The sequence below is a fragment of the Streptomyces nigra genome, from assembly GCF_003074055.1.
GTDB classification, from domain to species: Bacteria; Actinomycetota; Actinomycetes; order Streptomycetales; family Streptomycetaceae; genus Streptomyces; species Streptomyces nigra.
Genome location: NZ_CP029043.1, coordinates 1,365,486 through 1,479,068, shown reverse-complemented (window position 1 = coordinate 1,479,068; position 113,583 = coordinate 1,365,486). Strand labels below are relative to the sequence as shown.

The 113,583-nt window shown below is 72.4% G+C and carries 101 protein-coding genes, 1 tRNA gene and 2 pseudogenes (1 of these 104 cut by a window edge); 50 read left to right on the top strand and 54 right to left on the bottom strand.

Annotation, left to right across the window (positions count from 1 at the left end; all coding sequences use genetic code 11):
• The first annotated feature begins 454 nt into the window (after positions 1-454).
• Positions 455-1,360: a S1 family peptidase gene (locus tag DC008_RS06860; RefSeq protein ID WP_108706174.1), complete on the top strand. Its 906-nt coding sequence runs from the start codon at positions 455-457 to the stop codon at positions 1,358-1,360.
• Between the two features lie 412 nt (positions 1,361-1,772).
• Entirely contained in the window at positions 1,773-2,855 is a 1,083-nt protein-coding gene (locus tag DC008_RS06855; RefSeq protein WP_108706173.1) for a S1 family peptidase, read from the top strand.
• A 58-nt stretch (positions 2,856-2,913) separates the two neighbouring features.
• On the opposite strand, the gene DC008_RS06850 is transcribed toward DC008_RS06855, so the two are convergent.
• On the bottom strand, positions 2,914-3,951 hold the full coding sequence (locus DC008_RS06850; protein ID WP_108706172.1) for an ABC transporter permease: 1,038 nt from the start codon (positions 3,949-3,951) through the stop codon (positions 2,914-2,916).
• Between the two features lie 155 nt (positions 3,952-4,106).
• On the opposite strand from DC008_RS06850, the gene DC008_RS06845 reads away from it, so the two are divergent.
• Positions 4,107-7,616: a DNA polymerase III subunit alpha gene (locus tag DC008_RS06845; protein WP_108706171.1), complete on the top strand. Its 3,510-nt coding sequence runs from the start codon at positions 4,107-4,109 to the stop codon at positions 7,614-7,616.
• Between the two features lie 35 nt (positions 7,617-7,651).
• Here the strand turns inward: DC008_RS06845 and DC008_RS06840 are convergent, their stop codons facing one another.
• Positions 7,652-8,026: a cupin domain-containing protein gene (locus DC008_RS06840; RefSeq protein ID WP_055622950.1), complete on the bottom strand. Its 375-nt coding sequence runs from the start codon at positions 8,024-8,026 to the stop codon at positions 7,652-7,654.
• A 121-nt stretch (positions 8,027-8,147) separates the two neighbouring features.
• Here DC008_RS06840 and DC008_RS06835 point away from each other — a divergent pair, with 121 nt between their 5' ends.
• On the top strand, positions 8,148-8,594 hold the full coding sequence (locus tag DC008_RS06835) for a MarR family winged helix-turn-helix transcriptional regulator (protein WP_108706170.1): 447 nt from the start codon (positions 8,148-8,150) through the stop codon (positions 8,592-8,594).
• Positions 8,595-8,770: 176 nt separating this feature from the next.
• Entirely contained in the window at positions 8,771-9,640 is an 870-nt protein-coding gene (locus DC008_RS06830; RefSeq protein WP_108706169.1) for an esterase/lipase family protein, read from the top strand.
• A gap of 72 nt (positions 9,641-9,712) precedes the next feature.
• On the opposite strand, the gene DC008_RS06825 is transcribed toward DC008_RS06830, so the two are convergent.
• The gene (locus DC008_RS06825) at positions 9,713-10,699 is read right to left on the bottom strand and encodes a lytic polysaccharide monooxygenase auxiliary activity family 9 protein (protein WP_108706168.1); all 987 of its coding nucleotides are present in this window, start codon (positions 10,697-10,699) and stop codon (positions 9,713-9,715) included.
• 163 nt (positions 10,700-10,862) lie between these two features.
• Between DC008_RS06825 and DC008_RS06820 the strand changes: the two genes are divergently transcribed.
• A complete protein-coding gene (locus tag DC008_RS06820) occupies positions 10,863-11,312 on the top strand; it encodes a GNAT family N-acetyltransferase (RefSeq protein WP_108706167.1) in 450 nt (149 codons plus the stop codon).
• A 30-nt stretch (positions 11,313-11,342) separates the two neighbouring features.
• Here DC008_RS06820 and DC008_RS36230 read toward each other — a convergent pair whose 3' ends face one another.
• The gene (locus DC008_RS36230; RefSeq protein ID WP_108706166.1) at positions 11,343-11,477 is read right to left on the bottom strand and encodes a hypothetical protein; all 135 of its coding nucleotides are present in this window, start codon (positions 11,475-11,477) and stop codon (positions 11,343-11,345) included.
• A 145-nt stretch (positions 11,478-11,622) separates the two neighbouring features.
• On the opposite strand from DC008_RS36230, the pseudogene DC008_RS06810 reads away from it, so the two are divergent.
• Positions 11,623-12,239 (top strand): annotated as a pseudogene (locus tag DC008_RS06810) (class I SAM-dependent methyltransferase).
• Position 12,240: 1 nt separating this feature from the next.
• Here DC008_RS06810 and DC008_RS06805 read toward each other — a convergent pair.
• Complete coding sequence (locus DC008_RS06805; protein ID WP_108706165.1) at positions 12,241-12,744, bottom strand: ribonuclease FAU-1 family protein; 504 nt, start codon at positions 12,742-12,744, stop codon at positions 12,241-12,243.
• Positions 12,725-13,654, bottom strand: a complete 930-nt coding sequence (locus DC008_RS06800; protein WP_108706164.1) for a GNAT family N-acetyltransferase — start codon at positions 13,652-13,654, stop codon at positions 12,725-12,727. The genes DC008_RS06805 and DC008_RS06800 overlap by 20 nt, the downstream gene beginning before the upstream one ends.
• Positions 13,655-13,724: 70 nt before the next feature.
• Here DC008_RS06800 and DC008_RS06795 point away from each other — a divergent pair, with 70 nt between their 5' ends.
• Positions 13,725-14,096, top strand: coding sequence for a GntR family transcriptional regulator (locus tag DC008_RS06795; protein WP_208645818.1), 372 nt, complete (start codon positions 13,725-13,727; stop codon positions 14,094-14,096).
• On the opposite strand, the gene DC008_RS06790 is transcribed toward DC008_RS06795, so the two are convergent.
• Together DC008_RS06790 and DC008_RS06785 are read right to left on the bottom strand one after the other, a co-directional pair.
• Positions 14,084-14,878: a DUF72 domain-containing protein gene (locus tag DC008_RS06790; protein ID WP_108706162.1), complete on the bottom strand. Its 795-nt coding sequence runs from the start codon at positions 14,876-14,878 to the stop codon at positions 14,084-14,086. The two genes, DC008_RS06795 and DC008_RS06790, sit on opposite strands and share 13 nt — an antisense overlap.
• A 16-nt stretch (positions 14,879-14,894) precedes the next feature.
• Complete coding sequence (locus DC008_RS06785; protein WP_108706161.1) at positions 14,895-15,989, bottom strand: DUF5925 domain-containing protein; 1,095 nt, start codon at positions 15,987-15,989, stop codon at positions 14,895-14,897.
• A gap of 132 nt (positions 15,990-16,121) precedes the next feature.
• Here DC008_RS06785 and DC008_RS06780 point away from each other — a divergent pair, with 132 nt between their 5' ends.
• On the top strand, positions 16,122-17,534 hold the full coding sequence (locus tag DC008_RS06780; RefSeq protein WP_108706160.1) for a GH39 family glycosyl hydrolase: 1,413 nt from the start codon (positions 16,122-16,124) through the stop codon (positions 17,532-17,534).
• Positions 17,535-17,558: 24 nt separating this feature from the next.
• On the opposite strand, the gene DC008_RS06775 is transcribed toward DC008_RS06780, so the two are convergent.
• From DC008_RS06775 to DC008_RS06745, 7 genes and pseudogenes are all read right to left on the bottom strand, one after another.
• On the bottom strand, positions 17,559-21,377 hold the full coding sequence (locus tag DC008_RS06775) for a lipopolysaccharide biosynthesis protein (protein ID WP_108706159.1): 3,819 nt from the start codon (positions 21,375-21,377) through the stop codon (positions 17,559-17,561).
• Positions 21,370-22,170: a polysaccharide deacetylase family protein gene (locus DC008_RS06770; RefSeq protein WP_108706158.1), complete on the bottom strand. Its 801-nt coding sequence runs from the start codon at positions 22,168-22,170 to the stop codon at positions 21,370-21,372. Before DC008_RS06770 ends, DC008_RS06775 begins: the two co-directional genes overlap by 8 nt.
• Positions 22,167-23,171, bottom strand: a complete 1,005-nt coding sequence (locus tag DC008_RS06765; protein ID WP_108706157.1) for a glycosyltransferase family 2 protein — start codon at positions 23,169-23,171, stop codon at positions 22,167-22,169. The genes DC008_RS06770 and DC008_RS06765 overlap by 4 nt, the downstream gene beginning before the upstream one ends.
• On the bottom strand, positions 23,168-24,010 hold the full coding sequence (locus tag DC008_RS06760; protein WP_108706156.1) for a glycosyltransferase family 2 protein: 843 nt from the start codon (positions 24,008-24,010) through the stop codon (positions 23,168-23,170). The genes DC008_RS06765 and DC008_RS06760 overlap by 4 nt, the downstream gene beginning before the upstream one ends.
• Positions 24,011-24,381: 371 nt before the next feature.
• Positions 24,382-25,479, bottom strand: coding sequence for a GNAT family N-acetyltransferase (locus tag DC008_RS06755; RefSeq protein WP_108706155.1), 1,098 nt, complete (start codon positions 25,477-25,479; stop codon positions 24,382-24,384).
• 1 nt (position 25,480) lies between these two features.
• Positions 25,481-25,882 (bottom strand): hypothetical protein, encoded by a 402-nt coding sequence (locus DC008_RS06750; protein WP_235072756.1) that lies wholly within the window; start codon positions 25,880-25,882, stop codon positions 25,481-25,483.
• A 133-nt stretch (positions 25,883-26,015) separates the two neighbouring features.
• Positions 26,016-26,168 (bottom strand): annotated as a pseudogene (locus DC008_RS06745) (S8 family peptidase); the annotation flags it as partial.
• 299 nt (positions 26,169-26,467) lie between these two features.
• Between DC008_RS06745 and DC008_RS06740 the strand changes: the two are divergent.
• Positions 26,468-27,277, top strand: a complete 810-nt coding sequence (locus DC008_RS06740; protein WP_108706154.1) for an SGNH/GDSL hydrolase family protein — start codon at positions 26,468-26,470, stop codon at positions 27,275-27,277.
• A 152-nt stretch (positions 27,278-27,429) separates the two neighbouring features.
• On the opposite strand, the gene DC008_RS06735 is transcribed toward DC008_RS06740, so the two are convergent.
• From DC008_RS06735 to DC008_RS06720, 4 genes are all read right to left on the bottom strand, one after another.
• Complete coding sequence (locus DC008_RS06735) at positions 27,430-29,043, bottom strand: serine/threonine-protein kinase (protein ID WP_108706153.1); 1,614 nt, start codon at positions 29,041-29,043, stop codon at positions 27,430-27,432.
• A gap of 45 nt (positions 29,044-29,088) precedes the next feature.
• Complete coding sequence (locus tag DC008_RS06730; protein ID WP_108706152.1) at positions 29,089-30,777, bottom strand: sulfite exporter TauE/SafE family protein; 1,689 nt, start codon at positions 30,775-30,777, stop codon at positions 29,089-29,091.
• Positions 30,774-32,255: a tetratricopeptide repeat protein gene (locus DC008_RS06725; protein WP_108706151.1), complete on the bottom strand. Its 1,482-nt coding sequence runs from the start codon at positions 32,253-32,255 to the stop codon at positions 30,774-30,776. The genes DC008_RS06730 and DC008_RS06725 overlap by 4 nt, the downstream gene beginning before the upstream one ends.
• Positions 32,256-32,659: 404 nt before the next feature.
• Positions 32,660-34,195: a DUF4331 domain-containing protein gene (locus tag DC008_RS06720; protein WP_108706150.1), complete on the bottom strand. Its 1,536-nt coding sequence runs from the start codon at positions 34,193-34,195 to the stop codon at positions 32,660-32,662.
• Positions 34,196-34,403: 208 nt separating this feature from the next.
• Here DC008_RS06720 and DC008_RS06715 point away from each other — a divergent pair, with 208 nt between their 5' ends.
• From DC008_RS06715 to DC008_RS06705, 3 genes are all read left to right on the top strand, one after another.
• Complete coding sequence (locus tag DC008_RS06715; RefSeq protein WP_055622798.1) at positions 34,404-34,946, top strand: sigma-70 family RNA polymerase sigma factor; 543 nt, start codon at positions 34,404-34,406, stop codon at positions 34,944-34,946.
• Positions 34,943-35,755 carry an anti-sigma factor gene (locus DC008_RS06710; protein WP_108706149.1) on the top strand — a complete coding sequence of 271 codons (813 nt, stop codon included), beginning with the start codon at positions 34,943-34,945 and terminating at the stop codon, positions 35,753-35,755. The genes DC008_RS06715 and DC008_RS06710 overlap by 4 nt, the downstream gene beginning before the upstream one ends.
• Before the next feature lie 126 nt (positions 35,756-35,881).
• Entirely contained in the window at positions 35,882-36,151 is a 270-nt protein-coding gene (locus tag DC008_RS06705; protein WP_055622800.1) for a hypothetical protein, read from the top strand.
• Positions 36,152-36,398: 247 nt separating this feature from the next.
• Here the strand turns inward: DC008_RS06705 and DC008_RS06700 are convergent, their stop codons facing one another.
• The gene (locus tag DC008_RS06700; RefSeq protein ID WP_108706148.1) at positions 36,399-37,181 is read right to left on the bottom strand and encodes an ABC transporter permease; all 783 of its coding nucleotides are present in this window, start codon (positions 37,179-37,181) and stop codon (positions 36,399-36,401) included.
• Positions 37,178-38,116 (bottom strand): ATP-binding cassette domain-containing protein, encoded by a 939-nt coding sequence (locus DC008_RS06695; protein WP_108706147.1) that lies wholly within the window; start codon positions 38,114-38,116, stop codon positions 37,178-37,180. The genes DC008_RS06700 and DC008_RS06695 overlap by 4 nt, the downstream gene beginning before the upstream one ends.
• Before the next feature lie 63 nt (positions 38,117-38,179).
• On the opposite strand from DC008_RS06695, the gene DC008_RS06690 reads away from it, so the two are divergent.
• Complete coding sequence (locus DC008_RS06690; protein ID WP_108706146.1) at positions 38,180-38,893, top strand: TetR/AcrR family transcriptional regulator; 714 nt, start codon at positions 38,180-38,182, stop codon at positions 38,891-38,893.
• Between the two features lie 4 nt (positions 38,894-38,897).
• Here DC008_RS06690 and DC008_RS06685 read toward each other — a convergent pair whose 3' ends face one another.
• The 3 genes from DC008_RS06685 to hmgA are packed head-to-tail and all read right to left on the bottom strand — an operon-like array spanning position 38,898 to position 42,160.
• Positions 38,898-40,040, bottom strand: coding sequence for a type ISP restriction/modification enzyme (locus DC008_RS06685; RefSeq protein WP_108706145.1), 1,143 nt, complete (start codon positions 40,038-40,040; stop codon positions 38,898-38,900).
• 26 nt (positions 40,041-40,066) lie between these two features.
• Positions 40,067-40,816 (bottom strand): GntR family transcriptional regulator, encoded by a 750-nt coding sequence (locus tag DC008_RS06680; protein ID WP_108706144.1) that lies wholly within the window; start codon positions 40,814-40,816, stop codon positions 40,067-40,069.
• Positions 40,817-40,843: 27 nt separating this feature from the next.
• A complete protein-coding gene (hmgA, locus tag DC008_RS06675) occupies positions 40,844-42,160 on the bottom strand; it encodes a homogentisate 1,2-dioxygenase (protein WP_108706143.1) in 1,317 nt (438 codons plus the stop codon).
• A 184-nt stretch (positions 42,161-42,344) separates the two neighbouring features.
• On the opposite strand from hmgA, the gene DC008_RS06670 reads away from it, so the two are divergent.
• The 10 genes from DC008_RS06670 (at position 42,345) to DC008_RS06625 (ending at position 54,458) form a co-directional block, all read left to right on the top strand.
• A complete protein-coding gene (locus DC008_RS06670; protein WP_108706142.1) occupies positions 42,345-42,887 on the top strand; it encodes a hypothetical protein in 543 nt (180 codons plus the stop codon).
• A 65-nt stretch (positions 42,888-42,952) separates the two neighbouring features.
• Positions 42,953-43,558 carry a TetR/AcrR family transcriptional regulator gene (locus DC008_RS06665; protein WP_244221335.1) on the top strand — a complete coding sequence of 202 codons (606 nt, stop codon included), beginning with the start codon at positions 42,953-42,955 and terminating at the stop codon, positions 43,556-43,558.
• 163 nt (positions 43,559-43,721) lie between these two features.
• A complete protein-coding gene (locus DC008_RS06660) occupies positions 43,722-45,974 on the top strand; it encodes a molybdopterin oxidoreductase family protein (RefSeq protein ID WP_108706140.1) in 2,253 nt (750 codons plus the stop codon).
• Between the two features lie 99 nt (positions 45,975-46,073).
• Positions 46,074-47,534: a CitMHS family transporter gene (locus DC008_RS06655; protein ID WP_341867275.1), complete on the top strand. Its 1,461-nt coding sequence runs from the start codon at positions 46,074-46,076 to the stop codon at positions 47,532-47,534.
• 24 nt (positions 47,535-47,558) lie between these two features.
• Positions 47,559-48,797 carry an MFS transporter gene (locus tag DC008_RS06650; RefSeq protein ID WP_108706138.1) on the top strand — a complete coding sequence of 413 codons (1,239 nt, stop codon included), beginning with the start codon at positions 47,559-47,561 and terminating at the stop codon, positions 48,795-48,797.
• A gap of 99 nt (positions 48,798-48,896) precedes the next feature.
• Positions 48,897-49,511, top strand: a complete 615-nt coding sequence (locus tag DC008_RS06645) for a hypothetical protein (protein WP_108706137.1) — start codon at positions 48,897-48,899, stop codon at positions 49,509-49,511.
• The gene (locus DC008_RS06640) at positions 49,501-50,286 is read left to right on the top strand and encodes a class F sortase (RefSeq protein ID WP_208645817.1); all 786 of its coding nucleotides are present in this window, start codon (positions 49,501-49,503) and stop codon (positions 50,284-50,286) included. The genes DC008_RS06645 and DC008_RS06640 overlap by 11 nt, the downstream gene beginning before the upstream one ends.
• 153 nt (positions 50,287-50,439) lie before the next feature.
• Entirely contained in the window at positions 50,440-51,777 is a 1,338-nt protein-coding gene (locus tag DC008_RS06635) for an ABC transporter ATP-binding protein (protein ID WP_108706135.1), read from the top strand.
• A 168-nt stretch (positions 51,778-51,945) separates the two neighbouring features.
• On the top strand, positions 51,946-53,334 hold the full coding sequence (locus DC008_RS06630; protein WP_108706134.1) for an aldehyde dehydrogenase family protein: 1,389 nt from the start codon (positions 51,946-51,948) through the stop codon (positions 53,332-53,334).
• Between the two features lie 41 nt (positions 53,335-53,375).
• On the top strand, positions 53,376-54,458 hold the full coding sequence (locus DC008_RS06625) for a Zn-dependent alcohol dehydrogenase (RefSeq protein WP_108706133.1): 1,083 nt from the start codon (positions 53,376-53,378) through the stop codon (positions 54,456-54,458).
• A 23-nt stretch (positions 54,459-54,481) separates the two neighbouring features.
• On the opposite strand, the gene DC008_RS06620 is transcribed toward DC008_RS06625, so the two are convergent.
• The 3 genes from DC008_RS06620 to DC008_RS06610 all read right to left on the bottom strand — a co-directional run bounded on the left by DC008_RS06620 (position 54,482) and on the right by DC008_RS06610 (position 56,973).
• Positions 54,482-55,432, bottom strand: a complete 951-nt coding sequence (locus DC008_RS06620) for a DMT family transporter (RefSeq protein WP_108706132.1) — start codon at positions 55,430-55,432, stop codon at positions 54,482-54,484.
• 135 nt (positions 55,433-55,567) lie between these two features.
• A complete protein-coding gene (locus DC008_RS06615; protein ID WP_108706131.1) occupies positions 55,568-56,278 on the bottom strand; it encodes an ArsR/SmtB family transcription factor in 711 nt (236 codons plus the stop codon).
• 53 nt (positions 56,279-56,331) lie between these two features.
• Positions 56,332-56,973 carry a TetR/AcrR family transcriptional regulator gene (locus DC008_RS06610; RefSeq protein ID WP_108706130.1) on the bottom strand — a complete coding sequence of 214 codons (642 nt, stop codon included), beginning with the start codon at positions 56,971-56,973 and terminating at the stop codon, positions 56,332-56,334.
• A gap of 66 nt (positions 56,974-57,039) precedes the next feature.
• Here DC008_RS06610 and DC008_RS06605 point away from each other — a divergent pair, with 66 nt between their 5' ends.
• The 3 genes from DC008_RS06605 (at position 57,040) to DC008_RS06595 (ending at position 59,278) form a co-directional block, all read left to right on the top strand.
• On the top strand, positions 57,040-58,191 hold the full coding sequence (locus DC008_RS06605) for an acyl-CoA dehydrogenase family protein (protein ID WP_108706129.1): 1,152 nt from the start codon (positions 57,040-57,042) through the stop codon (positions 58,189-58,191).
• 125 nt (positions 58,192-58,316) lie between these two features.
• Positions 58,317-58,565: a YiaA/YiaB family inner membrane protein gene (locus DC008_RS06600; protein WP_055622820.1), complete on the top strand. Its 249-nt coding sequence runs from the start codon at positions 58,317-58,319 to the stop codon at positions 58,563-58,565.
• Positions 58,566-58,651: 86 nt separating this feature from the next.
• On the top strand, positions 58,652-59,278 hold the full coding sequence (locus DC008_RS06595) for a TetR/AcrR family transcriptional regulator (RefSeq protein ID WP_108706128.1): 627 nt from the start codon (positions 58,652-58,654) through the stop codon (positions 59,276-59,278).
• A gap of 10 nt (positions 59,279-59,288) precedes the next feature.
• Here the strand turns inward: DC008_RS06595 and DC008_RS06590 are convergent, their stop codons facing one another.
• Positions 59,289-59,750 (bottom strand): MaoC family dehydratase, encoded by a 462-nt coding sequence (locus DC008_RS06590; protein WP_108706127.1) that lies wholly within the window; start codon positions 59,748-59,750, stop codon positions 59,289-59,291.
• A 121-nt stretch (positions 59,751-59,871) separates the two neighbouring features.
• On the opposite strand from DC008_RS06590, the gene soxR reads away from it, so the two are divergent.
• Positions 59,872-60,363 carry a redox-sensitive transcriptional activator SoxR gene (gene soxR / locus DC008_RS06585; RefSeq protein WP_108706126.1) on the top strand — a complete coding sequence of 164 codons (492 nt, stop codon included), beginning with the start codon at positions 59,872-59,874 and terminating at the stop codon, positions 60,361-60,363.
• A 16-nt stretch (positions 60,364-60,379) separates the two neighbouring features.
• On the opposite strand, the gene DC008_RS06580 is transcribed toward soxR, so the two are convergent.
• Positions 60,380-61,105, bottom strand: coding sequence for a 3-keto-5-aminohexanoate cleavage protein (locus DC008_RS06580; RefSeq protein WP_108706125.1), 726 nt, complete (start codon positions 61,103-61,105; stop codon positions 60,380-60,382).
• A gap of 154 nt (positions 61,106-61,259) precedes the next feature.
• Complete coding sequence (locus tag DC008_RS06575) at positions 61,260-61,865, bottom strand: hypothetical protein (protein WP_108706124.1); 606 nt, start codon at positions 61,863-61,865, stop codon at positions 61,260-61,262.
• Positions 61,866-62,098: 233 nt separating this feature from the next.
• Between DC008_RS06575 and DC008_RS06565 the strand changes: the two genes are divergently transcribed.
• Positions 62,099-64,897: a penicillin acylase family protein gene (locus tag DC008_RS06565; RefSeq protein WP_108706122.1), complete on the top strand. Its 2,799-nt coding sequence runs from the start codon at positions 62,099-62,101 to the stop codon at positions 64,895-64,897.
• Positions 64,898-64,944: 47 nt separating this feature from the next.
• Here DC008_RS06565 and DC008_RS06560 read toward each other — a convergent pair whose 3' ends face one another.
• A complete protein-coding gene (locus tag DC008_RS06560) occupies positions 64,945-66,183 on the bottom strand; it encodes an exo-beta-N-acetylmuramidase NamZ family protein (RefSeq protein WP_108706121.1) in 1,239 nt (412 codons plus the stop codon).
• A 136-nt stretch (positions 66,184-66,319) separates the two neighbouring features.
• Between DC008_RS06560 and DC008_RS06555 the strand changes: the two genes are divergently transcribed.
• Genes DC008_RS06555 through DC008_RS06545 form a run of 3 tightly spaced genes read left to right on the top strand, consistent with a single transcriptional unit; the run spans position 66,320 to position 69,388 of the window.
• Complete coding sequence (locus DC008_RS06555; RefSeq protein WP_108706120.1) at positions 66,320-67,093, top strand: SDR family oxidoreductase; 774 nt, start codon at positions 66,320-66,322, stop codon at positions 67,091-67,093.
• Positions 67,090-68,754, top strand: coding sequence for a class I adenylate-forming enzyme family protein (locus DC008_RS06550; RefSeq protein ID WP_108706119.1), 1,665 nt, complete (start codon positions 67,090-67,092; stop codon positions 68,752-68,754). The genes DC008_RS06555 and DC008_RS06550 overlap by 4 nt, the downstream gene beginning before the upstream one ends.
• A gap of 40 nt (positions 68,755-68,794) precedes the next feature.
• A complete protein-coding gene (locus DC008_RS06545; RefSeq protein WP_055622830.1) occupies positions 68,795-69,388 on the top strand; it encodes a TetR/AcrR family transcriptional regulator in 594 nt (197 codons plus the stop codon).
• Positions 69,389-69,442: 54 nt separating this feature from the next.
• Here DC008_RS06545 and DC008_RS06540 read toward each other — a convergent pair whose 3' ends face one another.
• The 3 genes from DC008_RS06540 to DC008_RS06530 all read right to left on the bottom strand — a co-directional run bounded on the left by DC008_RS06540 (position 69,443) and on the right by DC008_RS06530 (position 72,174).
• On the bottom strand, positions 69,443-70,657 hold the full coding sequence (locus DC008_RS06540) for an acyl-CoA dehydrogenase family protein (RefSeq protein ID WP_108706118.1): 1,215 nt from the start codon (positions 70,655-70,657) through the stop codon (positions 69,443-69,445).
• 4 nt (positions 70,658-70,661) lie between these two features.
• Positions 70,662-71,705: a phosphotransferase family protein gene (locus DC008_RS06535; protein ID WP_055622832.1), complete on the bottom strand. Its 1,044-nt coding sequence runs from the start codon at positions 71,703-71,705 to the stop codon at positions 70,662-70,664.
• Positions 71,706-71,874: 169 nt separating this feature from the next.
• The gene (locus tag DC008_RS06530; protein WP_108706117.1) at positions 71,875-72,174 is read right to left on the bottom strand and encodes a hypothetical protein; all 300 of its coding nucleotides are present in this window, start codon (positions 72,172-72,174) and stop codon (positions 71,875-71,877) included.
• Between the two features lie 113 nt (positions 72,175-72,287).
• Here DC008_RS06530 and DC008_RS06525 point away from each other — a divergent pair, with 113 nt between their 5' ends.
• Positions 72,288-73,262, top strand: a complete 975-nt coding sequence (locus tag DC008_RS06525) for an NADP-dependent oxidoreductase (RefSeq protein WP_108706116.1) — start codon at positions 72,288-72,290, stop codon at positions 73,260-73,262.
• Positions 73,263-73,367: 105 nt separating this feature from the next.
• Here DC008_RS06525 and DC008_RS06520 read toward each other — a convergent pair whose 3' ends face one another.
• The 4 genes from DC008_RS06520 to DC008_RS06505 form a co-directional block, all read right to left on the bottom strand.
• The gene (locus DC008_RS06520) at positions 73,368-73,697 is read right to left on the bottom strand and encodes a DUF202 domain-containing protein (RefSeq protein ID WP_108706115.1); all 330 of its coding nucleotides are present in this window, start codon (positions 73,695-73,697) and stop codon (positions 73,368-73,370) included.
• The gene (locus DC008_RS06515; protein ID WP_108710586.1) at positions 73,694-74,086 is read right to left on the bottom strand and encodes a YidH family protein; all 393 of its coding nucleotides are present in this window, start codon (positions 74,084-74,086) and stop codon (positions 73,694-73,696) included. Before DC008_RS06515 ends, DC008_RS06520 begins: the two co-directional genes overlap by 4 nt.
• A 66-nt stretch (positions 74,087-74,152) precedes the next feature.
• Positions 74,153-74,668 (bottom strand): NUDIX hydrolase, encoded by a 516-nt coding sequence (locus DC008_RS06510; RefSeq protein WP_108706114.1) that lies wholly within the window; start codon positions 74,666-74,668, stop codon positions 74,153-74,155.
• Between the two features lie 81 nt (positions 74,669-74,749).
• Positions 74,750-75,655, bottom strand: coding sequence for a DMT family transporter (locus tag DC008_RS06505; protein WP_108706113.1), 906 nt, complete (start codon positions 75,653-75,655; stop codon positions 74,750-74,752).
• A gap of 308 nt (positions 75,656-75,963) precedes the next feature.
• Between DC008_RS06505 and DC008_RS06500 the strand changes: the two genes are divergently transcribed.
• The 4 genes from DC008_RS06500 (at position 75,964) to DC008_RS06485 (ending at position 80,002) form a co-directional block, all read left to right on the top strand.
• Entirely contained in the window at positions 75,964-76,908 is a 945-nt protein-coding gene (locus tag DC008_RS06500; protein ID WP_108706112.1) for a hypothetical protein, read from the top strand.
• A 102-nt stretch (positions 76,909-77,010) separates the two neighbouring features.
• Positions 77,011-78,558 (top strand): APC family permease, encoded by a 1,548-nt coding sequence (locus tag DC008_RS06495; protein ID WP_108706111.1) that lies wholly within the window; start codon positions 77,011-77,013, stop codon positions 78,556-78,558.
• A gap of 87 nt (positions 78,559-78,645) precedes the next feature.
• The gene (locus tag DC008_RS06490; RefSeq protein ID WP_108706110.1) at positions 78,646-79,395 is read left to right on the top strand and encodes a molybdopterin-dependent oxidoreductase; all 750 of its coding nucleotides are present in this window, start codon (positions 78,646-78,648) and stop codon (positions 79,393-79,395) included.
• Positions 79,379-80,002: a cytochrome b/b6 domain-containing protein gene (locus DC008_RS06485; RefSeq protein WP_108706109.1), complete on the top strand. Its 624-nt coding sequence runs from the start codon at positions 79,379-79,381 to the stop codon at positions 80,000-80,002. The genes DC008_RS06490 and DC008_RS06485 overlap by 17 nt, the downstream gene beginning before the upstream one ends.
• Before the next feature lie 38 nt (positions 80,003-80,040).
• Here DC008_RS06485 and DC008_RS06480 read toward each other — a convergent pair whose 3' ends face one another.
• The 3 genes from DC008_RS06480 to DC008_RS06470 form a co-directional block, all read right to left on the bottom strand.
• Positions 80,041-81,129 carry a hypothetical protein gene (locus DC008_RS06480; protein WP_123953988.1) on the bottom strand — a complete coding sequence of 363 codons (1,089 nt, stop codon included), beginning with the start codon at positions 81,127-81,129 and terminating at the stop codon, positions 80,041-80,043.
• A 174-nt stretch (positions 81,130-81,303) separates the two neighbouring features.
• The gene (locus DC008_RS06475; RefSeq protein WP_108706107.1) at positions 81,304-82,701 is read right to left on the bottom strand and encodes a GntP family permease; all 1,398 of its coding nucleotides are present in this window, start codon (positions 82,699-82,701) and stop codon (positions 81,304-81,306) included.
• Between the two features lie 41 nt (positions 82,702-82,742).
• Positions 82,743-83,261, bottom strand: a complete 519-nt coding sequence (locus DC008_RS06470; protein ID WP_055622843.1) for a gluconokinase — start codon at positions 83,259-83,261, stop codon at positions 82,743-82,745.
• A 134-nt stretch (positions 83,262-83,395) separates the two neighbouring features.
• On the opposite strand from DC008_RS06470, the gene DC008_RS06465 reads away from it, so the two are divergent.
• Positions 83,396-84,097, top strand: coding sequence for a FadR/GntR family transcriptional regulator (locus DC008_RS06465; RefSeq protein ID WP_108706106.1), 702 nt, complete (start codon positions 83,396-83,398; stop codon positions 84,095-84,097).
• A 5-nt stretch (positions 84,098-84,102) separates the two neighbouring features.
• On the opposite strand, the gene DC008_RS06460 is transcribed toward DC008_RS06465, so the two are convergent.
• Both DC008_RS06460 and DC008_RS06455 read right to left on the bottom strand, forming a co-directional pair.
• The gene (locus DC008_RS06460; protein ID WP_425276531.1) at positions 84,103-84,522 is read right to left on the bottom strand and encodes a YchJ family protein; all 420 of its coding nucleotides are present in this window, start codon (positions 84,520-84,522) and stop codon (positions 84,103-84,105) included.
• A gap of 52 nt (positions 84,523-84,574) precedes the next feature.
• Positions 84,575-84,763, bottom strand: coding sequence for a hypothetical protein (locus DC008_RS06455; protein ID WP_108706104.1), 189 nt, complete (start codon positions 84,761-84,763; stop codon positions 84,575-84,577).
• Positions 84,764-85,092: 329 nt separating this feature from the next.
• On the opposite strand from DC008_RS06455, the gene DC008_RS06450 reads away from it, so the two are divergent.
• Positions 85,093-88,848 (top strand): NACHT domain-containing protein, encoded by a 3,756-nt coding sequence (locus tag DC008_RS06450; protein WP_108706103.1) that lies wholly within the window; start codon positions 85,093-85,095, stop codon positions 88,846-88,848.
• Between the two features lie 45 nt (positions 88,849-88,893).
• Here DC008_RS06450 and DC008_RS06445 read toward each other — a convergent pair.
• Positions 88,894-88,979 (bottom strand) — tRNA-Leu (locus tag DC008_RS06445).
• 188 nt (positions 88,980-89,167) lie between these two features.
• Between DC008_RS06445 and DC008_RS06440 the strand changes: the two genes are divergently transcribed.
• The 3 genes from DC008_RS06440 (at position 89,168) to DC008_RS35670 (ending at position 91,823) form a co-directional block, all read left to right on the top strand.
• On the top strand, positions 89,168-90,493 hold the full coding sequence (locus tag DC008_RS06440; protein WP_108706102.1) for a M20/M25/M40 family metallo-hydrolase: 1,326 nt from the start codon (positions 89,168-89,170) through the stop codon (positions 90,491-90,493).
• Between the two features lie 151 nt (positions 90,494-90,644).
• Positions 90,645-90,878 (top strand): chaplin ChpH, encoded by a 234-nt coding sequence (gene chpH / locus DC008_RS06435; RefSeq protein ID WP_055622847.1) that lies wholly within the window; start codon positions 90,645-90,647, stop codon positions 90,876-90,878.
• A 144-nt stretch (positions 90,879-91,022) separates the two neighbouring features.
• Positions 91,023-91,823 (top strand): chaplin, encoded by an 801-nt coding sequence (locus DC008_RS35670; RefSeq protein WP_208645816.1) that lies wholly within the window; start codon positions 91,023-91,025, stop codon positions 91,821-91,823.
• Positions 91,824-91,963: 140 nt separating this feature from the next.
• On the opposite strand, the gene DC008_RS06420 is transcribed toward DC008_RS35670, so the two are convergent.
• Positions 91,964-92,152 (bottom strand): DUF5703 family protein, encoded by a 189-nt coding sequence (locus DC008_RS06420; RefSeq protein ID WP_005485166.1) that lies wholly within the window; start codon positions 92,150-92,152, stop codon positions 91,964-91,966.
• Between the two features lie 47 nt (positions 92,153-92,199).
• On the opposite strand from DC008_RS06420, the gene DC008_RS06415 reads away from it, so the two are divergent.
• The gene (locus DC008_RS06415; RefSeq protein WP_108706101.1) at positions 92,200-92,895 is read left to right on the top strand and encodes a hypothetical protein; all 696 of its coding nucleotides are present in this window, start codon (positions 92,200-92,202) and stop codon (positions 92,893-92,895) included.
• A gap of 90 nt (positions 92,896-92,985) precedes the next feature.
• On the opposite strand, the gene DC008_RS06410 is transcribed toward DC008_RS06415, so the two are convergent.
• Complete coding sequence (locus DC008_RS06410) at positions 92,986-95,160, bottom strand: helix-hairpin-helix domain-containing protein (protein ID WP_108706100.1); 2,175 nt, start codon at positions 95,158-95,160, stop codon at positions 92,986-92,988.
• Positions 95,157-96,140 (bottom strand): aldo/keto reductase, encoded by a 984-nt coding sequence (locus DC008_RS06405; RefSeq protein WP_055622851.1) that lies wholly within the window; start codon positions 96,138-96,140, stop codon positions 95,157-95,159. Before DC008_RS06405 ends, DC008_RS06410 begins: the two co-directional genes overlap by 4 nt.
• A gap of 175 nt (positions 96,141-96,315) precedes the next feature.
• On the opposite strand from DC008_RS06405, the gene DC008_RS06400 reads away from it, so the two are divergent.
• Together DC008_RS06400 and DC008_RS06395 are read left to right on the top strand one after the other, a co-directional pair.
• The gene (locus DC008_RS06400; RefSeq protein ID WP_108706099.1) at positions 96,316-97,371 is read left to right on the top strand and encodes an LLM class F420-dependent oxidoreductase; all 1,056 of its coding nucleotides are present in this window, start codon (positions 96,316-96,318) and stop codon (positions 97,369-97,371) included.
• 236 nt (positions 97,372-97,607) lie between these two features.
• Positions 97,608-98,396, top strand: coding sequence for a ferritin-like domain-containing protein (locus DC008_RS06395; RefSeq protein WP_108706098.1), 789 nt, complete (start codon positions 97,608-97,610; stop codon positions 98,394-98,396).
• Positions 98,397-98,399: 3 nt separating this feature from the next.
• Here the strand turns inward: DC008_RS06395 and corA are convergent, their stop codons facing one another.
• Positions 98,400-99,401: a magnesium/cobalt transporter CorA gene (corA, locus tag DC008_RS06390; RefSeq protein ID WP_108706097.1), complete on the bottom strand. Its 1,002-nt coding sequence runs from the start codon at positions 99,399-99,401 to the stop codon at positions 98,400-98,402.
• A gap of 62 nt (positions 99,402-99,463) precedes the next feature.
• Here corA and DC008_RS06385 point away from each other — a divergent pair, with 62 nt between their 5' ends.
• The 4 genes from DC008_RS06385 (at position 99,464) to mshC (ending at position 102,966) form a co-directional block, all read left to right on the top strand.
• Positions 99,464-100,150 (top strand): histidine phosphatase family protein, encoded by a 687-nt coding sequence (locus DC008_RS06385; protein WP_108706096.1) that lies wholly within the window; start codon positions 99,464-99,466, stop codon positions 100,148-100,150.
• A gap of 99 nt (positions 100,151-100,249) precedes the next feature.
• Positions 100,250-100,840, top strand: coding sequence for a DUF3090 domain-containing protein (locus DC008_RS06380; RefSeq protein ID WP_108706095.1), 591 nt, complete (start codon positions 100,250-100,252; stop codon positions 100,838-100,840).
• Complete coding sequence (locus DC008_RS06375) at positions 100,804-101,622, top strand: SCO1664 family protein (RefSeq protein WP_108706094.1); 819 nt, start codon at positions 100,804-100,806, stop codon at positions 101,620-101,622. The genes DC008_RS06380 and DC008_RS06375 overlap by 37 nt, the downstream gene beginning before the upstream one ends.
• 114 nt (positions 101,623-101,736) lie before the next feature.
• Positions 101,737-102,966: a cysteine--1-D-myo-inosityl 2-amino-2-deoxy-alpha-D-glucopyranoside ligase gene (gene mshC / locus DC008_RS06370; RefSeq protein WP_108706093.1), complete on the top strand. Its 1,230-nt coding sequence runs from the start codon at positions 101,737-101,739 to the stop codon at positions 102,964-102,966.
• A gap of 69 nt (positions 102,967-103,035) precedes the next feature.
• On the opposite strand, the gene DC008_RS06365 is transcribed toward mshC, so the two are convergent.
• The 6 genes from DC008_RS06365 to DC008_RS06340 form a co-directional block, all read right to left on the bottom strand.
• Positions 103,036-104,052, bottom strand: a complete 1,017-nt coding sequence (locus DC008_RS06365) for a PAC2 family protein (protein ID WP_055622859.1) — start codon at positions 104,050-104,052, stop codon at positions 103,036-103,038.
• 142 nt (positions 104,053-104,194) lie between these two features.
• A complete protein-coding gene (locus tag DC008_RS06360; protein WP_108706092.1) occupies positions 104,195-104,866 on the bottom strand; it encodes a FadR/GntR family transcriptional regulator in 672 nt (223 codons plus the stop codon).
• 233 nt (positions 104,867-105,099) lie between these two features.
• Positions 105,100-106,716 (bottom strand): glycerol-3-phosphate dehydrogenase/oxidase, encoded by a 1,617-nt coding sequence (locus DC008_RS06355; RefSeq protein ID WP_108706091.1) that lies wholly within the window; start codon positions 106,714-106,716, stop codon positions 105,100-105,102.
• A 48-nt stretch (positions 106,717-106,764) separates the two neighbouring features.
• Positions 106,765-108,306 carry a glycerol kinase GlpK gene (gene glpK / locus DC008_RS06350; RefSeq protein ID WP_055622862.1) on the bottom strand — a complete coding sequence of 514 codons (1,542 nt, stop codon included), beginning with the start codon at positions 108,304-108,306 and terminating at the stop codon, positions 106,765-106,767.
• 95 nt (positions 108,307-108,401) lie between these two features.
• Entirely contained in the window at positions 108,402-109,196 is a 795-nt protein-coding gene (locus DC008_RS06345; protein WP_108706090.1) for an MIP/aquaporin family protein, read from the bottom strand.
• Positions 109,197-109,594: 398 nt separating this feature from the next.
• Positions 109,595-110,359, bottom strand: a complete 765-nt coding sequence (locus tag DC008_RS06340; RefSeq protein WP_108706089.1) for an IclR family transcriptional regulator — start codon at positions 110,357-110,359, stop codon at positions 109,595-109,597.
• Positions 110,360-110,655: 296 nt separating this feature from the next.
• Here DC008_RS06340 and metH point away from each other — a divergent pair, with 296 nt between their 5' ends.
• Positions 110,656-113,583, top strand: partial view of a methionine synthase gene (metH, locus tag DC008_RS06335; protein WP_108706088.1) — the 5' portion only. The gene runs 588 nt beyond the window's last position; 2,928 of the gene's 3,516 nt are visible here — the first part of the coding sequence; its start codon is at positions 110,656-110,658; its stop codon lies off the right edge, out of view.

Genomic DNA, 113,583 nt, shown 5'->3' with positions numbered 1-113,583 from the left:
CGAGGAGTGGGCGGCGTGCGCGGGGGCGGGCGTCAGGTGTGCCGAGGCGTTCCGGGGCGCGGAGCGCGCGGGCCCGGGTGAGGGGACGCCGTGCGCCCCGGTGCGGTACCGGCCGCCGGTCCGCGCCCGGTCCGACCGTGGCTCGCGCCCCTCTTGCAGGGGCGCCGCATGCCCGGCGGGCCCCTTCGGCGGCGTCGGGGGCGCGTCGGGCGAGGGGGCGCGCAACCGGCTCTGACCGGCGCCGATGCGGACAGCCTCGGCCAACGCGCACACATGGTTCAAATGTTGACGGCCGAAAGGCACCCTTGTGCCGACCGGTCGTTCGGCCGAATACTCCCCTCAGCGCTTGTCAGGAGCACGGCATGTTCGGAATCCGGACGATGACCCCTCCTGCCTGCGCCTCACGGGCCCCGACCCCACGCGGGCCCCCGACTTCCCTTGGAGGGAACGAAACGTGAGGATCAAGCGCACCACTCCTCGCAGCGGCATCACGAGACGGACCCGGCTGATCGCCGTGTCCTCCGGCCTCGTCGCCGCGGCGGCCTTCGCGATCCCCAACGCGACCGCCGCAGAGACCCCCACCACCTTCAGCGCCGCCCAGCTCAAGAGCGTCAGCGGCTCCGTGCTGAAGGCCGACGTCCCCGGCACCGCCTGGGCCGTCGACAGCAAGACCAACCGCGTGACGGTGACCGTCGACAGCACGGTCTCCCAGGCGGAGATAGCGAAGATCAAGGAGCAGGCCGGCTCCGGCGCCGACGCGCTCACGATCAAGCGCACCCCCGGCAAGTTCCAGAAGTTCATCCAGGGCGGTGACGCCATCTACGCGAGCAGCTGGCGCTGCTCCCTCGGCTTCAATGTCCAGGACAGCAGCGGGAACCAGTACTTCCTGACGGCCGGCCACTGCACCGACGGCGCAGGCACCTGGTACTCCAACTCCGGGCGTACCACGGTGATCGGCTCGACCGCCGGCTCCAGCTTCCCGGGCAACGACTACGGCATCGTGCGCTACACCGGCTCCGTCAGCCGGCCCGGCACCGCCAACGGCGTGGACATCACCCGCGCCGCCACGCCGAGCGTGGGCACGACCGTCATCCGGGACGGCTCGACCACCGGTACGCACAGCGGCCGGGTCACCGCCCTCAACGCGACGGTCAACTACGGAGGCGGCGACATCGTCTCCGGCCTGATCCAGACCACGGTCTGCGCCGAGCCCGGCGACTCCGGCGGCTCGCTCTACGGCAGCAACGGCACGGCGTACGGTCTGACCTCCGGCGGCAGCGGCAACTGCTCCTCCGGCGGCACGACCTTCTTCCAGCCGGTCACCGAGGCCCTGTCCGCCTACGGCGTCAGCGTCTACTGACGGGCTGTGCCGTCCCGGCACATGTGAGGTCCGCACGGCATCGGGAAGAGCCCCCGCACGCGATCGCGTGCGGGGGCTCGTCGTCGTGTCCCCAGGTATATCCAGTCCTCGGGGGCGATTTCAGGACAGGAGTAGACCTCACCCGCTGCTGATGCCGTGCTCGCTCGCGGTGTTTGCTGAGCGAAGACCATGAGTGTGACTGTGCATGGTCAAGATTTGGGGGGTGTGTGCGTGTGTTCTGTGCCCGTCCTGAAGTCGACCTTGTGTGCTCCTGTCGAACATAGGAATAGTGAGGCCTGTTCAACCGGCGCGGGTGTGGCTTTTGTTGTGAGTCGCCCCCGTGGCCGTACGCCTTCCGGTCCGACGAGGTCCCCACAACCTTTCGGGCCGACCCCCCACAGGAGGACGTGAGTTGAAGCACCGACGCATACCCAGGCGCCGTGTCGCCGTGGCAGGTGCGGGCATCGCCGCACTGGTCGCCGCCGGCGTGACGTTGCAGTCCGCGAACGCGAGTGAGACACCGGAGACCTCCGCGCCGAAGACCCTGTCGGCCGGCGCGGCCGGAAAGCTCGCCTCGACCCTTGTGAAGGACCTCGGCGCCGACGCCGCGGGCACCTACTACGACGCCCAGGCCAAGAGCCTCGTCGTGAACGTCCTCGACGAGGCCGCCGCCGGCGCCGTCGAGGCGGCCGGCGCCGAGGCGCGGGTCGTCCAGAACTCCCTCGCCGAGCTCAGAAGCGCCCGCACCACGCTGAAGCAGGACGCCACCATCCCCGGCACCGCCTGGGTGACGGACCCGACCACCAACAAGGTCGTGGTCACCGCCGACCGCACGGTCTCCAAGGCCGAGTGGGCCAAGCTCACCGAGGTGGCCGACGGACTGGGCACCACGGTCGAACTGAAGCGCTCGAAGGGGGAGTTCAAGCCCTTCATCGCGGGCGGTGACGCGATCACCGGCGGCGGCGGGCGGTGCTCGCTCGGCTTCAACGTCGTCAAGGGCGGCGAGCCGTTCTTCCTGACGGCCGGGCACTGCACCGAGTCCATCTCGGCCTGGTCCGACTCCAGCGGCCAGCAGATCGGCACCAACGCGGACTCGAGCTTCCCCGACAACGACTACGGCCTGGTCAAGTACACGGCCGACGTCGACCACCCGAGCGAGGTGAACCTCTACAACGGTTCCGCGCAGGCCATCAGCGGTGCCGCCGAGGCCACCGTGGGCATGGCGGTCACCCGGAGCGGTTCGACCACCCAGGTGCACGAGGGCAAGGTGACCGGCCTGGACGCCACCGTGAACTACGGCAACGGCGACATCGTCAACGGGCTGATCCAGACCGACGTGTGCGCCGAGCCCGGCGACAGCGGCGGCTCGCTGTTCTCCGGCGACAAGGCGGTCGGCCTCACCTCCGGTGGCAGCGGTGACTGCACCTCCGGCGGCGAGACCTTCTTCCAGCCGGTGACCGAGGCGCTCTCCGCCACGGGTACCGAGATCGGCTGACGCCTCTGCATGAGAGCCCCGCCCCCGCTGTCGGGGGGCGGGGCTCTTCGTCGTCCCCTCACGGGACGGCGGCGGTCTCCGTCCGGTCCCGGTCCCTGCCCCGCAGCACCGCCGTCAGCAGGGCGACGACCACGCCGCCGACCGCCCACGCAGACAGAACCAGCAGGGAGCCCGTGGAGTCGTTGCCCTTGAAGTAGGCGATCGAGCGGGCCGCCCAGGTGCCCGCACCCGGGGGCAGGGCGGGCCCGATGTCCCGCCAGAACGGGGGGAGCAGCGGGGGCGGGAGGGCGCCGCCCGCGCTCGGGTTGCCGAGGATCACCACGATCACGATGGCCAGGCCGATGCCTGCCATGCCGATGAGGGACTGGAAGGCGAGGGTGGCCGCGCCGACCGCGAAGACGGTCAGGGCGCCCAGGCCCCACAGCGCGGCGGTGCTGCCCGGGAGCGCGCCGAGGATCGGCCCGACGATCAGCGCGCCGCCGAGCCCCGCGACGACGGCGACGACGGCCATCGAGAGCAGCCGGATCAGGGTGCGCCGTGGGGTGGGGCTGCGGGCACCGGAGCTGATCGTCATGATCGACGCGCAGAGATAACCGCCGACGCACCAGCCCACGACCAGATAGAAGGACGTGAGCCCGTTGGCGTCCTGCGGGTCGGCCGGGACCACGTCGACGGTGCGCAGGGTGCGGTCCTGGGTCCGCTCCAGGTCGGTGAAGACGGTCTCCAGCGTGAGGGCCAGCACCCGCCCGGCCCCCGTCGAGACCAGGAGGGTGTCCCGGGTGCCGGCCGGGTCGATCACCAGGGCGCCGTAGATGTCGCGGTTCACGATCTGGGCGCGGGCCGTCTCCGCGTCGGGGAGCGCCCGGGGGTCCAGGGGGCCGTCGGGCAGCGCGGACAGCCGGTCCACCGTCTGCTCGGCGACCGCCGGGGGCGCCACGACACCGACGGGGACGTCCCTGGGCTTCGGGTCGTGGAGGGCGCCGACGTACGAGGTGATGAAGAGCAGGCTGAGGGCGAGCACACCGGCCACGAGCAGGGTGGCCCGGGGGGTGACGGCCTCCTTCACCTCGGCGAGGAAGGGGCTGGGCTGCGTCATGCCTCAACGCTCCGGGGGGAGGGGTGTCCGCGCAGGTGGGGGAGGACCGAATGAGTGTCGTACGGGTGTTCGATAAGGGTGTGGAGATGGTTTATGGTGAGGGAGTAGGGAACTGATGTTCGAGGGTCGATCTCGGGCCCGCCAGGGAGGTGCGTGTGTCGGGCTTCACGCATCTGCACACCGTCTCCGGGTTCTCCCTGCGGCACGGCGCCTCCCACCCGGAGCGGCTGGCCGAGCGGGCCGCCGAGCGGGGCATGGACGCCCTGGCCCTCACCGACCGCGACTCGCTCTCCGGCGCCGTCCGCTTCACCAAGGCCTGCGCCGCGGCCGGCGTACGCCCGCTGTACGGCGTCGAGCTGGCGGTGGAGGAGTCCGCGCCGCGCGAGGAGACGCCGGGGCGCCGGCGGACCCCGGTACGCGGCGGCGCGTTCGTCGACGAGCCCGCGCAGCGCGTCACCTTCCTCGCCCGGGACGGGGCCCGCGGCTGGGCCGACCTGTGCCGGCTCGTCTCCGCCGCCCACCGCGGCGACGGCCCGCCCCTGCTGCCCCGCGCCGACAACCAGGGCGACGGGCTGACCGTCCTGCTCGGCCCCGCCTCCGACGTGGTCCGCGCGCTCGCCGCCGGACGCCCAGACCGGGCGGCCCGGCTGCTCGCCCCCTGGCGGGAGGTCTACGGCGACGCCCTGCGGCTGGAGGCCGTGTGGCACGGACGGCAGGGCACCGGCCCGGGGTCACTGCGGCTCGCCGCCCGCACCGTGGGCTTCGCCGCCGAGCAGCGGATCCGGCCGGTGCTGAGCAACGCCGTGCGGTACGCCGATCCCGGTCTAGGGCCGGTCGCCGACGTGCTGGACGCCGCGCGCCGGCTCGTGCCCGTCGACGCCCTCGGGGAACGGGACTCCGGTCAGGCCTGGCTCAAGGGCCCCGAGGAGATGGAGCGGGCCGCCGAGCGGATCGTGGAGGCGGCGGGCTTCCGTCCCGACACCGCGCGCCGGCTGCTGGAGCAGACCGCGGCGACCGCCGCCGAGTGCCGCGTCGACCCCGAGGACGACCTCGGCATCGGCACCGTTCACTTCCCCGAGCCGTATCTCGTCGGCGCCGGCCGGCGCACCGCCCAGCGGGCGCTCGCCTCCCGTGCGGTGGCCGGAATGGTGCGGCGCGGCTACGACGGGCGGCGGGCGTACTGGGAGCGGATGCACCACGAGCTGGACATCATCGCCCACCACGGCTTCGCCTCCTACTTCCTGACGGTCGCCCAGGTCGTCGACGACGTACGCGCCATGGGCATCCGGGTGGCCGCCCGGGGGTCCGGCGCGGGCTCCCTCGTCAACCATCTGCTCGGCATCGCGCACGCCGACCCCGTCGAGCACGGGCTGCTGATGGAGCGCTTCCTGTCCAAACGGCGGCTGGTGCTGCCGGACATCGACATCGACGTGGAGTCCGCACGGCGGTTGGAGGTCTACCGCGCGATCATCGACCGGTTCGGGAGCGAGCGGGTCGCGACCGTCTCCATGCCGGAGACCTACCGGGTGCGGCACGCCATCCGGGACGTGGGTGCGGCCCTGTCGATGGACCCGGCCGACATCGACCGCATCGCCAAGTCCTTCCCGCACATCCGGGCCCGGGACGCCCGCGCGGCCCTGGACGAACTGCCCGAGCTGCGCCGGCTGGCCGGGGAGCGGGAACGGTACGGCAGGCTGTGGGAGCTGGTGGAGGCGCTGGACGCCCTGCCGCGCGGCATCGCCATGCACCCGTGCGGGGTGCTCCTGTCCGACGCGACCCTGCACGCCCGGACGCCCGTCGTGCCGACCAGCGGCGAGAACCTGCCCATGTCCCAGTTCGACAAGGAGGACGTGGAGGACCTCGGGCTGCTCAAGCTCGACGTCCTCGGGGTGCGGATGCAGTCCGCGATGGCGCACGCGGTCGCCGAGGTGGAACGGGCCACGGGCGAGCGGATCGACCTGGACGGGGTGCCCGACGGCGACCCGGCGACCTACGGGCTGATCCGGTCCACCGAGACGCTCGGCTGCTTCCAGATCGAGTCGCCGGGCCAGCGGGACCTGGTCGGACGGCTCCAGCCGGCCACCTTCCACGACCTCGTCGTGGACATCTCGCTGTTCCGGCCAGGACCGGTCGCCGCCGACATGGTGCGGCCGTTCATCGAGGCCCGGCACGGGCGGGCGCCGGTGCGCCACCCGCACCCCGACCTGGCCGAGCCACTGCGCGACACGTACGGGGTCGTCGTCTTCCACGAGCAGATCATCGACATCGTGCACCTCATGACCGGCTGCGGACGGGACGAGGCCGACCGGGTGCGGCGCGGGCTCTCCGACCCGGAGTCGCAGGCGCGGATCCGGGTGTGGTTCGCCCAGCACGCGGCGGCCAAGGGGTACGACGCGGAGACCATCGGGCGGACCTGGGAGATCGTCGAGGCCTTCGGCTCGTACGGCTTCTGCAAGGCGCACGCGGTCGCGTTCGCCGTGCCGACCTACCAGTCGGCCTGGCTGAAGGCCCATCACCCGGCCGCCTTCTACGCCGGGCTGCTCACCCATGATCCCGGGATGTACCCGAAGCGGCTGCTGCTCGCGGACGCGCGGCGGCGCGGGGTGCCGATCCTGCCGCTGGACGTGAACGTCTCGGGCGTCGCCCATCAGATCGAACTGGTGTCCGGATCGGGGAAGTCCGGCGGCACCTGGGGACTGCGGCTCGCCCTTTCCGATGTGTACGGCATCAGCGAGGCCGAGGCGGCCCGGATCGCGGCCGGGCAGCCGTACGCCTCCCTGCTCGACTTCTGGGAACGGGCCCGGCCCAGCCGTCCGCTCGCCCAGCGGCTCGCCCAGGTCGGCGCGCTGGACGCGTTCGGCGCCAACCGGCGGGACCTGCAACTGCATCTGACCGAACTGCACCGGGGCGCCCGGGGCGGCGGCGGGGACCAGCTCCCACTGGCCGGCGGACGGCGTACGGCCGCCGCCGGACTGCCCGACCTGACCTCCGAGGAGCGGCTCAGCGCCGAGCTGGGGGTGCTGTCGATGGACGCCTCGCGCAATCTCATGGACGACCACCGGGAGTTCCTCCAGGAGCTGGGCGTGATCGGCGCACGCCGGCTGCGGGAGGCGCGGCACGGGGAGACCGTGCTGGTCGCGGGCGCCAAGGCGGCCACCCAGACCCCGCCGATCCGGTCCGGCAAGCGGGTCATCTTCAGTACGCTCGACGACGGGACGGGCCTGGTCGACCTCGCCTTCTTCGACGACTCGCACGACGCCTGCGCCCACACCGTCTTCCACTCCTGGCTGCTGCTGGTGCGGGGCGTCGTGCAGCGGCGCGGGCCGCGCAGCCTCAGCGTCGTGGGCTCCGCCGCCTGGAACCTCGCGGACCTGCTGGAGGTGCGCCGGAGCGAGGGCCTGGAGGGCGTCGCCGCCCGGCTGGCCGGGGGCGGCGGCCCCGTGGACGGTTCCGACGGCGAGGGAGCGGCGCGGCGCCGGCTCGCCGGGTCCGAGGGGACGCCCGCGCCGGCCGGCTCCGCGGCCCAGGACCAGATGGAGCGGCAGCGGACCATCCGTATGTCCACGGGGTACGAGATGCACCCCTGGGCCGATCTGCGTCCCGCGGGCGAAGGGCCCGCCGGAGGGCGGAAGTTGTGGCACCAGAGCCCGGGGAGCGCGGGATGACAGCGTCGGCCGGCCTCCCGGAGGAGGCCTGAACCTCAGCGGGCCCACGGGGGAGCGATACGCGTCCCGTCCGCGAGTTCCGCCTCCAGGCCGACGAGCGTGGTCACCCAGGTGATCGCCGGACGTGTGCCCGGGTTCTCGACGGTCAGGGTGGCGCCGGCGTTGACGATGAGCGTGTCGCCCGCGGTGACGTCGGTCGTCTCCCCGTCGAGGGTGACGCGCAGACCGCCGTCGAGGATGTGCAGGATCTCCTCCTTGCTGACGGTGTGCGCGGGCGCGCGGGTGCCGGCCGGCACCTCGCCGCGCCAGGCGCACAGCTCCCGGCTCCCGGTGAGCGGGGTGGCGTACGAGACGAAACGGGCGCCGTGCATCTCGTGCACCACGGCTTCGGACGGACGGACGACAGGCATGGGTGACTCCTTGGCGATGGTCCTCGGTGGTTCTCGTCGGTTCTCGATGGTCAAGCAGCTTGACCATACGTCATATGGTCAAGCTGCTTGACCGATTGGTCAAGGGTGTTTCAATGCCCGTGTGCAGAACTCCGACGCCATGGCCCTGTCCGCCGCCCTGCTCTCCGCCGCCGGCGACCTCACCCGGCGCATCCATGACGGCGTGGTCGGCCGGGGGTTCGACGGGGTGCGGCCCGCGCACGGGTTCGCGTTCGCCCGGCTCGCCCCGGACGGCGCCACGGTCACCGAGCTCGCCACCCATCTCGGGGTCACCAAGCAGGCCGCGAGCCAGCTGGTCGACGAGATCGTGCGCAAGGGGTACGCCGAGCGCCGGCCGCACCCCGGGGACGCGCGCGCCCGGCTGGTCGTGCTCACCGAGCGGGGATGGGCCTGCACCCGAGCCGCCGAGGCGGCGGCGGCGGAGGTCGTGGGGGCCTGGGGCGAGGTGCTGGGCGAGGACGGCCTGCGGGCCCTGCTGCACGGGCTGGCGCGGATCGCCGTGCATGGTCCGGTCCGTCCCAGTTGGTGACGTCCTGTCAGGGGCGTTATCAGATACCGCGGTTACCGCTGGAAGTTTTTACCGACGCGTAACTTCCCACCGGCTGCTACTCGCCCGTAACTTGACGAGTGAACAGCATCCTTCGTGATCCGGATCACAGGGCGTAAGGCCGTCGCACCTCCCCTGAGTCGCGAGGAGATCACCCGATGCTGCCCTGGAAACGAGTGCTCAGACCGCTGGCCGCGCTGCTGCTGACCGCCGCGGTCGCCGTCGTCCCCGCCACCGCCGCCCAGGCCGCCCCGACGGCGGCAGCACCCAGCAGCGGCTGGAACGACTACTCCTGCAAGCCCTCCACCGCCCACCCCCGCCCCGTCGTCCTCGTGCACGGAACGTTCGCCAACTCCGTGGACAACTGGCTGTTTCTCGCGCCGTATCTGACCGACCGGGGCTACTGCGTCTTCTCCCTGGACTACGGCCAGCTGCCGGGCGTGCCGTTCTTCCACGCCCTCGGCCCCATCGACAAGTCCGCCGAACAGCTCTCCGCCTTCGTCGACAAGGTGCTCGCCGCCACCGGCGCCGGCAAGGCCGACCTCGTCGGCCACTCGCAGGGCGGCATGATGCCCCGCTACTACCTCAAGTTCCTCGGCGGCGCCCCCAAGGTGAACGCCCTCGTCGGCATCGCGCCCAACAACCACGGCACCACCCTGTCCGGGCTCGCCAACCTGCTGCCGTACTTCCCCGGCGCCGGCGACCTCCTGAACGCCGCCACCCCCGCCCTCGCCCAGCAGGTCGCCGGGTCCGACTTCATGAAGCGGCTCAACGCGGGCGGCGACACCGTCCCCGGAGTCCGCTACACCGTCATAGCCACCAAGTACGACGAGGTGGTCACCCCGTACCGCACCCAGTTCCTGTCCGGCTCCTCGGTCAAGAACGTCCTCATCCAGGACAAGTGCGTCCTCGACCTGTCCGAACACGCCCTGGTGGGCCTGACCGACCGGATGGCCTTCCACGAGGTGGCCAACGCGCTCGACCCGGCCCGCGCCACCCCCACGACCTGCGCGTCCGCGATCAGTTGAGCGGCTGACCGCGGACACACCGCCGGGGCCTGACCGGCCTGAGCCGCCGTTCAGGCCCCGGAACCCGAGGGATCAGCGCCGGGCGCCGCCCGCCGCCCGTCGGCGCACCGACGCGAACAGGACCGCCGACCCGAGGGCCAGCGTGGCCGCGCCGCCCACCGCCAGATACCCGGTGGAGGCGTCCCCTCCCGTCTCCGCCAGGTTCTCCCCGGCGGAGGCCGCCTTCGGCTGGTTGGCCTGGGCGGCGGGCGTCGGATCGGCCGCGGCCGGCTCCGCCGACGTCCGCGCGTCCTGGTCGCCGTGGCCGCCGTGCTCGACCGTCGACTTCTCCGTACCCGCCTCGATCTGCTCCTCGGAGGGCGCGGAGGCGCTCGGGGCAGCCGGCTCCTGCGAGGCCGGCGCCTCCGGAGCCTGGTGGGAACCGCCGCCGAAGGTCACGTCCGAGCAGGAGTAGAACGCCTCCGGGCTGTCCGAGCGCTGCCAGACCGTGTACAGCATCTGCTTGCCGGACCGCTCCGGGAGCCGGCCGGAGAAGGTGTAGAAGCCGCCCTCGGCCGCCGGGTCGGTGGCGGTCGCCACCGGGTTCGCCAGATCCAGGTCACCCCAGGCCAGCGGCTTCGACGGGTCGTAGCCGGGCTTGGTGACGTACACCTTGAAGGTGCCCTTGTGCGGGGCGGTGACCCGGTACTTGAAGGTGTGCGAGCCGCTGCTCACGCTCGTCGCCGGCCAGTCCGAGCGGGCCAGGTCGAGGCCCTTGAACTCCGCGTTGTTCGCGCTGCACAGCTTCCCGTCCGGGATCAGCTCCTGGTGCCGGCCGCCCGCGTCGCCGATGCGGATGCCGTTCCAGTCGTACAGGGCCTGGGTGCCGCCGGCCGCGACGGCCGCCTTGCACGCGGCGGACTTCGGGCTCTCCGGGCCCTCCGCGTAGCACTGCGAGACCCGGCTGACCGGGTCCCCCAGCGAACCGTGCGCCGAGGCGGGCGCGGCGGCGAGAGCGGTCAGGGCGAGCGGCGTCAGACCGAGCGCGGCGACTGCGGCGGCCTTGCGGCGTGCGGGCATGGCTGATCTCCTCGTGGGCCTGGTGCAGGGGTGAATCCCGTGGGGGCGATCAGAAGTTAGCCCGGATGAACGCCGAAATCGCCTGCCGGAGAGGGCTGATGGCGATCTTTAGGGTCGCCTTAAGGAAGCGCTCAGCCTGGGATCAGGTAGCTACCGTCGTCCCATGACGAGCGAGCTGATCCGGCCGGCCACCGCCGCCGACGTCCCGGCCGTGAAGGCCGTGATCGACGCGGCGTTCACGCCGTACATCGAGCGCATCGGGGTGGTCCCCGTGCCCATGGAGGCCGACCACGCGGCGGACGTGGCGGCGGGGAAGGTGTATGTGACGGGGCGGCCCGTGACCGGGCTCGTGGTGATCGAGGCGCACCCCGACCATCTGTACCTGGACACCGTCGCCGTGCACCCCGGCGCCCAGGGACAGGGCGTCGGGGGACGGCTGCTGCGGTTCGTGGAGGCACACGCGCGTGCGCTTCGTCTGCCGGAGGTCAGGCTCCATACGAACGCGATGATGTGGGAGAACCAGAAGATCTACCCGAAGTACGGGTACGAGGTCGTCGAGCGGCGCGTGAGCGGGCCCTACGACCGCCTGCACTATCGCAAGCGGCTCGGCTGATCCGGTCCGGCACGGCGGCGGCGCGGCGTCTCAGCCTTCCGGCCACCAGGTGCGGGCGATGTCCTTGCGGATCTCGGGTCGTCCCCACGGGGACTGATCCGCCTCCTCGCGAACCCTGCGTGCATCCGACTTCTTCAGGGGCTTCTGCACGGTTGTCCGGCGCATGGCTGCCTCCTTCGGCGCAGTGCCTACCGTGTTCCGCGTTGGCACGGAGGTAGACGCGTCCGGGGAGAGTTCCTCATCGCCGCAGGTCCTGTCAGTGGCGGCCGTCACGAATCCCGTTGTCAGTGGCGGGTGTCACGATGGGCCCATGACGAACGGTGAACAGTCTCTGAGCAGTGCGTACACGGACTGGGACGCCGCCGCGCCCACCTTCGACGACGAGCCCGACCACGGCCTGCGCGACCCCGAGGTGCGGCAGGCCTGGGCGGACCGGCTGCGCTCCTGGCTGCCCGCGCGCCCCGGCGACGTCCTCGACATCGGCTGCGGCACCGGCAGTCTGTCGCTGCTCGCGTCCGAGCAGGGACACCGGGTGACGGGGGTGGACCTGTCGCCGGCGATGGTGGAGCGCGCCCGCGCCAAGCTCGCCGGGCGTGACGCCGTGTTCCTCGTCGGTGACGCGGCGGCGCCCCCGGTCGGCGAGGACCGGTTCGACGCCGTGCTCGTCCGGCACGTCCTGTGGACGCTCCCGGACCCCGCGCGTGTGCTGCGGCACTGGGTGGGGCTGCTGCGGCCGGGGGGACGGCTGGTGCTGGTGGAGGGCGTGTGGGGCACGGTGAGCCCGGCCGGCATCCCGGCGGACCGGCTCACCGGCCTGCTCGCCCCGCTCGCGGGGACGTCCGTGTGGAGCAGCTGTCGGACGACGCCCGGCTGTGGGGGAGGACCGTCACCGACCAGCGGTACGCGGTCGTCGCCGTTCCGCGGTGACCTACCGCAGGAGCGACTCCAGGCCGCCCTCGCCCCTCGCGCGCGCCTCCAGCTCGTCCAGGGCGGCGACCGCCGCGGCGGCGGCCCCGGGGTCGGCCTCGGCCAGACCGCTCTCGGCGAACTCGTCCTCGTCGAGCCGGCGCACCTGCGTCCCGTCGGCCGAGCACCACAGGTCCAGGTCGAGGTCCTCCACGACCAGCTCACCGCCGGACAGCGCGGCCGGGCGGGTCACGTCGCAGTACCAGCCCTTGCGGGCGCCCGACGCGGCGCGGACCTCCTTCACCGAGTACCAGCGGTCCCGCCAGTAGTACTCGGTGAAGACGTCACCCGGCTCGAAGCGCACGAAGCCGAAGTCACGCACCCCGGAGCCCGCCCACGGGGCGCGGACGGCGACGCGGACACCGTCGTCGTCCAGCAGCTCCGCCGCGTAACGGATCTTCGTACGCCCGCCCTTGACGAGCACCACGTCCAGCCGGGCGGGCCGGTCAGCCGAGTTCGCGGACATGCCGCACCTCCGTCGCACAGATCTCGTAGCCGAGCCGGCGGTTGATCGCCAGCATGGGCGCGTTGTCGCTGTCGTTGCCGGTCAGAGCCTCCGTGTACCCCGCGGCGCGGGCGCGGTGCAGGGAGTGGGTCTTGGCCAGCTTGGCCAGGCCCCGGCCGCGATGGGCGCGTGCCGTGCCGGTCATGGCCGTCGCGTAGCGCGTGGCGCGGTCCGTGTGCGCGACGCTGAAGGCGACGGGGCGGCCGTCGGCCACGGCGACCGTGGTGAGGTCCAGGTCGAGGAGGGGGTGCTGCCAGGTCTCCCGCAGCCAGGCCTCGTAGTCGGTCAACTCGGCCTGGACGTCGCTCGGTTCGTCCGACGTGGCCTCGGTGTCCAGCAGGAACAGCGGGCGCGGGTCGTCCGCGAAGTCCGCGGCGGTGCGCAGCTCGACACCGGGCGGCGGGTCCTGGAGCGGGGGGAGCGCCGCCCCGGCCAGGTCCAGGCGCAGGAAGTGGGAGGAACGGCTGGGCCGGTAGCCGCGGCGCTCGGCGAACGCGCGATGCCCGGGCTCGTCGAGGACCCAGGAGAACAGCCGGGTCGCACCCCGTGCGGCCAGATGCTCCTCGGCGGCCCGCACCAGCAGCCGGCCCGCGCCGCGCCCCGTGCGGTCCGGCCGTACGTAGACGTTGAGGTAGCCCTGGCCCGGCTCCGGGCTGTCGTACGCGAGTCCGGTCTGGGCCGTGCCGATCGTCTCGCCGTCCTCCTCCGCCACCAGGGACCGGTAGTGGGCGTCGGGGTGGGTGTGCGTCCGGTGGTGGCGGACCGCGTCCGCGTCCCACAGCATGTACGGAAGGCCGAGGCGGCGGCAGTGGACGAACCGCTCGACGTCGTCGGGGTCTTCGCCGCGCAGGTCGCGCACGATCACGGTCATGGCGCGCAGGCTAGACGGGGAACCGCCGGGGGTGCCTCTCATTTTCCGGCGGGTACGGGAGAATCGGCCTGTGACCTTGAAGATCCACATCGACGACAGTGCCGTCGCGCCGTACGAGCAGGTGCGGGCGCAGATCTCCGAGCAGGCACGGTCGGGGGTGCTGCCGGTGGGCTACCGGCTGCCGACCGTGCGCGGGCTCGCCCAGTCGCTGGGCCTGGCGGCCAACACCGTCGCCAAGGCGTACCGGGCCCTGGAGAGCGACGGGGTGATCGAGACGCGGGGCCGCAACGGCACCTTCATCGCCGCCGCCGGCTCGGCCGCGGAACGGGAGGCGGCGTCGGCCGCCCAGGTCTACGCGGAGCGGGTCCGCCGGCTCGGCCTGGACGAGGACGCGGCGCTGGAGACCGTACGGGACGCGCTGCGGGCGGCCTACGAGGACTGAGCCGCCTTCTCGGCCGGGCCCGGCAGGCGTTCCGGTGTGCGGGTCGGCTCGCGGCCCGCCCTGCGCGCCGCCCGCGCGAACGTCATGGCGTCCTCGACCGCCGCGCCCGTCGGGTCGTTGTTGAAGTACGCGTACACGTCCTCGTCCGCCGCCCAGGTGCCGGCGATGCGCCGCACCCAGGTCTCCAGCGCCTGCCGGCCGTAGTGCGGCCAGTGCCGGGCGCGGCCCACATGGAAGCGGACGTACCCCCAGCCGGCCGTGCGCCACAGCGGCGTCACCGGGCGGGACTGCACGTCGGCCCAGCACAGGGCGGCGCCCCGGGCCTGAAGGACGTCCCGCGTCCCGGACGTCCACCAGCTGTCGTGCCGGGGCTCGACGGCGACCCGGACGCCGGCCGGGAAGCAGGCCAGGCAGGCGTCCAGCAGCCCGGTGTCCGCCCGCAGCGTCGGCGGCAGCTGCAGCAGGACCGGGCCCAGCCGGTCGCCGAGGCCCTCGGCGTGGGTCATCAGGCGGTGCACCGGCTCCTCGGGATCCCGCAGCCGTTTGATGTGGGTCAGATAGCGGCTCGCCTTCACCGCGACCACGAAGTCGCCGGGCACCCGCTCCCGCCACGCCTCGAAGTTCTCGCGTGACGGGAGCCGGTAGAAGGCGTTGTTGAGCTCGACCGTGGCGAAGTGGGCCGTGTACTCCTCCAGCCAGCGCCGCATGGGCACGTCCGCCGGGTACAGGACGTCCCGCCAGTCCCGGTACTGCCACCCCGAGGTGCCGACGAACAGGGTCATACGTCCACTAAAACACCTACAGGTACAGCCCGGCGTCCGCGCCGTCCCGCGGGTCCGGCAGCGATGTCGGCGAGGTGCCCCGCTTCAGTGCGTACAGCTCCGCCAGGGTGGCGCCGTCGCGGCCCACGCCCTCGTCCGTGCCGAGCCAGCCGATCGCCTCCGAACGGGTCAGCGGCCCCACCTCGATCCGGGCCAGACAGCGTCCCGGGCGGACCACGGCCGGGTGCAGCCGCTCCAGGTCCTCGTTGGTGGTGACGCCGACCAGGACGTTGCGGCCCTGGCCGAGGAGGCCGTCGGTGAGGTTCAGCAGCCGCGACAGCGCCTGGCCCGCCGTGTGCTTGGCCTCGCCCCGGATCAGTGCGTCGCAGTCCTCCAGGAGCAGCAGCCGCCAGCGGCCCTTGCCGGTGGAGTCGTCCTCGCCGATCGCGATGTCCATCAGATACCCGACGTCGCCGAACAGCCGCTCGGGGTCCAGCACGCAGTCCACCTGGCACCAGTCGCGCCACGAGCGGGCCAGCGTCCGCAGCGCCGACGTCTTGCCGGTGCCGGGCGGGCCGTGCAGCAGCAGGAGCCGGCCCGCGATGTCCTCCGGTGTCGTCTTCATCAGCCGGTCCATCGCGTCCGCCACCGGCGCCGTGTAGTTGGGCCGCACCTCCTCCCAGGTGCCCGCCGAGATCTGCCGGGTCGTGCGGTGCGGGCCGCGCCGGGGGGAGACGTACCAGAAGCCCATGGTCACGTTCTCCGGCTGCGGTTCGGGCTCGTCGGCCGCGCCGTCCGTCGCCTCGCCCAGCACACGCGCCGCCAGTTCCTCGCTGGTGGCGGTCACGGTGACATCGGCGCCGCGGTTCCAGCGGGAGATCAGCAGGGTCCAGCCGTCGCCCTCCGCCAGCGTGGCGCTGCGGTCGTCGTCGCGGGCCGCGCGCAGCACCCGCGCGCCCGGCGGCAGCAGGGTCGCCCCGGACCGGACGCGGTCGATGTTCGCCGCGTGTGCGTACGGCTGCTCGCCCGTCGCGAAGCGGCCGAGGAACAGCGCGTCGACGACGTCGGACGGCGAGTCGCTGTCGTCGACGTTGAGCCGGATCGGCAGAGCGTCGTGTGGGTTCGCAGACATGCGGCCATGATCCGTCACAGCCGGTCGCCGTGCACCCGGTTTCCCCGTCGCGTCCCCGTCCCGGGCCGCCGGTGAACCGTGTGGCGCCGAAACCTGCCCAGGCGGCGGTCACCCCCGTTACCGTTGTCCTTGATGGGACGTCATGGGTGGAATTCGGGGGCACGGCGGTGGCGGCTCACCGCGCTGCTCGGTGTGGGCGCGGCGGCTCTGGCCCTGCTGGTGACCCTCCTCAGCACACTGCCGGGCAACGGGGTGGACACCGGCGGCACCACACGCGACGGGGACAAGGTGCACGGCACCCCCACGGCCGCGCCGCACGCCAAGGACCCGGAGGTCGGCTGGGGGTTCACCCACACCCAGCACAGCGCCGACGAGGGCGCCCCGGCCGCCGTCGCCCGCGTCGAGCGCCGGATCGCCGGCGACGGGGGACTGCCGCAGATCCAGCACATCATGGGCTGGGGCGCCGACAACCCCGAACCGGTGCGCGGGCGTTACGACTTCGAGGCGATGGACCGGCGCATCGACTTCGTCCGCGCCTCCGGCGGCACCCCGGTCGTCACCCTGTGCTGCGCGCCGGACTGGATGAAGGGCGGCGAGCCCGGTGTCGACGCCACCGACTGGAGCCAGGCCGCCCTGGAGACCGCGCCCGACCCGGAGCACTTCGACGACTACGCGGCGCTCGCCGCGACCGTCGCCAAACGCTACCCGGACGTACGGCACTTCATCGTCTGGAACGAGTTCAAGGGGTTCTGGAACGACGCCGAGGGCCGCTGGGACCACGAGGGCTACACGAAGCTGTACAACCTGGTGTACCGGGCGCTGAAGAAGGTCGACCGGGACATCATGGTCGGCGGGCCGTACCTCGTGATGGACAGCGTCGACCCCCGCGCGCACGAGGCGTCCAAGGCCCTGACGGGCCCGTGGGGCGCCCTCGACCGGCGGACCGTCGACGCCTTCCGGTACTGGAACGAGCACAAGGCCGGCGCCGACTTCGTCGTCGTGGACGGCTCCAGCTACACCCGCGACGACGAGCTGCTGCCCGACGAGTTCGAGGCCACCGGGAAGTTCACCGACGTCAGCCGCTGGGTGCGCGAGCAGACCGGCGATCTGCCGCTGTGGTGGGCGGAGTACTACGTCGAACCCGCCGACGGCGACGACGAACGCGAGGGCTGGTCCGAGGCCCGCCGGGTCGCCGTGCACGCCACCGGGCTGATCGCGCTGGCCGAGGGCGGCACCACCTCCGCCTTCTACTGGAACCCGGAGAACGAGAAGGGCACCGACTGCGCCGGGTGTCTGTGGACACCGACCGACACCGCGCGCGGCGGCGCGAAGCTGCCCATGTACGGCCTGCTCGCGCGGTTCGGCGAGGAGTTCCCGCCGGGGACCGGGTACCGGAAGGTGTCCGTGGACGAGCCCGGAGTCCGGGTGCTCGCCACGGACGAGGTGATCCTCGCCGTGAACACCCTCGACCGGCGGACCACGGTGAAGGTCGACGGCAGGAAGACCGAGCTGCAGGCCTACGAGGTCAGGTGGCTCGGACGGTGAGCCACCCGAACCACCCGACCTCGGCTACTTGATCGTCAAGAACCTCTGTACGAGCGAGGCCAGCAGCACCGCCAGCAGCGGCAGCGAGAACCAGAAACTGCTCTGCAGCCGGCTCAGCTGCCGCACACCCGGCGGCGTCGCCACCCGCACGATCTCACGGGCCGCCAGCAGCACGATCAGCGCGACCGCCGCGATACCGCCGACCACCGACCACGGCGTCCATGTCACCTGCGGCCCGATCGGACCCGGATCGGCCTTCGGCACCGCACCCTCCGGCTGCTCGCGCAGCGCGTACATCGTGACGTCCGCGTTGGCGAAGACCCGCTTCAGCTCGGGCCTGGCGTCCAGGTTCTTCAGCAGCCGGGTCTCCCAGGTCGGCGAGTAGCCCACGTCCAGCCGCAGGAACGTCACCTGCCCCCGGTTGACCATCAGATACGAGTTCGGGCCCGCGTCCTTCAGCGCCTTCACCAGGCCCGACACCAGGACCGGGTCGGCCGGTGCCTGCGTCGGCAGATAGGAGACCTTCTCCATGTCCCGGGCGCCCCACGGCATCGCGGGCGTCACGTCCTCGACAGGGTCGCTGCTCAGCCACAGCAGCCGCAGACTCGGATCGTCGTGGGCGTACACGTACTCCATGGCGGCGACCTCGCCGGGCCGCACCCGCTCGAACGGCTCGTTGCCCCACCGGGCCACCAGGAACCCGCCCATGAGGACCAGCCCCGCCATGAGCGCGGCCAGCGGGGCGAGGCTCACCCGGTCCTTCTCGCGCTCCTCGGCGGTGACGCCGGTGCGCGGGAAGAGCGCCAGCCCGGTGAGCAGGGCCGCCCCGGGCAGCGCGAACATGAAGACCCGCAGGGCCATCTCACCGCCGTACGACTGCATGCCGAAGCCGAGGAACGGCACGAAGGTCAGGACGAGCAGCGAGCGTTCCCGGTAGTGGTGGAAGCGCCGGCGCCACCAGCCCCAGCAGGCGAACGCCATCACGCCGCCGGCCAGCAGGACTCGGACGTACAGCACGAGCTGGTGGGTGGAACTGCCGCCTTCGATCCGGCCGGAGACGGAGGAGGTGACATTGCCGCCGACCCCGCCGACCCCGCCGAACAGCTCGTCGAAGTGCCCCGACCAGTACGGCTCGGCCAGGAAGCCGATCCACGCGGTCACCATCACGCCGAACAGGACGGGCAGACCGCGCAGTTCGCTCCGGCCGACCAGCACCAGCGCCGTCACCACGCCCAGCATCACGAACGGGGTCAGCTGGTGGGCGGGGACACTGGCCGCGAACAGCCCGATCACCACCGCCAGCAGCACGGCCCGCTGCCGCCGGTTCGCCGGCTCCACCTCCAGCTCACCGGGCCTGCGCCGGGTCCAGATCACACGCGGCGCGCGGAACCAGACCAGCAGGACGGCCGCGAAGGCCAGATACAGCAGATACGTGAAGCCCTGCGGGGAGAAGTAGTCCTGGCCCACCCAGCCGGCCAGCACGAAGACCCAGACGCCGGTCCACTTGGCCCGCCAGCTCGCCCGCATATGGCGGACCAGCAGGAACATCGGTACGAGATAGAGCAGTTGGATGGCCGTCGGCCACCAGCGGACGACCTCGGTCAGGTCCTCGACCCCGCAGGCCCGCGCGACGAACGCGGCCGCCGCGAAGAAGCCCGGCCAGCTCCAGCGCGCGTCCAGGTCGGGCACGGCGGAACCGGTGCGGTCGATGTAGTCGAGGAAGCCCAGATGCTGCCAGGCCGTCGCGAACCGCGGCTCGGTCTCGATCAGCGCGGGCAGGGCGTGCAGCGACACGACCGTCGCGAGCAGCGTGACCAGCAGCAGCGCCCGGTGCTCGCGGTTCAGCCACAGCAGCGAGGCGAACACCACGGTCAGCAGGGCCGCGCCCAGCAGCGTCGGCGGCGGCAGCACCGAGATCAGCCCGAGCCCGCCCATGCCGTCCAGGTCGCTCTCGCCGAGCCGCAGCGCGGGCACCCAGTACAGCAGCAGCGCCGCGACCAGCAGACAGCCCAGCACGACACCGACCCGGGTCGGCGGCAGCAGCCTCCGCCGCCCGGCCGCGGCGGGCCGTCGTACGGACTCCCCGGGTACGGACTCCTCGAGTACGGCCTCCTCGGGTGCCGCTTCGGGTTCCTCCACGGCGGCCGTCACCTCGCCCTTGCCCGCGTCGAAGGCGTCCTCGAACGGCGCGTCCACCTCGGCGGGACCCGCCGACGCCTCCGCGCCCGGCTCCCGCCCGGATTCCAGGGGCAGCCCCGCCTCCGCCGCACGCGCCCAGGTGGGCCGGTGCTCCGGGCGGATCCGCGGGGTGCCCGTGGGCGGGGTGCCCGGTCCGGGCCGGACGTCGGGCCGGCGTTCCAGATGGTCGAAGTCGACATGGATGCCGAGCGCGAGGGTGTCGCTGTCCAGCGCCCAGCCCTTGCGCGCCCCCGTGGACGTCTCGCGCGCCCCCAGATCGGCCAGATCGCCGTCGGGGGCCGCGTCCTCGGGGACCCCCGCCCCGGAGCCCCGCACCGTCCGGTACAGCCGGGGCGCGGCGATCGCGACGATCACCGAGAGCGCCGCGATCTCGGCGACACCGGCGCCCGTCAGCCCCATCCGGGGCAGCAGGAGCAGCGTCAGACCGAGCACCAGGGCGCACAACAGCCCCTGCAGCCAGGCCAGTCCCGCGGTACGGCTCTGCGCGCGCAGCACCGCGAAGTACGTCTCCATGACGACCCGCAGCAGCCCGCCCACCGCGAACCAGCGCAGCAGCGGGGTCGCCGCGTCCGCGTAGCCCGCGCCGAACACGCCCAGGATCCAGGGCGCCCCGAAGAACAGCACCGCCGAGACCGGCACCATGATGCGGGCCATGCGGATCAGCGCCGCACGGGTGTCGCCGGCCAGCCGCCCCGGCGCGTGCGAGCCCTCCACGGTCAGCGAGGCGCCCATGTTGATGGCGAGCAGGTTCACCGTCCCGCCGATGGTGGCGGTGATGTAGAAGTACGCGTTGTCCTCGGCGGAGACCCGGGCCGCCACGATCACCGGGATGAGGTAGACGACGGCGAGGGAGAACAGGGAGCCGGTGTAGTCCCCGGCCAGGAACCGGCCGACCTCCCGCAGCGACGGCGGCCGCGCGTGCTCCTCGGTCGCCGCCATGTGCCGGGGCACCAGCCGGCGGAACACCAGCCAGCCCAGCGGCAGCACCGACACCGCGATCGCCGCCACCCACGACACGAAGACACCGGCGGTCGGGATCGCCACCGCGAACGCCACCAGCAGACCCAGCTTCACCGCCGAGAACACGGTGTTGCCGACGGGCACCCACACCGCGCTGCGCAGCCCGGTCAGCACCCCGTCCTGCAGGGTGAGCAGATTCCAGGCGACGACCGCCAGGACGAAGAACAGCCCGTTCAACGGGCCCTGCAGGAAGCGGTACGACGGCCCCCACAGGTCCAGCGTCAGCAGGAACACCCCGGCGGCCAGCGCCACCACCACACAGCTTCCCGCGTACGTACGGAAGATCAGACGGCCCGTCGTCCGCCCGGCCACCGGGATGAACCGGGCCAGCGCCCCGGTCAGCGCCACCGCCGTCAGCCCGGCGAGGAACTTCATCGCGGCGATCGCCGCCGACCCCTGGCCGACGGCGGACTCGGAGTAGTAGCGGGCGGCGGCCAGCCAGAAGCCCAGCCCCAGCACCGCCGACACCCCGGTGTTGATCATCAGGGCGTAGGCGTTGCGGAACAGCTGGCTGCCGCCGCCGGAGGACCTGCCCAGGCCGGGCAGGCGAAGGCGGCGCCCCGGCTTTTCGGGCGCCGTCGCGTCGGCGGGGGCGGGCTCGGTGGTGGTCGTCGTGTCAGACACGGGTACGGATGGCCTTCCGGCGGACCTGACGGGCTCTGCGGACCACGGCGTACCCCTTGGTCAGGGCACGGTCCCTGGCGAACGTACGGACGACGGCACGGCCCTCGACCAGCCGCCCGAACTCCTCGACACCCGTGGTGCGGCGCACGGTGAGCCGGGTGAGCCGGTACGGGCCCTGCCGGCGTCGGGCGAGGCCGTTGTTGACGGCGAGCGCCTGGGCGTACCCGGTCTCCCGCACCGCCTCGCGCACCCTGCGGCTGGAGTAGCCGTACGGATAGGCGAACGAGACGGGAGCCGTGCCCAGCTGGTCGGAGACGATCTCCCGGCACAGGATCAGCTCCGAGCGCAGCCGGTCGTCGGGGAGCTGGTCCAGCTGCGGATGGGTGTGGCTGTGGCCGCCGATCTCCACGCCGGCGGCGGCCAGTTCGCGTACCTGCTCCCAGTCCAGCATGGTGTCCAGGCCGCCGCCCACGTCGTGCGGGCCCTTCAGCCAGCCCGTGGAGACGAACACCGTGGCCGTGAAGCCGTGGGCGCGCAGCACGGGCAGGGCGTGCCGGTGCACGCCCGCGTAGCCGTCGTCGAAGGTGATCAGCACCGGCCGCTCGGGCAGCGGCTTCCCGGAGCGCCAGTGCTCGGCGAGCTCCGCCGTCCGCACCGGCGTCAGCCCCAGGTCGCCGATCAGGGCCATCTGCTCGGCGAACGCCTCCGGCGCCACCGACAGCTCGCGGGTCGCGTCGTTCGGCGCGGTGGAGACGGCGTGGTACATCAGGATCGGCACCGGCGTATCGCTCATCCCGTCCCCCCTTCGGCGCCCGGCGATCCCTCGATCCCGGCCACCGCGTACGTGGCGCCGCCCCGGCGCACGCGGACACTCCCGACGACGTACCCACCGGCCGCCGTCAGCACCCCCGCCACGATCGCGCCCGCCCGCCCCGCGCCCCCCGGCCGGGCGAGCAGCGCGTCCCGCAGGCCGCGCGCCACCCCGGCCGGCAGGACCCGGGTGGTGTACCGGCGTTCGGACTCCAGCCCCTTGTCCGCGCCCACACTGCGGGCCACGAGGGCCTTCGACAGGCCCTCCGCGTAGGTGCGGGTGCGGAAGTACCGGAAGCGCTCCCGCGGCCCGGGCACCCGGTGGTGGATGACCGCGCGGTCGTCGATCAGCAGCACCGCGTCCGGCCGGGCCCGGGTGAGCCGGATGCACAGCTCCGTCTCCTCGCAGCCCAGCGGCAGCCGGTCGCCGTCGCGGCCGATGCCGGTCGCGAAACCGCCCGCGACGTCGAAGGCCGTACGGCGGAACGAGGCGTTGCCGCCGAGGACGTTGCGCACCTTCGTCCGGCCGCCGGGCAGGCCCCGGTAGGTGCAGCCCACCACCCAGTCGAACTCCTCCGGGAACCAGTCCGGGCGGCGGCCGGACGCCCAGATCGGCTCGGTGCGCCCGCCGACGGCCATGACCCGCGGATCGTCGTACCCTTCCGCGAAGTACTTCAGCCAGTCCCGCTCGGCCACGGCGTCGTCGTCGAGGAACGCGACGACCTCCCCGCGGGAGGCCGCGATCCCCGTGTTGCGGCCGGCCGACAGGCCGCGCGGGCCCGCGTTGGCCAGCACCCGTACCTCGGGCGTCTCCTTGTACTCCTTGGCCAGCCGGTCCAGGAGCGCCTGGTTGTGGTCGACGACCAGCAGGGTCTCCAGGGCCGGGTACCCCTGCGCCCGCACCGAGGCGACCGCGGCGAGGATGTCCTCCCAGCGGTCCTCGGTGTAGACGCAGATCACGACGGAGACGCCGGGACCGCTCAAGACGTCTCTCCCCGGACCGTGGAGCGCGAGCCGACCGAGGTGAGCACGGGGGAGTGCGCGGCGGCGCTGCGGCGGCGCAGCGCACGCCGGTTGGAGCGCTCCCCGAGGATGACCCGCAGCACCCGCAGCCCGTCGCGCACGGCCCGCAGATTGCTGGTGCCGTGGATGCGGAGGTACTCGTGGCTCGGTATCTCCTGCACCTTCAGCCCGGCCTTGACGACCCGGATGTTCATCAGGGTCTCCACCTCGAAGCCGGTGCAGTCGAGGTCGATCTTGTCCAGGCAGTGCCGCCAGAACGCGTTGTAGCCGTAGCAGAGGTCGGTGTAGCGGGCGCCGAACTTGCGGTTGACGGCCGTGCACAGCGCCCAGTTGCCCAGCTTGCGGATGAGCGTCATGTCGTCGGTGCCGCCGCCGTTGGCGAACCGCGAGCCCTTCGCGAAGTCCGCGCCCGAGACCAGGGCGGAGACATAGCTCAGGATCTCGTTGCCGTCGGCGGAGCCGTCCGCGTCGACCATGACGATGATGTCGCCGGTGGCCGCCTCGAACCCGGTGATCAGGGCATCCCCCTTGCCCTTGCCGCGCTGGCGCACGACCTTCACCTCGGGCCACAGCTCACGGGCCACCTCGACGGTGCCGTCGGTGGAGTTGCCGTCCACCAGGACCACCTCGTGGATCCAGTCCGGCAGGGTCTTGAAGACGTACGGAAGGTTCTCCGCCTCGTTCATGGCCGGGATCACCACGCTCACGGGCGGTGCGATGGCCAGGTGCGAGGAGACGGGCCGGTAGCCGGCCGGTGACGGATCGTGGCCCGGGACCGCCGGGCGCAGCACAGAACTCATGAGTCGGTCCCTCTCGTCCGGTGGACCGCCCGCCCCTGGGCGGCCCGGTGAAGTGTCCGGTTCGAAAGGGGGGTTGTCTCACCCCGGCACGGCGACTGGCTCCGGCCGTGTCAGTGGTGAGCTGGCATGTCTGGCCGGCCACCCGAAAGAGCGGCGGCCGGTCGCGCGGCACGACTCGGTCGAACATGCGGACACGTTCACCGAGCACCCCCCCACCGCGTCCCGCTCCGGTGCCGTCCTGCGGTCCCTCGGTCCCTCCCCTGGAGCCGCGGGCCGACCGTCCGATGCGGGTGAGATGTACGACGGTATTGACGATTGACACTGTATGGCAAGAGCTGGAACCAGCTCCCACGTTTTTGTTGTTTTGGCCGTTACGTACGTCCTGACCGGATCCTGCCCATACGTTTGAGCAACCGGTCCGCCGGTTCGAAGAGCTCCGGACGGGACTGCACGGTGTTGCGCAGCGCCCGGACCGGGGCACGCCGTGCCCGGTGTCCGAACGCGACCGGGTGACGCCGGGTCACCCACCCCTCCGACACGGTCAGCTCCCGTGTCTTCAGGGAGTCCTTGTACTCCTTCTGGCCCCGGCCGAGATCCAGGTGGGCGATGCCGTCCGCGGCCGCCGCCTCGGCCATCCGCAGATGCAGCACCAGGCCCGGCGAGTACTTCGAGAACGCCGGGTCGTACGCCGGGAACCAGCAGGCCAGGATCCGCTCGCTGCGCAGCCCGAAGTGGGCGGCGACCGGCCTGCCGTCCGTGTACAGCACGGACAGGACACCCGCGAAGGAGTCGGAGCGGGTGTGGAACAGCTGCTCCACGAGCCGGGTGATCCACTCCTGCGCGAAGCGGTCGCTGCGGCCCGTCCTGCGGTACTGGGCCGACTTCCAGGCCATCAGGGTGCGCAGCGCGGCCGGATCACGCTCGTCGTGCACGTATCGCACGTCCTCGTGGTCGCGGGCCAGCTTGCGCTCCTTGGCCAGGGTGGTGCGGGTGAACTTGGGCGCCCGCGCCCGCAGATGTGCCAGATACGCGTCGTAGCCCTGGTCGACGTCCATGACGGGCGACGGAAAGCTGCCGGTGGCGGCCGGCGCGAACGCCGTCTGCCCGTCCACCAGGTGGTCGAACTCCCATACGGCGAGCCCGCACGCCTTCAGCAGCTCCCGGGCGTCGAAGGTGAAGCCGGGCCGGTGCACCACGCCCTGGGCGTCCGAGACGCCGAGGCCGATGGCTCGTCCGACACCGGTCGCCGTCCGCTGGAACGGGAGAAACGCGACCGGTTCCCCGCCCTCCCGGACGACGGCGATCCGCACTCCGCGCCGGCAACGGCCCACGGCGAGCGCGAACTCGGGTGACAGGAACGGGTTGCCCAGTTCGGGCGCGCCCTGGAGATGGGCCTTGGACTGGATGGAGGTCCAGGCCGCCCGGTCGGCGGCGGTGAGCTCGCCGGGGCGGTACACGCTGATGTCCACGTCAGACCGTCCGCCTTCGCGTGATGACCGGCAGGAGGATGAGCACGCTGATCGCGGTCACCGTCACGATCCCGCCGCGTACCGACCACTGGTGCAGGGCCAGCATGGCCTGGGCCACCAGCATGTCGAGGACGACGGCGCCCGCGACCGAGGCCACGAGGCGGCCGAAGGGATCGAGTCCGCGCAGCGCGGCGCCGATGGCCGCGGCCGGTGCGGCGAGCAGGAAGAACAGGGTGAACGGGCCGCGCAGCGGCGAGTCGGAGCCGGTGAGCGCGAGGACCGCGCCGATCGCCCCCACCGCCGTCGCGGCGCCGGCGAGCAGCGGCGTCAGGTCCCTCCCCGGTCCCGGTCGCTCGCGCTCGGCGTCCTCGGACGTCGTTGTCGTGCCATGGATGGTCTGCATTGGCGACTTTGCCCCCCGAAGCGCCGGATGCCAGGCTTCAATGTGGCTCAGGGGCATATCGGCCGTCAAGATGCGGATGGCCCCTTGACAACCGTTCGTCCCTCGTTCACAGCCGGACGGCCCCCGGGGGCCGGTGGCTGTCCTTGACGGCCGTGGGGGAGCCGGCCGCAAGAACCGTGCCCTCGGCCGGGGCGGCCCGGGCGGGCAGGGAGCCGAGTCCCGCGACGAGTGCGGCGGCCAGGCCGGATATCGCGTACCGGAGCGTGCTGTTACGCAGTGGTGCCATGACGAGGGAGTCCTCCTCCAGGCGGTGCGCAGGGGTGGTGCGCGCACATGTGGGGGGTGTGTGCGGTCGCACACACGGCCGGACGGCGGGTGCCGCGCCAGGCCGAGGTCAAGGCTCCGCAACCCCTGGCGACCCCGACAAGGGAGTTGACGACCTGTCGATGATCTTGTCATGGCCACGAAATAAAACGTACGGCCTCGAAGGCGTGATGCCCGAAAAAGTTTTGGCATGAACACTTCCACTCAACACGCGTAGTTGGTACGACGGTTACGGCAGAGATCCTGCTATAGGGAGGTTCCATGAGACGTTCCCGACTTTCCGTACACGTCGCCTCACTCCTCCTCGCCATCGGCACCGCCCTCACCGGGGCGGCCACGGCGCAGGCCGCCGACACCGCAGCAGCGGGCGGCTATGTGGCGCTCGGCGACTCCTACTCCTCGGGCCTCGGCGCCGGCAGCTACATCAGCTCCAGCGGCGACTGCAAGCGCAGCTCGAAGGCGTACCCGGCACTCTGGGCCGCCGCCAACTCACCCTCGTCCTTCGACTTCACGGCCTGCTCGGGCGCTCGTACGGGTGATGTCACCGCGAGTCAGCTCGGCCCGCTCACCGCCTCCACCGCCCTGGTGACGGTGTCCATCGGCGGCAACGACGCCGGTTTCGCCGACATCATGACGACCTGTGTGCTGCAGGGCGACAGCGCCTGCGTCTCACGCATCAACACCGCCAAGGCGTTCGTCGACACGACCCTGCCGGGCCGTCTGGACGCCGTCTACGACGCCATCCGCTCCCGGGCACCGGCCGCCAGGGTCGTCGTGCTCGGCTACCCCCGCTTCTACAAGCTCGGCGCCTCCGGCTGCGTCGGCCTGTCCGAGACCAAGCGCCGGGCGCTCAACGACGCCGCCGACCACATCGACGCCGCCATCGAGAAGCGGGCCCGTGACCACGGCTTCGCCTTCGGCGACGTACGGACCACCTTCGCCGGGCACGAACTGTGCTCGGGCAGCTCGTGGATGCACTCCGTGAACTGGCTCAGCATCTCGGAGTCGTACCACCCGACGGCCGCGGGCCAGTCGGGTGGTTATCTGGCCGCCCTCAACTCCGCGAGCTGAGCGTCGGCTTCCAGGGCCTTTCGTTTGGATCAGGCCGGCTGTGGCCGACGGGACATGTGGGGTGCCGGACCCCGCGACGCCGGGATGATCCAAACGAAAGGCCCTAAGGGCTGTCCCGTCATTCCCGGCCGCCGGGAATGACGGGACAGCCCTTAGGCGTCCGGCGACTCGCCGGACGACGGCGAGGCCCCGCCCGACGGGGTCTCGCTCACACACGTCACCGAGAACGGCACGGAGGCGGACTTCGTCCGCACCGGATTGCGCACCTCGACGGAGATCGCGCTCTCGAACGTGCCGCTCTCGTCGTACGTCGTCAGAAACACCCTGTCCTGCTTGGTCCGGTCGCCGCCCGCCGGGAAGGACAGGGTCTTCCAGCCCTGGTCCATGACGTCGCCGTCCTCCGCCACCCAGCGGTAGACGACCTGCGTGGGCAGGCGGCCCACGGTGAACGTCGCCGTGAACGACGGGGCCTGGCCGCTCGGCGGCGGACAGACGCCGTCGTAGTCCGTGTGGGCGCCGGTCAGCGTCACCCGCACGGACTGCGGCGTGGACGACGGGGACGCGCTCCGGCTCGGACTCGGACTCGGCGTCGGGTCCTCGGTGGCGGGTTCCTCCTTCGTCCCGGTCGCCGCCGTCCCATCACCCGTCGCGGTGGCGGTCGCCCCGCCCGCGCTGCCCCCGTCGCCGTCACCGCGGTTCAGCAGGGCGTACGTCAGACCTCCCACCGCGAGCGCGAGCACGACGACGCCCGCGACCAGCACCGGCCCGGCCCGGCGGTCACGCTCGGAGCGCATCGGAGCCGTGCCGTCCACCGGGGTCCCGGTGGGCCGGGTGGGGCCGGGCGGCGGGACCTGCGCCGTCGGAGCGGTCCGCTCGGGCGCCGGGAACGCGGCGATCGTCGGGGCGTACGCGGACGCCGCCGCGCCGCCGGGGAGAGTGCCGCCGGCCGCGACGACCCGCAGATCCTCCTGCGCCCGCGCGGCCGGCAGCCGCTCGGCCGGGTCCTTGCGCAGCAGCCCCTCGATCACCGGGGTGAGCGGCCCCGCGCGGCGCGGCGGCGGCAGCTCCTCGTCGACGATGGCGCGCAGGGTGCTCAGCGGAGTGTCCTGACGGAACGGCGAGTTGCCCTCCACGGCCGCGTACAGCAGCACGCCGAGCGACCACAGGTCGGACTCCGGGCCGGGTGTGCGGCCCAGTGCCCGCTCCGGCGCGAGGAACTCCGGGGAGCCGATGACCTCGCCGGTCATGGTCAGCGCCGAGCTGCCCTCGACCATGGCGATGCCGAAGTCGGTGAGCACCACCCGGTTGTCGTTCGACAGCAGCACGTTGGCCGGTTTCACGTCCCGGTGCAGCACCCCGGCGTCATGCGCGGCGCGCAGCGCGGACAGCACCTCGGCGCCGATGTGCGCGGCCCGCTGCGGGGTCAACGGCCCCTCGGCGTCCAGCTGTTCCGCCAGTGAGATGCCCCGGACGAGCTCCATCACGATCCACGGCCGGCCGTCCTGCGTGGCCACGTCGTACACCGTGACGACATTGCGGTCGGCGACCCGCGCCGCCGCCCACGCCTCGCGCTCCAGCCGGGCGTACATCCGCTCGACGTCCGAGGTGGGCAGTCCGGCGGGCGCGCGGACCTCCTTGACGGCCACCTCGCGGTGCAGCAGCTCGTCGCGGGCCCGCCACACGGTGCCCATGCCGCCCTCGCCGAGCGGGGAGAGCAGCCGGTAGCGACCCGCGATCACCCGTTCACCGCCATGGTCTTCGGACACGGGCGTCCCCCCTTCGCATCCGTGCGCATTCTCCACAAAAGTAGCTCAGCCGAGTGCGGATGCCGCCCCCTGGACCACGAGTCCGGCTCCGATCAGGACGACGAGCACCGCGGACGCCAGCGGCGCCGTACGGCGGACGAGGACCGTCACGGGGTGGGTCAGCGCGCGCGGACGCCTGTCGAGCACCCGCATCGCCCCTGTACCCAGCCGGACGACGGCGAACCCGGCCGCGCCGAGCGTGAGCGCCAGCCCGGCGCCGTACGCCACGACGAGCAGCAGCCCGAACCAGGCCTTGCCGAGCGCGGCGGCGCCGACCAGCACGACGACGGCGGACGGACTCGGGACGAGCCCCCCGGCGAAGCCGAGCAGGATCGTGCCCCGCAGGGTGGGGGCGGTGGGGTGCGTGTGGGGGACACCGCCGTGGGTGTGGGTGAACGAGGCCTTCCCGCGACGCCCGTGCTCGTGCGCGTGGTCGTGGTCGTGCTCGTGCACATGGTCGTGGGGGTGCGGGTGGGCGTGGTCGTGCGGATGGGGATGGGGGGCCGGGGCGGTGCCGGGGGAGGCACCGACGAGCACCGGATGGCGCTCGTGGGCGTGCTCGGGTTCGGACTCGCCCGGGTGGGGGTGCGGATGCGGATGCCCGTCGTGGTCGTGAGGGTGCTCGTGGCCGTGGCCGTGCCCGGAGGCGCGCAGGTGCCAGGCGCGACGGGTCAGGGTCACGCCCGCCGCGATCACCAGGGCGCCGCTCGCGACCCCCAGCCAGGTGATCACCGAAGGGGCCGCCGCCGAGCCGGCGGTGACCAGCAGTCCGAGCGCCACCACGCCCAGGGTGTGGGTGACCGTCACCGAGGCGGCCAGCGGCAGGACGTCCCGCATCCGGGCCCGCCCCCCGCGCGCGGTCGCCACCGCCGCCATCATCGTCTTGCCGTGCCCCGGGGCGAGCGCGTGCAGCGCGCCGAGGAAGACCGCGAGCAGCAGGGCGAGCGCCGCGAAGCCCACGGTCAGCTCACGGCGGGAGACCAGGTCGTCCAGGGCCCGCGTCCAGCGGTCGGCGCCGCGCGGCAGGACGGAGGACGCGCCGTCCTCGGTGTCCTCCCCGGACGCGCCGGACGCGGTGAGGGCCGGACCGCCGGGCCGCACCCGCAGGGACGCGGACCGCGTGTCGGCGGGGGAGGACAGCAACTCCTCCGGGTACTCGCTGAGTTCGCCGGAGGCCGATGTCCCCGGTACGTCCGAGGCGGTCAGCGTCATCCGGTCGCCGCGCGCCGTGATCTCCCGCCAGCCCGGCCCGGCCTCCCCGCCCGCAGCCGTGAACTCCACGGTGTGCGCGACCCTTTCGGGCAGTGGTGCCGTCAGCGCGCACTCCACCCGCAGGGTGTCGAGCCCCGCCTGCCCGGGCCGTACCCGGGCCCGGCTTGCCGTCACCGTCAGCGGGGCCTCGCGGCCGTCGACCGTGACCTCGCCGTCCCGGGCCGCGTTCGCGCAGCGCTGCCGGGCCCAGGCCGTCAGGCCCGCCTTCTCGATCGTGGGCCCGGCCTGGGTCGCCGGGATCTCGGCCAGGTCCTCGACATGGGCGACGCGCAGCTCGCCGGGGGCGACGACCAGGCCGTCGTACCGGTTGACGGTGAAGTTGCCGAGGGGGTGCGCGCTCGCGGGCGGCGCGGTGAACAGGGCGAGCGCGCAGGCCGCCGTGAGGACGGCGGCGCCGGAGGCGGCCAGGCGGCGCCGGCTCATCGGTCCGTCTCCAGGTCCGCGAGGGCGGCGCGCGCGTCCCTGGCGCCCAGCGGTGCGAAGCCCGGGTTCAGCTTGAGGGCGGCCCGCAGATGGGTGCGGGCTTCGTCGGAGTGGCCGGTGGCCCGCTCGATGATCCCGCGGTGATAGAGGAACACGGCGTTGCGGTAGCCCGTGGCCGTGGCCCGGCGGGCGTAGGGGAGCGCCTCGTCGTCCTTGCCGTTGACGTGCAGGGCCCAGGCGAGGGCGTCCGCGGTGTGCACGGTGCGGCGGCGCTCGTACTCGGCGCGGGCGGCCCGCAGGGCGGCCGCCTTGTCGCCGTGGTCGGCGGCGGCCAGCGCGGTGTCGAGGTCGGCGTTGACGCCGTTCGCGCGGGCGAGTGACGTCCAGGCGTCGACCAGGGCGTACTGGTCGTCCGCGGCGGCCCGGTCGCCGGCCGCCTCGTACAGCTCGCCGAGGGCGACCAGCGGACCGGGCAGCGGGAAGCGGGTGACGACGTCCTTCAGGCCCGCGATCGCACCCGCCCGGTCGCCGTCGGCGGCCCGTGCCCGGGCCCGGCCCTCCAGGGCGGGGAGGTAGTTCTCGTCGGCGGCGAGCGCGCGGGCGTAGTGGGTGAGGGCCGACTCGTACTCGCCCTGGTTCCAGGCGAGCTGGCCCAGCTGGGTGGCGACGTAGGCGATGTCGCCGGGGGCGGACGCCGAGGACAGCGCCTGCTCCAGCACGCGCCGGGCCGTACGGACGTCGCCGCGCAGCTCGTGGACGTACGCGTACCGCGTGAAGACCGGGATGCCCGGACGGCGGTCGTCGGCGGTGTCCGCGGCCTCGGCGGCGGCGTCGTAGCGGCCGAGCTCGACGAGGGCGTCCACCCGGACGCACAGGGCGCGTTCGCTGTAGGGGTTCTCCTTCAGGGCCCGATCCGCGAGGGCCAGGGCGTCCTCGAAGTCGTGCCGGGCGGCGGCGAGCGCGGCGCGGCCGGCCAGCGCCTGGTCGTTGCGGGGCGACAGCGCCAGCGAGCGCTTGAACGCCCGCTCGGCCTGCGGATAGCGCGAGGGGTCGCCCTTGGTGCGGGCCTGCTCGACATAGGCGAGGCCCAGCGTGGCCCAGCCGCCGAAGTCCCGGGGCTGGTCGCGCAGATGGGACTGTAGGGCCGTGATGCCCGTGTCCAGGTCGCCGGAGGCGAGCAGCCCCGGTGAGACGGCGGCCGAGGCGGGCGCGACCCGCGGGGCGTCGCCGCCGGCGCCGAGGGCCACGGAGCCCCCGGTGACGGCGACGGCCAGCAGGGCGGCGCACCCGGTGAGGTGCAGTGCGCGCCGGCGGGCGGCGGCGAAGCGGCGCAGCGCCGCGACCCGGCCGCCGTCCTTCGCCCCGGCCCCGTCCTGCGGGGGCCCCGCCCCCTCACCCCCGGCGGGGGCCGCCGGGTCCGGGCCCGCGCCACGTTCGGGCGTGGGCTCCTGCGGGGTGTCGTGCGTGGGCGGGACCATGCCCTCTCCTCGATGGGTGTCGTCGACCGTGGTGGTCGGGTGGTGCGACGCGGCCCGCGCCGTGGGGGATGAGTACGTTCGCGGGCCGCGCCGGGTCGATGGCCGGTCGGGCTAGGTCGTGTCCGTAAAGTCGCGTCGTCCGCCCGTAGGGCGTGCCGGGCGTCGAACGGCAGGCGGGACTTTGCGGACACGGCCTAGGGCGTGTTTCGAAAGTCCCCTCCGGCTCGCGGCGCCTGGCACGGCACCTCGCCGCGTTGTCGGGCCGTCCGCGTACGTCCAGTACGCGGACGGCCCTCCGCCTTGCGATGCTCCCCCCACTGCCTGAAGGGCGTGGGAGGTGCCCCCGGCACCAGACGCCGCGAGCCCCGCCCTCCGGGCGAACGACGCCACTTTCGGAACACGCCCTAGTAGGCCCGGTCCCGCATCCGGCGCCACCACAGGAGGGCGCCGCCGATCAGCAGGATGCCGAGGGCTCCGGCGCCCGCCGATCCGGCGATCAGCGCCATGTCGTCCGTGCCGCCGGACGCGCCGGCCGGCTGGAGCGCGTCGCCGAGCTGGCTGCGGACGTCGGTCTCGCCGTCCGTGCCCTTGGCGAGCGGGCCGCGCGAGCCCTCCGTCGGCAGGGCGACGTACGGGAAGGACTTCTCGAACTCCTTGTCGTTCTTGTCGACCGCGTCGCCCAGGTCGTTCTTGGCGCCCAGCAGCTCGCCCTCGACGACCTGGAGGGAGGCGTCGATCACGTCGTCGGTGAGCCGGCGGCCGTTCGGGAAGCCCGCGTTGTCGCCGTCGAGGACGCCGAGCCGCTTGGGCTTGTCCGTCGGCTTGATCGACGTGTTCAGGCGCAGCATCTCCGAAGGCGTCACGTGCGGCGGCTGGTTGAGGCCCTTCACGCCCTTGAGGAAGACGTCGACCAGGTCGTTGCGCGGCTCGTCGGGCGCGGGGATCTTGTAGATCGCCTCGATGAGCTTGGGCAGTTCGGGGTTGGTGACGTTCTTCAGGAACTTGGCGTCGTCCCAGGGCGCGGACGCGTTGAACCGGTCCTTGTCCTTGATCGGGTTGACGACCTCGTTCACCAGCGGGCTGCCCAGGCGCGAGACCTGCTCGAAGTAGCCCTTGGCGTTCTTGCGCTGTGTGGTCGACCAGATGCCGACGATCGGCTGGTCCGCCGACTCGGCGAGCATGTGGTTCGGGACCTGGAGGGCTATGGAGTTGACGTTGTAGCCCTTGAGGGTGTCGTTGCCGACCTCGGAGAGATTTCCGCCGTACAGCAGGTCGAAGACCCGCAGGTCCAGGAAGAACGGGTCGTCGGCCTGACCCGCGAACGTCGTGGTACCGCCGTGCAGTTCGTGCACGGCCTCCTCGCGCAGCTTCGCGTAGTCGGGCATCGACGCCTTGCCGACGTTCGACGGCGCCACGGGGACGTCGTTGGCGATCTTCGTCTTCGAGACCAGGTGCTGGTCCTTCAGCTTCAGCAGCTCGATGTCGTACGTCTGTGTGATGTTGAGGTCGGGATCGTCGAGGCTCTCGACGGGTCCCGTGTTGTAGAGGAACGTCTTCTTGTTCTTGGTGTGCGTGTCGAACGTGAAGCGGTACAGCAGTTCGCCCTGCGCGTCCCCGTTGTTGTCGACGTGGATGTCGTACTGGGCGTCCTCGGCGAACGGGAAGAAGTTCGGTCCGCCCGCGGGCTCCTCGAACGGGATCCAGTTCGCCACGATCGTCGTCGTGTCCGGCTTGTCCGGGCTGACGAACGCGTACACGTCCGTGTTGTCGTACTGCGGTGTCCCCGAGATGAGCGGGGCCTCGCGGTGGCTGGAGGCGGAGGCCGCCCCCGGTTCCAGCGCGGTCACACCGGCGGCTGCGAGCCCGCCGGCGGCCAACGCACCACATACGAGGGTCGCGAGTCCCCTGCGTCCCGCCCCGCTCCTGGAAGTAGGTGTCATGCCGTCCGTCCTCAGTGCCAACTTGCCTGACGCACCGGGATTCGGAGTGGGGGTGGGAGCGGATTGGTCGAACACGAAAAGAATTTCCGTGCCCGTCCGACCCGCTTTTTCGGCTCTTTGATCCGTACCCCATCCGGAGGTGTGTCTGTTGCGAAGACCTCGTGGGACGGGACGGCCGAGATGCGGTCTGGCTGGAGGGGGAGACACGGTGGACGCGGACGAGCTGCTGGTGCTCGTGGCGGGCGGTGACCAGAAGGCGTTCGAAGACCTGTACGGGCTGGTGTCCGGTCCGGTCTACGGACTGGTGCGCCGGGTCGTGCGCGATCCGGCGCAGTCGGAGGAGGTGGCGCAGGAGGTGCTGCTCGAACTGTGGCGGTCGGCCGCGCGGTTCGACCCGCGCCGGGGCAGCGCCCTGTCGTGGGTCCTCACCCTCGCCCACCGCCGCGCCGTCGACCGCGTGCGCAGCGCCCGCGCCGCCGGAGAACGCGAGCAGCGCGAGGCCATGCGCTCCGGGCAGCCCGCCTTCGACCACGTCGCCGAGGAGGTCGAGGCCGGGCTGGAGCGCGAATGGGTGCGCCGCTGCCTGGAACGCCTCACCGCGCTGCAGCGCCAGTCGGTCACCCTCGCCTACTACGACGGCTACACCTACCGTGAAGTGGCCGAGCGGCTGTCCCTGCCGCTGGGCACCGTCAAGACCCGGATGCGCGACGGACTCACCCAGCTGCGCAAGTGCCTGGGAGGAGTCGCGTGAGTTTCGTCGCCCGCCTGCTGAGGCGCGAGGACCTGCACTCCCTCGCCGCCCCCTACGCCCTGGACGCCCTGGAGCGGTCCGAACGGCAGCGTTTCGAGAAGCACTTGAGCACGTGCGAGGTCTGCGCGGCCGAGGTGCGCGCGCTGACCGAGGACGCCGTCCGGCTGGCCTGGTCGACGGCCGCGGCCCCGCCGGCCGCGCTGCGCGAGCGGGTGCTGTCCGCCGTACGGACGCTGCCGCAGGAGACTGCAGGGCGGCCGGCGGCCCGTGCGCGGGCGCCCCAGTTGCCGCCGCATGTGTGGGGCGGCCAGCCGCCGCCGCGCCGGGCGGGCCGCCGTCCGCTGTTCGTGCCGTTCGCCACCGCCACGGCCGCCGCGGCCCTCGTCGTCGCCTCCCTGTTCGCCGTCCAGGCGAACGAGGCGCGGGACGAACTGGCCGCGCAGCGGGCCCGGGCGAGTGAGATCGCTAACGTTCTGGGCGCCTCGGACGCCCGCGCGAGCACCGGCGAGGACGCGAAGGGCAGACGGATCGGGGTGGTGGCTTCCGCATCGGAAGGGCGTGCGGTCGTCACTCTGAGCGGATACGGCGAGCCGCCCGGCGGCCGTGTGCATCAGCTCTGGCTCATGCGCCCCGGCGCGCAACCGCGCTCCCTCGGGCTCTTCGAGGGCGACACGCCCCTGATCGCGTCCGATCTCGAGACCTCGGCGACGTCACTGGCCGTCACCGTCGAGCCCGGCGGCGGCTCTCCGCAACCGACCAGCCAGCCCATTGTCCAACTCGCCCTGAAATCGGTCGGATTCGGAGAGTAATCGTCTACGGGTCGTCAACACCCTTACGGGGAAGGTGAATCCTGTGACCGCGATACACGCGTGCTCCACCGGGACGATAGGGTTAACCTGCCCGGGCCGGGTGGACTCGTACGGGTGGGGAGTGACATGGATCAGATAACAGTGCGCAGCAGGGCCAGGGTCCCTGCGATCACCTGCGGGAGCAGCGCGACCAGTTCGCGCCTCGACCGCCATCTCGCGGTACTGGCGGGTCCCGCCGTGCCGCAGCGGGAGGCGGCCGAGGCGACCTCGCTGATGCGTGAGCTGACCACGCGGGACACCGTGCGCGAGCGCAGCGACCGCACCGCGCGCGTACGCCGTGTCTCGCTCTTCGCCCCGCTGCGCAGGCTCCGTCGCTCGCTGTTCGGCGGACACTGACCCGCACGGGTCACCGCCGAGCGACGTCTCGAGGCCCGTACCCGGCCGGCCCTCCGTCCTGATGCCGCCGCCCTGTCGCCGCCGTCATCCCCACGGCACCGCGGCGGCGTCCCGGAGTGCCACCCGGGTGCGGGCAATTCCCCCGGAATCCACACCGCGCTCCCCGGCCCCGTCCCACCCGTGCAACGGCCCGGCCCCGCCACGGATCCCGACGGGGCCTTCGCCGTGCCCGTACGCCCGCGGCCGCTCACTCCCCGCCGCGCGCGTACCGGCGCACCGCCAGCGGCACGAACACGGTGAGCAGCACCGCACACCAGGCCAGTGACCCGGCGACCGGGTGCGCCACCGGCCAGGCAGCCCCGTCCGGCACCGGCGCGTTCCCGAACAGTTCCCGCAGCGCCGTCGTGACCGCGCTGATCGGATTCCACTCGGCGACCGTGCGCAGCCATCCGGGCAGTCCACCGGCCGGGATATAGGCGTTGGACAGCAGCGGCAGCAGGAACGTCGCCGCACCCAGCTGGCCCGCCGCCTCCTCGCTGCGGGTGAGCAGCCCCAGGAACACCCCGATCCACGTCATCGCGAACCGGAACAGCAGCAACAGCCCCAGCGCGCCGACCGCTTGCAGCGCCGACCCCTCGATCCGCCAGCCCACCAGAAGCCCGGTCAGCAGCAGCGGTACGGTCCCCACCGCCGTCACCACCAGGTCCGCCACCGTCTGGCCGAGCGGCACCGCGGCCCTGCTCATCGGCAGCGTCCGCAGCCGGTCCGTCACCCCCCGGTGCGTGTCCTGCGCGGCCTGGAACATACCGGTCATGATCCCGTTCGCCGCGGTCGCCACCAGCAGGCCCGGCACCAGGAAGGACCGGTACTCCCCGCCTGGCATCGCGAGGGCGCTGCCGAACACGTAGCCGAAGAACAGCAGCATGTTGATCGGCATGGCCTGGGTGAGGATCAGCAGGCCCGGGTTGTTGCGGGCCCGCCGCAGCTGTCGGCCCAGCATCGCTCCGCCGTCGTACACCAGTGTGCTCATGCCGCACGCTCCTCGGTGAGGCGCAGGAAGACGTCGTCGAGGGTCGGCGGGCGCAGGCTCGCGTCGACCAACGGCACGCCCGCCGCGTCGAGTTCGCGCACGAGGCGCGGAAGGGTCAGGGTGTCGTCCCGGCTGAGCGCGCCCACTGCGCGCCGCTCGCGGTCGAGCGAGGGTTCGGCGCCGGTCAGCCGGTCCAGCACGGCCGCCGCGTCCACCATCGTGTCCACGTCCCCGACCACCACCTCGACCTGGGTGCCCAGGACCGCCTTGAGCTGGGCGGGCGAGCCCGTCTGCGCGATGCGCCCCCGGTCCATCAGCGCGATGTCGTCGGCGAGTTGGTCCGCCTCCTCCAGATACTGCGTGGTCAGCAGTACGGCCGTGCCGGCGGCGGCCAGCTCCCGCACCGCCTCCCAGATCCGGCCCCGGCTCGCCGGGTCGAGTCCGGTCGTGGGCTCGTCCAGGAAGAGCACGTCGGGACGGCGGACGAGGCTCGCGGCCAGGTCGAGGCGGCGGCGCATCCCGCCGGAGTAGCCGGACACCGGCCGGTCGGCGGCCTCGGTCAGACCGAAGCGGTCCAGCAACTCGTCGGCCTTCTCCGCCGGTCCGCGCACCCGGTGCAGCCGGGCGAACAGCCGCAGATTCTGGCGCCCGGTCAGATCGCCGTCGACGGAGGCGTCCTGGCCGGTGACCCCGATGTGGCGGCGTACGGCCGCCGGGTCGCGGAGCAGATCGTGCCCGGCGATCCGGGCGGAGCCGGCGTCCGGCCGCAGCAGCGTGGTGAGCAGCCGTACGGCGGTCGTCTTGCCGGCGCCGTTCGATCCGAGGAGGCCGCAGACCGTGCCCGGCGCTATCGCGAGGTCGAGCCCGCGCAGGGCGTCGACCTCGCCGAACCGCTTGCGCAGACCTTCACTAAGTACAGCGTACGTAGAAGTCATGGCTCGACCATAGCGCACTACGTACGGTGTACGTAACTACGATGGAGGCCGAGGTGATGTTCCATGGCGGGCAAGGCGTCCGTGCCGAGCGTGATCTGGGCGCGACCGGAGCGGACGGGACGCGGTCCCAGACCCGCGTTCACGCGCGCGGACATCGCGGCGGCCGCGGTGCGCCTCGCCGACGAGGGCGGGCTGGACGCCGTCTCCATGCGGCATGTGGCCGCGGAGCTCGGCTGCGGCACGATGTCGCTGTACAACTACGTCCCCCGCAAGGAGGACCTGTACGAGCTGATGATCGACGCCATCGGGGCCGAGCACGAGATCGCCGAGCCCTCCGGCGACTGGCGGGCCGACATGGTGCGCAACGCGCTGGAGACCCGCGCGATCATGCACCGGCACACCTGGGCGCCCCGGCTGATGTCCGGGGTGTACGGCTTCAGCCCGAACAGCCTGCGCTACCTGGAGCACTGCCTGGCCTGCCTGGAGCCGCTGGACGTTCCGTACAGCGAGAAGATGGAGCTGGTCGCGCTCCTGAACGGCGTGGTGACGACCTACACGGCCAACGAGATCGCCACCGCCGAACGCACCCGCTCCATGCCGTGGACCGAGGAGGAGGAGAACGCGGTCCGTATCGCCTACCTCGGCGGCCAGGTCGCCACCGGCGCCTATCCGCGGCTGGCCGCGGCCTTCATGGAGAGCAGCGGCCCGATCGACCTGGAAGGGGTGTTCCGCCGGGCCCTGGACCGGGTGCTGGACGCCTTCGACCCCGACCGCTGACCTCTCAGATCAGCGCGAGCTGCCCCTCTGGCCCCTCCTCCTGACCCTCCAGCACCGACGCCGGCCGACGGGCCGTGGCCGGGACCGGCAGCACCCCCGCCGCCCGCAGATCCGCCGCCGTGACCGTGGAGGGCAGGTCGTCGCCCAGCGACGCGGTCTCCGCCAGCAGGGCCAGGACCGTGATGAGCTCCAGCAGTTCGGACGTCCACTCCTGCGGCCAGGCCGCCGGGCGGATCGCGGCCAGGGTGCCCGGCTCGGCGTCCGCCGTACGCGCCGTGAACCACTGCTCCAGCACCCGCACCCCGCCCACCGCGAAGTCCCAGGCGGCCGCGGGCACCGGCGAGATACGGCCCTCGCCGAGGAGAAGGACCTCCTCCTCGCGGTCGTACTCCAGAGCCGGCGGCCGGGACGGCAGGGGAGCGCGGACGTACGGGCGGCGCCCGCCGGGCAGCTTGGGCCGGTCGCCGTCCCGGCGCAGCAGCCACAGGATCCGCCGGCCCGTCTCCACACCGCGCGCCCACAGCGCCGGATCATCGGTGAGCGGCACCCGCAGGTCGGGGCGGACCGCGGCGAACGTCCAGGCGAGCATGTCGTACGCCTCGACCGGGACCCCCAACCGGCTCTCCAGGTACGGCAGCAGGCCGGGCGCGAGATTGGGTTCCGTGCCGTGCGGGCGCCGGTAGAGCGGGCGGACACGGCCCGGCCGGACCAGCGGGAGCAGCGAGGTCGCCAGCAGGCCCGTCTCCGGGCTCTCCACGACGAAGACCTGGCGCGCGTCCGCCACCCGCCACAGCTCCGGGCGGGCGGCGTCGATCAGCCGGTGGTCGGGGATCAGCCACTGCTCGTCGAAGGGGGCGGCCAGCACCCGCACCGGCTCCGGGCAGGGACCCGAGGCCCGCAGCAGTTTGCCGGTGCCGGTGGACTGGCCGGGCAGCTGGGCGGCCGCCGAGTGCAGGGTGCGCGAGCGGGTCGGCTCCAGCAGGGCCTCCCGGTCGGGACCCTCGGCCTTCACGAACGCGTCCCAACGCGCTTTCAGGGACGCCGCGTCGGGGCCCGCCGGCCAGCCCCGGCCGAGCCGCGGCGGTGCGACGGACCACGGCATGAGGTCCGCCAGCGGCGGAGCGTCGTCGTGCGTCACGCCCGGCATCGTACGGCCTGGGCGCCGCCCGGGGGTCAGGTGGCCTCCAGGGTCACCGTGAAGGAGAAGCGGTCGCCCCGGTAGTGGATGACGGCCGCGTCCAGCACCCGGCCGCCCGCGTCGTAGGTCAGACCGGTGTAGTGCAGGATCGGGCTCAGCAGCGGGACCTGGAGCAGCTTCGCCGTCTCCGGGTCGGCGAGCCGGGCCTCCACGGTGTCCGTGATCCGGCTGATGTCCGCCCCGACGACGTCCCGCAGCACCTTCGTCATCGGCCAGCGCAGCAGATCGTCCGGGTCGATGCGGGAGGCCAGCTCGGGACGGACGTAGTTGCGGGCGTGGTTGGTCGGTTCGCCCGTCGCCCCGTCGCTGCGCAGCCGGTGGTACGCCGCCACCTCGTCGAGGTCGGGGAAGTGCTCGGCGACCTCGGCGGGCACCGGCGCCGGTCCGTGCTCCAGCAGTTCGGCCGTCATGCCGGACTGCTGGGCCACGATCGCGTCCACCGAGCCGAGCAGCCGCACCGGGGCGCCCCGGCGAGCGTCCGGCTCGATGAAGGTGCCGCGCCGGCGGTGCCGGGTGATCAGGCCCTCGTCCTCCAGCTCCTTGAGGGCCTGGCGCATCGTCAGCACGCTCACGCCGTAGTGCTCCGCGAGCTGCTCCTCGGTGGGCAGGCGCAACGGGTCCTGCGGCCGGCGGCCCAGTATGGAGGCGCGCAGCGACTGCGACACCTGGTACCAGAGCGGCAGTTTGCGGTTCAGGACGATGGAGTCCGGGGCGAAGGGGGTCACGGGCTATCCGTACCTTCCGCGGATCGGTCAGCGCAACGGACTGAAGTGACGCTCCAGGCCGTCCCAGACGTCGTCGTACCGCCGCTGCAGGTGCTCGGCGCCGGCCGCCTGGGGGGTGAGGGTCACCGGCCAGCGGGTCTCGAACATGAACGCGAGACCGTCGTCGATCTTCTGCGGCTTCAGCTCGGCGGCGCTCGCGCGGTCGAACGTCTCCCGGTCCGGGCCGTGCGCGGACATCATGTTGTGCAGCGAGCCGCCGCCGGGCACGAAGCCCTCCGCCTTCGCGTCGTACGCGCCCTCGACCAGGCCCATGTACTCGCTCATCACGTTCCGGTGGAAGTACGGCGGCCGGAAGGTGTCCTCGCCCACCAGCCAGCGCGGCGCGAAGACCACGAAGTCGACGCCGGCCAGACCGGGGGTGTCCGAGGGGGACGTCAGCACCGTGAAGATCGACGGATCGGGGTGGTCGTAGGAGATGGTGCCGATCACATTGAAACGGCGCAGATCGTAGACGTAGGGCACATGGTTGCCGTGCCAGGCGACCACGTCGAGGGGGGAGTGGTCGTAGGTCGCGGTCCACAGGTTCCCGCAGAACTTGTTGACCACCTCCACCGGGCCCTCGCTCTCCTCGTACGCGGCCACCGGCGCCCTGAAGTCCCGGGCGTTCGCCAGGCCGTTGGCGCCGATCGGACCGAGGTCGGGCAGCTGGAACCGCGCACCATAGTTCTCGCACACATAACCCCGGGCGGAGTCGTCCAGCAGCTCCACACGGAAGCGCACCCCACGGGGGATCAGCGCGATATGTCCCGGCTCCACATGGAGCAGCCCGAACTCGGTGCGCAGCAGCAGCCCGCCGCGCTCCGGGACGATCAGCAGCTCGCCGTCGGCGTCGCTGAACACCCGGTCCATCGAGGCGTTGGCGTGGTACAGGTGCACGGCCATCCCGGCGCGCTGAGCGGCGTCGCCGTTGCCGCCGAGCGTCCACAGTCCGGCCAGGAAGTCGGTGCCGGGCGCCGGGTCGGGCAGGGGGTTCCAGCGCAGCCGGTTCGGGTCCGGGACCGTCTCGGTGAAGGGCGCCGTGCGGATCTCGCCGTTGCCGGTGCGGGTGAACGCCGGGTGCTGGGCCGAGGGGCGGATGCGGTAGAGCCATGAGCGGCGGTTGTGCGCCCGCGGCTCGGTGAAGGCCGAACCGCTCAGCTGCTCCGCGTACAGGCCCAGCGGGGCGCGCTGCGGGGAGTTGCGGCCCTCCGGGAGGGCGCCCGGCACCGCCTCCGAGCTGTGTTCGTTGCCGAAGCCGGACAGATACGACAGGCCCTCGGCGGTCTTCCGCGCGTCCCCGCTCATGCTCGCTCCCTTGCGATCCGATTCCTATGCTTCACCGTAGGATTGCGATTTCCCGCGCGCAAGAGATCCGCCCGGACTCATCGGGGAAGATCCGCCGGGTCCCGTCCGTCGTACGACGTGAGGCGGAGACGGACCAGACTCAAGGGGGATCCCCGCTGTCGGACCCGTGTTCTAGTCTCCCGACATGTCGTGGACACGGTCCCTTCCCGCGGCCCTCGTGGCCGCCCTTCTGCTGGCCGGGGCGGCCGGCTGTGGCTCCGGCACGCCCGCCGGGCAGGACGGCATCGCGTCCTCGCCGGTCGGCAAGGTCCTGGACGACACCGACGGCGAGGGCCGCCACTACCGCGAGGTCGACGAAGGGGACGCGCCCGGCGTCGGCATCGAGGTCGAGCCCGACCCGGCCCGCGCCGGCGACTGGGACGTACGGCTGACCCTGCGCAACTTCCGCTTCTCACCCGCGGGCGCCCGGACGGAGCCGGCTCCCGGGCGCGGACTGGCCCACCTCTTCGTGGACGGCCACCGCGTCGCCGAGCTGCGCACCGACCGGTACCGCATCCCCGCGTCCCTCGTCCCGCGCGGCACGCACCAGGTCACCGTCCGGCTGTACGCCGACGACGGCACCGTCTGGGCCGTGGAGGAGGCCCCCGTGGAGCGGACGGCCGACATCACCGCCTCGGAGGCGGAGGGGGAGGCGACGGCGGATGCGACGGGTGAGCCGGCCCCGTGATGCGGCGGGCCGTGACCCCGGGGGCCGACGTTCACCGGGTCGTGCCCGAGGGGCATCATGAGACCGTGCCTCATCCCGCATCCCTCCGCCGGGCGCCCGTGCAGCGGCGCAGCGCCGAACGGCTGACCAGGATCCTGGACGCCTGTGCCGACCTCCTCGACGAGGTCGGCTACGACGAGCTGAGCACCCGGGCCGTCGCCCAGCGCGCGGGCGTGCCCATCGGCTCGGTCTACCGGTTCTTCGGGAACAAGCGCCAGATGGCCGACGCCCTGGCCCAGCGCAACCTCGAACGCTTCAGCGACCGCGTCACCGAGCGCCTGAAGGAGGCCGGTGGCGGAGGCTGGCGGGCGGCGCTCGAGGCCCTTCTGGGCGAGTACGTCGCCATGAAGCGCACCGCGCCCGGGTTCTCCCTCGTCGACTTCGGCAACCAGATCCCGGTCGGCACCCGGGGCGAACCCAACCGCCGTGTCGCCGACCGGCTCACCGAGCTGCTCGCCGGCCACCTCGGCCTCGAACCCGACGATGATCTGCGCCGCACCTTCCTCGTCGCCGTGGAGACCGCCGACACCCTGGTCCACCTCGCCTTCCGGATGGCGCCGGACGGCGACGAGCGGATCCTGGGGGAGGCGCGGGAGCTGCTGGAGGCGTATCTCTGCAGGGTGCTGGACTGACGGCGGCGGCCTCGGGCCGAGGGTGGCGGCCTCGGAGCGAGGGCTGAGAGCGGCGGTCTCCGATCCAGGGTTGAGACCTGAGGGCTCCCCACCGTGCGTACCGGTCGGTATGCTCGGCGCACGGCGACGCGCACCGCCGCCGTCACCCACCCCGGGAGGACCCGTGTCCCGCACCGCACTGCGCATCTGCCCCCTGTGCGAGGCCACCTGCGGCCTGACGCTCACCATCGAGGGGACCGAGGTCACCGGCGCCCGCGGCGACCGCGACGACGTCTTCAGCAAGGGGTTCATCTGCCCCAAGGGCGCCGCCTTCGGCGCCGTCGACGCGGACCCCGACCGGCTGCGCACCCCGCTCGTGCGCCGGGACGGCGTCCTGCGCGAGGCCACCTGGGAGGAGGCCTTCGACGCCGTCGCCGCCGGACTGCGCCCGGTCGTCGAGCGGGACGGCCCGAACGCGGTCGGCGTGGTGCTCGGCAACCCCAACGTGCACACCATGGCCGGCGCCCTCTACCCGCCGGTCCTCATCGCCGGCCTGCGCACCCGCAGCCTCTTCACCGCCTCCACGGTCGACCAGATGCCCAAGCACGTCTCCAGCGGCCTCCTCTACGGCGACGCCAACGCGATCCCCGTACCCGACCTCGACCGCACCGACCATCTGCTGCTGATCGGGGCCAACCCGCTGGAGTCCAACGGCAGTCTGTGCACCGCCCCCGACTTCCCCGGCCGGCTGAAGGCGCTCAAGGCGCGCGGCGGCACCCTCACCGTCGTCGACCCGCGCCGCACCCGCACCGCCCGGCTCGCCGACCGGCACATCGCCGTCCGCCCCGGGACGGACGCGCTGCTCCTCGCGGCCATCGCGCACACCCTGTTCGCGGAGGGGCTCGCCGACCCGGGCGAGCTGACCACCCACCTCCAGGGCCTCGACGAACTCCGGGACGCGCTGCGGGACTTCACCCCGGAGGCCGTCGCCGAGGCGTGCGACGTCGACGCCGGCACCATCCGCACCCTCGCCCGCGAGCTCGCGGCCGCCCCCACCGCCGCCGTCTACGGGCGCATCGGCAGCTGCACCGTCCCGCACGGCACCCTCGCCAGCTGGCTCGTGGACGTCTGCACCACCCTCACCGGCAACCTCGACCGCCCCGGCGGCGCCCTCTTCCCACAGGCCGCCACCGACCGCACGCCCCGCCCGGCCGGCCCCGGCCACGGCTTCGCTCTCGGACGCTGGCGCTCCCGGGTGAGCGGCCACCCCGAGGCCAAGGGCGAACTGCCGCTCTCCGCGCTCGCCGAGGAGATCGACACCGCCACCGACGAGGGCACGCCCGTCCGCGCCCTGATCGCCGTCGCCGCCAACCCGGTGCTGTCCGCACCCGACGGCGACCGCCTCGACAAGGCGCTGGACTCCCTCGAGTTCATGGTCAGCGTCGACCCCTACCTCAACGAGACCTCGCGGCACGCCCATGTCGTCCTGCCGCCGCCCCCGCCGTCGCAGAGCCCGCACCACGACTTCGCGTTCAACACCCTCGCCGTGCGCAACCAGGTCCGCTACACCCGGCCCGCGGTCCCGCTGGAGCCCGGACGCATGGCCGAGACCGAGATCATGGCCCGGCTCGTCCTGGCCGCGACCGGCCTGCACGGCACCGACCCGTCCGCCGTGGACGACATGGTCATCGGGCAGACTCTCGGCAAGGCCGTCACCGAACCGCACTCCCCGGTCCACGGCCGCGACCCGCAGGAACTCGCCGCGCAGCTCACGGGCGTCAGCGGCCCCGAGCGGCGCCTCGACATGATGCTGCGCCTCGGCCCCTACGGCGACGGCTTCGGCGCCCGCCCCGACGGGCTCACCCTCGACCGGCTCCTCGCGCATCCGCACGGCATCGACCTCGGCCCCCTCGCCTCCCGGCTGCCGCAGCCGCTGAAGACCGTCAGCGGCAAGGTGGAGCTGCTGCCCGGCCCCATCGCGGGCGACCTGCCGCGGCTGCGGGCCGCGCTGCGCGAGCGCCCCGACGGACTCGTCCTCGTCGGCCGCCGGCATCTGCGCTCCAACAACAGCTGGATGCACAACGTCCCCGCCCTCACCGGCGGTTCCAACCGCTGCACCCTGCACATCCACCCCGACGACGCCGGCCGGCTCGGCGTCCGCGACGGGGCGCCCGTCCGGCTGAAGGGCGCCGGGGGAGAGGTGACCGCGCCCGCCGAGGTCACCGACGCCGTGCGCCCCGGCGTGGTGAGCCTGCCGCACGGCTGGGGCCACGACCGTCCCGGCACCCGGCTCGGCCACGCCTCCGCCGACCCCGGAGTCAACGTCAACCAGCTCCTCGACGGCCGCGCACTCGACCCGCTGTCCGGCAACGCCGTGCTCAACGGCGTGCCCGTCGAGGTGTCACCGGTGGCCGAAACGATCAGCACGCTGACCTGAGCAAAGCTCTGACCTGGACTTCTGCGCTTATTGCTCGCGTGTCAACGTCTTGTTAACGCTGTTCGGCGGGACCTAACGTCCAACGCACCGCCGGCCCTGGTGGGTCGTTCAAGGGCGAACGTTAGGTATCCACTCATGCTGACCATTCTCGGCTTCGCCATGATCGCGACCTTCCTGGTCCTGATCATGATGAAGAAGATGTCACCGATCGCGGCGCTCGTGCTGATCCCGGCCGCGTTCTGCGTCTTCGTCGGAAAGGGCGCGAAGCTCGGCGACTACGTCATCGACGGCGTCACCGGCCTCGCGCCCACCGCGGCCATGCTCATGTTCGCGATCGTCTACTTCGGGGTGATGATCGACGTCGGCCTGTTCGACCCGATCGTGCGGGGCATCCTCAGGTTCTGCAAGGCCGACCCGATGCGGATCGTCGTCGGCACGGCGGTCCTCGCCGCGATCGTCTCGCTCGACGGCGACGGCTCGACCACCTTCATGATCACGGTCTCGGCGATGTACCCGCTCTACAAGCGCCTGAAGATGAGCCTGGTCGTGATGACGGGTGTCGCCGCGATGGCCAACGGCGTGATGAACACGCTCCCTTGGGGCGGCCCGACCGCCCGCGCCGCCACCGCGCTCAAGGTCGACGCCGGCGATGTCTTCGTCCCGATGATCCCCGCCCTCGCCGTGGGCCTGGTGGCCGTCATCGGCCTGGCGTACGTCCTCGGTGTGCGCGAGCGCAGGCGCCTCGGGACGCTCGCCCTCGACGAGGTCCTGGTGACCGAGAAGGAGACCGAGACGGTCCTCGTGGGCGCCGGCGGCACCGGCACGCCCGACTCCCCGGCGCCCGGCGGCGGTTCGGGCACCACCACCGGCACCACCACCGACGGCACCGACGGCACCGACGGCGCCGACGACGAGCGCTTCGCCGCCCTCGACCCCGACCGGCCCACCCTGCGCCCCCGGCTCTACTGGTTCAACGCGCTGCTCACGGTCGCCCTGCTGACCGCCATGATCATGGAACTGCTGCCCATCCCGGTGCTGTTCCTGCTCGGCGCCGCGCTCGCGCTCTCCGTCAACTTCCCGCACATCCCGGACCAGAAGGCCCGGCTGGCCGCCCACGCCGACAACGTCCTCAACGTCTCCGGCATGGTCTTCGCCGCCGCCGTCTTCACCGGTGTCCTGCAGGGCACCGGCATGGTCGACCACATGGCCACCTGGATGGTGGACGTCATCCCCGAGGCCATGGGCCCGCACATGGCGCTGGTCACCGGGGTGCTGAGCCTGCCGCTCACCTACTTCATGTCCAACGACGGCTTCTACTTCGGTGTCCTGCCCGTCCTCGCCGAGGCCGGGGCCGCCCACGGCGTCACCCCGCTGGAGATGGCCCGCGCATCCCTGGTCGGCCAGCCGCTGCACATGTCCAGCCCGCTCGTCCCGGCCGTCTACGTGCTCGTCGGCATGGCCAAGGTCGAGTTCGGCGACCACACCCGGTTCGTGGTCAAGTGGGCCGCCGCGACCTGCCTGGTGATCCTGGGCGCGGGCATCCTGTTCGGCACCATCTGACCCGCTGCACGGAGGAATTCGCTCATGGCGCCCGGTGGGAACCGCGGCTGGCTGCTCCGCCTCGTCATCGCCTTCAGCTTCGCGCAGGGGGCGGTGTCGATGGCCCGGCCCGCCGTCTCCTACCGGGCCCTCGCGCTCGGGGCCGACGAGCGGGCGGTGGGCGTGATCGCGGGCGTGTACGCCCTGCTACCGCTGTTCGCGGCGGTCCCGCTGGGCCGCCGTACCGACCACGGGCGCTGCGCCCCGCTGCTGCCCGCCGGGGTCGTCCTGATCTCCGGGGGCTGCGCGCTGAGCGGCCTGGCCGGCTCGCTGGGCGCGATGGCCGTCTGGAGCGGGGTGATGGGCCTGGGCCACCTCAGCTTCGTCATCGGCGCGCAGTCCCTCGTCGCCCGCCAGTCCGCCCCGCACGAACAGGACCGTAACTTCGGGCACTTCACCATCGGCGCCTCCCTCGGCCAGCTCGTCGGGCCGATCGCGGCGGGCGCGCTGATCGGCGGGGCGGACCGGGCGCACAGCAGCGCGCTCGCCCTGCTGGTCGCGGGCGCCGGCTGCGCGGTCGCCTTCTCCTCGCTGTGGCGCATAGAGAGCCGTACGACGGCCGCGTCCCGGAAGACACCGGGGGACCGGGTTCCCGTCCGGCGCATCCTGCGCGCCCGGGGTGTGCCGGCCGGCATCTTCGTCAGCCTCTCCGTGCTGTCCGCCACCGACATCCTCACCGCCTACCTCCCGGTGGTCGGCGAGCACCGGGGCATCGCGCCCTCCGTGATCGGGGTGCTGCTCAGCCTGCGCGCCGCGGCGACCATCGCCTGCCGCCTGGTCCTCACTCCGCTGCTGCGCCTCCTCGGCCGTACGGCCCTGCTGACGGTCACCTGTCTGCTCGGCGCCCTGCTCTGCGCGGGCATCGCGCTGCCGGTGCCGGTGTGGGCGCTCGCCGCGATGCTGACGGCGCTCGGGTTCTGCCTCGGCGTCGGCCAGCCGCTGTCGATGACGACCGTCGTCCAGGCCCCCCCCGACGCCGCCCGCTCCACCGCCCTCGCGCTGCGGCTGACCGGCAACCGGCTCGGGCAGGTCGCCGCGCCCGCGTCGGCGGGCCTGGTGGCGGGGGTGGCCGGGGTGGCGGCACCCTTCGTGATGCTGGGCGCGCTGCTGCTGGTGTCGGCGGGGACGGCCCTGCGCTCGCCCGCACGGCCGTCCGGGGAGACGGAGGACGGCGGTCCACGGCAAGGACCGGAGGCCGTATTGCGTCGAAAGAGTGGTATCTGATGGGCCGTAAGGCCCTGCTGCCACGATCTTGAGGGCAGATGTGAAAGAGAGTCAGAGACGAGCGATTTGTACGAAAATCGTCTGACTCGGAGGACTCGCATGCCCACCACGCCTCTTCGACGCCGCGCCGCGCGCATCGCCGCCGTCACGGCGCTCACCGCCGCGCTGACCCCGATCACCGGGCTGCCGTCGGCCGGAGCAGCCGCTCCGATGGCCCCGGGGGACAACGGCACCCTCAAGGTCCACACGGCACCGTGGGACGGGGTCGCGCGCACTCCGTACGGCGACGCCATCGACGAGCCCAGGGTCTGCCGGTTCTACCTCGACGCGGCCAACTTCGAGACCGTCACGGCCGTCACCTGGAACATCGTCACCGCGCCGGCGGTCCCGAGCGGAGCCACGCTGAACGGCACCCTCAACCTCAGGAACGGTGTCGGGCACACCGAGGACCTGACGCTCCCCGACGGCCAGTACCGGCTGACCTGGGAGTTCACGGGTGCCACCGCCACCAACCGGGAGAAGACCTTCACCGTCGACTGCCGCGCCTCCATGTCGACCCCCTCGCCCGCCCCGCAGGGCGGACCGGCCGCCGGGGGTGGAGGGATCGCCCGTGACCAGGCCTTCACCACGGTCGCCGGCGCCGCCGCCGTAGGCCTGACCGCCGTGGGCGGGGTGATGTGGTACCGGCTCCGTCGCCGTACGCATGGCGCGTAGGCGGCGCCGGCCCTGGTACCGCAGGCGCCCCTACCGGCTGGCCAGGACGGCGGTCCTCACCGCCGTCCTGGTGATGGGCGCCGACAAGGTCGTCCACCGGGAGGGCCACGGAGCCGGCACGGCCGCGCCGGCTCCGGAGCCCGGGGCGGTCGAGGCCGGTGACGCGCGCCCCGGTGTCGCCGGCCCCGGCGCCTCCCCGGACCCGTCCCCGGGTTCCCCGACCCCGGCCCCGAGTCCCGTCCGTACGTCCGCCGCGCCCCGGGCCGAGGCGGCGTCCCCGCGCCCCGCGCCCCGCACACTGCCCCGCTCCCGGGCCACCCGCATCGTCATCCCGTACATCGGCGTCGACGCAGCGCTCATGGACCTGGGGCTGGACAGCGAGCGCCGGCTGGGGACACCGCCCGAGGACAAGCCCGAACTGGCCGGCTGGTATACGGACGGGCCCTCGCCGGGGGAGCCCGGCACCGCCGTCGCCGTCGGCCACCTGGACACGAACACCGGGCCCGCCGTCTTCGGCGGCCTGGGCGAGCTGAAGCGCGGCAAGCGGATCGAGGTGCGGCGCGCCGACGGACGTACCGCCGTCTACACCGTCGACACCATCAAGGCGTACGAGAAGGACAAGTTCCCCAACCGGCTGGTGTACGGCACCCGCGACCGGCCCGAGCTGCGGCTCATCACCTGTGGCGGCACCTACGACCGCAGGACCGGCTACTCGGGCAACGTGGTGGTCTTCGCGCATCTCACGGCGACCCGCGAGCCCGGCCGTAAGGGCTGAATGGAAGCGTCCGCTTTCTCACGTGCTGGACCGCGCCATCCGATCCGGCCCGTTCCCTTCCCCCGGCCGCACACATTCCGTTAACTTCCGTGACTCACACGCCCCGTACGACCCGCACGAGGCGATCGAGTGAGCCCTCGGGGGCATTCCGTCATGACACGCGCCATCTCTCTGCACGACGTGAGCAAGTCGTACACGCGGGGCGTCCGCGTCGTCGACCGGCTCTCCCTGGACATCCGGCCCGGCGAGTTCCTCGTCCTCCTCGGGCCCTCCGGCTGCGGCAAGTCCACCGTGCTCCGCATGATCGCCGGTCTGGAGGAGATCGACGAGGGCGAGCTGCTGCTGGACGGCGAGCACGCCAACGAACTGCTGCCCGCGGAGCGCCGGATGGCCATGGTCTTCCAGAACTTCGCGCTGTACCCGAGCATGACCAGCCGCGACAACATCGGCTTCCCGCTGCGCATCGAGACACCCGGCGCCGATCCGCGCCCCCGGGTCGAGGCCACCGCCCGCATGCTCGGCATCGAAGAGCTGCTCGACCGCTTCCCCGGCCAGCTCTCCGGCGGCGAACGCCAGCGCGTCGCCATGGGCCGCGCCATCGCCCGCCGCCCCACCGCGTTCCTGATGGACGAGCCGCTGTCCAACCTCGACGCCAAGCTCCGCAACCATCTGCGCGCCGAGATATCGGGCCTGACCCGCACCCTCGGCGTCACCACCGTCTACGTCACCCACGACCAGGCCGAGGCCATGTCGCTCGGCGACCGGGTCGCCGTCCTGCGCGGCGGCGTCCTCCAGCAGGTCGGCACCCCGCGCACGGTGTACGCGCTGCCCCGCAACGTCTTCGTCGCCGCCTTCATCGGCACCCCGCGCATCAACCTGCTGCGCGGCGTCGTCCGCGCGCCGCTCGACGGCGCCATGACCATCAGCCTCGGCAAGCAGTTCCTGCGGCTGCCCGAACCCCTCAGCCTCGACCACCAGTTGCTCCGGGTCCAGCAGGGCCGCGAGGTCATCGTGGGCCTGCGCTCGGAGGCCGTGCGGATCGGCGACCGGTCCGCCGCCCGGCCCGGGGAGGCGCTCATCACGGGCCTGGTCGAGCATGTGGAGTTCCAGGGGCACGAGGTGCTGGTCCACTTCAACACCGGCTCCCGGCCCGCCGTCGTCCCCGATCTGGAGGCGCCGCGCCCCGCCCCGACCGGACGCCGGCGCCGCCGCGACGGCGGCACGGTGCTGGAGCGGCTGCGCGGCCGGGCGGGCGCCCTGCGGGCCGGTCCCGTGGTCGCGGTGGAGGAACCCGCCGCCCCCGCCATCGAGCCGGCGCCGCCCGAGGGGCGGCTCCCGGGCGACCTCATCGTGCGCACCACGCCCGACTACGCGCTGCGGCACGGCATGCAGGTGCCGCTGCTCGTCGACATCGCCCACCTGTTCGTCTTCGACCAGCACGGGGATCGCATCTGCCCCGCCCCGGCGCGGCTGCCGGACCTGGAGGAGTGAGCGGACGGGGCGCCTTCCGGTGCGGCCGATCCCCTGAGGTCCCTGGCGCGCTAAAACTATCGCCGCTAGTTTGTGAGCCGGACGACTAGTTTGGTGAGCCGGACGACCCCAGCCGGAACGACGAGCGCGCAGGCGGCCGGCCGACGGCCCGCCCCGGGAGGAACCGCCATGAAGGCACACGACGGCATGTACATCGACGGAGCCTGGCGCCCCGCCGCGGGCCAGGACGTCATCGAGGTGGTGAACCCGGCCGACGAGCAGGTCATCGGCACCGTCCCGGCCGGTACCGCCGCCGACGTCGACACCGCCGTACGGGCCGCCCGCGCCGCGCTCCCGGGCTGGACCGCCACGCCGCCCGCCGAGCGCGCCGCGCGGCTGACCGCCCTGCGGGACGTCCTCGACGCGCGCCGGGACGAGATCGCCGAGACGGTCACCGCCGAACTCGGCGCCCCGCTGAAGTTCTCCCAGGCCGTCCACGCGGCCGTGCCCATCGCGGTCGCCGGCTCGTACGCGGAGCTCGCGGGCACGTACGCCTTCGAGGAGAAGGTCGGCAACTCGACCGTGTACCAGGAGCCGATCGGCGTGGTCGGCGCCATCACGCCCTGGAACTACCCGCTCCACCAGATCGTCGCCAAGGCGGCCCCGGCGCTGGCCGCGGGCTGCGCGATCGTCCTCAAGCCCGCCGAGAACACCCCGCTGGTCGCCCAGCTGTTCGCCGAGGCCGTCCACGAGGCCGGTCTCCCCGCGGGCGTCTTCAACCTGGTCACCGGCCTCGGCCCGGTCGCCGGGCAGGCGCTCGCCGAGCACCCGGGCGTCGACCTGGTCTCCTTCACCGGCTCCACGGCCGTCGGACGGCACATCGCCTCGATCGCGGGCGCCGCCGTCAAGAAGGTCGCCCTGGAACTCGGCGGCAAGTCCGCCAACGTCATCCTGCCGGACGCCGACCTCGCCAAGGCGGTCAACGTCGGTGTCGCCAACGTGATGTCCAACTCCGGCCAGACGTGCAGCGCCTGGACCCGGATGCTCGTCCACCGCGACCGGTACGACGAGGCCGTGGAGCTGGCGGCGCAGGCCGCCGCCAAGTACGGCGAGCGCATCGGCCCCGTGGTCAGCGCCCGGCAGCAGGAGCGGGTGCTCGGCTACATCGGCAAGGGTGTCGCGGAAGGCGCCCGGCTGGTAGCGGGAAGCGCCGAACCGCCGCGCGAGACGGGGTACTTCGTCAGCCCGACCGTCTTCGCCGAGGTCACTCCCGACATGACCATCGCCCAGGAGGAGATCTTCGGCCCCGTCCTGTCGGTCCTGCGCTACGAGGACGAGGAGGACGCCCTGCGGATCGCCAACGGGACCGTCTACGGGCTCGCGGGCGCCGTCTGGGCCGGGGACGAGGCGCGCGCGGTGGCCTTCGCGCGCCGTATGGACACCGGTCAGGTCGACATCAACGGCGGCCGCTTCAACCCGCTGGCCCCCTTCGGCGGCTACAAGCAGTCCGGCGTCGGCCGGGAACTCGGCGCGCACGGCCTCGCCGAGTACCTCCAGACCAAGTCCCTGCAGTTCTGAGCCCCGTCACCAGCCCTTCGCGCACCGAGGAGTCGTCCGCCATGGCCGTCCGCGCCGCCGTCCTGCCCGCCGTCGGGGCCCCGCTCGAGGTCACCGAGATCGTCCTGCCCGACCCCGGACCCGGCCAGGTCCGCGTCCGGCTCGCCGCCGCCGGCGTCTGCCACTCCGACCTGTCCCTGTCCGACGGGACCATGCGCGTCCCCGTGCCCGCCGTGCTCGGCCACGAGGGCGCCGGCACCGTCGTCGCCGTCGGCGAGGGCGTCACGGCCGTCGCGCCCGGCGACCCGGTCGTCCTGAACTGGGCGCCGTCCTGCGGCAGTTGCCACGCCTGCGGCCTCGGCGAGGTGTGGCTGTGCGCCAACGCGCTGAACGGCGCCGCGAACATCCACGCCCGGACCACCGACGGCACCGAACTGCACCCCGGCCTGAACGTCGCCGCGTTCGCCGAGGAGACGGTCGTCGCGGCGAACTGCGTGCTGCCCCTGCCGGACGGCGTCCCGCTCACCGACGCCGCCCTGCTCGGCTGCGCCGTCCTCACCGGCTACGGCGCCGTGCACCACTCGGCGCGGGTCCGGGCCGGCGAGAGCGTCGCCGTGTTCGGCGTCGGCGGTGTGGGCCTGGCCGCGCTCCAGTCGGCCCGTATCGCGGGCGCCGGGCGGATCGTGGCCGTCGACGTCTCCCCGGCGAAGGAGGAGCTGGCGCGCGCGGCGGGCGCCACCGACTACGTCGTCGCCTCCGAGAACACCGCCCGGGAGATCCGCGGCCTGACCGGGAAGCAGGGCGTGGACGTCGCCGTCGAGTGCGTCGGCCGCGCCGCCACGATCCGCACCGCCTGGGACTCCACCCGCCGCGGCGGACGCACCACGGTCGTCGGCATCGGCGGCAAGGACCAGCAGGTCACCTTCAACGCCCTGGAGATCTTCCACTGGGGCCGCACCCTCGCCGGCTGCGTCTACGGCAACTCCGACCCGGCGCGGGACGTGCCCGTCCTCGCCGGGCACGTCCGGGAGGGCCGCCTCGACCTCGGCGCCCTGGTGACCGAGCGGATCGCCCTGGACGGCATCCCGGACGCCTTCGAGAACATGCTCGCCGGCAAGGGGGGCCGGGCCCTGGTCGTCTTCTGACGGACCCGGCGGTCAGGCCCCGGTCACAGCGACTCGTGGGTCCGCCCGGTGCGCGGCCCCTTCGCCACGACCCGGGCGGACCGCGCGCCCGACCGCGACACGGCGACCCCGGCCAGGCACAGCGCCCCGCCCGCCAGCGTGAACAGCCCCGGCACCTCGTCCAGCACCAGCCACGACATCAGCACCACCAGCGCGGGCACCGCGTATGTCGTCGCCCCCATCCGGCTGGCGGTCGTCCGGGCCAGCGCGTACGCCCAGGTGGTGAAGGCCAGCGCGAGCGAGAACACGCCCAGGTACACCATGTGCAGCGTGGCCGGCAGCGAGGCGCGCCCCACGTCCGTGACCAGCTGCCCGGCGAACGGCAGACACAGTACGGCCCCGACCAGACAGCCGTACGTCGTCACCTGGAGCGCGCTCGCGTGGCCCAGGGCCGGCTTCTGCGCGACGACCCCGCCCGCGTAGCCGACGGCGGCCAGCAGGCACAGGCCGACGCCCAGCACCGAGGAACCGCCCCCGCCCGACATCGACACGCCCACGGTCACCGCGCCGGCGAAGGAGACCGCCATCCCGGCGAGCAGCCGCGGCGGCATCGGGTCGCCGAGCAGCCGGGCGCCCAGCAGGGCGATGAGGAGGGGCCCCACGTTGACCACGAGGGCCGCGGTGCCCGCGTCCACCTCCTGCTCGCCCCAGTTCAGCACCACGCTGTAGAGGCCGAACCAGAGCAGGCCCGATATCGCGACACCGGGCCAGGCGGCCCGCGGCGGCGGTCCCTCGCGCCGGACGAGACACAGGGCGCCCAGCACCGCCGCGCCGACGAGCAGCCGTCCGAGCGCCAGCGCGCCCGGCGAGTACTCCTCGCCCGCGCGGCGGATCGACACGAACGCCGAGGCCCACAGCACGACGGTGACGGTGGCGGCGCCCGCGGCGAGCAGCCCGGCGCGGCGGGACGGGGAGGCGGGGGAGGAGGTCATCATGCTCCGAGTGTCGGGACGGGGTGGGTGTGGATCGTGGACCGGGAACGGGGCCCGGCGAAAGTGGTTTTCGGTCACCGGCCTTGAGGACGGCGGCCTTCAAGCACGGGCCTCAGGCGCGGCCTTCAGGCACCGGCTTCAGCGCAGGGCGCCCGCCTCGACGCCGAGCAGGTCCTGGAAGGCCCGTGCCCCCGCGGCGGTCACCTTCACGGCCCGCTCCGAGCCGATCCGTACGCACCACCCGGCGTCCAGCGCGTGCCGGCACAGGGCGGCGCCCGCGACCCCGGCGAGATGCGGCCGGCGTTCGGTCCAGTCGAGGCAGGCGCGGGCCAGCGGCCGGCGCCCGGTCCGCTCCAGCGGGATGCCGGCGGCGGCGAACCAGCCGACGCCCGCGTCGGTCAGGGCGAACCCGGTGTCCTGGCGCAGCAGCCCGCGCGAGGTCAGCGCGTCGGTGAGCGCGATGCCGAGCCGCCCGGCGAGATGGTCGTAGCAGGTGCGGGCACGCGCCATCGCCGAACCGGCGCCGGCCTCCCGCAGCGTCCGGGGCGCCGGCCGCGCTCCCGGGCTCACCTGTGCCACCAGGTCCTCCACCAGCTGGGCCGTCCGCGCGTCGGCCAGCCGTACGTACCGGTGCCGTCCCTGCCGCTCCTCGGTGAGCAGCCCGCCCGCGACGAGCTTGCCCAGGTGCTCGCTCAGGGTCGACGGGGCGACCCCGGCGTGCCGGGCCAGCTCACCGGCGGTCCAGGCCCGCCCGTCGAGCAGCGCCAGCAGACAGGCCGCCCGGGTCTCGTCGGCGATGAGCGCCGCGAGCCGGGCGAGGGGCGGTGCCTGGGGTTCTCTGGAGGCCATAGGTCCCAGGATGGGGCACGGACGCTTCGGCCGGCGCCGAAGAGTGCCTCGCCTCAGCTCTCGCCGGTCAGGCGCGTGTACTGCTGGGCCAGCCCGTCGAGCAGGGCGGCGAGGCCCGTCTCGAACGCCCGCTCGTCGACTTTCTCCTGCTGGTCGGCGAGAAGGTGGGCCTGGCCGAGGTGGGGGTAGTCGGCGGGGTCGTACGCGGCGGCGTCGTCCACGAAGCCACCGGCGAAGGAGCCGAGCGCCGAGCCCATGATGAAGTACCGCATCAGCGCGCCGATGGAGGTGGCCTGCGAGGCCGGCCAGCCCGCCTCGACCATGGCGCCGTAGACCGCGTCGGCGAGCCGCAGTGCGGCCGGGCGGCGGCCGGGGCCCCGGGCCAGTACCGGGACGATGTTCGGGTGGTCGCGCAGGGCCGCCCGGTAGGAGACCGCCCAGTCGTGCAGCGCCGTCCGCCAGTCCCGGCCGTCCTCGAACATCGACAGATCGACCTGGGCGCTCACCGAGTCGGCGACCGCCTCCAGGATCTCGTCCTTGGTGCGGAAGTGGTTGTAGAGAGACGGGCCGCTGACGCCCAGTTCGGCGGCGAGCCGGCGGGTGGAGAGGGCGGCCAGGCCCTCCGTGTCCACGAGTTCGCGGGCCGTCGCGACGATCCGGTCGTAGCTGAGGAGGGGCTTGCGCGGTCGGGCCATGGCGCACATAGTAGGGCTGCCCGACAGAAACTAGCAGCGTTAGTTTAACGGTGAGGTGTCCGCCGCATGAACCTGGAGCTCAGCGAGGAGCAGTCCGCCGTCCGCCGGCTCGCCCGGGACTTCGTGGACCGCGAGATCGCGCCGAACGCCGTCGCGTGGGACCGCGCGGAGGAAGTGGACCGCTCGATCGTCAAGAAGCTCGGCGAGGTCGGCTTCCTGGGCCTGACGATCGACGAGGAGTACGGCGGCTCCGGCGGCGACCATCTCGCGTACTGCCTGGTCACCGAGGAGCTGGGCCGGGGCGACTCCTCGGTGCGCGGCATCGTGTCGGTCTCGCTGGGCCTGGTCGCCAAGACGATCGCGGCCTGGGGGAGCGAGGAGCAGAAGCGGCGCTGGCTGCCCGGGCTCACCGGGGGCGACCTCGTCGGCTGCTTCGGCCTCACCGAGCCGGGCACCGGCTCCGACGCGGGCAGCCTCGCCACCCGGGCCGTACGCGACGGCGACGACTATGTGATCTCCGGCTCCAAGATGTTCATCACCAACGGCACCTGGGCCGACGTCGTGCTGCTCTTCGCCCGCTCCACCGACGCCCCCGGCCACAAGGGCGTCTCCGCGTTCCTGGTGCCCACGGACACGCCCGGCCTGACCCGCCGCACGGTCCACGGCAAGCTCGGTCTGCGCGGCCAGGCCACCGCCGAACTGGTCCTCGACGGGGTCCGCGTGCCCGCGTCCGCCCTGCTGGGCGAGGAGGGCAAGGGTTTCTCCGTCGCCATGTCGGCGCTGGCCAAGGGCCGGATGTCGGTCGCCGCGGGCTGTGTGGGTATCGCCCAGGCCGCGCTGGACGCCGCCGTGCGCTACGCCGGGGAGCGCGAGCAGTTCGGCAAGCCCATCGCCGGGCACCAGCTGGTCCAGGAGCTGATCAGCGACATCGCCGTCGACGTGGACGCGGCCCGGCTGCTGACCTGGCGGGTCGCCGATCTGATCGACCGGGGGCTGCCGTTCGCCGTGGAGTCCTCCAAGGCCAAGCTGTTCGCCTCCGAGGCCGCCGTGCGGGCCGCCAACAACGCCCTGCAGGTCTACGGCGGCTACGGCTACATCGACGAGTATCCGGTGGGCAAGCTGCTGCGCGACGCCCGCGTGATGACCCTCTACGAGGGCACCAGCCAGATCCAGAAGCTGGTCATCGGGCGGGCGCTCACGGGGGTCTCCGCGTTCTGAGCACCACCGGCTGAGGCGTTCTGCGCACCGGGTGAACGGTTCTGCGCACCGGCTGAACCGTTCTGAGTACGGGCTGAGTACCCCGACGGATACCGGACCGGCCGCGGCGGCCCGAGCATGGGCCCATGAGTGACGCATCGGGCAAGTCCCAGAACACCGCGGCCTTCTACGGGCAGGCCGTCGCCTCCTTCGCCGTCGCCATGGCCGCGACCGCGATCGGCATCTTCAAACTGAACGCCGACGCCTGGGTGCGCGCCTTCCTGGCGATCGCCGTCCTGTACCTGGTCACGTCCGCGTTCACCCTCGCCAAGGTGATCCGCGACCGGCAGGACGCCACCGCGCCGCCCGCCTACCCGCCCTTCCCCAAGCACTGAGCGGAACGTCGGCCACCGCGCGCTAAGCGCCCGCTCACCTGGGGCGGTATGGTGGAGCCTCTGTCAGCGAGAGGGGCGAGTGAGCGATGAGTACGGCGGAGGACACGGCCGGCGGCGAGACGTCGGCGTGGGGTGAGGTCACGCCCGACGCGGCCCGGCGGCTGCTGATCGCCGCCGTGGAGGCCTTCGCCGAGCGCGGCTACCACGCCACGACGACCCGGGACATCGCGGGCCGCGCGGGCATGAGCCCGGCCGCGCTCTACATCCACTACAAGACCAAGGAGGAGCTCCTCCACCGGATCAGCCGCATCGGCCACGAGAAGGCGCTGGACATCCTGCGCACGGCGGCCCGGCGGGAGGGCACCCCGGCCGAGCGGCTCGCCGACGCGGTGGGCTCCTTCGTCCGCTGGCACGCCGGCGGGCGCACCACCGCCCGGGTCGTGCAGTACGAACTCGACTCGCTCGGCCCCGACGCCCGCGCCGAGATCCTCGCCCTGCGCCGCCGGTGCGACGCCGAGGTGCGCGGGATCATCGAGGAGGGTGTGGCGGCCGGCGACTTCGACGTCCTGGACGTCAAGGGCACCACCCTCGCCGTGCTGTCCCTCTGCATCGACGTGGCCCGCTGGTTCAACGTGTCCGGCCCCTGGACGCCGGACGAGGTCGGCGCGCTCTACGCCGACCTCGTGCTGCGGATGGTCGGGGCGTCGAAGTAGCCCCGGCTGTCTACAGGTAGTACCGGGAGACGGACTCGGCCACGCAGACGGGCTTGTCCCCGCCCTCGCGCTCCACGGTGAAGGCGACGCTGACCTGCACACCGCCCGGCACATCCGTGACGTCGGTGATGGCGGCGGTGGCGCGCAGCCGCGAGCCGACGGGCACCGGGGCGGGGAAACGCACCTTGTTGGTGCCGTAGTTGACGCCCATCTTCACGCCCTCGACCGCGATCAGCTGGGGGCCGAACAGCGGCAGCAGCGACAGCGTGAGGTAGCCGTGGGCGATGGTCGTCCCGAACGGGCCGGAGGCGGCCCTCTCCGGGTCGACATGAATCCACTGGTGGTCGCCGGTGGCCTCCGCGAACGTGTCGATCCGCTTCTGGTCGACCTCCAGCCAGTCGGTGTACCCCAGCTGCTCGCCCACCGCCGCCTTCAGGTCGTCGGCGCCGGTGAAGATCCTCGGCTCTGCCATGTCCAGGCCTCTCGCGTCACATGTCTCGGAAGGGCAACTCTAAGCAACTGCTTAGCATGGTCGGCCGCCGGGTGCCTGTCAACGGACCGGGGGAGTGACACGGGTGGGTAGGTTGGGGGGCGTGCCCCAGATTCCCGAGAAGATCCATGAACTCACGGTCGGCCAGCTGTCCGCCCGCAGTGGCGCCGCGGTGTCCGCCCTGCACTTCTACGAGTCCAAGGGCCTGATCACCAGCCGCCGCACCTCCGGGAACCAGCGCCGCTACACCCGTGACACCCTGCGCCGGGTCGCCTTCGTCCGCGCCGCGCAGCGCGTCGGCATCCCGCTGGCGACGATCCGCGAGGCGCTCGCCGAACTCCCCGAGGAACGCACGCCCACCCGCGAGGACTGGGCGCGGCTGTCCGAGGCGTGGCGCTCCGAGCTGGACGAACGCATCAGCCGGCTCAACCGGCTGCGCGACCATCTCACCGACTGCATCGGCTGCGGTTGCCTCTCCCTGGACGGCTGTGTCCTGTCCAACCCGGACGACATCACCGGTGAACGGCTGACGGGCTCGCGCCTGCTGGCCGAGCAGCGGGGGAACGGACGGCGGCAGGACGCCGGGCGCTCCTGACCGCACGTCACTGCGCTCAAGACGTACGGGCGTTCGCGAGCAGCCTCAGGGCCTCCGTCACCAAGGCGGCGTTGGAGCACGCCCGTTCACCGTCCGGCAGGACCAGTGTGTCCTCCAGCCCGATACGGGTCGCCAGCCCCAGCCGTCCCGCCAGCCGCAGCACCGGCCACGCCCACCCGTCCTCCCCGTGCAGCAGCACCGGGCGGCCATGGGCCGGTCCCAGCTCCGCGAGGAGTGACCGGGCCGTCGTCACCGCGTTGTCCGGGTCGGGGTCGGTCACCTCCGCCAGTACGCGCAGCACACGTGGCCCGAGCGGGGAGGCGCCGAACCGCGCCGCGCCGTCCGTGCCGGACCAGATGCCCGCCTCCACGCCCACGCCCCGCTCCAGCAGCGCGGCGGCCACCTCCTCGGCGCCCGGCTCGTGCCAGTTGACCGAGGCGTGGTCGGGCAGGACCGTCCAGGCGCGGACGCGCGCCACCCGCGCCGCCGGGTCCGGTTCCGCCCAGGCGCCGGTCGTCACCCCGACCGGCACCCGCACCCGCTCCCACAGCGCGGTGAGCATGGGCGTGAGCACTCCCGGCGACAGACTGTCCCGGCCGCAGGGGGACTTGGGGTGGACGTGCACGTCCGTGGCCCCGGCGGCGACCGCGGCGGGGGCCGCCTCCGGGACGGCCGACGGCGTGAGCGGCACGGCCGTACCGTCGCCCGCTCCCCGGGAACCGTTCAGACAGACCTGGACCATGACCCGATGGTGCCAGGCGGCACCGACAATGCGAGGACGCGGTCACGCGTCCCGAAGGAGGGGGTGCGGCATCCCCGGCGCACCCCCGACGTGCTGAGAACCCCGACCTGTCGAGGACCTCGGACGTGCCGAGGCCCCCCGCGGGGCTTCCCCCCTACGCGGACACGAGCAGTCGCCGTCCGCGGCGCGCCGTCGCCAGCGCTTCCGGTGTGAGCACCGGGCGCGGCACCACGATGCCGCAGTCCGTGCAGACCGGGCCCGACGACGGTTCATGGGCCAGGTCGTACTTCCAGACGAGCCGGTCCCCGTCGCACACCGGGCAGTGCGAGCCCGGTTCGCGCTCCAGCGCGGAGATCAGCTTGCGCAGCACGTCGGCCAGTGGCTCCCGCGGATGCACCCGGGGGTCGTCGCACCAGGCGACGCCGAACCCGCCCCAGGTCAGCCGGTGCCAGTCGTCCACACTGCCCGGCCTGCGCAGTCCGTCGTGCTTCTCCTTCTTGCGGCGCTCGGCGAACGCGACCTCGTAGGCCAGCCAGACCGAACGCGCCTCCTCCAACTCCTCCAACGCGGCCACGAGCCGCGCCGGCTCAGGAGAGCGGTCCTCCGGACCGAATCCCGCCCGGGAGCACAAGTGGTCCCAGGTCGCCCTGTGCCCGTACGGAGCGAACCGCTCCAGGCACTTGCGCAGTGAATAACGCCGCAGTGCCAGGTCGCACCGCGGATCGCGCACCTGTCTCGCCAGACTCCGGAAACCTGCCATCGCCCTGCACCTCCGTCACACCTGCACCTGTACTTCGGTCACTTCGGCGACACCGCGCCTCCTTCCCGCGCGGCGTTGACGAATAGACGTATCGACAAGCGATTCGGCTCCATCCGATGTCCGACGACCTCCCCTACGAGTCCTGGCGACCCGGATACCTGACGCATGTTCATCTTCAATCCCGGGGATACCGCCGGTAACGTCCCGGCCCACCCTCGTCGGTAGGAGCTGCCATGCCACGGCGTACCCCACGCAACGCCCCAGCCGCTCTGAGAACTCCCCGCGTATTCCCCGGGTTCCTGAAGGCCGCATCCGTATGCACGTTGATTGCCGGACTTTTGTCGCCTCTTTCCCCGGCGGTGACCCTGTCCGAGGCCGCCGCGGCCGAGCCGGCCGCCGTGACCGACCACTGCGGAAGCCGGTGTTCCGACATCCTGCCGCCGGGCCAGAACGGCAACGCGACCCTGGCCCAGATCCTGCTCAACCAGGCGTTCGGCACCCTGCCCGAGCACGCGTCCGACCAGCTCGGGCCCTATGCCGCCCTGGCGAAGGGCCACACAGGCCTCACCGACGCGACGATCAGCTCCTTCTTCAACGACGCCTCCTTCGGCGTCCCCGCCGACCAGGTCGCCTCCACCGTGAAGCCCGCCGGGCGCGACGACGTGACGATCGTGCGGGACAAGAAGACGGGTGTGCCGCACATCACGGGGACGACCCGCTACGGCACGGAGTTCGGTGCCGGCTACGCGGCCGCCCAGGACCGGCTGTGGCTGATGGACGTCTTCCGGCACGTCGGACGCGGCCAGTTGACGTCCTTCGCGGGCGGCGCCCCCTCCAACCAGGGCCTGGAGCAGCAGTTCTGGCGCAGCGCGCCCTACACCGAGGCGGAGCTGCGGGCGCAGATCGACAGCGCCGTCGCCAAGGGCGGCGAGCGCGGCCGGCAGGCCCTCGCCGACGCCACCGCCTACCTCGACGGCGTCAACAGCTATATCGACGCCTCCGACAGCGGCCGCTACTTCCCCGGCGAGTACGTCCTGACCGGCCACAAGGACTCGATCACCAACGCCGGCACCATCGAGCACTTCAAGCTGACGGACCTGGTCGCGCTCGCCTCCGTCATCGGCGCCCTCTTCGGCTCCGGGGGCGGCGGCGAGGTCGACAACGCGCTCACCCTGCTCGCCGCGCAGGAGAAGTACGGCGTCGTCGAGGGCACCCGGCTGTGGGAGTCGTTCCGGCAGCGCAACGACCCCGAGGCTGCCGTCACCGTCCACGGCAAGAGCTTCCCGTACGCCACGAAGCCCGCCGACCCGCAGGGCACGGCCCTCCCCGACGCCGGCTCGGTGACCGAGGAGCAACTGGTGTACGACCGGACGGGCAGCGCGGCCGGCGCCGCCGCGGGCGGTGCCTCCACGACGGCCGCCGCCACCGCCCTCGGCTCGGCCCGGCGGGGTATGTCCAACGCGCTCGTCGTCAGCGGCGAGCACACCGCGAGCGGCCATCCGATCGCCGTGTTCGGGCCGCAGACCGGGTACTTCGCGCCCCAGCTGCTGCTCCTCCAGGAGATCCAGGGGCCCGGCATCAGCGCGCGCGGCGCCTCCTTCGCGGGCCTGAGCATGTACGTCGAGCTGGGGCGCGGCCAGGACTACGCGTGGAGCGCCACGACCTCGGGACAGGACATCATCGACACCTACGCCGTCGAGCTCTGCCAGGACGACCACCACTACCTGTACCGCGGCACCTGCACGGCCATGGACAAGGTCGAGCAGAAGAACGCCTGGAAGCCGACGACCGCCGACGGCACCGCCGCGGGCTCGTACACGATGCGGGTGTGGCGGACCAAGTACGGCCCGGTGACGCACCGCGCGACCGTCGGCGGCAAGAAGGTCGCCTACACCAGCCTGCGCTCGTCGTATCTGCACGAGGTCGACTCGATCATCGGCTTCCAGATGCTGAACGACCCCGACTATGTGAAGGGCCCGGCGGACTTCCAGCGGGCCACCCAGCACATCAACTTCACCTTCAACTGGTTCTACGCCGACTCCGCGCACACCGCCTACCACAACAGCGGTGACAACCCGGTCCGGGCGGCCGGCGTCGACCCGGACTTCCCGGTCTGGGCGCGCCCGGCGCACGAGTGGCAGGGCTGGGATCCGGCCGGGAACACCGCGCGGTACACCCCGCCGTCCGAGCACCCCAACTCCGTCGACCAGGACTACTACATCTCCTGGAACAACAAGCAGGCCGCCGACTACAGCACCGCGCCCTGGGGCGACGGCTCCGTCCACCGGGGCGATCTGCTGGACGGCCGGGTGCGCGCCCTGGTCGACCGGGGCGGCGTGACCCGGGCCGCGCTGGTGAAGGCGATGGCCGACGCGGGTCTCGCGGACCTGCGCGCCGAGGACGTCCTGCCCGGTCTGCTGCGGGTCGTCACCAGCTCACCGGTGACCGACCCGACGGCCGCCGCGGCGGTGACCAGACTCCAGGCGTGGGTCGGCGCGGGCGCCCGGCGCACCGAGACCTCGGCCGGCTCGAAGAAGTACGCCGACGCCGACGCGATCCGCATCCTGGACGCATGGTGGCCGCGGCTGGTGAAGGCCCAGTTCGAACCCGGGCTCGGCAGCGCCCTCTACACGGCGATGCAGCGCAACCTGCCCGTCGACGAGGCCCCGTCCGCCGGGCACGGCCCCACCGGGTCGCACGCCGGCAGCTCCTTCCAGTACGGCTGGTGGAGCTATGTCGACAAGGACATCCGGGCGGTGCTGGGTGAGCCGGTGCGGGGCCCGCTCGACCGCGTGTACTGCGGCGACGGCAGCCTCGGCGCCTGCCGGGACCTGCTGATCGGCACCCTGAAGGAGGCGGCGGGCCGGACGGCGGCCCAGGTCTACCCGGGCGACGAGCAGTGCGCGGCGGGCGACCAGTGGTGCGCCGACGCGATCGTGCAGCGCACCCTGGGCGGCATCAAGCACGGGAAGATCAGCTGGCAGAACCGGCCGACCTACCAGCAGGTCGTGGAGTTCACCTCGCACCGGTGACCCGCCGGGGACCGGCGCGGGGGCCGATACCCCCGCGCCGGTAAGCCTCACCGGTACAGCAGATACTCCCTGCGGACCCGGCGGAACGCCGCCAGCTCGTGCTGCCAGCCCGCCACCACCTCGTCGGTGTCCGCGCCCGCGTCGATCATCGTGCGCACCTGGGTCGACCCGGTGAGCTTGTCGATCCAGTTGTCCGCCCGCCAGGCGAAGCCGCTCCAGGTCCGCTTCGCCGTCACCAGCAGCGCGATGCCCGTGCGCACCGGGTCGAACGCGGCCCGGTCGTGCACATGGAGCTGCACCCCGCCGATGGTCTTCCCCTGGAACTTGGAGAACGTCGGCGCGAAGTACGCCTCCCTGAACCGCACGCCGGGCAGCTCGAGTTCGTTGACGGCCGCCGCCCAGCGCCGGTCGACGCCCTCCGCGCCGAGCAGTTCGAACGGGCGGGTCGTGCCGCGTCCCTCCGACAGGTTGGTGCCCTCGAACAGACAGGTACCGGCGTACACGAGCGCGGTGTCCGGGGTGGGCATGTTGGGGCTCGGCGGCACCCAGGGCAGCCCCGAGGCGTCGTAGAAGTCCGAGCGCTTCCAGCCCGTCATCCGCACGGTCTCCAGGGGGACGGGGTCGGTCAGGAACTCCCCGTTGAACAGCAGCGCCAGCTCGGCGACCGTCATGCCGTGCGCCTGCGCGATGGGCTGCCGCCCGACGAAGGTGGCGAACTCCTTGTGCAGGACGGGCCCCAGGGCCGCCCGGCCGGTCACCGGGTTGGGCCGGTCCAGCACGACGAAGCGCTTCCCGGCGAGCCGGGCCGCCTCCATGCAGTCGTACAGGGTCCAGATGTAGGTGTAGAAGCGGGCGCCGGCGTCCTGGATGTCGAAGACGATCGTGTCGACGCCGGACGCCGTGAAGATGTCGGCCAGCGGCCGGCCGCTCTTGAGGTAGGTGTCGTAGACCGGCAGGCCGGTGGCCGGGTCGTCGTAGCGGCCCTCCGAGCCGCCCGCCTGCGCGGTGCCGCGGAAGCCGTGCTCGGGGCCGAAGACGGCCGTCAGGTCCACCCGGTCGTCGTCGTGCATGACGTCCACGATGTGGCGGACGTCCCGGGTCACGCCGGTGGGGTTGGTGACGATCCCGACCTTCTGGCCGTCGAGGAGCGCGTAGCCGTCCGCCGCGAGCCGTTCGAAACCGGTGCGCAGCCGCGTGGCGCGCGGTGCCGCCGAGGCCGGGGAGGAGACGGAGGCCGCTGTCGCCGCCGTGGTCGCTGCGAGAAGAGCTCGTCTGGAGAGGCGCATGGGGTGCACCGTATTGCCCGTGCGGAGCGCAGGGAAGGTGCCGGAGCCGGGTGGCGCAAGCCCTTTCACAGCCCTTCCCTCGAACATACCGACCGGTTAGTCTGACTCCGCCAGGAGCCGCAGTCGAAGGAGACCGATGGTGCAAGCCGTGCAGGACGCCGCAGTCGTCGTCACCGGGGCCGGAGGGGGCATCGGCGCCGCGCTGGCCCGGCGGTTCGCGGCCGCCGGGGCCCGGGTCGCCGTCAACGACCTGGACGCCGTGAAGGCGCGGGCGGTCGCGGGGGAGATCGGCGGCCTCGCCGTCCCCGGCGACGCCTCGGCGATCGTCGCCGAGGCCCGTGACGCGCTCGGCGGCACGATCGACGTCTGGTGCGCCAACGCGGGCGTCGCCTTCGCCGGGGACGACCCCGGCGCACCGCTCGACGAGCGGGCGTGGGCGACGTCCTGGGACGTCAACGTCATGGCCCAGGTGCGGGCCGCCCAGGCCCTGCTGCCCGACTGGCTGGAGCGCGGCAACGGCCGTTTCGTCTCCACCGTGTCGGCCGCCGGGCTGCTCACCATGATCGGCGCCGCTCCCTACGCCGTCACCAAGCACGGCGCCCTCGCCTTCGCCGAATACCTGGCGCTGACGTACCGGCACCGCGGGATCAAGGTCCACGCCATCTGCCCGCAGGGCGTGCGCACCGACATGCTGGACGCCACCGGCAGCGCCGGCGACCTGGTGCTGAAGCCCACCGCCATCGCCCCCGAGGACGTGGCGGACGCCCTGTTCAAGGGCATGGAGGAGGACCGCTTCCTGATCCTCCCGCACCCCGAGGTCGCCGGGTACTACGAGACGCGGGCCGCCGCCCCCGACCGCTGGCTGGCCGGGATGAACCACCTCCAGCAGCGCTGGGAGGAGACCCGGTGACCGCCTCCCGTTACGCCGCCAAGCCCTGGCTGGCCCTGCTCACCGAGGCCCAGCGCGCCCCCGTCGCACCGGACGACTCCCTGGTGCACGCCCTGCGCCGGGTCGCCGCCGAGACCCCCGACCGGGTCTGCCTCGCCTACTTCGACGGGCGCCTGACGTACCGCGAGGTCGACGAGCTCAGCGACTCCGTCGCCGGGCACCTCGCCGCCCGCGGCCTGGAGCCCGGCGACCGGGTCGCCGTCCAGCTGCAGAACTCCCCGCACTTCGTGCTCGCCGCACTCGGCGCCTGGAAGGCCGGCGCCATCGTCGTCCCCGTCAACCCGATGTACAAGTCGGCCGAGGTCGGGCACGTCCTGCGGGACGGCGAGGTGGCCGCCCTCGTCTGCTCCCGCCGCGCCTGGGAGACGTATCTGCGCACGACGGCCGCCGACTCCCCGGTGAAGATCGTGCTCAGCGCCTGCGAGGCCGACCTCCAGACCCGCGACGACCCCCGGGTGAGCGGCCTCGACCGGCTCCCGGCCCCCGCGGACACCGACGACCTCACCGCTGTCGCCCGCGCCGGGCACCCCGCCCCCGAGGGCCGCGCCCCGGAGCCGTCCGGGACCGCACTGATCAGCTACACCTCGGGCACCAGCGGCACCCCGAAGGGCGCCACCAACACCCACCGCAACATCCTCCACAACGCCGAGCGGCAGCGGACGGGCCTCGAACTGCCCGACCCGCCCGTCTACTTCGCGCTCGCCCCGCTGTTCCACATCACCGGCATGGTCTGCCAGTTCGGCGCCTGCCTGGTCAGCGGGGGCACCCTGGTGCTCGCGTACCGCTTCGAGGCGGGCGTCGTCCTCGACGCCTTCGCCGAGCACCGGCCGCACTACACCGTCGGCCCCTCGACGGCCTTCATGGCGCTCGCCGCCCACCCGGCCGTCACCCGTGAGCACTTCGCCTCGTTCCGCATGATCTCCTCCGGCGGCGCCCCGCTCCCGCCGGCCCTGGTCGAGCGGTTCCGGGACGCCCTCGGGCCGTACATCCGCAACGGCTACGGCCTCACCGAGTGCACCGCCCCCTGCGCCTCCGTGCCGCCCGGCCTCGAAGCCCCCGTCGACCCCGCCTCCGGGACCCTCGCCGTGGGCCTGCCGGGCCCCGACACGGTCGTACGGATAATCGACGACCGGGGCGACGAGGTGCCCTTCGGCGAGCAGGGCGAGATCGTCGTCCGCGGACCGCAGGTGATCCCCGGCTACTGGCGTCGGCCCGACGCCACCGCCGAGACCTTCCCGGACGGCGAACTGCGCACCGGAGACATCGGCTTCATGGACGCCGACGGCTGGCTGTACGTCGTCGACCGCAAGAAGGACATGATCAACGCGTCCGGCTTCAAGGTGTGGCCCCGCGAGGTCGAGGACGTCCTGCACGCCCATCCCGACGTCCGGGAGGCGGCCGTCGTCGGCGTGCCCGACGGCTACCGCGGCGAGACCGTCAAGGCGTACATCAGCCTCCGTCCGGGTGCCGGGACCGACCCCGGTGAACTCGTCGCCCACTGCAGGGAGAGACTGGCCGCCTACAAATATCCGCGGCAGGTGGAGATCCTGCCCGACTTGCCCAAGACGGCGAGTGGGAAGATCCTCCGTCGGGAACTGCGTTCCCGAAGCAACGACGGATAGACACAGCAGGCGCACTTCTCGGAAGGCAGGTGGCGGCACAGTGGCCAGGACGACGGACGGTGACGGCACGCCCGTCCCGCAGCGGCTGCTCGCCGCCGCCACCCGGCTCTTCGCGGAGCAGGGCTACGACCGCACCTCGGTGCAGGAGATCGTGGAGGCGGCCGGCGTCACCAAGGGGGCGCTCTACCACTACTTCGGCTCCAAGGACGACCTCCTGCACGAGGTGTACGCCCGGGTGCTGCGCGTCCAGCAGGAGCGCCTGGATGCCTTCGCGGACGCCGACGAGCCCGTGGAGAAGCGGCTGCGGGGCGCCGCCGCGGACGTGGTCGTGACGACGATCGAGAACCTCGACGACGCCTCGATCTTCTTCCGCTCGATGCACCATCTGAGCCCCGAGAAGAACAAACTGGTGCGCGCCGAGCGCCGGCGCTACCACGAACGCTTCCGTGCGCTCATCGAGGAGGGCCAGCGCACCGGCGTCTTCTCCACGGCGACCCCGGCCGACCTCGTGGTCGACTACCACTTCGGCTCGGTCCACCACCTGTCCACGTGGTACCGGCCCGACGGCCCGCTCAGCCCGCAGGAGGTCGCCGACCACCTCGCCGACCTGCTGCTGCGCGCCCTGCGCCCCTGAACACGCCCGTGCGGGGCCCCGGTGGACTTCCACCGGGGCCCCGCACGCGTGCCGCTACAGGTACTTCTTCAGCTCCCGCCGGGCCAGCGACCGCTGGTGCACCTCGTCCGGCCCGTCGGCGATCATCAGCGTCCGCGCCGAGGCGTACAGCTCCGCGAGCGGGAAGTCCTGGCTGACGCCGCCCGCGCCGTACAGCTGGATCGCCCGGTCGATGATGTCGACGACCGCGCGCGGAGTGGCGATCTTGATGGCCTGGATCTCGGTGTGGGCGCCCCGGTTGCCGACGGTGTCCATCAGCCAGGCCGTCTTCAGCACCAGCAGCCGCAGCTGCTCGACGGTCACCCGGGCGTCCGCGATCCAGTTCTGCACCACACCCTGCTGGGCGAGCGCCTTGCCGAACGCCGTACGGGACGCCGCCCGCCGGCACATCAGCTCGATCGCCCGCTCGGCCATGCCGATCAGCCGCATGCAGTGGTGGATGCGGCCGGGGCCGAGCCGGGCCTGGGCGATGGCGAAGCCGCCGCCCTCCTCGCCGACCAGGTTGGCCACGGGCACGCGCGCCTGGTCGAAGACCACCTCGGCGTGGCCGCCGTGCGAGTGGTCCTCGTAGCCGAAGACCCGCATCGCGCGCCGCACGGTCACGCCCGGGGTGTCCCGGGGCACCAGGACCATGGACTGCTGACGGCGGATGTCCGCGCCGTCCGGGTCCGTCTTGCCCATCACGATGAAGATCGCGCAGTCGGGGTTCATCGCGCCGGAGATGTACCACTTGCGGCCGGTGATGACGTACTCGTCGCCGTCCCGCTCGATCCGGGTGGTGATGTTGGTGGCGTCGGAGGACGCCACCTCCGGCTCGGTCATCGCGAACGCCGAGCGGATCTCGCCCGCGAGCAGCGGCTCCAGCCACTGCTTCTTCTGCCGCTCGTCGCCGAACTGAGCCAGCACCTCCATGTTCCCGGTGTCCGGCGCCGCGCAGTTCGTCGCCGTCGGGGCCAGATGCGGGGAGCGGCCGGTGATCTCGGCGAGCGGCGCGTACTGGAGGTTGGTGAGACCGGCGCCGTACTCGGTGTCCGGCAGGAAGAGGTTCCACAGGCCCTGCCGGCGGGCCTCGGCCTTCAGCTCCTCCACCACGGCCGGGGTGTCCCACGGCGAGGCCAGCAGGGCGCGCTGCTCCTCGGCCACCGCCTCGGCCGGGTAGACGTGCTCGTCCATGAAGGCCAACAGTTTCGCGCGGAGTTCCTCGGTGCGCGCGTCGAACGCGAAGTCCATGTCCTCAGCCTTCCTGGATGCCGTCGATGCCGTCGCGGAGCGTGGTCAGACCGTGCTGGATGAAGACGGGGACCAGGTCGCCGATGCGGTCGAAGCCGCGGCCGACCGTCTGGCCCAGGGTGTAGCGGTAGTGGATGCCCTCGAGGATCACGGCGAGCTTGAACCAGGCGAACGCCGTGTACCAGGACACCGCCGAGACGTCGCGGCCCGACCGCTCGGCGTACCGCTCGATCAGCTCGCGGGGCGAGGGGTGGCCGGGGGCCTCGGCGGTCGTGGAGACCGGGGAGTCGGGCATCCCGAGCGGCATGCCGTACATCACCAGCAGGCCCAGGTCGGTCAGCGGGTCGCCGAGGGTGGACATCTCCCAGTCGAGGATGGCCTTGATCCGGTCGTCGGTGCCGATCAGCACGTTGTCCAGGCGGTAGTCGCCGTGGATCACGGTCGCGGCGGGGGAGTCCGGCAGACGGCGGCCCAGCGTCGCGTGCAGCTCGTCGATGCCGGCCAGGTCGCGGTTGCGGGAGGCGTCCAGCTGCTTGCCCCAGCGGCGCAGCTGCCGGTCCAGGAAGCCCTCGGGGCGGCCGAAGTCCTCCAGGCCCACCGAGGCGGGGTCCACCGCGTGCAGCCCGACGAGGGTGTCCACCAGCGACAGCACCGCGCCCCGGGTGCGCTCCGGGCCGAGCGGGGCCAGCTGGCCGGCCGTGCGGTACGGGGTGCCCTCGACGAACTCCATCATGTAGAACGGCGCCCCGAGCACCTCCTCGTCCTCGCACAGCAGCAGCGGGCGCGGAACCGGCACACTGGTCGGGTGCAGCGCGCTGATCACGCGGTGCTCGCGCTTCATGTCGTGCGCGGTGGCGAGGACGTGGCCCAGCGGCGGGCGGCGTACGACCCAGCGGGAGGTGCCGTCCGAGACGGTGTAGGTGAGGTTGGACCGTCCGCCCTCGATCAGCCGGCCGGTCAGCGGACCCTGCGCCAGACCGGGCAGCTCGCGCTCGAGCAGGCCGCGCAGCCGGTCGAGATCGAGTCCGGGCGGATGGTCGGGGCTCATCGGTGCTCCTCGGGACGGGTGAACGTGACCCGACTTATGATGCCGACCAGTCGGTATGCCGTCCAGAGGAGTGCCCCAACGTGATCGGTCCCACGTCACGACGGCGGCTCCCCGGGCGGAGCGCCGGGGAGCCGCGGGGGTCTGTGGGGCCGGTCGTGCGCCGGTGGGCTCAGTGGTCGTCCCAGTGGCCCTCGTGCGCCGCGTGCCGGTGCCCGTCGTGCAGATAGTCGACGTGATCGCCGTGCAGGACGCTCTCGTGCCCGCAGCCCTCGCCGTGCCGGTGGGGGTGCTCGCCGTGCGGGACGTGCTCCTCGCTGACGCACTCGTCCCAGTGGCCCGCGTGCTCGCGGTGCAGATGCCCGTCGTGCGCGTAGTCGGTGTGGTCGCCGTGCGGCACCGGGGTGTGCCCGCAGCCGGGACCGTGGGTGTGCGGATGGGCGGCGGAGTGTGCGACGTGCTGGGTGGTCATGGTGCTCACCTTCGGGAGGTGCGGGATCCGACGGCGCCCAGGCTGCCACGCGAACGGCGCATATCAAGGCATTCCGCTTGCGCGGCGACCTGTGGCCCCGGAGTGTCGGACCCATGAAGGGCATCAGCTACTCACGCTACGGCGGGCCCGATGTGCTCGTATACGGGGAGGTCGACGACCCTCGGGTCGGCCCGGACTCCGTGCTGGTCAAGGTGCGGGCGGCGGCGGTCAACCCGGTCGACCGGAAGTGCCGCGAGGGTCATCTGGACCAGCTGATCGAGCCCGTCTTCCCGGTGGTGCCGGGCTGGGACGTCTGCGGGGTCGTCGTCCAGCCCGGACTCGCCGTCACCGAGTTCCTCGTCGGCGACGAGGTCATCGGCTACGTCCGCCAGGACGTCCTCGCGCACGGCACCTTCGCCGAGTACGTCGCCGCGCCCGTGCGCACCCTCGCGCGCAAGCCCCGCAACCTCACCTGGGAGGAGGCGGCCGGCCTGCCGCTCGCGGGCCTCACCGCCTACCAGGTGCTCACGAAGACCCTCCAGGTCAGACGGGACGAGACCATTCTCGTGCACGCGGCGGCCGGCGGTGTCGGCTCCCTCGCCGTCCAGCTCGCCCGGCACGCGGGCGCCCGGGTGATCGGCACCGCGAGCCCCGGCAACCACGACTTCGTACGCGGACTCGGCGGCGAGCCTGTCGCGTACGGGGACGGGCTGGCCGAGCGGGTCCGGGGGCTCGCGCCGGAAGGGGTGACCGCCGTGTTCGACACGGTCGGCGGCGACGCCCTGAAGGTCTCGGCCAACCTGCTGGCCCCCGAGGGACGCCTGGTGTCCATCGCCGACCCCGATGTCGTCGACTACGGCGGCCGCTACCACTTCACCCGCCCCGACCCCGACGACCTGCTCCGGCTCTCCGAACTGGCCGAACAGGGCGTGATCACGGTGCATGTCGCACGCTCCCTCCCGATGGAGGAGGCGGCCGAGGCGCACCGTCTGAGCCAGGAGGGCGGCGTCCGCGGCAAGATCGTCGTCACCGTGGACTGGGAATCGGAGGACCCGACCCCACCGGGCCTCTGGGAGCACGAGCACTGAGGACGTAGTCGCGGGCAGTCGTGCCGCCGGTGCGGCACGGGTGGGCGCAGCGGCACCCGCGAGCGCGGTCAGCCGTCCAAGCCGTCCCGAGCCGCCGACGGCCTCTCACAGCAGCAGTCCCGCCCCGCACACCGCCAGCGCCACCGTGACCAGAACCGTGGCCGTCGCGTGGAGCGGGGCCAGGCCCCGGGGCTCGGAGAACGCGGCCAGCAGCCGGATCCGGTGGTGGGCGAGCGCCAGGAACCCCAGCCACAGGACACAGCACAGGGCACCGCCGACCGCCCCGCTCACCGAGACCCCGCCCCGCAGCGCGCTCTTCGCGGCGAGCACGGCGGCCACCGTGGCCGCCAGCGTCGTACGCCGCCACGCCAGCCGCGTCCGCTCGGGCTGGAGCCCCGGGTCCCGTACGGGCCCGGCCGCCGGCCCGCCGCTCACGTCTCCCACCCGACGAGCACCACGAACACCATCGCCACGGCCACCAGCGCGACCACGACCGCGAGCAGCGCCGGGAACCGGGACACCGGAAGGTCCTCGCCCCGGCGCATCGCCCGCTCGCAGCGCACCCAGTGGTTGACCGCGCGCAGCGCGCACAGCACCCCGGCGGCCAGCAGCGCGAGCGCGAGTCCGACCCGCCATCCCCAGCGCAGGTCGGGCAGGAACTGGTCCACCGCGAAACCGCCGCCGACCAGCGCCAGCGCGGTCCGCAGCCAGGCGAGGAAGGTGCGCTCGTTCGCCAGCGAGAACCGGTAGTCGGGCGTACCGCCCTCCTGCCGGATCCGCTCCGGCGCGAACCACAGCCGGACGTTGCGCACGAGTTCGATCACACGCACGACCCTAACCGGGCGCCGGTCCACCGGCGCGACCGGTTCCGCCCGCGGGCCGGCCGCCGGTCAGCCGGCCGCCCGGTGCGCCCGCAGCCGCTCGTACGCCGCCAGGCCGTCCGGCACCCACGGCCACTCCGGAAGCCGCCGCTCCAGTTCCTCGCCGGTCAGGAAGCCGTGCCAGGCGACCTCCTCGACCTGGGGCTCCACCGGCAGCGTGCAGCGCACCTCGTACACCGCCGACCACCAGGTCTGCCCGGCGCCGTCGTCGTAGAGGAACTTGAACAGGAAGGCGGGGCGGGGCAGGCCGCTCACGCCGAGTTCCTCCTCGGCCTCGCGCAGCGCCGCGTCGTCGTACGACTCGCCCGCGCCGACCACGCCGCCGACGAACATGTCGTAGTGCGAGGGGAAGACCAGCTTGGTGGGGGTGCGCCGGTGCACGAAGAGCCGGCCTTCGGCGTCCCGGGCCTCGATGAAGACGCAGCGGTGGCGCAGCCCCCGGGCGTACGCCTCACCGCGCGGGGCCCGCCCGACGACCCGGTCCCGCTCGTCGACGATGTCGAGGATCTCGTCAGCAGCGCTCATGGGCCCATCCAAGCAGGAGGGCCCCCGGGGTGGCAGAAGGGCCCCCGAGCAAGCACGAGGGCCCCCGAGGGGTGCGGCGGGTCAGCTCAGCGGAGCCGGGACCACGGCCGCCGCGCGCTTGGTCCGCTGCGGCGCGCCGCACGGCATGGCCTGGTGTGTGCCGAGCAGGATGATGCCGACGACGATGCCCGCGAGGCCCGCCGACTCCCACGCCAGCGCGCCCGCGTCGGTGCGCAGCCGGTCGCCGAGGAAGCCCACCCCGCACAGGATGCCCGCCAGCGGCTGGGCCGCGGTCAGCGCGGGCAGGGACATGCGCAGCGACGCCGTTTCGAAGGCGCTCTGGACGAGCACGAGACCGGTCAGGCCGAGCGCGACGATGGCGTACGGCTGCCAGCTGGTCAGCACCGCGGAGAGGCCGCCGTCCGCGAACCGCTCCCCGGTCATCCGGGTCAGGGCGTCCTGGACGCCGTAGAGAAGCCCCGCGGCCGTGGCGAGCAGGGCGGGGCCGGCGTTGAGCCGGGAGCGTTTCGCGTACCCCGTCAGCAGCAGGGCCGCCCCGACCATGACGCCGATGATCAGCCACTGCCGGAACGAGTCGCCGCTCGCCGAGCCGCCATGGGGCCGGCCGGCCACGATGAACGCCGTCACACCGCCGGCGAGCAGCGCGAGGCCCGCCCAGCCCTGGCGGCCCAGGGGCTGCTTGGTCTGACGGCGGGAGAGCATGAGCGCGAAGAGGAGGTTCGTGGCGAGCAGCGGTTCCACGAGGGAGACCTCGCCCTGGCCCAGCGCCGCCGCGCCGAGCGCCATGCCGACCACCATCAGACCGATGCCGCCGAGCCAGCGCGGGACCTTCATCAGGTCGAGCAGCAGCCGGGGGGAGAGATAGTCGTTGAGCGGCGCCCGCTGGGCGACGTTCTGCTGGAGCACGAAGCCGAAGCCCAGACAGGACGCGGCGGCGATGGCGAGTATGAGGATCTGGAGCGACACGCTGCGTACCTCGATCATCCTGCCGGGGGAGGGGGACGGGGTGCGTAGAGGCCGACTGTAGCGACCTCATTCCCGGCATGCGCGTCCTGCAAGTGTGAGGGATCGGGTACCCCGCCGCCATGACCTACGCCACACACTCCCATCAAATCATGCCAATCCGGACACCCCTTCAGTAACAACTACCCCACGGATCACGCAAGTTGACGCGCGTAACGCGCCGATGGCTCTTGACGAGGACCCTTGGCGGAGGGTTTGCTGTGCGTGACCACCCGATGACAGCCCACGACGCGCTCCCAGGACCCAGACCGGTGTCCCCACCCCCACCTCCCCTCGGCCGCGGCCGCAAGCGCTCCGGCCACACCTTCGACGCGGCACTGGACGACGCCGAGCTCGCCGCCGCCCGCACCGCCCTCTCCCAGGGGCGCTGGCAGACGGTCCGCTTCCTGCTCGCCCGGACGGGCGACGACTGGGACCGCAGAGGACACCGTGTGACCGTCCTCGCCGCCGAGCCCTACTGCGCCGCATGGACCCGTGACTGGCTGCTCGCCGAGCCCGACTCCGGCGACGCGGCCGTCCTGCTCGCCCACGCCCAGGTGCGGCTCGCGCTGCGCGGCAAGGAGAAGCCGCCCCGCGCCCGTGAGGCCTGCCGCACCGCCGCCGCGCGCCTGCCCGCCGACCCCACCCCCTGGCTGGGCCTGCTCATGCTCGAGAGCGCTCTCGGCACCGAGCAGGAGATGTGGCACTGCTTCGCCGAGATCCGCGCCCGGTACGCCGACCACCACCACGCCCACCATCTGGTGGTCGCCCGGCTCGCCGAGCAGCGGACCGCGGACGGCCCCCTGCACGCGGTGTACGACTTCGCCCTCGACGCCGCGCAGCAGGCCCCGGCCGACTCCCCGCTCGCCGTCCTGCCGGTCGTCGCCCACACCGAGCGCTTCCGGGTCCTGGCGGCGACGGGCCACGAACCCCGGGACGCGGCCGCCTCCGGGCACTGGACCGGCCGCCGGGCCCGGCAGGTGATGCGCTCCGCCTTCGACTGGTGGCTGGAGTGGGAGCAGGAGGGCCACCCCCGCCGGCTGATCGACCTGAACTTCCTCGCCCACGCCAAGGTCTGCGAGGGCCGGGGCGCAGAGGCCGCCGCGCTGTTCCACCGCATCGGCGACCACGCCACCCCCTCACCGTGGTCGTACCCCGACCGCGACCCCTACTCCGCCTTCCGCGCCGCCCGCGACACCGCGCTCGGCACGGCGTGAGGGCGGCGGATCACCAGGACCCACCCTTCCGTAGTGCCACTCCCGATCCGTAGTGCCACCGACCCCCGAGCGCCACCCGACCCGACGAAGGACGGACATTCGATGACGACGGGCAGTTCCAGCACCAGCAGCGCCACCGCGGACAGCGGCGGGATCAGTACGTTCAAGGGGCAGGACCGCGCCCTGCGCGCCGACCGGCTGGGCACCACCGGCCTGCTGCTCTCCGTCCTCGCCGCGACCGCGCCCCTCATGGTCGTCGCGGGTGTCATGCCCACGACTTTCGGGGTGATGGGGATCCTCGGGCAGCCGCTGCTGTTCGTCATCCTCGGCCTCGTCCTCGCGCTCTTCAGCGTCGGCTACGCCGAGATGAGCCGGCACGTCCACAACGCCGGCGCCTTCTACGCCTACATCTCCCGGGGCCTGGGCGGCACGGCCGGCGCCGGAGCGGCGATGGTCGCGCTCGTCGCCTACAACGCCCTCCAGGTCGGCATCTACGGCATCTTCGGCTTCGAGGTCTCCGGGCTCTTCGCCACCTACCTCGACCTCGAGATCGCCTGGTGGATACCGGCGCTGCTCGCCGCGCTCGCCGTCGGCGCGCTGGGCTGGCTGAAGATCGACCTCAACGCGCGCGTGCTCGGCGTGCTGCTGGTCATCGAGGTCGCCCTCGTCGTCATCTTCGACGTCGCCGCGATCTCCGACCCCGCGAAGGAGGGCCTGTCGCTGCACGCCTTCAACCCCGACACCCTCACCGGCGCCGGCATCGGAACCGCCCTGTGCTTCTGCGTCGCCGCCTTCCTCGGCTTCGAGCAGGCACCCGTCTACGCCGAGGAGACCAGCCGCCCGCACGTCCTCGTGCCCCGCGTGATGTTCCTGGCCATCGGCGGCATCGCGGTGTTCTACACGATCAGCTGCTGGGCGTACACCGTCGCCACCGGGCCGTCCGCCGTCGTCGGCACCGCCCAGGAGCAGAGCGCCGGCATGCTCTTCTTCCTCACCGAGGACCTCATCGGGGGGACCTTCACCGACGTCCTGCACGTGCTGTTCGTGACCGGCATGTTCGCCGCCATGCTCAGCTTCCACAACGTCGTCGCCCGCTACGCCTTCGCCATGGGGCGCGAGGGACTGCTGCCCGCCGCGTTCGGCCGCACCAGCGGCGTCAGCGGCGCCCCCGGCACCGGCTCCCTCCTGCAGACCGGGGTCTCCGTCCTCGCCGTCGCCGCCTTCGCGCTCACCGACGACAAGCCGGCCGGCGACCCCACCGCGCCCGTCCTGCACCTCTTCACCTGGATGGGCAGCCTCGGCGCGCTCGGCGTCACCGCCCTGATGGCCGCCGCCTCGGTCTCCGTGATCGCCTTCTTCGTCCGGCGCGGTGCCGTGGCGGCCCAGTTCTGGCGGCTCGCCGCCTCCGCGCTGTCCGTCCTGGCGCTGCTCTTCATCGTCGTCTACACGGTCAAGGACTTCGACGTCCTGATCGGCGCAGGACCCGGCTCCGCCCTGGCCTGGATCCTGCCCTCGGTCATCCTCCTCGCGCTGGCCGCCGGGGTGGTCCAGGGCCTGCTGCTGCGCTCCCGCACCCCCGAACGGCACGCACGCATCGGGCTCGGCAACGAGGCGTTCCAGCTCGACAAGGCCGCGGAGGAGACCCCGTAACGGCCGTCCTTCGCGAGAGATGACGGAACTCTGACGAACACCCGCGATCCCTGGCCCCGTCCGGGCCGCGGGTGTTCGAATGAGGAGGTGAACCCCGAACAGCCCGGCGCCCCCGAGGACGACGGCGAGGAAGAACAGGGCAGGCCCGTCGGCCGCCGCGTGCTCCTCGGCACCCTCGGACTCGGCGTCCTCGGCGTGGTCACCGCGCCCACCCTGCAACGCGGCCTGGAGTCCTTCCTCGCCGGAGCGTCCGACAAGGACCCCACCGGCCTGACGGACCTGCTGCCCAACGGCGGCGGCTTCCGCTACTACTCGGTCACCTCCTCCGTCCCCCGCAAGGGCGCCACCGACTACCGCCTGACCGTCGGCGGCCTCGTCGACCGCCCCCGCTCCTACTCGCTGGCCGACCTGCGGGCCCTTCCGCAGACCCGGCTGGTCCGCGACGTCCAGTGCGTCACCGGCTGGCGGGTCCCCGCGACCCCCTTCGAAGGCGTGCGGCTGTCCGAGCTGCTCGACGCCGCCGGTGTGCGCCCCGGAGCGGGCGCCGTGCGCTTCACCTGCTTCGACGGCGCCTACTCCGAGAGCCTCACCCTCGACCAGGCCCGCCGCTCCGACGTCCTGGTCGCCCTGCGCATGCGGGACGAGGACCTGAGTCACGCCCACGGCGGCCCCGCGCGCCTCTACGTCGCCCCCATGTACTTCTACAAGTCCGCCAAGTGGCTCTCCGGCATCACGGTCACCCGGGACGTGCGGCCCGGCTACTGGGAGGAGCGGGGCTACGACGTCGACGCCTGGGTCGGCCGCTCGAACGGACGGGACGATGACCCGACGACTTGACACACCCCGCCCGGCCACCGACGTCCGCCGCTTCACCCCGGCCGCACGCCGGGTGCACCGGGCCACCGCCGCGCTGATGGGCGTGTGCGTGGCGACGGCGGCCTGCCTCTACGTCCCGCAGCTCGCCGAGCTCGTGGGCCGCCGCGAACTCGTGGTCCGCGTCCACGAGTGGACGGGCCTCGCCCTGCCGGTGCCCGCCCTGGCCGGCCTCGCCTCCCGCGCCTTCCGCCGCGACCTGCGCTTCCTCAACCGCTTCGGCCCCCACGACCGGACCTGGCTCCGCGCCGCCCTGCGCCGCGACCGCCGCCCCGGCTCCCGCCCGGCGGGCAAGTTCAACGCCGGCCAGAAGATCTACGCCAACTGGCTCGCCGGCGCGACCCTGGTGATGCTCGGCACCGGTCTGCTGATGTGGTTCACCGACCTCACCCCACTGCGCTGGCGCACCAGCGCCACCTTCGTCCACGACTGGCTCGCCCTCACCCTGGGCATCGTCCTGGCCGCCCACATCGGCATGGCCCTGGCCGACCCGGAGGCCCGCCGAGGCCTACGCACGGGCTCGGTCAGCCGCGCCTGGGCAGAACGGGAACACTCCTTGTGGCGCTCCTGAGGCCTCACCTGCGGCGGCCGTAGCACCGCCGCAGCGGCCTATGGCCCGGTCACGTCGACCGAGCCGAGCCCGGATACCTCACCCCCGGCCGGTCCCTCCGTCTCGCCCTCCTGGTCGGGGCCCGCGTCGGGGGCCGGGTCCGGGCCGGTGGGCGCGGTCGGTGGGGGCGGGACCGTGAAGGCCTGGGGGAGGCGGACCTCGGTGTCGCCGTATCGGACGGTCACGTCCGCCGCGCCCGGGTCCAGGGCCGGGACCAGGACCGACAGGACCACCGTGCCGCCGCCGCGCGGGCCCAGGAGCGGGGCGCCCGGCACCTGGCGGCCGCCCACCGTCACCGTCGCCGCCCCCGGCAGCTCGGCCGGGTCGAAGTACGGGTCCGTCAGTTCGATGCCGATCACGTCGGCGGGGCGTGCCGTGCCGTCGCCGCCCGTGTCGACCCCGGTGATCCGGTAGCCGCACGCCGGGGTTCCGCCTGCCGAGGGGCGCAGCCGGACCGTGGTGCCGGGGTTGCGCCGGTGGAAGTCGAGGAGGCCGCCCAGTACGGCGTAGGCGGCGCGTCCTTTGCAGGACTGGACCGCACCTGCCAGGGCCGCGTGGTCCCGGCTCGCCTGTTCCCAGTCGCCGCCCTCGCCCTGTACGGCCCGACAGGCCGAGGACAGGGCCCGCAGCAGCGTCCACTCGTCACCGGCTGCCCCCTCCGGGACGCCGTTCAGAGCGGTCCCGCACGTGGCGGGGTCCCGGAGCCGGTCGTAGACGCTCGCCGGGTCGGCGGTGCCGTCGGCGTCGGGTGAGCCGGGGCCCGGCGGCAGCCAGGCCGGTGCCGCGACGCGGGTCGGGGACGGGGCGGGCGCGGGATCCGCGGAGCGGCGTACCGAACCGCCGCCCGCGACGGCGCCGGGGACGCCGGTGAGTGCGGGTGCCCCGATGTGCCCCTCGGGGCGCTGACGGGCCGCGGGGGAGGAGGAGGGCGAGGCCGGACTCGCGGAGGGCTCGGCCGTCACCGCCGGACCGCCACCGGCCCCACCGCCCGCGCGGTCGCCGCCCGTCTCCGTGAACGCGGCGGCGGCCACCGCCACCGCGCCGACGAACAGCAGCCCCGAGATGCGCATCCCGAGGGAAACCGCCATGACACCCCCCGACGTCCGTGCCCCCGACGGCCGCGGCGGCCTCCGGGGGATCACCACATCATCGGTCTCTTCGCGCTCCGGGGGAAGCCATGAAGACGTCAGGAGCAGGCCCACCCGCCCCTCGACACCGGTGACGCCGTGCCGAGGAGCGGGTGGACCGGAGTCGCCGTGCCGCTACAGGATCAGCGAGAGCAGCAGGACCGTGCCGCCGGCCACGACCGAGATGATCGTCTCCATGACGGACCAGGTCTTGATGGTCTGGCCGACGTTCAGCCCGAAGTACTCCTTCACCAGCCAGAACCCGGCGTCGTTGACATGGCTGAAGAACAGCGAGCCGGCGCCGATGGCCAGGACGAGCAGGGCCGTGTGCGTGGTCGACATGTCGGCCGCGAGCGGGGCGACCAGACCGGCCGCGGATACCGTCGCCACCGTCGCCGAACCCGTCGCCAGCCGGATCGCCACCGCGATCAGCCAGGCCAGCAGCAGCGCGGGGATCGACCAGTCCTTGGAGATGTCCAGGACCATCTGGCCCACACCGGTGTCGATCAGCGTCTGCTTGAAGCCACCGCCCGCACCGACGATCAGCAGGATGCCCGCGATCGGCGCGAGCCCCTTCTCGACCAGCGGCGAGATGCGCTCCTTGCCGAACCCGGCCGGCGCCAGCAGCGTGAAGATGCCGACGATCACGGAGGCGAGCAGGGCGATCAGCGGCGAGCCGACGACGTCGAAGACCCGCTGGACGGTGTTCTCCGGGTCGTCCACGACGATGTCGACCAGCGCCTTGGACAGCATCAGGACGACCGGCAGAAGGATCGTCGCCAGGGTGGCGCCGAAGCCGGGACGCTTCTTCAGGTCCTCGCTGACACGCTGCGGGATCATCCGCTCCGGCGCCGGGACGTCCACCCAGCGCGCGGCGAACTTCGAGAACACCGGACCGGCGATGATCACGGTCGGTATCGCGACCAGGACACCGAGCGCCAGCGTGACGCCCAGGTTGGCGCCGACCGCGTCGATCGCGACCAGCGGACCGGGGTGCGGCGGGACCAGGCCGTGCATCACGGACAGACCGGCCAGCGCCGGGATGCCGATGCGCATCAGCGAGTAGTTGCCGCGCTTGGCGACCATCAGCACGACGGGGATCAGCAGGACGACGCCGACCTCGAAGAACAGGGGCAGTCCGATCACGGACGCGATCAGCACCATGGCCCACGGCATCGAACGGCCGCCGGTCTTCGCGAGGATCGTGTCGACGATCTGGTCGGCACCCCCGGAGTCGGCGAGCATCTTGCCGAGGATGGCGCCCAGGGCGATCAGTACGCCGACGCCCGCCACCGTGGAGCCGAGGCCCGTGGTGAAGCTGGCGATGACCTTGTCCAGCGGTGCCCCGGCGATCGCGCCGAGCACCAGCGACCCGAGGGTCAGGGACAGGAAGGCGTGGAGCTTGAACTTGGTGATGAGCAGCACGATGACGGCGATGCCCAAGAGGACGGCGACACCGAGCTGAGCGTGTCCCGCCGAGGTGATCGGCTCGACGGGGTCCGCTGCCAGCATCTCGACGCTGAGTCTGGTCACGGGGATTTCCCTTGCAGGTACGGGGGGTGGGGAGGGGAGGGTTACGCGGTCGGCTCGGGGAGCGCCGACAGAGCCCTGGCGGCCCGTTCGGTGATCTCCTCGGGGGTGCCGGCCACATCCACGGCGACTCCCGCCTCGTCCTCCTGGAGCGGCTGGAGGGTGGCGAACTGGGAGTCGAGCAGCGCGGTCGGCATGAAGTGCCCCTGCCGGTGCGACATCCGGTCCTCGATCACCGCGCGGTCACCCGCGAGGTGCACGAACACGACGTCCGGTGCGGCGGCCCGCAACCGGTCGCGGTACGAGCGCTTCAGCGCCGAGCAGCTGACCACTCCGCCGAGCCCGGCCCTTCGGTGCGCCCAGGCGCCGATGGCGTCGAGCCACGGCCACCTGTCGTCGTCGTCGAGCGGAGTGCCGGCCGACATCTTGGAGATGTTGGCCTCGGAGTGGAAGTCGTCGCCCTCGGCGTAGGGAACGCCGAGGCGGGCCGCGAGCAGGGGACCGATGGTGGTCTTCCCGGTGCCCGCGACGCCCATGACCACGACGACATGGGGGGTGTTCATCGCTGCCTCACTGTCTGTCCTCGTCGACACGTGATGTCGACCGACACTGAAACTCATTAGGTACGACTAATCAAGAGTGTGTGACATATAAGTCTGACTTTTTGTTCCTGTGATCCGGCCCGTACGCTGAGTGCATGAGCACAACGGGCCGGGGGCTGCACGGCCGAGTACTGGACTCCCTCGGCCCCGCGATCACCGCGGGTGAGTACCCGCCGGGCAGTGTCCTGCGCACGGACGAACTCGCCCAGCGCTTCGACGTCTCACGCTCCGTGATGCGCGAGGCGGTACGCGTCCTGGAGTCGATGCACCTGGTCGAGTCCCGCCGCCGCGTCGGCGTCACCGTCCGCCCCAAGGCGGAGTGGAACGTCTACGACCCCCAGGTCATCCGCTGGCGGCTGGCCGGCGCCGACCGCCCCCACCAGCTCCGTTCGCTCACCGTGCTGCGCTCCGCCGTCGAACCCGTGGCCGCGGGCCTCGCCGCCAAGCACGCCACGGCCGAGCAGTGCGCCGAACTCACCGAGTGCGCCCTCGGTATGGTCGCCCACTCGCGCGGCCACCAGCTGGAGGGCTATCTCTTCCACGACGTCGCGTTCCACCGCGTCATCCTCAACGCCTCCGGCAACGAGATGTTCGCCCGGCTCGGCGACGTCGTCGCGGAGGTCCTGGCCGGCCGCACCCATCACGAGGTCATGTTCGAGGACCCCGACCCGGCGGCGGTCACCCTGCACGTCCAGGTCGCCGAGGCGGTCCGCGCGGGCGACGCCGTCCGCGCCGAGCACCTCACCCGCGAGATCACGGTCGGTGCCCTCCAGGAACTCGACATCCTGGCCCCGTAGACGCGCTAGTCGAGGAACTCCCCGTCCACGTACACCCAGGCGCCGTCCACCCGCTCGAACCGGCTGCGCTCGTGCAGCGACCCGCCGCGGTACGACGCCCGGAACGTCACCGTCCCCGTGGTGTGGAACGCCGTACCGTCCCTGGCGTCGAGGATCTCCAGGCCGGTCCACCGCATCCCGGGATCCAGCTCCAGCCGCCCCGGCCGCGTCCGCGGATGCCAGGTGCGCAGGAGATACGGCACATCGCCCCGTACGAACGCGCTGTACCGCGACCGCATCAACGCCTCGGCGGTCGGCGCGGCGCCCGCACCGGAGTGGAACCGCCCGCAGCAGGCCTCGTAGGAACCGGAAAGCCCGCACGGGCACCCGCCCGTGGACCGGGACGGGGAGGCGGGGCGGGCGGCACGTCGGGACATGACCCCCATTGTGCCGGTGGGGCGGGGGCCGGCCCACCCGGGGTGCGCCGGCCCCGGTACCTCAGCTTCCGTCCTCCTCGCCGGCGATCAGGCGGTCCAGCTTCTCGGCCACCCACAGCGCCACCAGCCCGGCGACCACAGGGCCCGCCCCCACAGGCTGGCCCAGCGTCTCGACCATGCTCCCCGCAGCGCTCCCCGCCGTGCCGGCGGCCCCCAGCACGACCGCGCTCCGCAAGGTGATCCTCGCCATGACATCCTCCTAGTGCTCCGTACGATGACGTGCCGGCCGGCCGCACCACCATCACCTGCCGGCCCGCCTCCCGGGCCGAACGCAGAAAAGGGCCGATGCCGAGGGAAACGAAGCAGGCCAGGAGGGTGTTCGGGGCCGGTCCTGGCGAACGGTGCCGAACCGGCGCCGACAAGAAAGGTCGCGTTCCTTCCACCGATGGCCCGGCCTGACACATTTCGCGCAATAGCCTGGTGAGTCAGGGGACTTCGGCCTGCCGTGCGAAAGGCTCCCCTTACGCCTCGTGGCGGCGGGAAGGGACATCGCCCGCCGCATGGACCAGGGAGCACCACGTGTCCCGCAGTGACCTGATGGCCGCCTTCTGGCGTCCGCTGAAGAGGATGGTCGAGGACCACGACGTCAACCGGAAGCTTCTGGCTCGACGGCTGGGCATCGGCGCGTCAGGCCTGTCCGAGCTGCTCAACGGGAAACGGGCCAATGCTCCGGACTGGGTCACGATCAGAACGATCGTGACCGAATGCGGTGAGGGTACCCAACTCGACTACTGGCGCAGACGGCTGACGGACCTGCAGGCGGAATTGGACTTCGTCGCCGCCCAGGTGAACAGGGCGCCACGCACGGACCCGACGCCACCGTCCGGGGATCCGGACCGATCGTCCATATGCTCGGTCTGCGCGGACGAGTACGAGGACAATCGCTTTCGCGCACACATTCGGGAACTCTCCGGCGATGGCTGGCCGTCGGGCTCGTACCGTGCTGCCGCACGCGTGCTGACCGGTCGGCACCCTGTACTGCGCCGGGACGCGGACATCCTCTTCGATCACGAGCTGGACTCGGCGGCTGGACGGGACGCCTTTCGCGCGTGGCTCGAGGACCTCGCTCGGCGTCTGTTGGCCGGTCTTGGCGCCAGAGTGCGCTGCGCCTGCCACCTTCACCGTGTCGTGCTGCTGAGCGCCGCCCACACCGTCGTGCTGCTGGAGGGCGTGGTACACGGCCTGGCGTTCGACCTCGGACAGGGCGACGAACAGTACAGCGATACGACAGCATTGTCAGAGCTGTTCGACGCCATCTTCGGCGACGGGGCCATCGCTGGGCCGCTACCTGTGGCCAGCGTCCTTTACAGCGACCACCACGGACAAGTACTGGACGGCTACACGGAGTTCGCCTCCCAGTGGGCGCCCGAAGCCACGCCGGAACAGGTCCGTCAAGCCGCCGCGAGAGCCACCGCCCTGTATGAGGGCAGACTGGCCGAACTGGCGGCCGAGTGTCCGGAGCTCTTCGTCTGGGCCGGCATGCAGGACGGGCCTGCGGCCGCAGCGGCCCTGAATGCCTGTCCGACCGGAGAAACACGCGAACGCCTGGAGTCCCTCTACCGGGACTTGCATACCCAGCACGACGGTCTCGATGGCCTTGAGACGCTCCTCCGGGCCTTGTCGCGCGACATGGTGCCGGGCGATTGGCCCGCGCGGTTGTCGGCGATCTACCGCCATGACCTCCGCCGTCCGATCTCGCCCATCGAGGGGATGGGGGACGACGCCCCCCGGCCCAGGATCCCCATGCTGGGCAAGGGCTACGTCAACCCGGCCTTCCGCACCACGGTTCAAGCGCCGGGAGCCATGCCTCACGTCAACGCGTGGTGGAGCACCCGCCCGTTGCGCGAAGAGATCCAGGGCTTTCTCGCCGGCCATCTGACGGCATTCCCCACGGTCAACCGCCCCCTCATCGTGCTGGGCGATCCAGGAGCCGGCAAATCACTGCTCACCCGGCTTCTCGCCGCCCGGCTGCCGCCCGAGGACTACCTTCCCCTGAGGATCGAACTGCGCAACGTCGCAGCTGACGCCGGAGTCTTGGAACAGATCGACGAGGCGCTGCGGCAGGCCACTCTCAAGGACGTCAGCTGGGACACTGTGGTCGAATCATCCCCAGGCGTGCTGCCCGTACTGATCTTCGATGGGTTCGACGAGTTGCTCCAGGCCGGCGGCGCCGATCACTGGGGCTATTTGGACGCCATCGCGGAGTTCCAGCAGGCGTCTGCGGAGAACGGCCGTCCGGTGGCCGCGATCGTCACCAGTCGCACTGTCGTGGCCGACCAGGCGCACTTCCCGGACGGCGGCGTCATCATCCGGCTGGAGCCCTTCGACAGCGCCCGCATCGCCCGTTGGACGGACACATGGAACGCGATCAACTCAAGCTACTTCCGCCGCCACGGACTGACACCGCTCGGCCCCGACATCGGCTATTCCCTGCACCCGGACCTCGCTACTCAACCGCTGCTGCTGCTCATGCTCGCCCTCTATCACAGCGTCGAACACACGGCGGGCATCCAGCCGGCCGACCCCACCACCATGAGCCGGGTCGATCTCTACGAGCGCCTCCTGCGCCTCTTCGTGCGACGCCAGATCATCAAACTGGAGCCCCGGCTCCGCCCGGAAGCCCTCGAAGAGCGGATCGAGAACGAACTCGACCTGCTGTCCGTCGTGGCGGTCGCCATGTTCAACCGCGGCCGCCAGGGGGTCAGCGCTGCTGAGGTCCGGTACGACCTGGAGTTCCTGAGAGCTCCCGACAGTCGAGCCGCCTGCCCGGAGGCCAAGCTGCTCTTCGGTCGGTTCTTCTTCATCCACGAGGCCAAAGCCACCTTCGAGGACGGGACCGACCGGCGCTGGTACGAGTTCTTGCACGCCACGTTCGGCGAGCACATGGTCGCTCGGAAGATCGCCCGCACTCTGCTCCGCTGCCCCGACCAGGGCCCGTACGAAGGTCTGCTCTTCGACCTGCTGTCCTATGCGCCGCTGACCGACCGAGCACAGATCATCGAGAATCTGCGCGATCTTCTGCCTTCCTGGGACACGGTCCGCCCCCTCTATCAGTTCTCTCTGGACGAACGGCGCCCCGACAGCCGCAGCGGCTACACCCCGAAAGCCGCCCGCGTCACCTACCGACACGCCTGCTACAGCGCAAACCTGCTCCTGCTAGCCCTGGCGCCCGGAGAGATCATCCTCTTCTCCGAGCTCCTGGCCGCCGGTACGGACCCGGCGACGCGCTGGAACGAGCACGCCCTGCTGTGGAAATCTCAGCTCCAGCCGGAAGCCTGGGACGCCTTCGCGCGCGCCGTGGGCAGCGTGCCCCAGCAAGCAGCCTCCGGTACTGGCGAAGAGGTCCGTGACATCGCCCTGTGCCTCGGTCGGCACGAAATGCCCCCCACTGCGAGCCGGGCGGCCTGGGTGCTGGAGTCCTCGTCAGGGCCGCAAGGGCGGACACGACTGGATCGGGACGAGGTCCTACCTCCGCAGGAACGGCTCGACGCCCTACGACGCGCGCGCCTCCTGTACGACCGGGACGTGGAGACCTCGCTCGAGCCGGCGCTCGCGGTATTCGAGGAACTGGACGACCTCATCGGGACCTGTGTCGTCGATTCCTTCGGCCGTGCCACGTCCTCCGCGTATGCGTTGATCTCCCTGCTGCTGTGCCCGCCCGCGCCCGCCCGCGACCTCATGGCGCGCTATGAGGCATGTCTGAGCTCCCTCGACGCCCTGAGCCCCTCGACCAGGCGACGCGTCGTCACGCTGATCGCCCAGAGGCTGTCGGGGGAGAGTGAGCTGCTTCCCGTCGACTTCGTCAGCGACACGGTGTGGACGCTGGTCGACGCAGACGTCCTCAATAGGTACGGCGACCGGGACGACCGCACCCGCTTGTGCCTGCTCGTCGTCGCCTGCCGGGTGCTCGCCAGGGTCGCGGACGAGCAGTTGGCGGTGATCGTCGTTACGCTGCTGGGGCTGACGTCCAGACATTTCGCCGACGACCTGAGCATCGCCCTTGAGGGCGACGAGCGGGTGCGCGGCGTCACCGGCATGAGCCGGGTGCTGACGCTCCTCCTACGTCGTATCGAAACGGATACGGAGTTGGCGGACCGCGAGTCGGCGCACCTGTGGCTGCTCAAACTCGCCATGGCACTCGATCAACGGGAGTGGTGCGAGAAGCACTGCGCGGAGCGGCTTGAGGTGATGGACAAGGCCACCCCCGAACCGGCCCAACCGATCGGAGCGCACCTGGAGCCGGCGAGATGGCGTCCCGCCCCTTTGGACGTGTGACAGGAAACGACGAACAGCCCCTCACCAGGAGGGGCTGTTCGATCTGTGTCCGAGGGGGACTTGAACCCCCACGCCCGATAAAGGGCACTAGCACCTCAAGCTAGCGCGTCTGCCATTCCGCCACCCGGACAAGGTGTCTGTCGCGCGGGTCTCCCTCGCGGCGACAGAGAAAACACTACCAGGCTTTCGAGGGGTCCCCGATCACCCCCCGGGGCGGCGTGAACGGCGTGTGACGAGGCGCGGCCGGTCTTGGGCCGCGCCCGGCGGAGAGGGAGGATGAGGGGGACCCACCAGCAGTGACACCGCGGGAGGAAGCAGCGTGAGCGAGACGGACACGACCAGGAACGTCACCGGCGAGGACGAGGTCGTGGACCTCTGCCGCGAGCTGATCCGCATCGACACCAGCAACTACGGCGACCACTCCGGCCCCGGCGAGCGCGCGGCGGCCGAGTACGTCGCCGAGAAGCTCGCCGAGGTGGGTCTGGAACCGAAGATCTTCGAGTCGCACCCGGGACGCGCCTCCACCGTGGCGCGCATCGAGGGCGAGGACCCGTCCCGGCCCGCCCTGCTCATCCACGGACACACCGACGTCGTACCGGCCAACGCCGACGACTGGACGCACCACCCGTTCTCCGGCGAGATCGCCGACGGCTGTGTCTGGGGGCGCGGCGCCGTCGACATGAAGGACATGGACGCGATGACCCTGGCGGTCGTCCGCGACCGGCTGCGCAGCGGCCGCAAGCCCCCGCGGGACATCGTCCTCGCGTTCCTCGCCGACGAGGAGGCGGGCGGCACCTACGGCGCCCGGTTCCTCGTCGACGAGCACCCCGACCTCTTCGAGGGCGTCACGGAGGCCATCAGCGAGGTCGGCGGCTTCTCGTTCACGGTGAGCGAGGAGCGGCGGCTCTATCTGATCCAGACGGCCGAGAAGGGCATGCACTGGATGAAGCTGACCGTGGCCGGCACCGCCGGGCACGGCTCGATGATCCACCGGGACAACGCGATCACCGAGCTGTCGGAGGCCGTCGCCCGCCTCGGCCGCCACAAGTTCCCCGTCCGCGTCACCAAGACCACCCGCGCCTTCCTCGACGAGCTCGGCGACGCGCTCGGCACCGAGCTCGACCCGGAGGACATGGAGGGCACCCTCGCCCGGCTCGGCGGCATCGCGAAGCTCATCGGCGCCACTCTCAGCAACACGGCCAACCCGACCCAGCTGAACGCCGGTTACAAGGTCAACGTCATCCCCGGCGAGGCCACCGCCCATGTCGACGGCCGCTTCCTGCCCGGGCACGAGGAGGAGTTCCTGGCCGACCTCGACCGGATCCTCGGCCCGAACGTGCGCCGCGAGGACGTGCACGCCGACAAGGCCGTCGAGACCGGCTTCGACGGCGCCCTCGTGGCCGCGATGCAGTCCGCGCTGGTCGCGGAGGACCCGGCGGCCAAGGCCATCCCGTACATGCTCTCCGGCGGCACCGACGCCAAGTCCTTCGACGACCTCGGCATCCGCGGCTTCGGCTTCGCCCCGCTGAAGCTCCCCCCGGAGCTGGACTTCGCCGGCATGTTCCACGGCGTCGACGAGCGCGTCCCGGTCGACGGCCTGCGGTTCGGCGTGCGCGTGCTCGACCGGTTCATCGACGCCTCGTAGAGGCCTCGCGGGACGGCCCTTAATTCGTCCAGGCGTACAGCCTGTGATCTCAACGGGTGAACACGCTCATAGGGTCGTAGCTCTATTCACCGCTCCTCGTTACAGGTGATGCGATCAGCAAGTGAGATCGCATTGCCAACAAGGAGGAACAATGATCAAGAAGGTCGTCGCTGCTGCGGCTGCCACCGGTGGGCTGGTTCTCGCGGGCGCGGGCCTGGCCGTTGCCGACTCCGGTGCCCAGGGTGCCGCCGTGCACTCCCCGGGCATCCTGTCCGGCAACGTCGTTCAGGCTCCGATTCACGTCCCCGTGAACGTCTGCGGCAACACGGTCTCCGTGATCGGGCTGCTGAACCCCGCCTTCGGCAACACCTGCATCAACAAGTGACGTTGTGTCTCGCCCTGTGACCAGGGCTGAGCCGTCGGCCCCGGAGCGCGTGCCATGCGCTCCGGGGCCGACCGGTCTCATCGGTGCGTCGGCCGATCTCCCGACGTGTCCTCTCGGAACAAGGTCGAAGGCAGGTATTCAGCAATGCGACAGGTCACCCGCAAGGGCCTGATGACCGTGGCGGCGGCGACCGGGGTCATCGCGGCCGCGGGCGGCGCCGCGCACGCCACCGGCTCGGGTGCGCACGGCTCCACGTCCCACTCGCCCGGCGTGCTGTCGGGCAACACGGTGCAGGCGCCGGTGCACGTGCCGGTCAACGTCTGCGGCAACACCGTCGACGTGGTGGGCATCCTCAACCCCGCGATGGGCAACAGCTGCGCCAACCAGGGCGGCTCCGGTGCCGAGGCCGACGGGCACGCCAGTGACTCGCCGGGCATCGGCTCCGGCAACCACGTCCAGGCGCCGGTGCACGTACCGGTCAACGTCTGCGGCAACACGGTGGACGTCATCGGCATCGGCAACGCGGCCGAGGGCAACGACTGCGCCAACGGCGGCGGCCACCAGAACCCGCCCGGTTCGCCCGAGGAGCCGGGCAACCCCGGGAACCCGGGAACTCCGGGCAACCCCGGGAACCCTGGTGAGCCCGGCAACCCTGGCAACCCTGGCAATCCCGGTGAGCCGGGGAACCCGGGTGAGCCCGGCAACCCGGGAGAGCCGGGTAACCCCGGCGAGCCCGGCAACCCCGGTACGCCCGAGGAGCCGAACACCCCGGGCGGCGGCTCGCACGGCAACCAGCCGGGCGCCCACTTCGTCACCCAGCCCCAGGGCGACGCCGAGCTCGCCGCCACCGGCAGCGACCTCCCGATGGGCCTCGTCCTGCCCGTCGGCGCCGGCGCGCTGCTCGCGGGCGCGGTCCTGTACCGCAAGGCCCGGCAGTCGGCTTGAGGCCCAAGGTCCAGGTCCAGGATTGAGAGAGTGCGAACACAGCGGGCCCCGTCCATGCGGGGCCCGCTTCGATTTTCCGTCTTGTCGGATCCGTCTGGTCTGGATCGTCTTGACTTGATCCGTCTTTTCTGTGATTCAGGTCACCAGGTGGCCCGCACCTGGCGAATGATCCGGCGACGCAGCCGCACCCTGCGGCTGCCGTCGCGCAGCAGACTCAGGCGGTCCAACTCCCAGTGTCCGTACTCGGCATGGTCCGTCAGCAGTCGTGTGGCGTCCTTGCGGGAGACCCCGCGCGGCACGTACACGTCGACAAATTCGTATTCCGGCATCGCATCTATTGTGCGGGCTGGGGCCCGGTACGGATAGCGTCTGCACTATGTCTGATGCTGTGCAGCCCACCGCTGCCGAGGTACGCGCCGCCGCCGAGGCTGTCAAGACCGCGCTCGACCGCCACCTGGCGGCCGTCGAACGCCGGTCGGGTGAGGACGACCCGGCCGTCTACGAGGCGTTCAACGAACTGGCCGCCGCCGCCGAGGTCTACGACGAGCTGCTCTACGACCGTTACGACGAGGTCACCCCGTTCGAGATCCCCGGCGCCGAGGACGCGCTTCCCCCGTACACGGGCCCCGAGGAGCCGAGCGCGGTGAGCGTGCTGATCCGGCGCGACTACTCCGTGGTGGAGCCACAGCGGCTGCGGGCCCAGGCCGAGCGGATCGAGGCGGCGGACTTCGAGGACGGCGCGGACACGGAGGCCTCGGGCACCGTGCACGGAGCGCTGGGGGTGCTGTTCGGCGAGTTCGAACCGGACGAGATCGCCTCCCGGCACAAGGAGTTCGGCCTGGAGGAGGGCGACTCGACGCTCTGGGTGACCGCCTCGGACGAGCAGGCCGACCCCGGCGAGTGGCTGGAGGCGCCCTTCGACGGCGCCGACCCGCAGCGCGTGATCTGCCGTTTCGACGTGAGCACCGTCTTCGACGACGACCTGGACGACGTCGATGTCGACGACGACGATGACGAGGTCGAAGCGGTCGAGGACGACGAGGTCGAGCCCTTGGACGCGGACCGGCGCTGAGGTACACCCCGCGATACCCCGCGACACCCCGCACAGACGACGGCGGCCACGGAGACACTCTCCGTGGCCGCCGTCGTCGTGGGCGGACCGTCAGGCCGGCGTCGGCACCTGCGGCTGCAGCAGTGCCGGCAGCCGGGTCGTGCGCGGCTTCGCCGGGATCTCGGCGACGGCCTGGGGCAGGGCCTGCTCCGCGCCGTGGACGACGGACAGATGCCGGTCGGCGCGGCTGAAGGCCGTGTAGACCCAGGGGCGGCTCAGCGCCTGGGTGGCGTCACCGGGCAGGACGACGACCGCCGCCGGCCACCGGCCCCCCGCGGCCTGGTGCGCGGTGAGCGCCCAGCCGTGCCGCACGGACCGCTCCACCCGCTCCTTCGGTACGACGACGTCCTCGCCCGCGCAGGTCAGGCGCAGTCCCTCGGCGTCGGCCCCGACCACCCGCCCCGGCACCGTACGGCCCGGCGCGGGGGAGTAGGCGACGCGGTCCCCGGGGTCGAAGCCGCCGAAGCGGCCCGGACCGGGGTTGAGCCGCGCCTTCAGGGCGGCGTTGAGCGCGCGGGTACCGGCCGCGCCGCCGTGCCCCGGCGTGATCACCTGGGTCTCCTCGGACGGGACGCCGAACGCCCGCGGCACCGAGTCCGCGACAAGCTGCACCGTGCGGTGCACGGCCTCGCCCGCGTCCCGGACCGGCACGATGACGACCTCCTTGCCGGGGGCCTCCACCTGGTTCAGCTCGCCGATGCCGATGCCCGACACCAGCTCGCCCAGCGGGCCGGGGTCCGGCCGCCGCGAGGCGAGCTGCGGGCAGACACGCGCCGCCAGCAGATCGGCGAACACCCGGCCAGGGCCCGCCGACCACAGCACTCCGGGGTCCCCGGCCAGAACCAGCCGGGCCCCGTCGGGCAGCGACTCGGTCAGCAGGGCCGCGGTCTCGACATCGAGCAGCGGCGCGTCCAGCACGATCAGCAGATCGAGGTCGAGGGCGCCGTCCGCGTCCCGGCCGGGACCCTCCACGCCGGAGAGCAGCCTGGCGACGGTCGCCACGGTCCGCCCGGCCTCGCCCTCCGCTGCCTCGCCCTCCACCGCCCCGCGCGCCAGGGCCGCGAAGCGGTCCCGCCCGACCGGGGTGTGCGCGGCCGCCCAGGCCCGCAGCCCGAGCGAATCCGCCGCCCGCAGCAGAGCCGCCGGCTCGGCCAGCGACGCCTCCCCACCGGTGTGCAGGACGAGGCCGTGCGCGGCGACCGCGCGGATCAGCTCGGCGGCGGAGCCCGCACCGGACGCCGCGCGCTCCCACTCCTCGGCCGCACCGTCCTGCTTGGGCACGGAGTTGATCAGCCGGGCCAGTCCGTCGGCGAGGCTCTCCTCGGCGAGGGCGTACCGCTCCAGGCCGACGAGGACGCGGACGGGCCGCTCCTCCTCCCCGTCCTCGCCCGTCTCCCCGCTCGTCACGGCGGGGGCACCGGGCTCGTCCAGGGCGTCCTGGAAGGCCAGCGCGTCGCCCTCGGCCAGCGTGTCCTGCACGGCCGCGTCCGGGTCGGGCACGCCCTGCCGGGCCAGCGCGGCCGTCAGCGCGGGCAGCTCCAGCGCCGTGTGCCCGGCGAGCGCCGCCTGCTCCAGCAGCCAGCCGGTGACAGCCCGCCCGCGCCGCTCGTCGTCCGGCGCGCACTCGGCGCCGAGCAGCGCCCGCGCGAACCCGTCCGCCTGCTCGGGCCGTACGCCCGCGACCCGCAGCAGCTGCCACGGGTCCTCCCGCAGCGCCTGCTCGGCCGTCTCTCCGAGGGCAGCCGCCACCTGCGGGGCCAGCCCTTCCGGGGCGCCGCCCTCGGCCAGCACGCCCCGCACCGCCTCGACGCTCTCCGGCGCGGGCCCCGCGGGCGCCGCCGGCTCGGCCACGGGCTCGGGCCGGCGCACCGGCTCGGGTGCGGGGCGGCGCGGCGGCTCCGGCTCGCTGAACACGGTGGCCGCCGGCTTGGCGCCGCTCTCCACGGCCCGTACCGCGGCCAGCAGGTCCGCGGCCTTTCCGCTGAGCTTGGCCCCGGCGGCCACGGGCCCCTGCTTCTCGGCCTTGCGCCGCTCGATCCGCTCGCGCTCCAGGCGCTGGGCGGCGAGCTCGGCCTCGGCCTCCGACAGCTTCTTCGCCTCGGCGTCGTCGGCCGTGTCCGCCGCGGGCGCGGTGCCCTCCGCCTCTGCGGCGCCGACCGGCTCGTCGCCGGTCGCCGGCGTCCCCGGCTCGGCGTCCTCCGTGGTCTCGGGCGGCTCCGTGCTCACAGCGTGCTCCAGTCGTGATCGGGATAGCGGTGCACGGGCGCGGAGACGTCGTCGAGCGCCCGGCAGATCTCGTCAGGAAGACTAAGGTCCTCCACTGACAACGCGGCCGTGAGCTGCTGCGCGGTGCGCGCGCCTATCACGGGCGCGGTCACCCCGGGCCGGTCCCGGACCCAGGCCAGGGCGACCTGGAGCGGGGACACCGCGAGCCCGTCGGCGGCCGTCTGCACGGCGTCCACGATGCGGCTCGCCGTGTCGTCGAGGTACGGGGCGACGAACGGCGCCAGATGCTCGGAGCCGCCGCGGGAGTCCGGCGGTGTGCCGTTGCGGTACTTGCCGGTCAGCACGCCACGGCCCAGCGGCGACGACGGCAGCAGCCCCACGCCCAGGTCGAGCGCGGCGGGCAGCACCTCGCGCTCCACGCCCCGCTGCAGCAGCGAGTACTCCAGCTGTGTGCTCGCCAGCCGGGTCCGGGTGCCCGGCGCCGCGAGCTGCCAGGTGGCCGCCTTGGCGAGCTGCCAGCCGCAGAAGTTGGAGACGCCGACATACCGGGCGCGGCCGGTGGACACCGCCAGGTCGAGCGCGTGCAGCGTCTCGTCGAGCGGGGTGTGCGGGTCGTAGGCGTGGATGTGCCAGATGTCGACGTACTCGGTGCCGAGGCGGGCCAGCGAGGCGTCCAGCGCGGAGAGCAGATGGCCGCGGGAGCCGTCGAACCGGCGGTCGGGGTCGGGCACGCTGCCGGCCTTCGTCGAGATGACCAGGTCCCGGCGCGGGACCAGCCCCTCCATGAGCCGGCCCAGCAGATACTCCGCCTCCCCGTCGCCGTACACGTCGGCCGTGTCCACGAGGGTGCCGCCGGCCTCCCAGAAGGTCTTCAGGAGGTCCGCGGCGTCGTGCTCGTCGGTGTCCCTTCCCCAGGTGAGGGTGCCGAGCCCGATGCGGGACACGCGCAGGCCGGTGCGGCCGAGATGCCTCTGCTCCATGAACGCCGAGATTACTGGCCAGAACCTGACCTGTGGGGGCCTGTGGATGACCAGTTTCGGCGAGGTGCGGGCCGCCGGCCGGGCGACGCCCGCCACACCGCCCTCCCCGTGACCGGCCCCCCGCGCTAAGGTCTGGCCCACACAGGACGTTACTGATCGGTAAGAGGAGTCGGCCATGCAGCTCGGGATCAACCTCGGCTACTGGGGTGCCGGAATGGACGCGGACAATCTCGCCGTCGCGCAGGAGGCCGACCGGCTCGGGTACGCCGTGTGCTGGGCCGCCGAGGCGTACGGCTCGGACGCGGCCACCGTGCTCAGCTGGGTCGCCGCCCGGACCGAGCGCATCGACGTCGGCTCCGCGATCTTCCAGATCCCGGCCCGCCAGCCCGCGATGACCGCCATGACCGCCGCGACCCTGGACTCCCTGTCCGGCGGCCGCTTCCGGCTCGGCCTCGGCGTCTCCGGCCCCCAGGTCTCCGAGGGCTGGTACGGCGTCAAATTCGACAAGCCGCTGGCCCGCACCCGTGAGTACGTCGAGATCGTCCGCAAGGCGATGACCCGCGAGCGCCTCTCCTTCGAGGGCGAGCACTGGACCCTGCCCCTCCCCGGCGGCCCGGGCAAGCCCCTCAAGCTCACCGTGCACCCGCAGCGCGAGCACATCCCGCTGTACATCGCCGCGATCGGCCCGAAGAACCTCGAGCAGACCGGTGAGATCGCCGACGGCGCCCTGCTGATCTTCCCGTCCGCCGACCACCTGGAGGACACCGCCGTCAAGCACATCCGTGCGGGCCGCGAGAAGGCGGGCAAGACCCTCGAGGGCTTCGACATCTGCCCGACCGTCCCGCTCGCCGTGGGCGACGACAAGGACGTGGCCACCCTCGCCGACACCTTCCGTCCCTACACGGCGCTGTACGTCGGCGGCATGGGCAGCCGCAAGCAGAACTTCTACAACCAGCTCGCCCAGCGGATGGGCTACGAGCGGGAGGCCGCCGAGATCCAGGACAAGTACCTGTCCGGCGACAAGCAGGGCGCGGCCGCCGCGATCCCGCACCACCTGATCGACCAGACCACCCTGCTCGGCTCGGTCGACCGGATCGCCGACCGCATGAAGGCCTACGCGGCCGCCGGGGTCACCACCCTCACCCTCGCCCCGGCCGGCTTCACCCTCGACGAGCGGCTGGCCTCGCTGCGCGCCGGCGTCGAGGCCCTGGAGCTCGCCGGCCTCGCCTGACCCCCGGGGGCCGGTCCCCGGACATTCCTACGGCCGTGGTGGGGGCTCGGGGGTCTTCCCCGCCACGGCCGTCATCCGGAACAACGGGCGCGCACCCCGGGTGGTTACGCCCCCGGAGCCACCCGCGCGTCATTCATTCGGCCCAGTTGTCCGACACAGCTGTTGCAGCACCACTCTCGCCGCATTTGACTCGTTCTTTGCGGAGTCCTGCGGCGTCCTGAGAGAGGTGCCCCACGATGCTTTCGGCCAAGAGTCTGTTCCAGGAGATCCTCGACAACGACGAGTCGTTCCGGCTGTTCTGCTCCATCGCGGCCAGCGGCGAGACCCAGGGCGGCTGGGAGAACGCGCGCATCGCCGCGCTCGTCCCCCCGAGCGAGCGCGCCCTCGCCCCCAAGATCACGCGGCACGGCGCCGACGAGGACAAGCACGGGCGGATCTTCAACGCCCTGCTGAAGAAGCGCGGCCTCGAACCGGTGCCCGTCCCGCCCGAGACCGACTACACGATGCTGCTGGAGCGGCACGGCATCGGCCTCGCCCACGACAAGCTCAAGAGCGACCAGCCGCTCACCGTGCAGGACATCGTCACCTACCTCGCGCACAGCAGGGTCACCGAGCAGCGCGCCTCCGAGCAGATGGAACTGCTGCGCAAGCACTTCGCCGACCACCCCGACATCGGCCGCGCGGTCCGGATGATCTCGGGCGACGAGGACAACCACCTCGCCTACTGCCACGAGGAACTGCTGCGCTACGCCGCCCAGGGACACGGCCGGGCCATCCAGCGCACCCTGCGCGAGTGCGCCCTCGCCGAGATCCGGATCTACCGGGACGTCAGCCTCGCGGTCATGGACCACATGGGCCGCATCCTGGGCTGGTCCCGCCCCAAGGCCGCCGTGCTCGCCGCGGGCATCCACGCGGTGTACGCCTGGGAACGGCTCGCGGGCTGGCGGCGCATGGTGTCGCTGACGATGCCGCAACGCCGCGACGCGCTCGGCGGACCGGCCACCTCGGCACCCGAGTTCGCCTGACCGCTACAGCCAGCCCCGGCGTTTGAACGTCCGGTACAGCGCGACCTCCAGGGCGGCCATGACCGCGAGCAGGACCGGGTACGACCACCGCCAGGTCAGCTCGGGCATGTGCTCGAAGTTCATGCCGTAGATCCCCGCGAGCAGCGTGGGGAGCGCGGCCATGGCCGCCCACGAGGAGATCTTGCGCATGTCGTCGTTCTGCCGCACCCCCGTCTGCGCCAGATGCGCCGACAGGACGTCCGAGACCAGCCGGTCAAGGCCCTCCACGGACTCGTTCACCCGTGTGAGGTGGTCGCTGACGTCCCGGAAGAACGGCTGCGCCTCGTCGCGCACGAACGGCACCTCCGTGGCGCCCGGCCCGGTCCGGGCGAGCCGGGCCAGGGGCTGCGCCAGCGGGCCCGTCGCCCTGCGGAACTCCAGGACCTGCCGTTTGAAGGCGTAGATGCGCGAGGCCGTGTTCCGCGAGCCGCTCGTCTCGGGCGAGAACACCTCCGCCTCCAGCTCCTCCAGGTCGACGCCCAGCTCCACGGCGACCTCGAGATAGTGGTCGACCACGGCGTCGGCGACCGCGTACAACACCGCCGTCGGGCCGTGCCGCAGCATGTCCGGCTCCCGCTCCAGACGCTCGCGGACCGCCCCGAGCGGGGCCTCGTCGCCGTGCCGGACCGTCACCACGAAGGAGTCGCCGATGAACAGCATCACCTCACCCGCGGTGACCACATCGCTCTTCGGTTCGTAGGCGACCGGCTTGAGGACCACGAACAGCGAGTCGTCGTACACCTCCATCTTCGGCCGCTGGTGAGCCTTCAGCGCGTCCTCCACGGCCAGCGGATGCAGCCCGAACTCCTCGGCGACCTTGTCGAACTCGTCCTCGGCCGGCTCGTGCAGGCCGATCCACACGAACGCGTCGTCCCGCAGGCGGCACATGTCGAGGGCGTCGGAGAAGTCCCGAGGGGGCCCCTCCGCACGACGCCCGTCACGGTAGATGGCGCAGTCGACGATCACAGAGTGTGTTCTCCCGTCATCCGGTCCCGGGTGCGTCCACCCGTATGCCTACGCTGGACGGCATGCCCACGCTGATCCTGGTCCGCCACGGACGTTCCACCGCCAACACCGAAGGGGTGCTCGCCGGCTGGACGCCCGGCGTCGCCCTCGACGAGCGCGGGGCCGCGCAGGCCGCCGCGCTGCCCGGCCGGCTCGCCGCCCTGCCGATCGCCGAGATCGTCACCAGCCCGCTGCAGCGCTGCCAGGAGACGATCCGCCCGCTCCTGGACGCCCGCCCCGGCCTCACCGCGCACACCGAGGAACGCATCGGCGAGTGCCACTACGGCGACTGGTCCGGCCGCAAGCTCGCCGACCTCAAGGACGAGCCGCTGATGGACGTCGTCCAGGCGCACCCCTCCGCGGCCGCGTTCCCCGGCGGCGAGTCGATGCGGGCCATGCAGACCCGCGCCGCCGAGGCCGTTCGCGAATGGAACGCGCGCGTGGAGCGCGACCACGGCGCCGACGCCGTCTATGTCATGTGCTCGCACGGCGACATCATCAAGTCGCTCGTCGCGGACGCACTCGGTCTTCATCTCGACCTCTTCCAGAGGATCTCCGTTGAACCGTGTTCCATCACCGCGATCCGTTACACCCGTCTGAGGCCGTTCCTCGTGCGCCTCGGGGACACCGGCGACTTCGCGTCCCTCGCCCCCCGCGAGGAACCGGCGGCCGGTGACGCCGCCGTCGGAGGCGGCGCGGGCGCACCGTGATCGTCCGGCGCAGTAGGGTGAAGCGGTCGAAGCAGCGCCCCCCGCACCACCCGTGACTTCCACGAACCGCCGTACTCACGACCCCCATGGAGACAGGACGTGTCCCGTCAGGTGTTCCTCTACGACCCCCCGGACCGTTTCGTGGCCGGCACGGTCGGACTGCCCGGACGCCGTACGTTCTTCCTCCAGGCCACCGCAGGCCCCCGGGTGACCAGCGTGGCCCTGGAGAAGACGCAGGTCGCCGCCCTCGCCGAGCGCATGGATGAACTGCTCGACGAGGTCGTACGGCGCAGCGGGGGCAGCGCGGCCGTCCCCGCCGTGGCCCCCAGCGAGATCGCCGACACCGATCCGCTGGAGACCCCCGTCGAGGAGGAGTTCCGCGTCGGCACCATGGCCCTGGCCTGGGACGGCGAGGAACAGCGCATGATCGTCGAGGCGCAGGCCCTGGTGGAGCTCGACGCCGAGACCGATGAGGACCTCGCCGAGGCCGAGGAGCGGCTCCTCCAGGACGAGGAGAACGGCCCCCCGATGCTGCGGGTCCGGCTCACCGGCGCCCAGGCGAGGGCCTTCGCCAAACGCGCCCTCGACGTCGTCAACGCCGGGCGGCCGCCGTGCCCGCTGTGCAGCCTCCCGCTCGACCCGGAAGGACACGTATGTCCGCGCCAGAACGGATACCGCCGCGGAGCGTGACCCCCGTGGACCTGCTCACCGAGGGTGAGCTGACGGTGCGCGGCCGCATCCGCGAGGCGTCCAACGCCGCGCTGCTGTGCACCGTCGCCCTCGACGGCCGTGAGGCGTCCTGCGTGTACAAGCCGGTCGCCGGCGAGCGGCCCCTGTGGGACTTCCCCGACGGCACCCTCGCCCAGCGGGAGGTCGCCGCGTACGAGGTCTCCGAGGCGACCGGCTGGGGGCTCGTACCGCCCACCGTGCTCCGCGACGGCCCGTACGGCGAGGGCATGGTCCAGCTGTGGATCGACGTGGCACCCGAGGCAGAGCTCCTCGCCCTGGTGGACGGGGAGGAGCCCGAGCCGGGCTGGAAGGCGATCGGCTTCGCCGAGGTCGGCGAGGGCCGCACCGCCCTCCTCGTGCACGCCGACGACGAACGGCTGCGGCGGCTCGCCGTCCTCGACGCCGTGATCAACAACGCCGACCGCAAGGGCGGGCATCTGCTGCCCACCGCGGACGGCCGGCTCCACGGCATCGACCACGGCGTCACCTTCAACGTCGAGAACAAGCTGAGGACCCTGCTGTGGGGCTGGGCGGGGGAGCCGTTCACCGACGACGCCCTGCGGGTCCTGCGCACCCTGGACGAGGGGCTCGGGGAGGGCGGCCCGCTCGCGGCGCGCCTCGCACAGCTGATCACCCCCGCCGAGTTGGACGCCACCCGCGCGCGGGTCACCGATCTTCTGACCACCGGCGTCCACCCGCAGCCCGGCGGCGACTGGCCCGCCATCCCCTGGCCTCCCGTGTAGCCCCCCGGCCGGGCGGTCGGCAGCACACCGGTCGCCCACTCGCAAGAACGCCTTACCGGCCATCCGGGCCGGTCCGGTTCGTATACGGAACATCCGTCCGGTTAGGCTCATGACATGCATGCCTGGCCCGCTTCTGAGGTCCCCGCCCTGCCTGGTCAGGGCCGCGACCTGAGGATCCACGACACCGCGACCGGCGGCCTCGTCACCCTCGACCCCGGTCCCGTCGCCCGTATCTACGTCTGCGGCATCACCCCGTACGACGCCACCCACCTGGGGCACGCGGCGACCTACAACGCGTTCGACCTCGTGCAGCGCGTGTGGCTCGACACCAAGCGCCAGGTCCACTACGTCCAGAACGTCACCGACGTCGACGATCCGCTCCTGGAGCGGGCCGAGCGCGACAACGTCGACTGGGTTGCCCTCGCCGAGAAGGAGACCGCCCTCTTCCGCGAGGACATGACGGCCCTGCGGATGCTGCCGCCGCGCCACTACATCGGCGCCGTCGAGGCCATACCCGGGATCGTCCCGCTGGTCGAACGCCTCCGCGAGGCCGGCGCCGCCTACGAGCTCGACGGCGACATCTACTTCTCCGTCGAGTCCGACCCGCACTTCGGCGAGGTCTCCAACCTGGACGCCGCCGCCATGCGGCTGCTGTCCGCCGAGCGCGGCGGCGACCCGGACCGCCCGGGCAAGAAGAACCCCCTCGACCCGATGCTGTGGATGGCCGCCCGCCCGGGCGAGCCCAGCTGGGACGGCGGCTCGCTCGGGCGGGGCCGCCCCGGCTGGCACATCGAGTGCGTCGCCATCGCCCTCGACCACCTCGGCATGGGCTTCGACGTCCAGGGCGGCGGCTCCGACCTCGCCTTCCCGCACCACGAGATGGGCGCCTCCCACGCCCAGGTGCTGACCGGCGAGTTCCCCATGGCCAAGGCGTACGTCCACGCCGGCATGGTCGCCCTGCACGGCGAGAAGATGTCCAAGTCCAAGGGCAACCTCGTCTTCGTGTCCCAGCTGCGCCGTGACGGCGTCGACCCGGCCGCCATCCGGCTCGCCCTGCTGGCCCACCACTACCGGGCCGACTGGGAGTACACCGACGACGTGCTCCGGGACGCCGTCGCCCGCCTCGACCGCTGGCGCGCCGCCGTGTCCCGGCCCGACGGACCGCCCGCCGAGGCGCTGGTCGAGGAGATCCGCGACGCCCTCGCGAACGACCTGGACGCGCCCACCGCGCTCGCCGCCGTCGACCGCTGGGCCGCCGCACAGCAGGAGCACGGCGGAACGGACATCGGGGCTCCCGGCGTCGTCTCCCGCGCCGTGGACGCGCTCCTGGGCGTCGCCCTGTAGCCGGGCAGAACACGAAGAAGGAGGGCGGTGCGCACCGGCGCACCGCCCTCCTTCGTCCACCCGTGGACCTCAGTCCTCCGACGACTCGTCGTCGGCGTCCGTGTCCGTACTGTCCTTCCCGCCCGGCCGCGGCGGCTTCGGCGGACGGGTGCGGCCACCGGGGCCACCGGGGCCCTCACGGCGGAACGGCGGTCCCGACGGGCCGTCCTGGCCGTCGGTGGCGTGCCCGCCGGCCGTCGGCCCGCCACCGTCCCGGCGGCGCAGATAGCGCTCGAACTCGCGGGCGATCGCCTCGCCCGACGCCTCCGGCAGCTCCGCGGTGTCCCGGGCCTCCTCCAGCGACTGCACATACTCGGCGACCTCGCTGTCCTCCGCGGCCAGCTGGTCCACGCCGACCTGCCAGGCGCGCGCGTCCTCGGGCAGCTCGCCCAGCGGGATGCGCACGTCGATCAGGTCCTCGAGCCGGTTCAGCAGCGCCAGCGTCGCCTTCGGGTTCGGCGGCTGCGACACGTAGTGCGGCACCGCCGCCCACAGCGACACCGCCGGCACCCCGGCGTGCGTACAGGCCTCCTGGAGGATGCCCACGATGCCCGTGGGGCCCTCGTACTTGGTCTCCTCCAGATCCATCCGGCGCGCCAGATCCGGGTCGGAGGTGGTCCCGCTGATCGGGACCGGACGGGTGTGCGGAGTGTCACCGAGCAGGGCGCCCAGGATGACCACCAGCTCCACGCCCAGCTCGTGCGCGAAGCCGAGCAGCTCGTTGCAGAACGAGCGCCAGCGCATGGACGGTTCGATCCCGCGTACCAGCACCAGGTCGCGCGGCTTGTCACCGCCGACGCGGACCACCGAGAGCCGGGTCGTCGGCCACGTGATCTTGCGCACTCCGGCGTCCATCCACACCGTGGGCCGGTTCACCTGGAAGTCGTAGTAGTCCTCGGCGTCCAGCGCCGCGAACACCTCGCCCTTCCACTCCCTGTCCAGATGCGCGACCGCGGTGGAGGCGGCGTCGCCGGCATCGTTCCAGCCCTCGAACGCGGCCACCATGACCGGGTCGATCAGCTCGGGAACCCCCTCGAGCTCGATCACCCAGCGCCTCCTTCCGACGTGCCCTCGCCTGACGAACCAACCTTACGGCGTGCGGCGGGGGCGCCCGCAGCCCCCTCGTACGGGGGATGCGGGATCACTGCCCCGATCCCCACCCGGGAACACCCCCGGCAGAGATCCGACGTCACAGCGTCGAACGCAGCCACTGCTCCACGCTCGCGATGTGCACGGTCGCCCACGACCGCGCCGCCTCCGCGTCCCGGTCCCGCAGCGCCGCGAGGATCGCCCGGTGCTCGTGCAGGGTCCGGGCGACCGCGTCCTCCTGGGTGAGCCCCCGCCAGATCCGGGCCCGCGTCGTCGGCCCCGACAGTCCGTCCACCAGCGAGCAGAGCACCGAGTTGCCCGACGCCCGCACGATGCCCCGGTGGAACTCCAGGTCGCTCGCGACGAGTTCCTCCACCGACGGGGCGTCACCGAGCCGGTCCAGCTCACCGGCCAGCCCGTCGAGCTGCTGCTCGCTGATCCGGGCCGCCGCCATCGCCGTGGCCGCCGGCTCCAGGATGCGGCGCACCGCCAGGAACTCCAGCACGGTGTCGTCGCGGTGGAAGTCGACGACGAAGCTCAGCGCCTCCAGCAGCAACTGCGGGTCCAGGCTGGTCACATACGTCCCGTCGCCCTGCCGGACGTCCAGGATGCGGATCAGCGACAGCGCCCGCACCGCCTCCCGCAGCGAGTTGCGGGACAGTCCCAGCGCGGCCGCGAGTTCGCTCTCCTTCGGCAGCCGGTCCCCGGGGCGCAGCGCGCCGGAGACGATCATCGCCTTGATCTTCTCGATCGCCTCGTCGGTGACCGCCATGGCCGCCCTCCCCCTCGTCCGCCCCACGAGACCTCCGATGTCTCGGCCCACATTATGTACGGGGTCCGGGCAGCGCGAAGGGGCGGCTCCATCGGCGAGGAGCCGCCCCTCCGGTCGTGGCCGGCCCCGGTGCGGAAGGGGCCGCCCTCACACGGTCCGGCGTGGTCAGGGGAGTGGCCGGACCCGACGCGGCGGACTGCTCATCCGGCGAAAACCGCCCGCCGCGCGCGAGGTCACTTCTTGTCGAGCAGGTCCTGCACCTTCGCGCGGACGTCGTCCGTGGCCAGGCCCCGGATCGTCAGCGTCGTCCGGCGGCGCAGCACGTCGTCCGCCGTCTCCGCCCACTCGTTGTCCCGGGCGTAGACGACCTGCGCCCAGATCTCCGGGGCGTCCGGGTGGACACGCTCGCCCAGCTCCGGGTTCTCGTTGGCGATGCGGGCGATGTCGAAGGCCAGCGAACCGTAGTGCGTGGCCAGGTGCCGGGCGGTGTCGGCCGCCATCCGGGGGCCCGGCGCCGGACGGTCGGTCAGCAGCCGGTGCGCGACCGCGCGCGGGTTCGCGATACCGGGCAGCGGCAGCTTCTTCGGCAGCGCGGAGACCGGCTCGAAGTCGTCGCCCAGCGGGGCGCCCGGCAGCGACTCCAGCTTCTTCATGATGGTCCGGCCGATGTGCCGGAACGTCGTCCACTTGCCGCCCGCCACGGACAGCATGCCGCCGCGTCCCTCGGTCACGACCGTCTCGCGCTTGGCCTTCGCCGTGTCACCGGGGCCGCCCGGCAGCACCCGCAGACCCGCGAAGGCGTACGTGATCAGATCGCGGTCCAGCTGCTGGTCGCGGACGGAGAACGCGGCCTCGTCGAGTATCTGGGCCGTGTCCTTCTCGGTGACCGCGACGTCCGCCGGGTCGCCCTCGTACATCTCGTCGGTGGTTCCCAACAGCAGCATGTCCTCCCACGGCAGGGCGAACGTGATGCGGTACTTGTCGATCGGGGTGGCCAGCGCCGCCTTCCAGGGCGAGGTCCGCTTCAGGACCAGGTGCGCGCCCTTCGACAGACGGATCGACGGGGCCGCGTTCGGGTCCTCCATCTTGCGCAGGTGGTCGACCCAGGGGCCGGTCGCGTTCAGCACGAGCCGGGCGTTCACCCCGAACTCGTCGCCGGACAGACGGTCCCGCAGATCGGCGCCGGTCACCCGGCCCTGCGTGAAGCGCAGTCCGGTGACCTCGGCGTGGTTCAGCACGACGGCACCGGACTCGACGGCCGCGCGGACCGTCATCAGCGCCATGCGGGCGTCGTTCATCTGGTCGTCGCCGTACACGGCCACGGCCTTCAGGTTCTCGGTGCGCAGCTCCGGCACGTCCTGCGCCGCCTTGGCGGGGGACAGGAGGTGGCCGACGCCGTCACCGAAGGCGGAGAGCGCGGAGTAGGCGAAGACGCCCGCCCCGAGCTTCGCGGCGCCGTGCGGCCCGCCCTTGTACACGGGGAGGTAGAAGGTCAGCGGGTTCGCCAGGTGGGGGGCCACCTGGCGGGAGACCGCACGGCGCTCGAAGTGGTTCTCCGCCACCAGCTTCACCGCGCCGGTCTGCAGGTAGCGCAGACCGCCGTGGAGAAGCTTGGAGGAGGCGGAGGAGGTGGCGCCGGCGAAGTCGCCGGCGTCGACCAGGGCCACCCTGAGGCCGGACTGCGCGGCGTGCCAGGCGGTGGAGATGCCCAGGATGCCGCCGCCGATCACGAGGAGGTCGTACGACGCCTTGGAGAGCTGCTCCCGGGTCTCGGCGCGGCTCGGGTGGGAGCCGGAGGCCGGGTGCGTACCGAGGGCAGGCACGGACTGCAGGGTGGTCTGACTGGTCATGTCGGGTTATTGCTCCTCATCAGAGTTCGAGGGCCGGCGAGCAGCGGGTCAGCTCTCGTCGTCCTCGATCCAGCCCATGGTCCGCTCGACGGCCTTGAGCCAGTTCTTGTACTCACGGTCGCGGGTCTCCGCGTCCATGCGGGGGGTCCACTCGGCGGCCCGGCGCCAGTTGGCGCGCAGGTCGTCGGTGCTGTTCCAGAAGCCGACGGCGAGACCGGCGGCGTAGGCGGCGCCGAGGCAGGTCGTCTCGGCGACCATCGGGCGCACCACGGGCGCGTCCAGGACGTCCGCGAGCTGCTGCATCAGCAGGTTGTTCGCGGTCATGCCGCCGTCGACCTTGAGGGTCACCAGCTCGACGCCGGAGTCCTTGACCATGGCGTCCGCGATCTCCCGCGTCTGCCAGGCGGTGGCCTCCAGGACGGCACGCGCGAGGTGCGCCTTGGTGACGTACCGGGTCAGGCCGGCGATCACACCGCGGGCGTCGGAGCGCCAGTGCGGGGCGAACAGACCGGAGAAGGCCGGTACGAAGTAGGCGCCGCCGTTGTCCTCGACGGAGAGCGCGAGCGTCTCGATCTCGGCGGCGGTGGAGATCAGGCCCATCTGGTCGCGCATCCACTGCACCAGCGAACCGGTGACGGCGATCGAGCCCTCCAGGGCGTACACCGTGTCCTGCTCACCGATCTTGTAGCCGACGGTGGTCAGCAGACCGGCGTAGGAGTTGATGATCTTGTCGCCGGTGTTCATCACCATGAAGGTGCCGGTGCCGTACGTCGACTTGGTCTCGCCCTCGGCGAAACAGGTCTGGCCGAACAGGGCCGCCTGCTGGTCGCCGAGCGCGGAGGCCACCGGGATGCCGCCGAGCAGGTCGCCCAGCTTGCCGCCGGTGATCTCGCCGTAGACCTCGGCGGAGGACCGGATCTCGGGCAGGATCTGCAGCGGCACGCCGATCGACTCGGCGATCTTCTCGTCCCACTCCATGGTGTGCAGGTTCATCAGCATGGTGCGGGAGGCGTTGGTGACGTCGGTGACGTGCTTGCCGCCGTCGACACCGCCGGTCAGGTTCCAGATGACCCAGGTGTCCATGGTGCCGAAGAGGATGTCGCCGGCCTCGGCGCGCTCCTTGAGGCCCTCGACGTTGTCCAGCAGCCAGCGGGCCTTCGGACCGGCGAAGTAGGAGGCGAGGGGCAGACCGGTCTCGCGGCGGAAGCGGTCCTGCCCGACGTTGCGGCCGAGCTCACGGCACAGGGCGTCGGTGCGGGTGTCCTGCCAGACGATGGCGTTGTGGACGGGCTCACCGGTGTTCTTGTCCCACAGCACGGTGGTCTCGCGCTGGTTGGTGATGCCGATGGCCTTGATGTCGTCCCGGGTGATGCCGGCCTTCTCGATGGCTCCGGCGACGACCTCCTGGACGTTGGTCCAGATCTCCGTGGCGTCGTGCTCGACCCAGCCCGGCTTCGGGAAGATCTGCTCGTGCTCCTTCTGGTCGACGGAGACGATGCGGCCGTCGCGGTCGAAGACGATGCAGCGGGAGGAGGTCGTGCCCTGGTCGATCGCGGCGATGAAGGGGCCGGCGGTGTGGGCGTCGGTCACAGTTAGCTCCTGGAAGTTCCGTGGTTATGGGGCTTTACGTACGGCGTGCGCCGAGAGTTTCGGTGCGTCTCACCCGGACGGGTGAAGCGCTCCTTCTAGGCGAAGGCGACGTTGTAGATGCCTGCCGCGATGGCGCCGCCGACGAGCGGGCCGACCACCGGGATCCAGGCGTAGCCCCAGTCGGAGCCCCCCTTGTTGGGCAGGGGCAGAAGGGCGTGGACGATTCTCGGACCGAGGTCACGGGCCGGGTTGATCGCGTACCCGGTCGGGCCGCCGAGCGACAGACCGATGGACACGACCACGAGCGCGGTGATCAGGGCGCCCAGGGTGCCGAGGCCCTTGCCGCTGTCGTTGAGGCCCTGGGTGAGGACCGCGAGCACCAGCACGACGGTGCCGATGATCTCCGTGATCAGGTTCTGCACGACGTTGCGGATCTCGGGACCGGTGGAGAAGACGCCCAGGACGGGACCGGCGCCCTTCTCCTGCGCCTCGACGGCTTTGGCGGTCGTGGCCTGCGCGCCCGGGCCGCCGACGATGTCCTTGTCGGTGAGGTGGGCGTGGAACTGGCCGGCGTACGCGGCCCACACCAGCGCCGCGCCGATCATGGCGCCGAGGAGCTGTCCGGCGAAGTACGTCGGGACGTCGCCCCAGGCGTTGTCCTTGATCGCGATGCCGATGGTGACGGCCGGGTTGAGGTGGGCGCCGGAGAGCGGTGCCGAGGTGTAGACCGCCGTGAGCACTGCGAAGCCCCACCCGAAGGTGATGGCGAGCCAGCCGGCGTTGCGGGCCTTGGAGGCCTTCAGCGTGACAGCGGCGCAGACGCCGCCGCCGAGCAGGATGAGTATGGCGGTACCGATGGTCTCGCCGATGAAGATGTCGGAGCTGGACACCCGCGACTCCTTTGTCCTTCGTCCAGGGGAAGCCGAACCCCGGGTCCCTCCGGTGGTTCGCGTTGCTCTCGGGATGAGAGCGATGCCGGCCTCTGGCGTTGTCCCACTCTAACGCGTATTGCCGGTAGGTGTTCGACAATGCCGACCGATGGACGGGAGTCTTGCCCCGGCGTCAGGTGTGCGTCAAGGGTCCTGTTACCGAATGCTCGATCGTTATCGGCTGTGTTGATTTATCGATAACCAGGGCGTGCGCGTACCGGCGCGTAGGGGGCACGCTGCGTGGTCGGCAGGGGCTCACGCGCGAACATGCGGAGGCCCGGAACGCCGTACGGCGCCCCGGTCGTCGTGCCTCATCGGCCTGAGCCCGGCCGTGAGCAGCTGAGCCCGTACCACCGGGCTCAGAACCGCCCGGCGCCCAGATCCCGCGACACCGCGCGGGCACAGTCCCGTACCGCCGCGATCAGCTCGGGGCGCAGCTCGCCCTCGCGGCACAGCCGCTCCACCGCGCCGGTGATGCCGACCGCGCCCACCGGCATACGGCGCCGGTCGTGGATGGGGGCGGCGATCGACGCGACGCCCTCCCAGGTCTCCTCGACGTCGGCGGCGTACCCGCGCGCGCGGGTCATGTCGAGCAGGTGCTCGAAGTCGTCCAGGTCGCACACCGTGCGCTCGGTGAACGCCTTGCGGCCGGTCTCGATGGCCTCGCTGTGCGCGACCGGGTCGTACGCCGACAGCACCTTGCCCAGGGCGGTGGAGTGCAGCGGCTGCATGGCCCCTATCTCCAGCACCTGGCGGCTGTCGTCCGGGCGGAAGACGTGGTGCACGATCAGGACGCCCTGCTGGTGCAGCACGCCCAGGTAGACGCTCTCCCCGCTGGAGCGGGCCAGGTCGTCCGTCCACACCAGCGCGCGGGCGCGCAGCTCGTGGACGTCCAGGTAGGTCGTGCCCAGACGCAGCAGCTCGGCGCCCAGCTGATAGCGCCCGGACGCCTCGTCCTGCTCGACGAACCCCTCCTGCTGGAGGGTGCGCAGGATCCCGTGGGCGGTGCCCTTGGCGAGGCCCAGGGAGGAGGCGATGTCCGACAGGCCGAGGCGCCGTTCACCGCCCGCGAGCAGCCGCAGCATCGCGGCCGCCCGTTCGAGCGACTGGATGTTCCGTGCCATCGCCGTACTGCCTCCGTCCCCTTCGACCGTCGACCTACACGACGTCGCTGCCGTCGTTCGGCAATGTCGAACACTACCGGTCCATGTCGACGCTCCGCTAATGGTCCGTCGGACTTCATCCATCCGGACCGCGACACACGTATACCGGGTGCCGCCCCCGGGGCCGTCCGCGTCCCGCCCCGTGGACGCCCCGACCATCGCGCCGCGCTCCCGGCTACGCTGGCGAGGTGCGCCCGCCGCGGAACCTGCCCTGCGGGCGCAAAGCCGACAGCCGTCGCACTCCAGGGAGCCCTTTCATGGCCTCGTTGCCACCGACCCCTTCCGCCGACAGCCGGACCCGTGTGTCCGCTCTCCGTCAGGCCCTCGCCACCCGAGTGGTCGTCGCCGACGGAGCGATGGGCACCATGTTGCAGGCCCAGGACCCCACACTCGAGGACTTCCAGAATCTCGAGGGCTGCAACGAGATCCTGAACGTGACCCGGCCGGACATCGTCCGCTCCGTGCACGAGGCGTACTTCGACGCGGGCGTGGACTGCGTCGAGACCAACACCTTCGGCGCGAACCACGCCGCGATGGCCGAGTACGACATCCCCGAACGGGTCTTCGAGCTGTCCGAGGCCGGCGCCCGTATCGCCCGGGAGACCGCCGACGCCTACGCCGCCCGCGACGGACGCGACCGCTGGGTGCTGGGCTCCATCGGCCCCGGCACCAAGCTCCCCACCCTCGGCCACATCGGCTACACCACCATCCGTGACGCGTTCCAGCAGAACGCCGAGGGCCTGATCTCCGGTGGCGCCGACGCGCTCATCGTCGAGACCACCCAGGACCTGCTGCAGACCAAGGCCGCCGTCATCGGCGCCCAGCGCGCCCGCGAGCTGTCCGGCCTGGACCTGCCGATCATCGTCTCCGTCACCGTCGAGACCACCGGCACCATGCTGCTCGGCTCCGAGATCGGCGCCGCCCTGACGGCCCTGGAGCCGCTCGGCATCGACATGATCGGCATGAACTGCGCCACCGGCCCCGCCGAGATGAGCGAGCACCTGCGCTACCTCTCCCGGCACTCCCGCATCCCGCTGTCCTGCATGCCCAACGCCGGTCTGCCCGTCCTCGGCAGGGACGGCGCCACCTACCCGCTGACCGCGCCCGAGCTGGCGGACGCCCACGAGACCTTCGTCCGCGACTACGGGCTGTCCCTGGTCGGCGGCTGCTGCGGCACCACACCCGAGCATCTGCGCCGGCTGGTCGAGCGGGTCCGGGACCTCGCGCCGACCGAGCGGACCCCGCAGCCCGAGCCGGGCGCCGCCTCGCTCTACCAGACCGTCCCGTTCCGGCAGGACACCTCCTACCTGGCCATCGGCGAGCGCACCAACGCCAACGGCTCCAAGAAGTTCCGCGAGGCCATGCTGGACGGCCGCTGGGACGACTGCGTGGAGATCGCCCGCGAGCAGATCCGCGAGGGCGCGCACATGCTCGACCTGTGCGTGGACTACGTCGGCCGCGACGGCGTCGCCGACATGCGCGAACTCGCCGGGCGGTTCGCGACGGCCTCCACCCTGCCGATCGTGCTGGACTCCACCGAGGTCGACGTCATCCGGGCCGGCCTGGAGAAGCTCGGTGGACGCGCCGTCATCAACTCCGTCAACTACGAGGACGGCGACGGCCCCGAGTCCCGCTTCGCCCGCGTCACCGCACTGGCCCGCGAGCACGGCGCCGCGCTGATCGCGCTGACCATCGACGAGGAGGGGCAGGCCCGCACCCCCGAGAAGAAGGTCGAGATCGCCGAACGGCTGATCGACGACCTGACCGGGAACTGGGGCATCCACGAGTCGGACATCCTCATCGACACCCTGACCTTCACCATCTGCACCGGTCAGGAGGAGTCCCGCAAGGACGGCATCGCCACCATCGAGGCCATCCGCGAGCTCAAGCGCCGCCACCCCGACGTGCAGACCACGCTGGGCCTGTCGAACATCTCCTTCGGCCTCAACCCGGCCGCCCGCATCCTGCTCAACTCCGTCTTCCTGGACGAGTGCGTGAAGGCCGGCCTGGACTCGGCGATCGTGCACGCCAGCAAGATCCTGCCGATCGCCCGCTTCAGCGAGGAAGAGGTCCGGACGGCCCTCGACCTCATCCACGACCGGCGCGCCGAGGGCTACGACCCGCTGCAGAAGCTGATGGCGCTGTTCGAGGGCGCCACCGCCAAGTCCCTCAAGGCCGGCAAGGCCGAGGAACTGGCCGCGCTGCCGCTGGACGAGCGCCTCAAGCGGCGGATCATCGACGGTGAGCGCAACGGCCTGGAGGCCGACCTCGACGCGGCCCTGCGGGACCGGCCCGCCCTGGACATCGTCAACGAGACCCTGCTGGACGGCATGAAGGTCGTCGGCGAGCTGTTCGGCTCCGGGCAGATGCAGCTGCCGTTCGTGCTGCAGTCCGCCGAGGTCATGAAGGCCGCCGTCGCCTACCTCGAACCGCACATGGAGAAGACCGACGACGAGGGCAAGGGCACCATCGTGCTGGCCACCGTCCGCGGCGACGTCCACGACATCGGCAAGAACCTCGTGGACATCATCCTGTCCAACAACGGCTACAACGTGGTCAACCTGGGCATCAAGCAGCCCGTCTCCGCGATCCTGGAAGCCGCCGAGGAGCACCGCGCCGACGTCATCGGCATGTCCGGTCTCCTGGTGAAGTCCACCGTGATCATGAAGGAGAACCTGGAGGAGCTGAACCAGCGCGGCCTCGCCGCCGACTACCCGGTCATCCTCGGCGGCGCCGCCCTGACCCGCGCCTACGTCGAACAGGACCTGCACGAGGTCTACGAGGGCGAGGTCCGCTACGCCCGCGACGCCTTCGAGGGCCTGCGCCTGATGGACGCCCTCATCGGCGTCAAGCGGGGCGTGCCCGGCGCCAAGCTGCCCGAGCTCCGGCAGCGCCGGGTGCGGGCCACCGCGCAGACCGTGGTCGAGGAGCGGCCCGAGGACGGGCCGGTGCGCTCCGACGTCGCCACCGACAACCCCGTGCCCGAACCGCCGTTCTGGGGCACCCGCGTCAGCAAGGGCATCCAGCTCAAGGAGTACGCCTCGTGGCTGGACGAGGGCGCCCTCTTCAAGGGCCAGTGGGGCCTGAAGGAGTCCCGCGCCGGTGACGGGCCGTCGTACCAGGAACTCGTCGAGACCGAGGGCCGTCCCCGGCTGCGCGGCCTGCTCGACCGGCTCCAGACCGAC

Bases quoted from the DNA above. Each gene is read 5' to 3' on its own strand.
- DC008_RS06805 (WP_108706165.1), bottom strand. From the start codon at position 12,744: ATGTCCGCGAACTCGGCTGACCGGCCCGCCCGGCTGGACGTGGTGCTC.
- DC008_RS06725 (WP_108706151.1), bottom strand. From the start codon at position 32,255: ATGGTCCCGCCCACGCACGACACCCCGCAGGAGCCCACGCCCGAACGT.
- DC008_RS06785 (WP_108706161.1), bottom strand. From the start codon at position 15,989: ATGTCTGCGAACCCACACGACGCTCTGCCGATCCGGCTCAACGTCGAC.
- DC008_RS06555 (WP_108706120.1), top strand. From the start codon at position 66,320: ATGGTGCAAGCCGTGCAGGACGCCGCAGTCGTCGTCACCGGGGCCGGA.
- DC008_RS06700 (WP_108706148.1), bottom strand. From the start codon at position 37,181: ATGAGCACACTGGTGTACGACGGCGGAGCGATGCTGGGCCGACAGCTG.
- DC008_RS06400 (WP_108706099.1), top strand. From the start codon at position 96,316: ATGCAGCTCGGGATCAACCTCGGCTACTGGGGTGCCGGAATGGACGCG.
- DC008_RS06510 (WP_108706114.1), bottom strand. From the start codon at position 74,668: ATGAGCGCTGCTGACGAGATCCTCGACATCGTCGACGAGCGGGACCGG.
- DC008_RS06750 (WP_235072756.1), bottom strand. From the start codon at position 25,882: ATGCAGACCATCCATGGCACGACAACGACGTCCGAGGACGCCGAGCGC.
- DC008_RS06770 (WP_108706158.1), bottom strand. From the start codon at position 22,170: ATGAGCGATACGCCGGTGCCGATCCTGATGTACCACGCCGTCTCCACC.
- DC008_RS06690 (WP_108706146.1), top strand. From the start codon at position 38,180: ATGGCGGGCAAGGCGTCCGTGCCGAGCGTGATCTGGGCGCGACCGGAG.
- DC008_RS06355 (WP_108706091.1), bottom strand. From the start codon at position 106,716: ATGACCAGTCAGACCACCCTGCAGTCCGTGCCTGCCCTCGGTACGCAC.
- DC008_RS06525 (WP_108706116.1), top strand. From the start codon at position 72,288: ATGAAGGGCATCAGCTACTCACGCTACGGCGGGCCCGATGTGCTCGTA.
- DC008_RS06420 (WP_005485166.1), bottom strand. From the start codon at position 92,152: ATGCCGGAATACGAATTTGTCGACGTGTACGTGCCGCGCGGGGTCTCC.
- DC008_RS06780 (WP_108706160.1), top strand. From the start codon at position 16,122: ATGGGACGTCATGGGTGGAATTCGGGGGCACGGCGGTGGCGGCTCACC.
- DC008_RS06790 (WP_108706162.1), bottom strand. From the start codon at position 14,878: ATGACCCTGTTCGTCGGCACCTCGGGGTGGCAGTACCGGGACTGGCGG.
- DC008_RS06415 (WP_108706101.1), top strand. From the start codon at position 92,200: ATGTCTGATGCTGTGCAGCCCACCGCTGCCGAGGTACGCGCCGCCGCC.
- DC008_RS06535 (WP_055622832.1), bottom strand. From the start codon at position 71,705: ATGAGCCCCGACCATCCGCCCGGACTCGATCTCGACCGGCTGCGCGGC.
- DC008_RS06625 (WP_108706133.1), top strand. From the start codon at position 53,376: ATGGCCGTCCGCGCCGCCGTCCTGCCCGCCGTCGGGGCCCCGCTCGAG.
- DC008_RS06670 (WP_108706142.1), top strand. From the start codon at position 42,345: ATGTCGTGGACACGGTCCCTTCCCGCGGCCCTCGTGGCCGCCCTTCTG.
- mshC (WP_108706093.1), top strand. From the start codon at position 101,737: ATGCATGCCTGGCCCGCTTCTGAGGTCCCCGCCCTGCCTGGTCAGGGC.
- DC008_RS06820 (WP_108706167.1), top strand. From the start codon at position 10,863: ATGACGAGCGAGCTGATCCGGCCGGCCACCGCCGCCGACGTCCCGGCC.
- DC008_RS06635 (WP_108706135.1), top strand. From the start codon at position 50,440: ATGACACGCGCCATCTCTCTGCACGACGTGAGCAAGTCGTACACGCGG.
- DC008_RS06630 (WP_108706134.1), top strand. From the start codon at position 51,946: ATGAAGGCACACGACGGCATGTACATCGACGGAGCCTGGCGCCCCGCC.
- chpH (WP_055622847.1), top strand. From the start codon at position 90,645: ATGATCAAGAAGGTCGTCGCTGCTGCGGCTGCCACCGGTGGGCTGGTT.
- DC008_RS06480 (WP_123953988.1), bottom strand. From the start codon at position 81,129: ATGGCGGTTTCCCTCGGGATGCGCATCTCGGGGCTGCTGTTCGTCGGC.
- DC008_RS06600 (WP_055622820.1), top strand. From the start codon at position 58,317: ATGAGTGACGCATCGGGCAAGTCCCAGAACACCGCGGCCTTCTACGGG.
- DC008_RS06840 (WP_055622950.1), bottom strand. From the start codon at position 8,026: ATGCCTGTCGTCCGTCCGTCCGAAGCCGTGGTGCACGAGATGCACGGC.
- DC008_RS06760 (WP_108706156.1), bottom strand. From the start codon at position 24,010: ATGAGTTCTGTGCTGCGCCCGGCGGTCCCGGGCCACGATCCGTCACCG.
- DC008_RS06540 (WP_108706118.1), bottom strand. From the start codon at position 70,657: ATGGACTTCGCGTTCGACGCGCGCACCGAGGAACTCCGCGCGAAACTG.
- DC008_RS06615 (WP_108706131.1), bottom strand. From the start codon at position 56,278: ATGGCCTCCAGAGAACCCCAGGCACCGCCCCTCGCCCGGCTCGCGGCG.
- DC008_RS06560 (WP_108706121.1), bottom strand. From the start codon at position 66,183: ATGCGCCTCTCCAGACGAGCTCTTCTCGCAGCGACCACGGCGGCGACA.
- DC008_RS06620 (WP_108706132.1), bottom strand. From the start codon at position 55,432: ATGATGACCTCCTCCCCCGCCTCCCCGTCCCGCCGCGCCGGGCTGCTC.
- DC008_RS06565 (WP_108706122.1), top strand. From the start codon at position 62,099: ATGCCACGGCGTACCCCACGCAACGCCCCAGCCGCTCTGAGAACTCCC.
- DC008_RS06460 (WP_425276531.1), bottom strand. From the start codon at position 84,522: ATGGGGGTCATGTCCCGACGTGCCGCCCGCCCCGCCTCCCCGTCCCGG.
- DC008_RS06465 (WP_108706106.1), top strand. From the start codon at position 83,396: ATGAGCACAACGGGCCGGGGGCTGCACGGCCGAGTACTGGACTCCCTC.
- DC008_RS06850 (WP_108706172.1), bottom strand. From the start codon at position 3,951: ATGACGCAGCCCAGCCCCTTCCTCGCCGAGGTGAAGGAGGCCGTCACC.
- DC008_RS06650 (WP_108706138.1), top strand. From the start codon at position 47,559: ATGGCGCCCGGTGGGAACCGCGGCTGGCTGCTCCGCCTCGTCATCGCC.
- DC008_RS06590 (WP_108706127.1), bottom strand. From the start codon at position 59,750: ATGGCAGAGCCGAGGATCTTCACCGGCGCCGACGACCTGAAGGCGGCG.
- DC008_RS06645 (WP_108706137.1), top strand. From the start codon at position 48,897: ATGCCCACCACGCCTCTTCGACGCCGCGCCGCGCGCATCGCCGCCGTC.
- DC008_RS06825 (WP_108706168.1), bottom strand. From the start codon at position 10,699: ATGCCCGCACGCCGCAAGGCCGCCGCAGTCGCCGCGCTCGGTCTGACG.
- DC008_RS06730 (WP_108706152.1), bottom strand. From the start codon at position 30,777: ATGAGCCGGCGCCGCCTGGCCGCCTCCGGCGCCGCCGTCCTCACGGCG.
- DC008_RS06495 (WP_108706111.1), top strand. From the start codon at position 77,011: ATGACGACGGGCAGTTCCAGCACCAGCAGCGCCACCGCGGACAGCGGC.
- hmgA (WP_108706143.1), bottom strand. From the start codon at position 42,160: ATGAGCGGGGACGCGCGGAAGACCGCCGAGGGCCTGTCGTATCTGTCC.
- DC008_RS06580 (WP_108706125.1), bottom strand. From the start codon at position 61,105: ATGGTCCAGGTCTGTCTGAACGGTTCCCGGGGAGCGGGCGACGGTACG.
- DC008_RS06360 (WP_108706092.1), bottom strand. From the start codon at position 104,866: ATGGCGGTCACCGACGAGGCGATCGAGAAGATCAAGGCGATGATCGTC.
- DC008_RS06740 (WP_108706154.1), top strand. From the start codon at position 26,468: ATGAGACGTTCCCGACTTTCCGTACACGTCGCCTCACTCCTCCTCGCC.
- DC008_RS06385 (WP_108706096.1), top strand. From the start codon at position 99,464: ATGCCCACGCTGATCCTGGTCCGCCACGGACGTTCCACCGCCAACACC.
- DC008_RS06530 (WP_108706117.1), bottom strand. From the start codon at position 72,174: ATGACCACCCAGCACGTCGCACACTCCGCCGCCCATCCGCACACCCAC.
- DC008_RS06485 (WP_108706109.1), top strand. From the start codon at position 79,379: ATGACCCGACGACTTGACACACCCCGCCCGGCCACCGACGTCCGCCGC.
- DC008_RS06470 (WP_055622843.1), bottom strand. From the start codon at position 83,261: ATGAACACCCCCCATGTCGTCGTGGTCATGGGCGTCGCGGGCACCGGG.
- DC008_RS36230 (WP_108706166.1), bottom strand. From the start codon at position 11,477: ATGCGCCGGACAACCGTGCAGAAGCCCCTGAAGAAGTCGGATGCACGC.
- DC008_RS06605 (WP_108706129.1), top strand. From the start codon at position 57,040: ATGAACCTGGAGCTCAGCGAGGAGCAGTCCGCCGTCCGCCGGCTCGCC.
- DC008_RS06640 (WP_208645817.1), top strand. From the start codon at position 49,501: ATGGCGCGTAGGCGGCGCCGGCCCTGGTACCGCAGGCGCCCCTACCGG.
- DC008_RS06575 (WP_108706124.1), bottom strand. From the start codon at position 61,865: ATGGCAGGTTTCCGGAGTCTGGCGAGACAGGTGCGCGATCCGCGGTGC.
- DC008_RS06395 (WP_108706098.1), top strand. From the start codon at position 97,608: ATGCTTTCGGCCAAGAGTCTGTTCCAGGAGATCCTCGACAACGACGAG.
- DC008_RS06830 (WP_108706169.1), top strand. From the start codon at position 8,771: ATGCTGCCCTGGAAACGAGTGCTCAGACCGCTGGCCGCGCTGCTGCTG.
- DC008_RS35670 (WP_208645816.1), top strand. From the start codon at position 91,023: ATGCGACAGGTCACCCGCAAGGGCCTGATGACCGTGGCGGCGGCGACC.
- DC008_RS06340 (WP_108706089.1), bottom strand. From the start codon at position 110,359: ATGGCACGGAACATCCAGTCGCTCGAACGGGCGGCCGCGATGCTGCGG.
- DC008_RS06610 (WP_108706130.1), bottom strand. From the start codon at position 56,973: ATGGCCCGACCGCGCAAGCCCCTCCTCAGCTACGACCGGATCGTCGCG.
- DC008_RS06800 (WP_108706164.1), bottom strand. From the start codon at position 13,654: ATGACCGTGATCGTGCGCGACCTGCGCGGCGAAGACCCCGACGACGTC.
- DC008_RS06405 (WP_055622851.1), bottom strand. From the start codon at position 96,140: ATGGAGCAGAGGCATCTCGGCCGCACCGGCCTGCGCGTGTCCCGCATC.
- DC008_RS06375 (WP_108706094.1), top strand. From the start codon at position 100,804: ATGTCCGCGCCAGAACGGATACCGCCGCGGAGCGTGACCCCCGTGGAC.
- DC008_RS06705 (WP_055622800.1), top strand. From the start codon at position 35,882: ATGGATCAGATAACAGTGCGCAGCAGGGCCAGGGTCCCTGCGATCACC.
- DC008_RS06695 (WP_108706147.1), bottom strand. From the start codon at position 38,116: ATGACTTCTACGTACGCTGTACTTAGTGAAGGTCTGCGCAAGCGGTTC.
- DC008_RS06595 (WP_108706128.1), top strand. From the start codon at position 58,652: ATGAGTACGGCGGAGGACACGGCCGGCGGCGAGACGTCGGCGTGGGGT.
- DC008_RS06720 (WP_108706150.1), bottom strand. From the start codon at position 34,195: ATGACACCTACTTCCAGGAGCGGGGCGGGACGCAGGGGACTCGCGACC.
- DC008_RS06455 (WP_108706104.1), bottom strand. From the start codon at position 84,763: ATGGCGAGGATCACCTTGCGGAGCGCGGTCGTGCTGGGGGCCGCCGGC.
- DC008_RS06685 (WP_108706145.1), bottom strand. From the start codon at position 40,040: ATGCCGGGCGTGACGCACGACGACGCTCCGCCGCTGGCGGACCTCATG.